General features: G+C 54.1%; 116 protein-coding genes and 1 tRNA gene. 73 read left to right on the top strand and 44 right to left on the bottom strand.

What is annotated here, in order from left to right; translation table 11 throughout:
• Nucleotides 1-133: 133 nt before the first annotated feature.
• Nucleotides 134-463, top strand: coding sequence for a hypothetical protein (locus BMX91_RS14380; protein ID WP_092055738.1), 330 nt, complete (start codon nucleotides 134-136; stop codon nucleotides 461-463).
• 60 nt (nucleotides 464-523) lie between these two features.
• Here BMX91_RS14380 and BMX91_RS14375 read toward each other — a convergent pair whose 3' ends face one another.
• The 3 genes from BMX91_RS14375 to BMX91_RS14365 all read right to left on the bottom strand — a co-directional run bounded on the left by BMX91_RS14375 (nucleotide 524) and on the right by BMX91_RS14365 (nucleotide 3,843).
• Entirely contained in the window at nucleotides 524-1,084 is a 561-nt protein-coding gene (locus tag BMX91_RS14375) for a hypothetical protein (RefSeq protein WP_092055735.1), read from the bottom strand.
• A 379-nt stretch (nucleotides 1,085-1,463) separates the two neighbouring features.
• Entirely contained in the window at nucleotides 1,464-2,342 is an 879-nt protein-coding gene (locus BMX91_RS14370; RefSeq protein WP_092055734.1) for a cation diffusion facilitator family transporter, read from the bottom strand.
• A gap of 154 nt (nucleotides 2,343-2,496) precedes the next feature.
• A complete protein-coding gene (locus tag BMX91_RS14365) occupies nucleotides 2,497-3,843 on the bottom strand; it encodes a hemolysin family protein (protein WP_177168415.1) in 1,347 nt (448 codons plus the stop codon).
• A gap of 199 nt (nucleotides 3,844-4,042) precedes the next feature.
• Here BMX91_RS14365 and BMX91_RS14360 point away from each other — a divergent pair, with 199 nt between their 5' ends.
• The 5 genes from BMX91_RS14360 to BMX91_RS14340 all read left to right on the top strand — a co-directional run bounded on the left by BMX91_RS14360 (nucleotide 4,043) and on the right by BMX91_RS14340 (nucleotide 12,082).
• On the top strand, nucleotides 4,043-5,236 hold the full coding sequence (locus BMX91_RS14360; protein WP_092055729.1) for a class I SAM-dependent rRNA methyltransferase: 1,194 nt from the start codon (nucleotides 4,043-4,045) through the stop codon (nucleotides 5,234-5,236).
• Between the two features lie 94 nt (nucleotides 5,237-5,330).
• Nucleotides 5,331-6,524, top strand: coding sequence for a chromate efflux transporter (chrA, locus tag BMX91_RS14355; RefSeq protein ID WP_092055725.1), 1,194 nt, complete (start codon nucleotides 5,331-5,333; stop codon nucleotides 6,522-6,524).
• 488 nt (nucleotides 6,525-7,012) lie between these two features.
• Complete coding sequence (locus BMX91_RS14350; RefSeq protein ID WP_092055721.1) at nucleotides 7,013-8,767, top strand: ABC transporter ATP-binding protein; 1,755 nt, start codon at nucleotides 7,013-7,015, stop codon at nucleotides 8,765-8,767.
• On the top strand, nucleotides 8,754-10,511 hold the full coding sequence (locus tag BMX91_RS14345) for an ABC transporter ATP-binding protein (RefSeq protein ID WP_092055719.1): 1,758 nt from the start codon (nucleotides 8,754-8,756) through the stop codon (nucleotides 10,509-10,511). Before BMX91_RS14350 ends, BMX91_RS14345 begins: the two co-directional genes overlap by 14 nt.
• Nucleotides 10,512-10,810: 299 nt before the next feature.
• On the top strand, nucleotides 10,811-12,082 hold the full coding sequence (locus BMX91_RS14340) for an MFS transporter (RefSeq protein ID WP_092055715.1): 1,272 nt from the start codon (nucleotides 10,811-10,813) through the stop codon (nucleotides 12,080-12,082).
• 697 nt (nucleotides 12,083-12,779) lie between these two features.
• Here BMX91_RS14340 and BMX91_RS14330 read toward each other — a convergent pair.
• The 3 genes from BMX91_RS14330 to BMX91_RS14325 all read right to left on the bottom strand — a co-directional run bounded on the left by BMX91_RS14330 (nucleotide 12,780) and on the right by BMX91_RS14325 (nucleotide 13,698).
• A complete protein-coding gene (locus tag BMX91_RS14330; RefSeq protein ID WP_092055710.1) occupies nucleotides 12,780-13,007 on the bottom strand; it encodes a hypothetical protein in 228 nt (75 codons plus the stop codon).
• Nucleotides 13,008-13,135: 128 nt separating this feature from the next.
• Nucleotides 13,136-13,285, bottom strand: coding sequence for a hypothetical protein (locus BMX91_RS15835; protein WP_177168414.1), 150 nt, complete (start codon nucleotides 13,283-13,285; stop codon nucleotides 13,136-13,138).
• Between the two features lie 209 nt (nucleotides 13,286-13,494).
• Nucleotides 13,495-13,698 (bottom strand): YheE family protein, encoded by a 204-nt coding sequence (locus tag BMX91_RS14325; protein WP_092055709.1) that lies wholly within the window; start codon nucleotides 13,696-13,698, stop codon nucleotides 13,495-13,497.
• A gap of 73 nt (nucleotides 13,699-13,771) precedes the next feature.
• Here BMX91_RS14325 and BMX91_RS14320 point away from each other — a divergent pair, with 73 nt between their 5' ends.
• The 4 genes from BMX91_RS14320 to BMX91_RS14305 all read left to right on the top strand — a co-directional run bounded on the left by BMX91_RS14320 (nucleotide 13,772) and on the right by BMX91_RS14305 (nucleotide 17,411).
• A complete protein-coding gene (locus BMX91_RS14320; RefSeq protein ID WP_092055751.1) occupies nucleotides 13,772-14,161 on the top strand; it encodes a ferritin-like domain-containing protein in 390 nt (129 codons plus the stop codon).
• Between the two features lie 76 nt (nucleotides 14,162-14,237).
• Nucleotides 14,238-15,380 (top strand): DUF445 domain-containing protein, encoded by a 1,143-nt coding sequence (locus BMX91_RS14315; protein WP_092055708.1) that lies wholly within the window; start codon nucleotides 14,238-14,240, stop codon nucleotides 15,378-15,380.
• 14 nt (nucleotides 15,381-15,394) lie between these two features.
• Nucleotides 15,395-15,742 (top strand): YlbF family regulator, encoded by a 348-nt coding sequence (locus BMX91_RS14310; protein ID WP_092055707.1) that lies wholly within the window; start codon nucleotides 15,395-15,397, stop codon nucleotides 15,740-15,742.
• A gap of 157 nt (nucleotides 15,743-15,899) precedes the next feature.
• Nucleotides 15,900-17,411 (top strand): coproporphyrinogen III oxidase, encoded by a 1,512-nt coding sequence (locus BMX91_RS14305; protein ID WP_092055704.1) that lies wholly within the window; start codon nucleotides 15,900-15,902, stop codon nucleotides 17,409-17,411.
• A 48-nt stretch (nucleotides 17,412-17,459) separates the two neighbouring features.
• Here BMX91_RS14305 and BMX91_RS14300 read toward each other — a convergent pair whose 3' ends face one another.
• A complete protein-coding gene (locus BMX91_RS14300) occupies nucleotides 17,460-17,870 on the bottom strand; it encodes a VOC family protein (RefSeq protein ID WP_177168413.1) in 411 nt (136 codons plus the stop codon).
• Nucleotides 17,871-18,063: 193 nt separating this feature from the next.
• Between BMX91_RS14300 and BMX91_RS14295 the strand changes: the two genes are divergently transcribed.
• A complete protein-coding gene (locus BMX91_RS14295) occupies nucleotides 18,064-18,846 on the top strand; it encodes an enoyl-CoA hydratase (protein ID WP_092055697.1) in 783 nt (260 codons plus the stop codon).
• Between the two features lie 49 nt (nucleotides 18,847-18,895).
• Here the strand turns inward: BMX91_RS14295 and BMX91_RS14290 are convergent, their stop codons facing one another.
• Complete coding sequence (locus BMX91_RS14290) at nucleotides 18,896-19,081, bottom strand: YhzD family protein (RefSeq protein WP_063183413.1); 186 nt, start codon at nucleotides 19,079-19,081, stop codon at nucleotides 18,896-18,898.
• Between the two features lie 142 nt (nucleotides 19,082-19,223).
• Here BMX91_RS14290 and BMX91_RS14285 point away from each other — a divergent pair, with 142 nt between their 5' ends.
• From BMX91_RS14285 to yhaM, 8 genes are all read left to right on the top strand, one after another.
• A complete protein-coding gene (locus BMX91_RS14285; RefSeq protein WP_092055693.1) occupies nucleotides 19,224-19,628 on the top strand; it encodes a DUF2178 domain-containing protein in 405 nt (134 codons plus the stop codon).
• Nucleotides 19,629-19,637: 9 nt separating this feature from the next.
• Nucleotides 19,638-19,835, top strand: coding sequence for a helix-turn-helix transcriptional regulator (locus BMX91_RS14280; protein ID WP_092055691.1), 198 nt, complete (start codon nucleotides 19,638-19,640; stop codon nucleotides 19,833-19,835).
• Between the two features lie 2 nt (nucleotides 19,836-19,837).
• A complete protein-coding gene (locus tag BMX91_RS14275) occupies nucleotides 19,838-20,149 on the top strand; it encodes a hypothetical protein (protein ID WP_092055688.1) in 312 nt (103 codons plus the stop codon).
• Between the two features lie 53 nt (nucleotides 20,150-20,202).
• Nucleotides 20,203-21,102 carry an ABC transporter ATP-binding protein gene (locus BMX91_RS14270; protein WP_092055686.1) on the top strand — a complete coding sequence of 300 codons (900 nt, stop codon included), beginning with the start codon at nucleotides 20,203-20,205 and terminating at the stop codon, nucleotides 21,100-21,102.
• A complete protein-coding gene (locus BMX91_RS14265) occupies nucleotides 21,095-22,354 on the top strand; it encodes an ABC transporter permease (RefSeq protein ID WP_092055684.1) in 1,260 nt (419 codons plus the stop codon). The genes BMX91_RS14270 and BMX91_RS14265 overlap by 8 nt, the downstream gene beginning before the upstream one ends.
• Nucleotides 22,355-22,586: 232 nt before the next feature.
• Nucleotides 22,587-23,807, top strand: a complete 1,221-nt coding sequence (locus BMX91_RS14260) for a metallophosphoesterase family protein (protein WP_092055682.1) — start codon at nucleotides 22,587-22,589, stop codon at nucleotides 23,805-23,807.
• Nucleotides 23,804-26,677 (top strand): ATP-binding protein, encoded by a 2,874-nt coding sequence (locus tag BMX91_RS14255; protein WP_092055678.1) that lies wholly within the window; start codon nucleotides 23,804-23,806, stop codon nucleotides 26,675-26,677. Before BMX91_RS14260 ends, BMX91_RS14255 begins: the two co-directional genes overlap by 4 nt.
• Complete coding sequence (gene yhaM / locus BMX91_RS14250) at nucleotides 26,674-27,612, top strand: 3'-5' exoribonuclease YhaM (protein WP_092055676.1); 939 nt, start codon at nucleotides 26,674-26,676, stop codon at nucleotides 27,610-27,612. Before BMX91_RS14255 ends, yhaM begins: the two co-directional genes overlap by 4 nt.
• Before the next feature lie 112 nt (nucleotides 27,613-27,724).
• Here yhaM and BMX91_RS14245 read toward each other — a convergent pair whose 3' ends face one another.
• From BMX91_RS14245 to BMX91_RS14230, 3 genes are all read right to left on the bottom strand, one after another.
• Nucleotides 27,725-28,315 carry a cupin domain-containing protein gene (locus BMX91_RS14245; protein ID WP_092055674.1) on the bottom strand — a complete coding sequence of 197 codons (591 nt, stop codon included), beginning with the start codon at nucleotides 28,313-28,315 and terminating at the stop codon, nucleotides 27,725-27,727.
• A 127-nt stretch (nucleotides 28,316-28,442) separates the two neighbouring features.
• Nucleotides 28,443-28,919 carry a GNAT family N-acetyltransferase gene (locus BMX91_RS14240; RefSeq protein ID WP_092055671.1) on the bottom strand — a complete coding sequence of 159 codons (477 nt, stop codon included), beginning with the start codon at nucleotides 28,917-28,919 and terminating at the stop codon, nucleotides 28,443-28,445.
• Between the two features lie 495 nt (nucleotides 28,920-29,414).
• The gene (locus BMX91_RS14230) at nucleotides 29,415-30,317 is read right to left on the bottom strand and encodes a peptidylprolyl isomerase (protein ID WP_092055665.1); all 903 of its coding nucleotides are present in this window, start codon (nucleotides 30,315-30,317) and stop codon (nucleotides 29,415-29,417) included.
• A gap of 137 nt (nucleotides 30,318-30,454) precedes the next feature.
• On the opposite strand from BMX91_RS14230, the gene BMX91_RS14225 reads away from it, so the two are divergent.
• Nucleotides 30,455-30,547: a YjcZ family sporulation protein gene (locus tag BMX91_RS14225; protein ID WP_008300760.1), complete on the top strand. Its 93-nt coding sequence runs from the start codon at nucleotides 30,455-30,457 to the stop codon at nucleotides 30,545-30,547.
• A gap of 200 nt (nucleotides 30,548-30,747) precedes the next feature.
• Here the strand turns inward: BMX91_RS14225 and BMX91_RS14220 are convergent, their stop codons facing one another.
• The 6 genes from BMX91_RS14220 to BMX91_RS14195 form a co-directional block, all read right to left on the bottom strand.
• Nucleotides 30,748-30,936: a hypothetical protein gene (locus tag BMX91_RS14220; RefSeq protein ID WP_092055663.1), complete on the bottom strand. Its 189-nt coding sequence runs from the start codon at nucleotides 30,934-30,936 to the stop codon at nucleotides 30,748-30,750.
• A gap of 65 nt (nucleotides 30,937-31,001) precedes the next feature.
• The gene (locus tag BMX91_RS14215) at nucleotides 31,002-31,544 is read right to left on the bottom strand and encodes a DUF3267 domain-containing protein (protein WP_092055660.1); all 543 of its coding nucleotides are present in this window, start codon (nucleotides 31,542-31,544) and stop codon (nucleotides 31,002-31,004) included.
• A 97-nt stretch (nucleotides 31,545-31,641) separates the two neighbouring features.
• The gene (locus tag BMX91_RS14210) at nucleotides 31,642-32,244 is read right to left on the bottom strand and encodes an HTH-type transcriptional regulator Hpr (protein ID WP_092055656.1); all 603 of its coding nucleotides are present in this window, start codon (nucleotides 32,242-32,244) and stop codon (nucleotides 31,642-31,644) included.
• A 304-nt stretch (nucleotides 32,245-32,548) separates the two neighbouring features.
• Entirely contained in the window at nucleotides 32,549-32,911 is a 363-nt protein-coding gene (locus BMX91_RS14205; RefSeq protein ID WP_092055654.1) for a YtxH domain-containing protein, read from the bottom strand.
• Between the two features lie 132 nt (nucleotides 32,912-33,043).
• A complete protein-coding gene (locus tag BMX91_RS14200) occupies nucleotides 33,044-33,568 on the bottom strand; it encodes a tryptophan transporter (RefSeq protein WP_092055651.1) in 525 nt (174 codons plus the stop codon).
• A 111-nt stretch (nucleotides 33,569-33,679) separates the two neighbouring features.
• On the bottom strand, nucleotides 33,680-34,108 hold the full coding sequence (locus BMX91_RS14195) for an HIT family protein (protein ID WP_092055648.1): 429 nt from the start codon (nucleotides 34,106-34,108) through the stop codon (nucleotides 33,680-33,682).
• Between the two features lie 123 nt (nucleotides 34,109-34,231).
• On the opposite strand from BMX91_RS14195, the gene BMX91_RS14190 reads away from it, so the two are divergent.
• Nucleotides 34,232-34,981 carry an ABC transporter ATP-binding protein gene (locus tag BMX91_RS14190; protein ID WP_092055647.1) on the top strand — a complete coding sequence of 250 codons (750 nt, stop codon included), beginning with the start codon at nucleotides 34,232-34,234 and terminating at the stop codon, nucleotides 34,979-34,981.
• A complete protein-coding gene (locus BMX91_RS14185; RefSeq protein WP_092055645.1) occupies nucleotides 34,965-36,164 on the top strand; it encodes an ABC transporter permease in 1,200 nt (399 codons plus the stop codon). The genes BMX91_RS14190 and BMX91_RS14185 overlap by 17 nt, the downstream gene beginning before the upstream one ends.
• A 165-nt stretch (nucleotides 36,165-36,329) precedes the next feature.
• On the opposite strand, the gene BMX91_RS14180 is transcribed toward BMX91_RS14185, so the two are convergent.
• Both BMX91_RS14180 and BMX91_RS14175 read right to left on the bottom strand, forming a co-directional pair.
• A complete protein-coding gene (locus BMX91_RS14180; RefSeq protein ID WP_092055642.1) occupies nucleotides 36,330-37,382 on the bottom strand; it encodes a C45 family autoproteolytic acyltransferase/hydolase in 1,053 nt (350 codons plus the stop codon).
• A 118-nt stretch (nucleotides 37,383-37,500) separates the two neighbouring features.
• Complete coding sequence (locus tag BMX91_RS14175) at nucleotides 37,501-38,694, bottom strand: M20 metallopeptidase family protein (RefSeq protein WP_092055640.1); 1,194 nt, start codon at nucleotides 38,692-38,694, stop codon at nucleotides 37,501-37,503.
• A 407-nt stretch (nucleotides 38,695-39,101) separates the two neighbouring features.
• On the opposite strand from BMX91_RS14175, the gene cspC reads away from it, so the two are divergent.
• Nucleotides 39,102-39,302, top strand: a complete 201-nt coding sequence (cspC, locus tag BMX91_RS14170; protein WP_092055638.1) for a cold shock protein CspC — start codon at nucleotides 39,102-39,104, stop codon at nucleotides 39,300-39,302.
• A 243-nt stretch (nucleotides 39,303-39,545) separates the two neighbouring features.
• On the opposite strand, the gene BMX91_RS14165 is transcribed toward cspC, so the two are convergent.
• Nucleotides 39,546-40,067: an antibiotic biosynthesis monooxygenase family protein gene (locus tag BMX91_RS14165; protein WP_092055636.1), complete on the bottom strand. Its 522-nt coding sequence runs from the start codon at nucleotides 40,065-40,067 to the stop codon at nucleotides 39,546-39,548.
• A gap of 212 nt (nucleotides 40,068-40,279) precedes the next feature.
• On the opposite strand from BMX91_RS14165, the gene hemE reads away from it, so the two are divergent.
• The 4 genes from hemE to BMX91_RS14145 all read left to right on the top strand — a co-directional run bounded on the left by hemE (nucleotide 40,280) and on the right by BMX91_RS14145 (nucleotide 43,436).
• Nucleotides 40,280-41,320: a uroporphyrinogen decarboxylase gene (gene hemE / locus BMX91_RS14160; protein WP_092055634.1), complete on the top strand. Its 1,041-nt coding sequence runs from the start codon at nucleotides 40,280-40,282 to the stop codon at nucleotides 41,318-41,320.
• 30 nt (nucleotides 41,321-41,350) lie between these two features.
• Complete coding sequence (hemH, locus tag BMX91_RS14155) at nucleotides 41,351-42,280, top strand: ferrochelatase (RefSeq protein WP_092055631.1); 930 nt, start codon at nucleotides 41,351-41,353, stop codon at nucleotides 42,278-42,280.
• A gap of 106 nt (nucleotides 42,281-42,386) precedes the next feature.
• A complete protein-coding gene (locus tag BMX91_RS14150) occupies nucleotides 42,387-42,872 on the top strand; it encodes a nucleoside deaminase (RefSeq protein ID WP_092055629.1) in 486 nt (161 codons plus the stop codon).
• A 291-nt stretch (nucleotides 42,873-43,163) separates the two neighbouring features.
• A complete protein-coding gene (locus BMX91_RS14145; RefSeq protein WP_092055627.1) occupies nucleotides 43,164-43,436 on the top strand; it encodes a hypothetical protein in 273 nt (90 codons plus the stop codon).
• A gap of 46 nt (nucleotides 43,437-43,482) precedes the next feature.
• Here BMX91_RS14145 and BMX91_RS14140 read toward each other — a convergent pair whose 3' ends face one another.
• Nucleotides 43,483-44,136 carry a LytR/AlgR family response regulator transcription factor gene (locus BMX91_RS14140; protein ID WP_177168412.1) on the bottom strand — a complete coding sequence of 218 codons (654 nt, stop codon included), beginning with the start codon at nucleotides 44,134-44,136 and terminating at the stop codon, nucleotides 43,483-43,485.
• A 188-nt stretch (nucleotides 44,137-44,324) separates the two neighbouring features.
• Here BMX91_RS14140 and aceA point away from each other — a divergent pair, with 188 nt between their 5' ends.
• The 4 genes from aceA to BMX91_RS14125 all read left to right on the top strand — a co-directional run bounded on the left by aceA (nucleotide 44,325) and on the right by BMX91_RS14125 (nucleotide 47,936).
• Entirely contained in the window at nucleotides 44,325-45,602 is a 1,278-nt protein-coding gene (gene aceA / locus BMX91_RS14135) for an isocitrate lyase (RefSeq protein ID WP_092055620.1), read from the top strand.
• Nucleotides 45,603-45,620: 18 nt separating this feature from the next.
• Nucleotides 45,621-47,231, top strand: a complete 1,611-nt coding sequence (gene aceB / locus BMX91_RS14130; protein WP_092055618.1) for a malate synthase A — start codon at nucleotides 45,621-45,623, stop codon at nucleotides 47,229-47,231.
• Between the two features lie 27 nt (nucleotides 47,232-47,258).
• Nucleotides 47,259-47,387 (top strand): hypothetical protein, encoded by a 129-nt coding sequence (locus tag BMX91_RS15860; protein WP_008300729.1) that lies wholly within the window; start codon nucleotides 47,259-47,261, stop codon nucleotides 47,385-47,387.
• Between the two features lie 117 nt (nucleotides 47,388-47,504).
• Nucleotides 47,505-47,936, top strand: coding sequence for a hypothetical protein (locus BMX91_RS14125; protein ID WP_092055616.1), 432 nt, complete (start codon nucleotides 47,505-47,507; stop codon nucleotides 47,934-47,936).
• A 62-nt stretch (nucleotides 47,937-47,998) separates the two neighbouring features.
• Here the strand turns inward: BMX91_RS14125 and BMX91_RS14120 are convergent, their stop codons facing one another.
• Together BMX91_RS14120 and yhfH are read right to left on the bottom strand one after the other, a co-directional pair.
• Nucleotides 47,999-48,388: an RDD family protein gene (locus BMX91_RS14120; RefSeq protein ID WP_092055613.1), complete on the bottom strand. Its 390-nt coding sequence runs from the start codon at nucleotides 48,386-48,388 to the stop codon at nucleotides 47,999-48,001.
• 288 nt (nucleotides 48,389-48,676) lie between these two features.
• A complete protein-coding gene (yhfH, locus tag BMX91_RS14115) occupies nucleotides 48,677-48,802 on the bottom strand; it encodes a protein YhfH (RefSeq protein WP_092055612.1) in 126 nt (41 codons plus the stop codon).
• Between the two features lie 212 nt (nucleotides 48,803-49,014).
• On the opposite strand from yhfH, the gene BMX91_RS14110 reads away from it, so the two are divergent.
• The 11 genes from BMX91_RS14110 to BMX91_RS14070 all read left to right on the top strand — a co-directional run bounded on the left by BMX91_RS14110 (nucleotide 49,015) and on the right by BMX91_RS14070 (nucleotide 60,179).
• Entirely contained in the window at nucleotides 49,015-50,007 is a 993-nt protein-coding gene (locus BMX91_RS14110) for a lipoate--protein ligase (RefSeq protein ID WP_092055609.1), read from the top strand.
• Between the two features lie 131 nt (nucleotides 50,008-50,138).
• On the top strand, nucleotides 50,139-50,843 hold the full coding sequence (locus BMX91_RS14105) for a response regulator transcription factor (protein WP_092055606.1): 705 nt from the start codon (nucleotides 50,139-50,141) through the stop codon (nucleotides 50,841-50,843).
• On the top strand, nucleotides 50,840-51,868 hold the full coding sequence (locus BMX91_RS14100) for a sensor histidine kinase (protein ID WP_092055604.1): 1,029 nt from the start codon (nucleotides 50,840-50,842) through the stop codon (nucleotides 51,866-51,868). Before BMX91_RS14105 ends, BMX91_RS14100 begins: the two co-directional genes overlap by 4 nt.
• Nucleotides 51,849-52,622, top strand: a complete 774-nt coding sequence (locus BMX91_RS14095; protein ID WP_092055601.1) for an ABC transporter ATP-binding protein — start codon at nucleotides 51,849-51,851, stop codon at nucleotides 52,620-52,622. Before BMX91_RS14100 ends, BMX91_RS14095 begins: the two co-directional genes overlap by 20 nt.
• On the top strand, nucleotides 52,594-54,516 hold the full coding sequence (locus BMX91_RS14090) for an FtsX-like permease family protein (RefSeq protein WP_092055599.1): 1,923 nt from the start codon (nucleotides 52,594-52,596) through the stop codon (nucleotides 54,514-54,516). Before BMX91_RS14095 ends, BMX91_RS14090 begins: the two co-directional genes overlap by 29 nt.
• A 162-nt stretch (nucleotides 54,517-54,678) precedes the next feature.
• Entirely contained in the window at nucleotides 54,679-56,238 is a 1,560-nt protein-coding gene (locus tag BMX91_RS14085) for a fatty acid--CoA ligase family protein (protein WP_092055597.1), read from the top strand.
• Between the two features lie 42 nt (nucleotides 56,239-56,280).
• Complete coding sequence (locus tag BMX91_RS15830; RefSeq protein ID WP_177168411.1) at nucleotides 56,281-56,433, top strand: hypothetical protein; 153 nt, start codon at nucleotides 56,281-56,283, stop codon at nucleotides 56,431-56,433.
• On the top strand, nucleotides 56,430-56,600 hold the full coding sequence (locus tag BMX91_RS15825; RefSeq protein ID WP_177168410.1) for a hypothetical protein: 171 nt from the start codon (nucleotides 56,430-56,432) through the stop codon (nucleotides 56,598-56,600). Before BMX91_RS15830 ends, BMX91_RS15825 begins: the two co-directional genes overlap by 4 nt.
• 174 nt (nucleotides 56,601-56,774) lie before the next feature.
• The gene (locus BMX91_RS14080) at nucleotides 56,775-58,751 is read left to right on the top strand and encodes a S9 family peptidase (protein ID WP_092055594.1); all 1,977 of its coding nucleotides are present in this window, start codon (nucleotides 56,775-56,777) and stop codon (nucleotides 58,749-58,751) included.
• A gap of 16 nt (nucleotides 58,752-58,767) precedes the next feature.
• Complete coding sequence (locus BMX91_RS14075) at nucleotides 58,768-59,316, top strand: GNAT family N-acetyltransferase (protein WP_092055593.1); 549 nt, start codon at nucleotides 58,768-58,770, stop codon at nucleotides 59,314-59,316.
• Between the two features lie 245 nt (nucleotides 59,317-59,561).
• Complete coding sequence (locus tag BMX91_RS14070; RefSeq protein WP_092055591.1) at nucleotides 59,562-60,179, top strand: LysE/ArgO family amino acid transporter; 618 nt, start codon at nucleotides 59,562-59,564, stop codon at nucleotides 60,177-60,179.
• A 475-nt stretch (nucleotides 60,180-60,654) separates the two neighbouring features.
• Here BMX91_RS14070 and BMX91_RS14060 read toward each other — a convergent pair whose 3' ends face one another.
• From BMX91_RS14060 to BMX91_RS14050, 3 genes are read right to left on the bottom strand one after another with little or no spacing between them, the layout of a single operon-like run.
• A complete protein-coding gene (locus tag BMX91_RS14060; RefSeq protein ID WP_092055587.1) occupies nucleotides 60,655-61,872 on the bottom strand; it encodes an ABC transporter permease in 1,218 nt (405 codons plus the stop codon).
• Nucleotides 61,869-62,549 carry an ABC transporter ATP-binding protein gene (locus BMX91_RS14055; protein WP_092055585.1) on the bottom strand — a complete coding sequence of 227 codons (681 nt, stop codon included), beginning with the start codon at nucleotides 62,547-62,549 and terminating at the stop codon, nucleotides 61,869-61,871. The genes BMX91_RS14060 and BMX91_RS14055 overlap by 4 nt, the downstream gene beginning before the upstream one ends.
• 1 nt (nucleotide 62,550) lies before the next feature.
• Nucleotides 62,551-63,867, bottom strand: a complete 1,317-nt coding sequence (locus BMX91_RS14050) for an efflux RND transporter periplasmic adaptor subunit (protein ID WP_143059394.1) — start codon at nucleotides 63,865-63,867, stop codon at nucleotides 62,551-62,553.
• A gap of 335 nt (nucleotides 63,868-64,202) precedes the next feature.
• Here BMX91_RS14050 and BMX91_RS14045 point away from each other — a divergent pair, with 335 nt between their 5' ends.
• From BMX91_RS14045 to BMX91_RS14025, 5 genes are all read left to right on the top strand, one after another.
• Nucleotides 64,203-64,805, top strand: a complete 603-nt coding sequence (locus BMX91_RS14045) for a trimeric intracellular cation channel family protein (protein ID WP_092055582.1) — start codon at nucleotides 64,203-64,205, stop codon at nucleotides 64,803-64,805.
• A 398-nt stretch (nucleotides 64,806-65,203) separates the two neighbouring features.
• Nucleotides 65,204-65,818 (top strand): protein kinase, encoded by a 615-nt coding sequence (locus tag BMX91_RS14040; protein ID WP_245744464.1) that lies wholly within the window; start codon nucleotides 65,204-65,206, stop codon nucleotides 65,816-65,818.
• Between the two features lie 18 nt (nucleotides 65,819-65,836).
• Nucleotides 65,837-66,622, top strand: a complete 786-nt coding sequence (locus BMX91_RS14035; protein ID WP_092055580.1) for a class I SAM-dependent methyltransferase — start codon at nucleotides 65,837-65,839, stop codon at nucleotides 66,620-66,622.
• A gap of 12 nt (nucleotides 66,623-66,634) precedes the next feature.
• Complete coding sequence (locus BMX91_RS14030; RefSeq protein WP_092055579.1) at nucleotides 66,635-66,820, top strand: hypothetical protein; 186 nt, start codon at nucleotides 66,635-66,637, stop codon at nucleotides 66,818-66,820.
• Between the two features lie 65 nt (nucleotides 66,821-66,885).
• Nucleotides 66,886-67,146 (top strand): iron-sulfur cluster assembly accessory protein, encoded by a 261-nt coding sequence (locus BMX91_RS14025; RefSeq protein WP_092055577.1) that lies wholly within the window; start codon nucleotides 66,886-66,888, stop codon nucleotides 67,144-67,146.
• A 54-nt stretch (nucleotides 67,147-67,200) separates the two neighbouring features.
• Here BMX91_RS14025 and BMX91_RS14020 read toward each other — a convergent pair whose 3' ends face one another.
• From BMX91_RS14020 to BMX91_RS15820, 5 genes are all read right to left on the bottom strand, one after another.
• A complete protein-coding gene (locus tag BMX91_RS14020) occupies nucleotides 67,201-67,965 on the bottom strand; it encodes an STAS domain-containing protein (RefSeq protein WP_092055574.1) in 765 nt (254 codons plus the stop codon).
• Nucleotides 67,919-68,596: a cobalamin B12-binding domain-containing protein gene (locus BMX91_RS14015; protein ID WP_092055572.1), complete on the bottom strand. Its 678-nt coding sequence runs from the start codon at nucleotides 68,594-68,596 to the stop codon at nucleotides 67,919-67,921. Before BMX91_RS14015 ends, BMX91_RS14020 begins: the two co-directional genes overlap by 47 nt.
• Nucleotides 68,583-68,957, bottom strand: coding sequence for a hypothetical protein (locus BMX91_RS14010; protein ID WP_092055570.1), 375 nt, complete (start codon nucleotides 68,955-68,957; stop codon nucleotides 68,583-68,585). Before BMX91_RS14010 ends, BMX91_RS14015 begins: the two co-directional genes overlap by 14 nt.
• Nucleotides 68,954-69,259, bottom strand: coding sequence for an antibiotic biosynthesis monooxygenase family protein (locus BMX91_RS14005; RefSeq protein WP_092055568.1), 306 nt, complete (start codon nucleotides 69,257-69,259; stop codon nucleotides 68,954-68,956). Before BMX91_RS14005 ends, BMX91_RS14010 begins: the two co-directional genes overlap by 4 nt.
• 133 nt (nucleotides 69,260-69,392) lie before the next feature.
• Nucleotides 69,393-69,563 (bottom strand): hypothetical protein, encoded by a 171-nt coding sequence (locus tag BMX91_RS15820; RefSeq protein WP_177168409.1) that lies wholly within the window; start codon nucleotides 69,561-69,563, stop codon nucleotides 69,393-69,395.
• Nucleotides 69,564-69,723: 160 nt separating this feature from the next.
• Here BMX91_RS15820 and BMX91_RS14000 point away from each other — a divergent pair, with 160 nt between their 5' ends.
• Both BMX91_RS14000 and BMX91_RS13995 read left to right on the top strand, forming a co-directional pair.
• The gene (locus BMX91_RS14000; RefSeq protein WP_092055566.1) at nucleotides 69,724-71,889 is read left to right on the top strand and encodes a copper-translocating P-type ATPase; all 2,166 of its coding nucleotides are present in this window, start codon (nucleotides 69,724-69,726) and stop codon (nucleotides 71,887-71,889) included.
• 125 nt (nucleotides 71,890-72,014) lie between these two features.
• The gene (locus tag BMX91_RS13995) at nucleotides 72,015-72,749 is read left to right on the top strand and encodes an urease accessory protein UreH domain-containing protein (RefSeq protein WP_092055563.1); all 735 of its coding nucleotides are present in this window, start codon (nucleotides 72,015-72,017) and stop codon (nucleotides 72,747-72,749) included.
• A 91-nt stretch (nucleotides 72,750-72,840) separates the two neighbouring features.
• Here BMX91_RS13995 and BMX91_RS13990 read toward each other — a convergent pair whose 3' ends face one another.
• A complete protein-coding gene (locus BMX91_RS13990) occupies nucleotides 72,841-73,461 on the bottom strand; it encodes a YdhK family protein (protein ID WP_407640884.1) in 621 nt (206 codons plus the stop codon).
• Nucleotides 73,462-73,628: 167 nt separating this feature from the next.
• On the opposite strand from BMX91_RS13990, the gene BMX91_RS13985 reads away from it, so the two are divergent.
• The 4 genes from BMX91_RS13985 to BMX91_RS13970 all read left to right on the top strand — a co-directional run bounded on the left by BMX91_RS13985 (nucleotide 73,629) and on the right by BMX91_RS13970 (nucleotide 78,361).
• Entirely contained in the window at nucleotides 73,629-75,038 is a 1,410-nt protein-coding gene (locus BMX91_RS13985) for a sensor histidine kinase (RefSeq protein ID WP_177168408.1), read from the top strand.
• Complete coding sequence (locus BMX91_RS13980; RefSeq protein WP_177168407.1) at nucleotides 75,013-75,693, top strand: response regulator transcription factor; 681 nt, start codon at nucleotides 75,013-75,015, stop codon at nucleotides 75,691-75,693. The genes BMX91_RS13985 and BMX91_RS13980 overlap by 26 nt, the downstream gene beginning before the upstream one ends.
• Before the next feature lie 186 nt (nucleotides 75,694-75,879).
• The gene (locus BMX91_RS13975) at nucleotides 75,880-76,266 is read left to right on the top strand and encodes an ArsR/SmtB family transcription factor (RefSeq protein WP_092055558.1); all 387 of its coding nucleotides are present in this window, start codon (nucleotides 75,880-75,882) and stop codon (nucleotides 76,264-76,266) included.
• Complete coding sequence (locus BMX91_RS13970) at nucleotides 76,256-78,361, top strand: heavy metal translocating P-type ATPase (RefSeq protein ID WP_092055556.1); 2,106 nt, start codon at nucleotides 76,256-76,258, stop codon at nucleotides 78,359-78,361. Before BMX91_RS13975 ends, BMX91_RS13970 begins: the two co-directional genes overlap by 11 nt.
• A 188-nt stretch (nucleotides 78,362-78,549) precedes the next feature.
• Here BMX91_RS13970 and BMX91_RS13965 read toward each other — a convergent pair whose 3' ends face one another.
• The 4 genes from BMX91_RS13965 to BMX91_RS13950 form a co-directional block, all read right to left on the bottom strand.
• Nucleotides 78,550-79,083, bottom strand: a complete 534-nt coding sequence (locus BMX91_RS13965) for a hypothetical protein (RefSeq protein ID WP_092055553.1) — start codon at nucleotides 79,081-79,083, stop codon at nucleotides 78,550-78,552.
• A gap of 100 nt (nucleotides 79,084-79,183) precedes the next feature.
• Nucleotides 79,184-79,777 (bottom strand): putative immunity protein, encoded by a 594-nt coding sequence (locus BMX91_RS13960; protein ID WP_218143883.1) that lies wholly within the window; start codon nucleotides 79,775-79,777, stop codon nucleotides 79,184-79,186.
• Nucleotides 79,778-79,819: 42 nt separating this feature from the next.
• Nucleotides 79,820-80,167 (bottom strand): DMT family transporter, encoded by a 348-nt coding sequence (locus BMX91_RS13955; RefSeq protein ID WP_092055551.1) that lies wholly within the window; start codon nucleotides 80,165-80,167, stop codon nucleotides 79,820-79,822.
• A complete protein-coding gene (locus tag BMX91_RS13950) occupies nucleotides 80,164-80,487 on the bottom strand; it encodes a DMT family transporter (protein ID WP_092055740.1) in 324 nt (107 codons plus the stop codon). The genes BMX91_RS13955 and BMX91_RS13950 overlap by 4 nt, the downstream gene beginning before the upstream one ends.
• A 272-nt stretch (nucleotides 80,488-80,759) precedes the next feature.
• Between BMX91_RS13950 and BMX91_RS13945 the strand changes: the two genes are divergently transcribed.
• On the top strand, nucleotides 80,760-80,948 hold the full coding sequence (locus tag BMX91_RS13945) for a hypothetical protein (protein ID WP_092055548.1): 189 nt from the start codon (nucleotides 80,760-80,762) through the stop codon (nucleotides 80,946-80,948).
• 118 nt (nucleotides 80,949-81,066) lie between these two features.
• Nucleotides 81,067-82,659 (top strand): long-chain-fatty-acid--CoA ligase, encoded by a 1,593-nt coding sequence (locus BMX91_RS13940; protein WP_092055546.1) that lies wholly within the window; start codon nucleotides 81,067-81,069, stop codon nucleotides 82,657-82,659.
• Nucleotides 82,660-82,719: 60 nt separating this feature from the next.
• On the opposite strand, the gene BMX91_RS13935 is transcribed toward BMX91_RS13940, so the two are convergent.
• On the bottom strand, nucleotides 82,720-83,262 hold the full coding sequence (locus BMX91_RS13935) for a DUF4256 domain-containing protein (protein WP_092055544.1): 543 nt from the start codon (nucleotides 83,260-83,262) through the stop codon (nucleotides 82,720-82,722).
• A gap of 384 nt (nucleotides 83,263-83,646) precedes the next feature.
• Entirely contained in the window at nucleotides 83,647-84,423 is a 777-nt protein-coding gene (locus BMX91_RS13930) for an enoyl-CoA hydratase-related protein (RefSeq protein ID WP_092055541.1), read from the bottom strand.
• A gap of 171 nt (nucleotides 84,424-84,594) precedes the next feature.
• Between BMX91_RS13930 and BMX91_RS13925 the strand changes: the two genes are divergently transcribed.
• Nucleotides 84,595-84,960, top strand: coding sequence for a hypothetical protein (locus BMX91_RS13925; protein WP_092055539.1), 366 nt, complete (start codon nucleotides 84,595-84,597; stop codon nucleotides 84,958-84,960).
• Here BMX91_RS13925 and BMX91_RS13920 read toward each other — a convergent pair.
• Complete coding sequence (locus BMX91_RS13920; RefSeq protein WP_245744467.1) at nucleotides 84,957-85,463, bottom strand: competence protein ComK; 507 nt, start codon at nucleotides 85,461-85,463, stop codon at nucleotides 84,957-84,959. The genes BMX91_RS13925 and BMX91_RS13920 overlap by 4 nt on opposite strands.
• 180 nt (nucleotides 85,464-85,643) lie before the next feature.
• Here BMX91_RS13920 and BMX91_RS13915 point away from each other — a divergent pair, with 180 nt between their 5' ends.
• The 4 genes from BMX91_RS13915 to BMX91_RS13900 all read left to right on the top strand — a co-directional run bounded on the left by BMX91_RS13915 (nucleotide 85,644) and on the right by BMX91_RS13900 (nucleotide 92,342).
• Nucleotides 85,644-85,889, top strand: a complete 246-nt coding sequence (locus tag BMX91_RS13915; RefSeq protein ID WP_092055533.1) for an IDEAL domain-containing protein — start codon at nucleotides 85,644-85,646, stop codon at nucleotides 85,887-85,889.
• Between the two features lie 271 nt (nucleotides 85,890-86,160).
• On the top strand, nucleotides 86,161-88,143 hold the full coding sequence (uvrB, locus tag BMX91_RS13910; RefSeq protein WP_092055530.1) for an excinuclease ABC subunit UvrB: 1,983 nt from the start codon (nucleotides 86,161-86,163) through the stop codon (nucleotides 88,141-88,143).
• Nucleotides 88,144-88,150: 7 nt separating this feature from the next.
• Nucleotides 88,151-91,021, top strand: coding sequence for an excinuclease ABC subunit UvrA (gene uvrA / locus BMX91_RS13905; protein ID WP_092055527.1), 2,871 nt, complete (start codon nucleotides 88,151-88,153; stop codon nucleotides 91,019-91,021).
• Between the two features lie 97 nt (nucleotides 91,022-91,118).
• Nucleotides 91,119-92,342, top strand: a complete 1,224-nt coding sequence (locus BMX91_RS13900) for a DUF4097 family beta strand repeat-containing protein (RefSeq protein WP_092055524.1) — start codon at nucleotides 91,119-91,121, stop codon at nucleotides 92,340-92,342.
• A gap of 186 nt (nucleotides 92,343-92,528) precedes the next feature.
• Here the strand turns inward: BMX91_RS13900 and BMX91_RS13895 are convergent, their stop codons facing one another.
• Entirely contained in the window at nucleotides 92,529-93,086 is a 558-nt protein-coding gene (locus tag BMX91_RS13895) for an N-acetylmuramoyl-L-alanine amidase family protein (protein WP_092055521.1), read from the bottom strand.
• A 149-nt stretch (nucleotides 93,087-93,235) separates the two neighbouring features.
• On the opposite strand from BMX91_RS13895, the gene hprK reads away from it, so the two are divergent.
• The 12 genes from hprK (at nucleotide 93,236) to BMX91_RS13835 (ending at nucleotide 103,899) form a co-directional block, all read left to right on the top strand.
• Entirely contained in the window at nucleotides 93,236-94,171 is a 936-nt protein-coding gene (hprK, locus tag BMX91_RS13890; RefSeq protein ID WP_092055519.1) for an HPr(Ser) kinase/phosphatase, read from the top strand.
• A 39-nt stretch (nucleotides 94,172-94,210) separates the two neighbouring features.
• Nucleotides 94,211-95,020, top strand: coding sequence for a prolipoprotein diacylglyceryl transferase (lgt, locus tag BMX91_RS13885; protein ID WP_092055516.1), 810 nt, complete (start codon nucleotides 94,211-94,213; stop codon nucleotides 95,018-95,020).
• 57 nt (nucleotides 95,021-95,077) lie between these two features.
• Complete coding sequence (locus BMX91_RS13880; RefSeq protein ID WP_092055514.1) at nucleotides 95,078-96,022, top strand: nucleoside recognition domain-containing protein; 945 nt, start codon at nucleotides 95,078-95,080, stop codon at nucleotides 96,020-96,022.
• The gene (gene ppaX / locus BMX91_RS13875) at nucleotides 96,012-96,671 is read left to right on the top strand and encodes a pyrophosphatase PpaX (RefSeq protein WP_092055511.1); all 660 of its coding nucleotides are present in this window, start codon (nucleotides 96,012-96,014) and stop codon (nucleotides 96,669-96,671) included. The genes BMX91_RS13880 and ppaX overlap by 11 nt, the downstream gene beginning before the upstream one ends.
• Nucleotides 96,668-97,195 carry an acyltransferase gene (locus BMX91_RS13870; protein WP_092055509.1) on the top strand — a complete coding sequence of 176 codons (528 nt, stop codon included), beginning with the start codon at nucleotides 96,668-96,670 and terminating at the stop codon, nucleotides 97,193-97,195. Before ppaX ends, BMX91_RS13870 begins: the two co-directional genes overlap by 4 nt.
• Before the next feature lie 267 nt (nucleotides 97,196-97,462).
• Entirely contained in the window at nucleotides 97,463-98,980 is a 1,518-nt protein-coding gene (locus tag BMX91_RS13865) for a tetratricopeptide repeat protein (protein WP_092055506.1), read from the top strand.
• Nucleotides 98,981-99,057: 77 nt separating this feature from the next.
• Nucleotides 99,058-100,008: a thioredoxin-disulfide reductase gene (trxB, locus tag BMX91_RS13860; RefSeq protein WP_092055505.1), complete on the top strand. Its 951-nt coding sequence runs from the start codon at nucleotides 99,058-99,060 to the stop codon at nucleotides 100,006-100,008.
• Between the two features lie 208 nt (nucleotides 100,009-100,216).
• Nucleotides 100,217-100,699: an NUDIX hydrolase gene (locus BMX91_RS13855; protein WP_092055502.1), complete on the top strand. Its 483-nt coding sequence runs from the start codon at nucleotides 100,217-100,219 to the stop codon at nucleotides 100,697-100,699.
• A complete protein-coding gene (gene rapZ / locus BMX91_RS13850) occupies nucleotides 100,699-101,589 on the top strand; it encodes an RNase adapter RapZ (RefSeq protein ID WP_407640883.1) in 891 nt (296 codons plus the stop codon). Before BMX91_RS13855 ends, rapZ begins: the two co-directional genes overlap by 1 nt.
• A 4-nt stretch (nucleotides 101,590-101,593) precedes the next feature.
• Entirely contained in the window at nucleotides 101,594-102,574 is a 981-nt protein-coding gene (locus BMX91_RS13845; protein WP_092055498.1) for a gluconeogenesis factor YvcK family protein, read from the top strand.
• Between the two features lie 34 nt (nucleotides 102,575-102,608).
• Entirely contained in the window at nucleotides 102,609-103,556 is a 948-nt protein-coding gene (gene whiA, locus BMX91_RS13840; RefSeq protein ID WP_092055497.1) for a DNA-binding protein WhiA, read from the top strand.
• A gap of 79 nt (nucleotides 103,557-103,635) precedes the next feature.
• Complete coding sequence (locus BMX91_RS13835; protein WP_092055494.1) at nucleotides 103,636-103,899, top strand: HPr family phosphocarrier protein; 264 nt, start codon at nucleotides 103,636-103,638, stop codon at nucleotides 103,897-103,899.
• A 65-nt stretch (nucleotides 103,900-103,964) separates the two neighbouring features.
• Here the strand turns inward: BMX91_RS13835 and clpP are convergent, their stop codons facing one another.
• Entirely contained in the window at nucleotides 103,965-104,597 is a 633-nt protein-coding gene (clpP, locus tag BMX91_RS13830) for an ATP-dependent Clp endopeptidase proteolytic subunit ClpP (RefSeq protein WP_281242844.1), read from the bottom strand.
• Between the two features lie 175 nt (nucleotides 104,598-104,772).
• Here clpP and BMX91_RS13825 point away from each other — a divergent pair.
• A tRNA-Arg gene (locus tag BMX91_RS13825) sits at nucleotides 104,773-104,844 on the top strand.
• Between the two features lie 83 nt (nucleotides 104,845-104,927).
• Here the strand turns inward: BMX91_RS13825 and BMX91_RS16065 are convergent.
• From BMX91_RS16065 to BMX91_RS13810, 3 genes are all read right to left on the bottom strand, one after another.
• A complete protein-coding gene (locus BMX91_RS16065; protein WP_407640885.1) occupies nucleotides 104,928-105,326 on the bottom strand; it encodes a tyrosine-type recombinase/integrase in 399 nt (132 codons plus the stop codon).
• A gap of 19 nt (nucleotides 105,327-105,345) precedes the next feature.
• Complete coding sequence (locus tag BMX91_RS15985) at nucleotides 105,346-106,107, bottom strand: tyrosine-type recombinase/integrase (RefSeq protein ID WP_092055488.1); 762 nt, start codon at nucleotides 106,105-106,107, stop codon at nucleotides 105,346-105,348.
• 187 nt (nucleotides 106,108-106,294) lie between these two features.
• Nucleotides 106,295-106,750: IS3 family transposase (locus BMX91_RS13810; RefSeq protein ID WP_143059393.1), on the bottom strand; the 456-nt coding region annotated here is incomplete at its 5' end.

Genomic DNA, 106,750 nt, shown 5'->3' with positions numbered 1-106,750 from the left:
CAGTTTGTACGTTGCTAAACGGGCGCTTGCGCTTTTGTGACTCGTTGCATTTCAAAAAATGGTTAACCTGTACTCAAGCGGGTAAGGATGTGTAGAGAAAGTAGACGCACAGTCAAAGAGGAGGAGTACATCTATGGCAACAAGCAAATGGTTAAAACTCGGAGCAGCGGCATTCCTGTCTGCCGGCATGCTCGCCGCATGTGGCGGAGACGGGGAAGATGATGATGTCAACGTGGATGTGGACGAGCAGGATCCAGTGGAAGAACAGGCACCTGCAGGTGATGGCGGAACAGATGGTGGTGAAGACACCGATGTGAATGTAGACACAGATTCTGAAACCGACACCGAAACGGAGACGGACACGGATTCAACCGATGGTGATACGAATGATGCCAATACGGATGACACATCAGATGATGAAGATATGCTGAATGAAACGGATGAGGAGAACGACAACTCCTGATCATTCGAAAAGGAAAAGCCCGGGGCTGGATTCCCGGGCTTTTCGGTGTTTCAGGGAACTTCAGCCCCCGTTTCGGATATGCTCACCGCCGCTTGCCGTGACAGCGCTGACTACCGGCTGATAGCGCTGCAGAATCATGCCCCGGTCGAAATGATAAGTCTCTCCATCTCTCATCTTAAATTCCAGGGATTCGACGTACAAAGTGCCGCCTTCCTTAGCCAGGTTCTCTGTAACACTCTCGAAATCCGACCACTCATAGGTTTCACTCGTCAGGGTGAACGGACCGTTGATGACAAAGTGTTCCGGCGTGTAATAATAGTAGTCTTTCACGGTAAGGAGGATGCCGGTCACTCCGACAGCCAGCAGCACAAGAGAGAATGTCCACTTTTTCTTTTGATTCTCCATGACTGCAAACAGGACGAAAACGGCAGCAAGCGCGAGAAATCCGATGCCACCCGTGATAAGCGACCAGCCGCTTGTGCCGATCAGTTCCGCTTCCCGTGTAATGAAGCCTGTCTTCAGCGGAAGCAGGATGGCGGCCGGACCCAGAAAGGCAAGGATGAATAGGATGATGGCGATGGTGAAAGAAATAACCCTGCGCTGATCTACTACATCATGCAAATTGAAAACCCCCCTTTTCTATCTATCTAAAATCATGTCAAATGCACATTCTGAGGTTTATCCGCTCTCCAGGGAAGGGATAACTCGGAATGTTTTCAACCTTAATACGACTATGCGACTGAAAAGTTTCAAATACCTTGCGGATGAGCCCCACCATAATTGGCAGATGGCGTGCATAGTATAGAAGACGAATAGGGGGCGATCGCCATGTCAAAAGGGAGTTACTGGCTGTACGGAGCCATGATACTGGCCGGTCTGGTAATAGGAACGATCGTGACGTATCTGATGTCGTCTTAAGGCGGGGTATTGGTTAATGGGAAATTACTTTATGGTCCTTTAATCGTTATTAGCGACAGCTAAAGCCATGAACCCTCGGGGCTCATGGCTTATTTGGAAATTCCGGCTCGATATGGACGAGTACGGTGGAGAGCGGCTTCACTTTCTGCATCCGCCGCTCGATCTGCTCGGTAATGCGGTGGCTTTCTATGACGTTCAGGGATGGATCGACAGTGACAGTCAGATCGATGAAAATCATATTTCCGTGCATCCTTCCCTTGAAGTCCTTGAGGCGGATAACCCCTGGAACAGATGCGGCCAGGTGGGCGAGCGCTTCTCCCTCTTCTTCGTCGAAGCCATCGGTGAGCGTGTAGACGGCTTCCTTAAAGATCGAAGCTGCGGCAAACAGAATGAGAAGGGCGATGATCAGGGCGGTGATCGTATCGATCACCGGGTATCCGAAGATGGCTCCGGCAATCCCGGCTGCGGCACCTAAACTCACGAGGGCATCGGCACGGTTGTCGAGTGCGGCAGCCCGGAGAGCGGAACTGCCGATTTTTTTGGACAGGCGGAGATTGTACCGGTAGACGGCATACATGATCAGGCCGCTTGCAAGGGCGATGAATCCTGTATATGGGGAAGGTGTCTGTGCACCTTCGCTGTAGATGGAGCCAATGGCATCCGTCAGCACCTGGATCCCGACGGCCGCCATAATGAATGAGGCGATCAGGGATGCAATCGTTTCAGCCCGGAGATGGCCGTACCGGTGGTTGTCGTCCGGCGGTTTCTGGGAGATCCGAAGGCCGATCAGAACAGCGACGGAGGCGATGACGTCTGTTGTATTATTGAGCGCATCCGCCTTTAGTGCCTCGGACGATCCGGCGACCCCTGCGATGAATTTGACTGTGCTCAGTATCAGGTAGGTTGTAATGCTGAGCCAGGCACCCCGTTCTCCCTGTTTGAGATTTGAATAAAGGTCCATGTTTCCACCTCCGGATTGTACAGTATACCCCAATTTCATGATGAATGTTTTCCCGTCGGAAACTTGGAACGGGCTGGCAGAATTCCTATGTCAGCATCAGCGGTTTTCCCGTCCGGAAAACAAAAAAACCGGAAGCAGGGGCTTCCGGTAAGGATCAGAAATCTGTTGCTGCGGCATCTTCAGCCGGCAAGGATTCTGATTCCTCTTCAATTTTCTGGACTTCGACGTACAGGATATGATGGCCTTCCATGTCCTTGACGAGGAATTCATATCCCTGTTCGATCATCTTCTCGCCTTTGACGATATCAAACCGTTTGGCCATGAACCAGCCGCCGATCGTATCGATATCCTCTTCGTCGATATGGATGCCGAGGATGTCGTTCACGTCCTCGATGAGCATTTTGGCGTCGAAGATATAATGACCTTCGCCAATTGCCTGAACATCAGGGACTTCATCGACGTCGAACTCATCCTGGATATCACCGACGATTTCTTCGAGAATATCCTCGATTGTGACGAGACCGCTCGTGCCGCCGTATTCATCCATGAGGACAGCCATATGGATCCGCTCTCGCTGGATTTTCAGAAGCAATTCGCTGATCGGGATTGATTCGATCACACGGATGATCGGCAGGAGAAAGTCGGTCACCGGACGATCGCCGGCTAATGGATCTTTAATATAAGCGGTCAGGAGATTCTTCATGTTGATCAGCCCGATGATGTGGTCCTTGTCACCGTCTGTCACCGGATAGCGTGTGTATTGCTCAACGCCCATGACGTCCAGGACTTCGCGTAGCGTCATATCCTGATCGACGGTCATCATCTCGGTGCGGGGTGCCATGATTTCACGGGCAATCCGGTCATCAAACTCGAAGATTTTGTTTACATACTTGTATTCGGACTGGTTGATTTCTCCGCTTTTCAGACTGTCTGAGAGAATCATCCGCAATTCTTCCTCGGAGTGCGCTTCCTCGGATTCCGACATCGGCTTGAATCCGAACAACCGGATCAGCCATTGTGCCGTGCCGTTCATCGTATGGATAAACGGATACATGAGCCGATAGAAAGCGATGAGGGGGCCGGAAAAGCTCAGGGTAATCGCTTCAGCCTTCTGGATGGCAATCGATTTCGGTGCAAGTTCCCCGACAACCACGTGCAGGAACGTCACAACCGAGAATGCGATAATAAACGAAAGCAGCGAGGAGATGTTCCCCTCGATGTTAAAGCGTTCGAAGAGGGGATGGAGCATACGCTCGACGGTCGGTTCCCCGAGCCAACCCAAACCGAGAGCAGTGATCGTAATTCCGAGCTGGCACGCGGAAAGGTATTCATCCAAGTTTGAGATGACTTTTTTTGCCCGGATGGCTTTCCTGTTTCCTTCGGCGATCAGCTGGTCGATACGGGTCGTCCTGACTTTCACAATTGCGAATTCACTCGCGACAAAAAACGCGGTGAAAGCGATTAAGGCAGCAAATGCTGCCAATCGTATGGCAATGTCCAAACAATTCCTTTGTCCATGACCCGAATGAGGGGGAGGACAAAGTGTACACCTCCTGTGAATGTAAAAAATAGTGAGTTACTTTCAATGATAAATCCGCATCAGCAAAAAGACAATAAAAATATCCTGCTAGCCGGTGGAAATTCGTCTATTTTGTGCAGGCGTGCGATAATGGGGAAAATCGAAATTTGGAGTTGGGAAAATGAAAACAACCAGTGTAAGGGTGAATGCAGAAGCAGCAGAAGCGATCCGGGCAGGCCAGCCTGTCATCCCGAAGGATTCCGTACGGGACATGTCAGTTTTCGGGGCAGAAGGAACATTATTGCGTCTGGAGGACCCGACTGGCCGGTATGTGGCCACCGGCTATCACGGACAGCAAAACAAAGGCGCGGGGTGGGTACTTTCACGAAATGAGCGGGAGACCATCGACAGGGAATTCTTTTCGCGCAAAATCCGTGAAGCTGCAGACCGCAGAAATCCCTTTTTCGAAAACCCGGATACGACGGCGTTCCGCGTGTTTAACGGGGAAGGGGACGGGATCGGCGGAATGACGATCGACCATTATGAAGGTCACTGGATGGTCAGCTGGTACAGCGAGGGTATTTATTCGATGCGGCAATTTGTCTACGAATCCTTGAAAGAGATGCCGGGAGTCCTCTCCGTCCATGAAAAAAAACGGTTCGATCTGAAAGGCCGTTATATGGAACAGGATGACTTTGTCTCGGGCAAGCAGCCGGAATTCCCACTGATCGTGAAGGAAAATGGCATGAACTTCGCCGTTGACCTGAATGACGGGGCGATGACCGGAATCTTCCTCGACCAGCGGGACGTCCGGAAGGCGATCCGCGACGAATATGCGGAGGGCAGGAGTGTACTTAATACGTTCTCCTATACGGGGGCATTTTCGGTGGCGGCAGCTCTCGGAGGTGCTTCCGGGACGGTCAGTGTCGACCTGGCAAAGCGGAGCCTGCCAAAGACGATCGAGCAGTTCGCCGTCAACGGCATCGACTATGAAGCGCAGGACATCGTTGTTATGGACGTGTTCGATTACTTCAGGTATGCCCGGCGCAAGGAGCTGGAGTTCGATCTGGTCGTCCTGGATCCGCCGAGCTTCGCGCGTTCCAAAAAGCGGACCTTCAGTGCCGCCAAGGACTATGCCAATCTGCTTGAAGATGTCTTGGCCATCACGGCAAAAGGCGGCATCGTAGTCGCTTCGACCAACCATGCCGGCTTCGGAATGAAGAAGTTCAGGACATTCATCGACAAGGCATTCCAGACGAGCGGCAGAAAGTACCGCATCCTGAAAGAGTACCGGTTGCCGGAAGATTTCCGCACTCCGCGGAATTCTCCTGAATCCGACTACTTGAAGGTGGCTGTCATCAAAGCGGACAGCTGAGCGAAAAAAGTTTGTTAAGTATTTGTAAAGAAGGTTCATTCGCCAAAAAGACTCCGTTAGGATAAGGTGGACATCTTTATTTGGAGGTTTTTTGATGGAAAAGAAGGAAAGAGGGCGGTATGGCGAAATCTTGTCGGCGTCGCTCAAGCTGGGGCTGACGTCGTTCGGAGGGCCTGCCGCCCATCTCGGATATTTCAGAGATGAATACGTTAAAAAACGCGGGTGGCTTGATGATAGGGCCTATGCGGATCTGGTTGCATTGTGCCAATTTCTTCCAGGGCCTGCAAGTTCCCAGGTTGGCATCGGGGTCGGGCTGATCCGTGGAGGCATCGGAGGAGCGATGCTGTCCTGGTTCGGATTCACGATGCCCTCTGTCATCATTCTCATGCTGTTTGCATATCTTGTTGCTGGTGACGTGCCGTTCGACACGGGCTGGATCCGCGGTCTTAAGATCGTAGCGGTCGCGATCATTCTCCATGCGCTGATCGGGATGGGCAAGAACCTGACTCCCGACGTCCCGAGACTTGCGCTTGCGGCGCTGGCTGCGGCCGGTGTCCTGCTCGTGCCGACCGCTTGGGGCCAGATCGGCATCATTGTCCTCGCCGGGCTTATCGGTTATATCCTATATCGGAACCGACAGGAAGGGAACGGCGGAGAGGATGCGGCCATTCCGATGCCGGTCGGGAAAAAGGCCGGTGCGGTGGCCTGGGGACTGTTCTTCGCACTGCTCGCACTTTTGCCTTTGCTCCGGCAGACCACAGACCATATCCTCGTGTCAATTACGGATATCTTCTACCGGGTCGGTTCGATTGTGTTCGGGGGCGGCCACGTCGTCCTGCCGATGCTGGAACGTGAAGTTGTGCCGCAAGGTTATATGGACGCAGAGACATTTATCGCGGGCTACGGTGCCGCACAGGCCGTGCCGGGTCCCCTCTTCACGCTGGCAGCCTACATAGGAATGATCATGGACAGTGTGCCTGGAGCGCTCGTCGCAGTTGTCGCGATGTTCCTGCCTTCGTTCCTCCTCGTAATCGGAACGCTGCCGTTCTGGTCGGTACTCCGCAAGAAAATCTGGCTGAGGGCGGCGCTTGTCGGCGTCAATGCCGCTGTTGTGGGGATTCTCGCGGCGGCTCTCATTAATCCGGTCATCCCGAGCTCGATCTTCTCGGTATGGGATATTGCTGTTGCAGCACTTTGTTTCTGGCTGCTTCAGTTCAAGAAAACCCCACCATGGGTTGTTGTGGCGGTGGCGGGCGTACTCGGTGCCCTGCTCCATGCGTTTCTCTGAGGCGGTATCCACAAATAATGATGCACATATAACTTCACCCATAATGGGGCAAGATTAATAAGTCAAGTGCAAATTGAGGAATTTCTCTGAAAACAGTTGACATGGACTCATCCGCAAGGGTAGTCTGTTAAGGTAAACAAACTAACGGAAAGGGAGGTATGGACGATGTACAACATGATCATTCAACTCGGACTCGACAACAGCTGCATATCGCCATGCCTGCCCGCACTGCGGCCGTAATTACACGGCACCAGTGTCTTTACAGGGGGTCCGGCATGCCTGCCAGACCCTTTTTTCATTGAGCGCGCCTCCATGATTTGGGGCGTGTTTTTTGTGCTTGCTTTGGTAGCACCGCGCTTTTGCGCGCTGTATACAAGACCAAAAACGGAGAGGAGAAATGGTGATGTGCATCACAAAAGAACGCAAAATTCTGGTCAAGGAATCTAAAGAAGGCGGGTAGTGCCCGCCGGGGAGAGAAGGGATAACCAATGTTCTCAGTCTTATTTAAATTAAACTGGTTCTTTAAGGAGAACTGGAAGCGGTACACGGTGGCGTTGATTTTGCTCACTTTCACCAATATCCTCGTCGTCGTTCCGCCATGGCTGATCGGCCGGGCGATCGACACGATGTACCGCGGAGACATGACGGAAGGGCTGCTCATGACCTTTGCGGGTCTGATGCTCCTCGTCATGGCCGTCAACTACGCCTCGAACTTTATCTGGCAATACCAGCTGTTCGGCGGGGCGAACGTGATCGAGCGGGTCCTCAGGAGCCGGCTGATGAAGCACTTCCTGAAGATGACACCGACATTCTACGAGAAGAACCGGACGGGTGATCTGATGGCCCGCTCGACAAATGACTTGCGCGCGATTTCGGAAACTGCCGGTTTCGGTATCATGACGCTGATCGACTCGACGCTTTACCTGGCAACGATTTTGCTGACGGCCGGTTTCCTCGTTTCGTGGAAGCTGACACTGGCCGCGATCTTGCCGCTGCCGATCCTGGCAATCATCATGCAGGTGCTCGGCAAGAAGATCCATGAGCGCTACGTTGTCGCACAGGACGCCTTCGGTGACCTGAACGATGATGTGCTCGAGGCGGTTGCCGGTGTCCGAGTGGTCCGCGCATACGTACAGGAGCGCGCAACCGAAGAAAAGTTCAGAAAGAAAACGGAAGAAGTGTACGAAAAGAACATGGCGGTCGAGCGGATTGATGCGCTGTTTGCGCCGACATCAAAGGTGCTTACAGCAGCCAGCTACGCAATCGGACTCGGCTATGGTGCCTTTCTCGTCTCAACAGGTGAGATGACGCTCGGCAACCTCGTCACGTTCAACGTCTATCTTGGGATGGCCGTCTGGCCGATGATCGCGATCGGCGAACTGATCAACGTCATGCAACGGGGGAATGCTTCCCTCGACCGGGTCCACGAAACGCTGTCCTACCTGGAAGACGTCCGGGATCCGGACCGGCCGAAATGGGCGGGACATCCGGATGACGTCACTTTCGATGATGTGACATTTCAATATCCGCAGTCCTCGTCAGTTAACCTTGACCGGGTAAAAGTGAGGCTTGAGCGGGGAGGGACCCTCGGCATCGTCGGGAAGACCGGCAGCGGGAAGACGACCTTTATTCGCCAGTTGCTGCGCGAGTATCCTGCCGGAGACGGGGAACTCAGTTTTTCCGGAGTTTCCGTCAGTGACCTCACCAAAGATGAAGTTCGGGACTGGATCGGCTATGTGCCACAGGACCATGTGCTGTTTTCACGCTCGATCCGCGACAACATCCTGTTCGGCAAACCGGACGCGACCGATGCGGAGATCGACGAAGCGATCCACCTGTCTCATTTCCGGAAGGACTTGGCGATGCTTCCACAGGGACTGGAAACACTCGTCGGTGAAAAGGGCGTTGCGCTCTCGGGCGGCCAGAAACAGCGGATCTCAATTGCCCGGGCACTGATCAAGGATCCGGATATCCTGATCCTCGATGACTCGCTGTCGGCAGTCGATGCCAAGACCGAGACGGCGATCATCGAAAACATCCGGCAGGGCAGAGAAGGCAAGACGACGATCATCACGACACACAGGCTGTCGGCAATTGAGCATGCTGACTGGATCATCGTCCTGGAAGACGGAAAAGTCACCGAGGAAGGGACACATGGATCCCTCCTGGAAACTGGCGGGTGGTACCGCGAACAATTCGACCGGCAGCAGATCGGGGAGGTGGATCATCATGAAAAAGGGTAAACGGCTGGTCCGTTATGCGACGGACCAAAAACGCTATGTTATTCCGGGTGTGATCTGCCTGGCACTCGCTGTTGCGGCCGATCTTGCCGGCCCGCTGATCGCCAAAAAGATCATCGATGATCATATCGCAGGCAATGAAGGAGGCGGGATGGAATACGCACCGATCCTGATGCTGCTTGCGATCTTCATGGGCCTTGCCGTGGTAACAGCGGTGTTCCGCTATTTGGAATACCTGCTCCTCCAGAAAGGGGCGAACCGCATCATCCAGAAGATGCGGAACGAAGTATACGGCAAAATCCAGACGCTACCGGTCCGCTACTTCGACAATCTGCCGGCGGGTAAAGTAGTCGCGCGAATCACGAACGATACGGAAGCGATCCGGGACATGTACGTCACGGTGCTTTCGCAGTTTGCGACAAGCGGCATGTATATGATCGGGATCTTCGCCGCGCTGCTGTATCTGGAGCCGGCGATGGGGGCGATTACGCTTCTGCTCATTCCGGTGCTTTATATCTGGATGATCTCCTACAGGAAGTACGCTTCCAAGTACAACCGGATCATCCGCGGGAAGGTCAGTGACCTTAACGCGATGATCAACGAGGCCATTCAGGGCATGACGATCATCCAGGCTTTCCGCAGGGAAAAGCAGATGGAACAGGAATTCGATGAGCTGAACGACGAGCACTTCAGGTACAACAACAAGCTGCTGTTTCTCGACTCGGCGACGTCGTTCAACCTGGTCGACGTGCTCCGGTCGATGACGTTCATCGCATTTATCCTGTACTTCGGCAATGTGGCGCTCTCCGCTCCGGCCGCAATCTCCGTCGGTGCGCTGTACGCATTCGTTGACTACATCACACGTCTCTTCAATCCGATTACGGGTATCGTCAATCAGTTCTCCCGCCTCGAGCACTCACTTGTCGCGGCGGAGCGGGTATTCGAATTGCTCGACCAGGAAGGGGAGGACGTGAGCGACGAGAAGATCGCGAGATACCGCGGAAACGTCCGGTTTGAGAATGTCTGGTTTGCCTACAAAGATGAGGAGTATGTCCTGAAAGGCATCGACTTTGAGGCAAAGCAAGGCGAAACGGTGGCGCTCGTCGGCCATACCGGTTCCGGCAAAAGTTCGATCATGAACCTGCTGTTCCGGTTCTATGACCCGACAAAGGGCAGGATTGTGATTGACGGAACCGACATCACAAAGCTGTCCCGTCAGACGGTGCGCGACCATATGGGAATCGTGCTGCAGGATCCGTACCTGTTTACCGGAACGATCGGGTCGAACATCAGCCTGGACGATCCGCGCATTACCCGCGAAGACGTGGAACGCGCCCTCGAGGCCGTCGGAGGGGACCGGGTATTAAAGACCCTTCCGGGCGGAATCGACGAGCCGGTCGTGGAAAAGGGCAGCACACTGTCTGCCGGCCAGCGCCAGCTGATCTCGTTTGCCCGGGCACTTGCCTTCGACCCGGCAATTTTGATTCTGGATGAAGCGACGTCGAATATCGACACGGAGACGGAAGAGATCATCCAGCATGCAATGGATGTCCTGAAAAAAGGACGGACGACATTCGTCATCGCCCACCGGCTGTCGACCATTAAGAATGCAGACCGCATCATCGTGCTGGACCGCGGCGAGATTGTGGAACTTGGCACTCATGACCAGCTGCTCGCCTACGAAGGCCAGTACGCGCAGATGTATAAGCTGCAGGCCGGTACACAGGCGGCGGGGAAGACTGGGTAACAGAAAGGCCTGTTTCACAGCCCGGAATTGATCAGTCTCGTCATTCAACCGCTTAATTTCGTCATTCGTCAGTTCAGTTTCGTCATTCACACCTTTAATCTCGTCATTCACAGCCGGCCGGTTGCGAATGACGAGATTTTTGCCTTAAATGACGAAATTGAATATGGCAGGAGTCCCTTTAGGAGGACGCTCTTTGGGGATGCCTTGTGCTTGAATCAGAATCATCCTTCTATTGCCTTTTCCTTTCTATTTTCGTATAATCCGAATGTCGAAATAAATAGAAAGTGAAGGGCCTGTCCATGATTAACTGGTTGAATGAATGGAAAAAGAAGGTCTCTGGATTCAGCCGAAACGTCCGGCTGTTTATATGCGCCAATATCCTCATCCAGATCGGGATGGGGGTATTTGCCGTTATGTACAATCTGTATATCAAAGCACTTGGCATGCCGGAAACTGTGAACGGCAGCATCATCTCGATGACCGCGCTCGCGACGGCGATCATCCTCATACCCGCCGGGCTGCTCAGTGACCGTTTCGGCAGGAAGTGGCTGCTGATCGGCGGTTCTGCACTGACGATGCTGTCGTTGTTCTACCGTTCCGTCGAGACATCGGAAAGCACACTCGTGGCGGCTGCCTTCGTGACCGGCCTGACCATGGCATTCGTCCAGGTGTCGGGCGTCCCGTTCCTTGCGGAAAACTCGACCGCTGCGGAGCGGGTCCACCTGTTCAGTCTTTATTTCTCGCTCGTTACCGTGGCCGGAGTGTTCGGAAGTCTCGGAGGCGGGGTGATCGCGGATGTATTGGAGAAATCGTTCGGCCTGTTTGAAGTGGAGGCGATACGCTGGTCGCTGCTGGCCGGCGCCGCAATCTTCGCAGCAGGCATCCTTCCTCTGTTTTTCCTGTCAGGGGGGAAGAAATACGATCAGCCGGTGACTGCCGACCGGATCCCGGAACCGCCGGTGCAAGGGGAGCCGGACGAGGCGGCCCTAAGCAGGAACGTCAAGCTCATTTTCCATCTCGGGCTTGCGAATCTGCTGATCGGTTTCGGATCGGGGCTTGTCATCCCGTACCTGAACCTGTACTTCGCGAACCGGTTCGATGCATCAAACGCCTATATCGGACTTATTCTGTCACTCGGATCCGCGATGACAGCGGTCGCGATGATGATCGGACCGGCGCTCGTCAAACGGGTCGGCAAGGTGAAGGCGCTCATCTTCTTCCAGCTCGCATCGATCCCGTTCCTGTTCCTGACGGCGTATACGATGTCACTCGGGCTGGCGTCGCTTGGTTTCCTCATGCGCCAGGCGCTTATGAACGCCGGCAACCCGATCCAGAGCGCCATCTCGATGGAAATCGTCCACGACAAATACAAGGGCCTCGCCAACTCCGTCAACCAGACCGTGTTCCAGATGGGCTGGGCGGCAATGGGCCCGGTATCTGCAGGACTGGTCGTCGCCTACGGATCCTACTGGGGATATGCATGGGCGTTTACGATCACAGGTGCGCTGTATATGATCTCATCCATCTACTATTACATGGTGTTCGGCAGGAGGAAACTGGCGGGGGAATAAGAGCTGTTCACACCTTACTATTTCCATGCATTTTTGATGACGGCAACGACCAACCAGATGGTTCCGAGAAAGAACAGGTACAATATGATCAATGGCGAGATGCTTATGAACATCTCTATTAAAATCCCCAGTTTGTGTAAGAGATAATTTTTCATAATTACATATATGCCATGTTTTGGAATTACATGCTATAGACTCCATAGGTTTAAATGGAAATGAAATAGCCCCGGCGGCAGCCGGGGCTATTCTCTGTCTGTTGTGGGGTTCGGTAAAGAAAACGACCGCTGGGATGACCTTTTTCGACGGGGTCAATATCGTATGGATTGGTTATCAGACAGTATCGATCACCGCCTATGCAGCCATTCAACCGTTCTTGACCGCCAATTTGTTCTATGTGGCCGGTTCATTGGTCTTGAGCGGCTCCTTGCTTTTTGAAATGAGAGATAAACAGATAAACAAACGAGCAACATTAATAAATATCACAACGATAATATCCGCTGTCATACTGAGCGGGAACATCCTGTATTGGGAATTTTATTTATGAATGAAAGCCTCCACATCCTTTGGTTGTGGAGGCTTTTGGCGTTTATTTTCTTTGGTTGATGCGGTTTTGCTCGGGCCTTGTCCTTCATCACTCCTGCTCGCGTCGCTGGTGTTCGGCTGGAGGAAGTTGGCGGGGGAATAACATCAGCACCGATTAGTGGCCGGTAAAGGTTTCAATTGCCATCATGATTAATTGTAGAGTCATAATGATCAAGACGGCCACACTCCCGATTCTGATTAATTTGATTTGGGCATCCGACAGCTCAGGAAGCTCCTTGTACTGCCATTTTTTCATAAAGAAATAGCTTTCTTCCGGCTCATAGAGGGACCATATACAAATACCGTAAACGGGGATTGCCAATATAGTCATAATAAATAACATCGGGTAGCCCCCTTTTTTAGATCTACTATGTATACGGTGTTAAGTACAGGGAGTTTCACTTAACAGAAAAATGGGTTGAAACGAATAGCCCCCACAGCCAGTTTATAGGCTGTGGAGGCTTTTGGTATTCATCGTTTCTGATTGTCGGCAGTATTGATCATGCGGTTTTGTTCATTCGGCTCGCGTGCCTTGTCCTTCATCGACTCCTGCTCGCGTTTTTGCTGTTCGTTCAGCCGGTCCTTCTCTTCAAAATTGTTCTGCGATTTGCTGTCTCCCATCGGGAATTCCTCCTTCCGGTAATACTCAAAGTATTCCCGGCAGAGCCCTGAATCAAACGGTCCTGTTGCCTGTCCGGTTTGTCCAAAAGGAGGGTGAACTGCAATTTGGCCGCCCGCATTGGAATATGGGAGCAGAATTTGCAATAAGGCGATGTGACTTGCAATAAGGAAGCCCGACTTGCAACATAGCGAATAACTTGAAATAAACTTTACTCGTAGACGTGGAACGTCATGAGTTCGTGGATCATTTTTTGGACTTGATCCTCGTCCGGCGGTGTTTCGCCTGACCAGACAATCGAACCGTCCTGGCGGTAGTCCCCGCTATAACGCTTGTTTTTATAATGGAAGGAAAACGTCCAGCCCGGGAGCTGGCCTCCTTCGAACATCGGCTTGTACGTGAAATGCTGCAGCATGTTCCTCATCCCTTTCATGATGGCCGCCCCAAACGCATACCTTGGTGGAAAGATGACGAAAGGATGCGACCGCGTGTTTACCGATCAGCTTCGCGAGGCGATCGAGGACGAGTACAAGGCGTACTACTTCTACAAGTCGATGGCTTCGCTCACGAATGACCGGTATTGGCTCGACTTCATCCAGCATGCGATGGACGACGAGAAGAGCCATTACGAAATGTTCCAACAGCTCTATTATATGCTGACGGGCGCCTACGTTCAAAGCCTCAGGAAGCCGGGACCGGTTGACAACCTGAAGGGGGCACTTAAACAGGCGATCCGGGACGAACTGGAGGCGACTGACAAGTATAAGGTCATGATGCTGGAATCCCCACTCCAGGAAGGGGTCAACCCGCTGTTCATCGCGATGCATGACGAAATGGAGCACGCCATCCGGTTCTCGATGATGTACAACGCCATCTGACCGGTGGCGTTCCTTTTTCTGTATAAGGCCCTGTCTGTTATAATGGGACGGACACCAACAGAAAAAGGTGAAGTGATTGAATGCATTTCTGACCATCGCGTTGATGGCTGTGATCGGCGCCATCATCGGGGGCATTACGAACCATCTGGCGATCAAGATGCTGTTCCGCCCCCACGAGGCCAAATATATCGGCAGTTGGCGAGTGCCGTTCACTCCCGGGCTCATTCCGAAACGCCGCGATGAGCTGGCCAGGCAGTTCGGACGAATTGTTGTGGATTATCTTCTGACACCGGATACGTTCCGAAATAAACTGTTTACACCGGCTGTCCGGGAAAAGGCGGAAGGCGTCATCAGCCGCCTGATCGGCAAGCATGTATTCGGCGGGGACAAGACATTATCAGACTGGCTGGACATGACGGGTATGCGGGACGCAGACGAGAAATTCGAGGCGGTCGCTCTCGGTCTCGTCGATGTTAAATTCGAGGAAGCCAAGGCGCGGCTCCTTACCGGCACGGTCGCAGAGCGGGTGCCGGCCCGCTGGATGGACGAAGCGGAAGAAAAGCTTCCGGAAATCCGCCGCTACATCCTGTCGCGCGCCATGGACTATGTGAACTCGGATGAAGGGCGTCAGACGATCCGGAAAATGCTGGATGACTTCCTGGAATCCCGGGGAACATTCGGCGGCATGCTCCAGTCGCTGTTCGGCAGCTCGGAAACACTCGTTGACAAGATCCAGAGGGAAGGCCTGAAGTTCCTTTCTGCATCAGGGACCGCGCGTCTTTTGGATGGACTGATCGAAGGCGAGTATGAGAAACTGAAAAACCGTCCGGTCGAGGAATTGATTGGCGGGTTTGACTGGGAAGGCCTGAAGGCATCGGTCCTCGGGTATGTCAGGAAAGAGCTGGCCGCCGGCGAACGTCTGGACCGTACCCTCAAAGACTACTGGCCGGAAGGTGAGGAATGGGTGGCGCGCAATGTAACGCCCGCCCTCACCGATTTTGCCTTCGCGCAGGCAGAGGCTAAAATGGAAGAGGCGCTTGGCCGCCTGAAGATCGACCAGATGGTCAAAGATCAGGTCGACACGTTCCCGGTTTCCAGGCTCGAAGATCTCGTATTGGGAATCTCCAAACGGGAATTCAAGATGATCACGGTCCTCGGTGCCGTTCTCGGCGGCATGATCGGGATTTTCCAGGGGATTCTGTCGTTGCTTATTAATTGATTGGAGTGGTGAACATGACAGTGAATATCTATGATGACATCAACCGGCTGGAAGCGACATTCCGCAAGACGGATGAATACGCGGCGCTTGTCGGAGCGATCGAGAACGTCAAGGCGGACGAAGAGGCACTGAACATCTTCCGGAACTTCCGCAAAATCCAGATGGACCTCCAGCAAAAGCAGATGGCCGGCGAAGAAATCGATGGTGACGTTCTTGAATATGCGCAGAAAACGGCGCAGCTTGCCCAGAACAACCCAAAGATTGCCGGGATGCTGCAGGCTGAAATGCAGCTGAGCCGCATTATCGAAGACGTGAACCGGATTCTCATGAAGCCGGTTCAGAACCTGTACGAAGAAATCTAAATCAAAACTATTGTCCGGAAGCGCATGTCGCTGTCCGGACTTTTTTTGTCTGGACGGAAAAACGGGTGCTGAGGGCTTATATTTCAAAGACGAGTGCCAAGAGGAATTCTGCTATAATGAACGGAGATTTTCATTCCATTGAAACAAGGTGAACTTTATGAAGCCGATTTATATAAAGCAATCATTTGAACAGGACTGGGTCCGCATGTTCCAGAACATCGCCAACCTGTTTTATGAAGAGACCGAGATGGTGAAGGAGGCTGCAGAAGACGGCGTCTCCATCTCGCTGGACTGGTCCGAAGAGGATGGCGTGGTCTCTGGTGCGGCCATCCTTCATGACGGAAAAGCGGAATTCACGGCAAATTATGCAGAAGCGGCAACGCACGGCGGCGATCCGAAAGCGGAAAAGCGCCAGCTGAAGCGTGTGCTTTCCCATGTCTTCCTTGATGTCCTCGAGCAGTCAACAGGGCTGATCCAGCCATGGGGCATCCTGACCGGCATGCGTCCGACAAAGCTGTACCATAAGATGCGCCGTGAGGGACTCACGCACGAGGAAATTGCAGATCGTCTGATCAGCGATTACCGCATCACACCGGAAAAGATCGAGCTCATGAAAGATATCGTCGCCCGCCAGCTGAAGATGATTCCGGACCTTGACCGGATCGGCGAGGAGGTCAGTGTCTATATCGGCATCCCGTTCTGTCCGACAAAGTGTGCATATTGCACCTTCCCGGCATACGCTCTGCCACGTCGGGGCACACGCGTCCAGTCATTCCTTGACGGGCTGCACGTGGAGATCGAAGAAATCGGAGCATGGCTGAAAGAGCGCGGCATCAAAGTGACGTCCGTCTACTTCGGGGGCGGCACACCTACGTCAATCGAGGCGCATGAGATGGACGCGCTTTACGAAACGCTTTACAAGTCCTTCCCGGACATCGAAAACGTCCGCGAGATCACAGTCGAGGCGGGCCGCCCCGACACGATCACACCCGCGAAGATCGATGTCCTGAAAAAATGGAACATCGACCGGATCAGTGTCAACCCTCAGTCGTATACCGACGAAACCCTGAAGGCGATCGGCCGCTTCCATACGGTGCAGGAGACGATCGACAAATTCCATCTGTCCCGAGACATGGGTATGAACAACATCAACATGGACCTGATCATCGGCCTGCCGAACGAAGGAACGGAAGAGTTTGCGCACTCGCTCGCCGAGACGGAAAAACTCCAGCCGGAATCGCTCACCGTTCATACGCTGTCGTTCAAGCGGGCGTCCGAGATGACTCGTAACCGCTCCAAGTACACAGTGGCGGACCGCGACACCGTCGTTGACATGATGCATATGGCGCAAAACTGGACCGCGCGGAACGGTTATGTCCCATACTATCTGTACCGCCAGAAAAACATTCTCGGCAACCTCGAGAACGTCGGCTACTCCAAGCCGGGCGAGGAAAGCATCTACAACATCGTGATCATGGAGGAAGTTCAGACGATCATCGGGCTCGGCTGCGGCGCATCGAGCAAGTTCGTCCATCCCGAAACTGGCCGCATCACCCAGTTCCACAATCCGAAAGACCCATCAGCGTACATTCTGAGCTATTCAGAGTCCATCGACAAGAAGCTCGAGATGCTCGATGAGCTCTTTGGTGAAGCGGTATCTGCAAAGTAATTGAGCAATGAAAAGCGACCAAACCATTTTTGGGTTTGGTCGCTTTCCTCATTTATTCGGATTTTCCCCCAGATGGTCCGGATGGAACGGCGAGTCCGGATTTTCTTCCACTACGCTGAATGTGTTGCCGTCCAGGTCGAAGAAGTCAAAGTACTTCATGCCGTTTTCCTCTTTGATCGGCGTGGTCACGACTGCGCGCGTGCTAAGCTTCAGGTGCAGTGCGCGGGCATCCGGCACAAGCAGATTGAAAAACACATGCCGCTCTTTTTCATCCAATAAGAATTCCGTGCCCTGATGGGTTTTCGTGCGCACGAGCGCCAGCTGAGCGGAGCCGTCCGGCAATGCGTAGCCGATGCCGCCTTCCCATTCGCCGATCCGCTGGAGTCCGAGATGGGATTCATACCATTCGGCGGAGTGGTTCAAGTCCGATACCGGGACAAAGATGCTTCCGATTTTCATTGTGAGTTCCTCCCTGAGACATTCCTTCCCCTTCATTATAGCGAATACGGGGGTTCGGTTGGTGTAGCGTATCCCATTCGGTGCATTTAGCAGTTTCTTATAAATTCTGACTAAAATAAAGGGATACGCGAGAACGGCACAGAAAGCCTATAGTGGTGAACGCTTACATATCATTTAGGAAGAGGTGTCGTTTTTGGCTTACGAAACAATCCGTCTTGAACGGGAAGGGAAGTTGGCACGAGTCGTACTGAACCGTCCCGATGCGATGAATGCAATGAACAGCATAATGATGAAGGAACTCGCCGATGCCTTTGAAGAACTCAAAGAAGATCGCTCCGTCCAGGTAGTCATCCTGAAAGGGGAAGGTCGCGCGTTTTCCGCCGGAGGCGACATCAAACAGATGATCGACCCGGAAAACCCGATGGACCTGAGTGTTGTCATGAAAGACGTTACCCGTCTGGCGATCGCACTTTACACGCTGCCCCAGATCACGATCGCTTCTGTGCACGGTGCCGCAGCGGGCCTCGGATTCAGCATGGTCCTTGCGTGCGATGTGATCATTGCAGAACAGTCATCGAAGCTCGCGATGAACTTTATCGGCATCGGCCTCGTGCCGGATGGCGGCGGCCACTTCTTCCTGAAGGAGCGCATCGGCGTTCCGAAAGCGAAGCAGATGATCTGGGCGGGCGATGTCATGAAGGCCGAGCAGGCTGCCGGCTGGGGACTGATCGACGAAGTCGCCCAGGACGGCACTGCGCATAAGGAATCCGAAGGGATGGCGCAGAAGCTGCTGTCCACACCGATCAGTGCAATGATCGCCTCAAAGGGCATACTGCACACCTCCCGTCTGGAAGAGCTCCGGAGCGTTCTTGAACTCGAAGCGGATGCCCAGCAGGCCATGAAGCAAACGGCCGACCATAAAGAAGGCATTAAGGCATTTGTTGAAAAGCGCAAGCCGGCATTTACAGGACAATAAAAAGAACCCGCGACATCCGCCAAATCGGATGCTGCGGGTTTTTTCAATGTCATGAATGGAACAGCAGCAGTTTGCCTTCCGGAGAGGCGAGGCGGTGAGTCTGTTCGGACAATTCCTTTTCTTCGAGGAGAGCGCGCCCCTTTTCCTTCGCCGCGTCGTCATGCTCCGCCTGGAAAGACTCCTCCGTGATCAGTTCCCCGTCCTGCTTGTATGCCGTCAGTTTGTACGTTCTCATTTCAGCATCCCCCTTTCACTTCTACTCCCATTATAAAAGATATTCTAAAAAAATGAAGAATTATTGTAAAGGTTACTTGACGCTGCAGATAAGGTAAAGTAAGCTTTACGTAAAGTTTTCATTACGTAAAGGGGGCTTTACTTTGACCGTGCAACGTTTTGCTGCTTTGAGGACACCGGGAAAAGGCGTATTCAAAGGGCTTGCGATTTATCAGACCGCTGTTGCCGGGGTGTTCGTTCTCTCATCGGTTCTGTCGGGAAAGTTTCCGGTCGGGCACGAACTGCTGCTGGCATCCACGGCGATCATGCTGTGGTGCCTGTCCGCATTGCATCCGCATTTTGCCGCGGATGATGAACGATGGAGAAGGATCCGTGAACGAGGGATGTTCTTCAACTACTTTATCCTGCTGGTGTTCCTCGCGGTTCTCCTGATTGTTTTCGCCCTGACACCGCTGGAAATGAGCGGTTACCAGACCGTGTCCGTCATCGCCTCGTTTCTCATCTCATCGGTGTTTATCACATTTGTCGTCTTGTCCAGAAGGATGTAGGAGGAAGCCATGAAAAACTATATCAGGGACAATCGGTCCGAGCGCGGGATGACGCAGGATGACCTGGCCGAAGCGCTCGGTGTTTCCAGACAGACGATCATCTCCCTGGAAAAGGGTCGGTACAATCCGTCGCTGGAACTGGCATTCAAGTTGGCGGCCGTATTCGGTTGCCGCATCGAGGAATTATTTGATCCGGAGGAGGAATGAGCATGCACGAAGGATTTGAACTCGGTTCGTTTCTGGCGGGCCTGCCGCTCGGTCTCGCCGTCGCGGCGATCGTTCTGTTCTTTAGCTGGAGAAAAGGGAAGAAGGAGCGGCGTTACGACGAAAGGTTTTATGCCATCCACAACTGGGCCCGGTCGTTTTCCTGGGTGGTGACGACCATCGTGATCCTCGTTGCCTGGGCAGTCGTGATGATCATCGAACCGGTCGGGACCGCCTTCTTCGCCCTGATGACAGTCTATATGCTGCACATGATTTCATATATTATCGGCGCGGCCATTGCAACAAAAAGATATTAAGATGAAACCTGCATCCTGAATGAACCGTAAAAGGAAATGAAAGGGGAGAGAATATGGCGCTCGAATTAAACCAAGTAACGAAGAAGTTCGGGGAGTTTACGGCGGTCGACAATCTGTCACTCGCCATCGGGGAGGGGACGATGTACGGCTTTCTCGGGGCGAACGGAGCGGGAAAGACGACGACTTTCCGGATGATCCTTGGACTCCTCAACGCAACGGAAGGACGCATCACCTGGAAGGGCCAGCCGATTGACTATGGCACGAGCCACACAATCGGTTACTTGCCGGAAGAACGCGGCCTGTATCCGAAGATGAAGGTAGAAGATCAGCTTGTCTTCCTCGGCGAGCTCCGCGGCATGAAGCGGAATGATGCAAAAGCAGCGATCCGGAAATGGCTGGACCGCTTTGAAGTTCCCCAGAATCTGAACAAGAAAGTTGAAGAGCTCTCCAAAGGGAACCAGCAGAAAATCCAGGTGATTGCGGCATTGATGCACAATCCTGAGCTGGTCATCCTTGATGAACCGTTTTCCGGCCTCGACCCGGTCAATGTGGAGATGCTGAAAAGTGCGGTAAAAGAAGTCCGCGATCAGGGCGCGACAATCGTATTCTCCAGTCACCGGATGGACCATGTCGAGGAACTGTGCGAACAGCTGAGCATCGTCCACAAAGGGCAACAGATCGTCGAAGGATCCCTCCGCGATGTCAAGCGGTCGTTTGGCAGGCAGAATGTCCGAATCCGCTCCGACTATGATCTCACAGGGCTGCAGTCCGTATCAGGCGTGCGTAACGCCTCCTACGCACTTGATGGGGCAGTATTCCAGGTGACGGATGACGAAACGGCGCACGCGTTGCTGCAGGAAGCGCTGAACGCCGGCCCGGTCCGCCACTTCAGCATCGAGGAGCCATCTTTGCAGGATATCTTCATCGCGAAAGTGGGGAATGAGCATGCGTGATTTCTGGATCATCTTCAAACAGGCCTTCTTGAGCAAGGCTAAATCGAAAGCCTTCCTTATCACGACAGCAGTAGTTGTCGCAGGTATCTTCCTCCTGGCCAACATCACGACGATTATTGAGGCGTTCGACGACGGTAAAGAGGAAAGCACGGCAATCCCGGTTGTGGCGGACAACGAAGCCCTTGTGGACCGGCTTGGCCAGCAGCGTACGGCGATGGGCGAAGACTCTGAATTAGAGGTGACGGGTGATTCGCGCGATGTCCTTGAAGATCAGCTGAAGGAAGGCGAGATCGAGTCGTTCCTGATCCTTAGGGCACCGGGCGGCGATTCGATCGAGGCGGAATATGTCTCGGAAAGCTCGGAAATGTTCGGCTTCCCGATGATGCTTCAGGAAGCCTTGCAGTCGATGCAGACCGAGATGCGGGCAGCCGAGATGGAACTTGCACCGGAACAGGCGGGCGCGCTGTTCGAGCCGGTCGGCTTTGAACAGACGACGGTTTCTTCTTCCGGCAAGACGGAGGAGGAGATGAACCAGGCGCGAATGCTCGTCTATGTGCTCATGTTCCTCATCTACTTTGCGGTCATCATGTACTCCAACATGATTGCGACGGAAGTGGCGACAGAGAAGTCTTCTAGGGTCATGGAGATCCTGATCTCCAGCGTCTCGCCGGTGAAGCATATGTTTGCGAAAGTGTTCGGCATCGGAACACTCGGTCTTGTACAGATGCTGCTCTTCGGCCTTGCAGGTTACCTCGCGATGAAGTCGTCTTCTTCTGTATCCGAGATGTCTGAAGAAGTCTTCTCGTCGCTGGGCCTTGGGAACATCCCGGCCAGTACGATTGTCTATGCGATTGTGTTCTTCGTCCTCGGTTATTTCCTCTACGCGGTGCTTGCAGCGCTCCTGGGATCGCTTGTCAGCCGGACAGAAGACGTCGCTTCACTCATCACCCCGCTGACGATGATCATCGTTGTAGGGTTCATTATCGCGGCGATGGGGCTCTCGACGCCTGATGCTGCATTCGTGACGTATGCCTCCTATGTGCCGTTCTTTGCACCGCTTGTCATGTTCCTCCGTGTCGGGCTGCTCGACCTCCCTTGGTGGGAGCCGGCGCTTGCCATCGGGCTCATGTTGCTGACGATTGCGGTGCTCGGCTGGTTCGGTGCGCGCGTCTACAAAGGCGGCGTCCTCATGTACGGGCCATCCCGCTCGCTGAAAGACCTGAAAAAGGCAATTCAGCTCGGAAAGGAATAAAAGATTTTTGCCTCTGCTCAAGCGGGGGTTTTTATTTTTGGGATGAGCCGTGGCGGCTTACCGGCGAGCGCACATAGAACTTGGGTAAGCGCACATAGAACCGTAAAAAGCGCACATAGGCCCCCATGTCCGCTCAATTTTCCCTTCCTCTTGTAATCGCTATATCTCATTTCCAAGCTCTCATCTGATATGATAGAATAAGAACAAACATTCGCTTTAAGGAGGTGTCCAGATGACAATCCGATTTATCCATGCGGCTGACCTGCATCTGGGAAGCCCATTCAAAGGGTTTGCCGGGCTGCCGGGCAAGATGGCGCAAACAGTCCGTGAAAGCACATTTACTGCGTTCCGAAATCTGATCGGCCATGCATCGGAAACGCGGCCGGACTTTTTGCTGATCGCAGGAGACATTTACGACGGCGAGGACCGCAGCCTCCGTGCCCAGGAACAGTTCCGGATGGGGATGGAGACACTCCGCGAAGAGGGGATTCCGGTCTTTGTAAGCCACGGGAACCATGACCATCTGTCGGGTTCATGGGTCCGCTTTTCCCTGCCGGACAATGTCCGTGTATTTGGCCCGCAAGTTGAGACGGCGGAACTGAATGTGCGCGGAACGACGGTAAAGATTCACGGCTTCAGCTACCCCGAGCGCCACGTGACCGAACCGGTCATCGGGCACTATCCGCAGTCGGAAAGCGATGCCGTCGAAATCGGGATGCTTCACGGGAGCATCCGGGGTAATGAAGCGCATGACGTGTATGCGCCCTTTACGAAGGACGAGCTTCTCGGCAAGGGCTATGACTACTGGGCACTTGGACATATCCATAAGCGTCAGGTGCTTCACGCACAGCCTCCGATCGTCTATCCCGGCAGCCTGCAGGGTCTACACCGGAAGGAAAGCGGCATTAAGGGGTTTTATGAAGTGGAGATCGGGCAAGGAACATCTTCACTTGAGTTCATTCCTGCAGGCGCTCTCGTCTTCGGTACGGCAGAGATAAACTGCGCCGGCATCCGCCATGCGGATCAGTGGCTGGAGCGGTGTATGCATCAGATCCGGGCATTCAGGGAAGCGGACGGTCCAGGGCTGCTTGATCTCCGTCTTACCGGTATCGATGAAGGAGCGGAAGCGATGTTCAGTGATGCTCCGGAATCCGAATGGCTGGAATTCATCCGGGAATGCGTCATGCGCGACTGTCCGGATATCGGTGTGCACCGGATGACGTGGGAACGGGATACTGCTTTGGCAGTGCCGGGCGGGCTGTTCCGCGATGTCCTGGAAGAGCTCGGAAGCTGGGATGCAGACAACTGGAAAGACTGCCTGGCCGACCTATATGGCCATCGCCAGGCGTATCGGTTCACCGGCCGGCTGGGCGAAGAGGAAATTAGGGAAATTGCTGAAGAAGCGGAACGCCTGATTACCGACGGGCTGATGAAAGGGGGACGGGCTGAATGATGTCCATCACAAAGCTCGTCATCTACGGATTCGGCAAGCATGAAAATGTGACGATTGATCTTAAAGGCGGCATCAATGTGCTGTACGGGCCCAATGAAGCCGGGAAGACGACGATCCGCCAGTTTATTCTGCACACGCTGTTCGGGTTCCCGCAGCGCGGGAGCTCTCTTCTCCGCTATGAGCCAAAAGCAGGCGGCGCGTACGGCGGACAAGTTCATGTGGCGGACAGTGAGTTCGGTTCCTGTGTGATTGAACGCATCGCCGGCCGATCTGCCGGTAAAGTGACCGTCCGCTATCCGGACGGCAGCAGGGAAGAAGGAGAGGAGGCGCTCACGCGGCTGCTCCGTGGATATGACAGGCAGTCATTTGAGTCCATTTTTTCGTTCTCACTCCTGCAGCTCCAGGAAATCGGCAAGATGAACGAGGAGGAACTGGGCCAGGCGCTGATTGCTTCAGGAACGACGGGTGCGGAGGACCTTGCCGGGTTCAGGGCGAGGCTGGACAAGGAGATGGACGGGCTGTTCAAAAAATCCGGCCGCGTCCCAGAGATGAACGTCCTGCTGAATGAACTCAGGCAAACCGAAGCCGAGATCGGGGAATATCGGAAAAAATCGGATGCCTACGCCCCGATGAAAAAGCGTGCGGCCGAAATCGACGTTCTCCTGAAGAAGGCGGAGGAAGAGGAAGCCGCACTCAGCAGCGATCAGGAACAGCTGGCCGTCCTCAGGCAGGCTGCACCGCTTGAGGTCGAGCGGCTCCAGTCTCAAGAGGAACTGCGGGCAATCGGTGACGCGCCGTTTCCGGCAGACGGCATCCGCAGGTATGAAGCACTGAAAGACCGGAAAATCGCCACCGATGCGGCGATCAGCAATCTGCAGGAACGCATCGCGGCTATCAGGAGAGAACTTCCTGAAGAGCCGGACACGGAGCGGCTTTCACGCATCCGCTCAATCCTTGCAGAAGAAGCCGTGTGGCATGATTCGCGGTCCATGGAGTCAAATGCCGAACAGTCACTGCGGGAACTTGCCGGAATAAAGGACCGGCTGCTTGCGCGTCTCGGTCTGGATGACGAAGAAACAGCGGTCCGGGCAGATGCTTCAATCCGGAAAGAAGAAGAACTTCACACTCTGTCAGAAGCGTATGACCGGGCATTGCGCAACCTCGAGCGGCAGGATGAGCGGATTGCAGAAAAGGCCAGCGAGGCTAGTCAGGTTGCCGATGAGCGTACCGCGCTTGAGGCATCCGGGCCTGATGACTCAGAAATTGAGTGGGCATCCAAATGGCCTTCGCTCAGAAAGCGCCTTGCGGCTGCGGAAGCCAAACAAAGCGCGGAGAGCAGCAATAACCGGCAGCCGATCCTGATTCTCGCGGGTCTTGCCGCATTAATCATCGCCATGGCCATCTATTCGGAGAATCTGCTGCTTGCTGCGGCAGGAGTGGCGGCTGGCGCGGCTGCCGCATTCCTGCTCTTAAAGCAGGGAGGCGCTGACACGCTGACGGAAGATGAACGGCAGCTTCTCAGCCGTTACGGCGGAAGGGAAGAGGAACTGGACCGCAGGGCCGAGCGGGTCGGCAGGCACTTCACTGAATTGGACCGGCTGATCGAGGCGGATGAACGTCTTCGTGGCATGATGACGGAACTTCGCATTTCAAGAAAAACCGCCGCCGAGAATCTCGATGATGCAGAAAAACGTCTCGGCACCTTCCTTGAAGCATACGGCATCAAGGGAAAATTGCCGGCAGCGATCGTACCGGAACTTTTCCGTCTGGTCAGGGAACTGCAGGAGACGGTTCGCCGTATCCGTTCGGAGCAGGAAAAGAGGGATGGGGCCAGCCTGACGGCGGGTTCTATCAGAAGTCGCGCGCATGAGGTGATCGGGCATCCCGTTGCGGATCCGCTGTTGTTCTCTTCGCTCAAAGAATCGGAAAGGGACCTATTGCAGACCGCCGAAAAACGGAATCGGCTTCTTGCCGAGGAAGAAAAGCTGAAAGAGGAACGGGCGGAAGCGGAGAGCCTGACAGCGGCTTTCGGTGAGGAAATCGGTTCACTGTTTGCTGCGGCTGCGGCAACAGGGGAACCAGATTTCTATGAAGCCGCCCAGCGCTCTGCCAGAAAAACAGTCCTTCAGGAAGCACTCGGCCGAATAGAAGGACAGCTGAGACAGATCGGGGTTTCCCCTTCAGCGGATATTCCACCTATTGAGGCGCTCGTCAGGCGGATGGATGTGAATCGGGACGCCCTGCAGGCTATTGCGGAGGAGCGGAGCGGCCTGATCAAAGAACAGGCCGAATTGGAGGCACGCATGGGTCATCTTGTGGCAGATTCCGCATATGATGCCCTGTTACAGGAATTCGAGCAGAAAAAAGCGGCATTCCGTGAGCTTGCGGTGGCATGGGCAGCACGCAAAGCCGCCGTTTCGGCGATTGACGGAGCCACGGGAAGGCTTAAGGAACAGAAGTTGCCGGATGTCATCACCCGGGCCTCCGAATGGTTCGGGGAGCTTACAGGCGGTGCATACGCGGCGCTTGTGCTGTCAGAAGACGGCCAGGTCGGGTCGGAAGCAGCGAATGGCATGCGTTTCGGACTTCATGAACTGAGCCAGGCGACGAAGGAGCAGGCGTATATTTCCATGAGGCTGTCACTGGCGGCTTCTCTTCTGGAATCTGCCCCGTTCCCGATTATCATGGACGACCCGTTCGTCCACTTCGACCAGGCACGGCTCGGCAATATGATAAACTTACTGGAAGAATTAAAGATTAATCACCAGTTCCTGTATTTCACCTGCCACCGGGAGATGGCCGGTGCCTTTAAAGAGGCTGCCGTCATTGAGGTGGCGGGAACCGGGAGCGAAAGGGGAGTGCTGAGATGAATGGAATCGGAACTTACAAAACCGGTGAGCGGGTCGACCTCTTCCTGCTCGTCAAGCAGGCCACCAAAGGCATAACGACAACAGGGAGCCCGTTCATGACATTGATCCTTCAGGACAAGACGGGGGATATCGAAGCGAAGCTTTGGGATGCGAAAGAGGAACATGAGCGGATGTTCCAGCCGGCTTCGATCGTCCGGGTCGGCGGTGATGTACATGAGTACCGCGGCAGAAACCAGCTTCGGATCAAAAGCATCCGGCCGGCAAAGCCTGATGAGCCGGTCCAGATTTCGGATCTCGTGCCGAGCGCCGAGAAATCCAAAGAGGAGCTTTACGATGAACTGTCTCCGTATATCTTTGAGATCACGAATCCGAACATCCAGCGAATCACGAGGTTTTTGCTGAAGCAGCACCGGGAGGCATTCCTCGTCTATCCGGCGGCGACCAAGAACCACCACGACTATGTGTCCGGCCTGCTCGACCATGTCGTTTCCATGTTGCGCCTCGGCAAGGCCATTGCCGAGCTGTATCCTACCCTCAACAAGGACCTGCTGTATGCCGGGATCATCCTCCACGATGTCGGCAAGGTAGTGGAACTGTCGGGCCCTGTCGGAACCGTCTATACACCGGCGGGCAACCTCCTTGGCCATATCACGATCATGGTGAACGAAATCGCCATGGCAGCAAAAGAACTCGAAATCGAGGGCGAAGAAGTGGTCCTTCTCCAGCATATGGTGCTGAGCCATCACGGCAAGGAAGAATGGGGCAGCCCGAAACGCCCGATGCTGAAAGAGGCGGAGATCCTTCATTATATCGACAACATCGATGCGAAGATGAACATGCTCAACCGGGCAATGTCGAAGGCGGAGCCGGGGGAATTCACCGAAAGGCTTTTCCCGCTTGATAACCGCCAGTTCTACAAGCCTACGTTTGAGTAAGATTAAAAGAGCCTGACTCTCATGAGTCAGGCTCTTTTAGGTGATTTCTGCAAGTGATTGCTTAATGTCTTCATGGAGTGAATGCCCAATTGAGGCATGTCGTCATCTTTGTTCAGGCTCCTTCCCCAGTCTGTTCCCTTTCTTCTGCAGCCATTGCATCTGCTTTCGTGGGATGGACCGTATTAAATGGATGGTGGGGCGGAGCGTAAATGGAATACAGTTTTAGCGGTATGCTGCCGGTATTGGTCACATTATGCCATGTGCCGGCAGGAACCATGATTGCAGAATCATCATGGACATTTCTTACAAAGTCCAACCGGTCTTTGTTCTTGCCCATCCGGACCACGCCCTGGCCCTGTTCGATCCGCAAAAACTGATCGTCTGTAGGGTGGACTTCCAGACCGATATCTTCCCCGGGATTCAGCGACATTAAGGTAACCTGTAAATGGGGTCCGGTCCAGAGAGTCGTCCGGTAATTCTGATTAACTTTAGATGCCTGGTTAATATTGATGACGAATGGATCAGGCCCAAAATCTCTGAGGTTTCCGGGAAGATTGGCCTGAGTTACCGGATTGGAAGCGGGGGGATAGGAATAAACTGTCCCGGCAGGATAAGCCCAATAGGACGGCGTCCCGGCGTAGCCGTATGGCAGGTTCCCGTAGTAAAGAGGGTACTGATAATATCCGTACTGCTGGTTGTACACATTTTTCAATCCTTTCAAATAGGCTTGGGTATCATCATATGCCCATGGATTGGAAATGTGCTCTGCTCCCTGGAGCACTCTAAACCAAAAAAGCCCCGGACACATGGTCCGGGACGGTGGTATTTCATCAGAGAGGTCGCATCATCCGAATGCTGCTGAGCGTATGCCCGCCGAATTCTTCTTCGAATTCATCGGCAATGCTGAAGCCATGCCTTTCGTAGAAACGCCTTCCTTTTTCGTTATCGCGTTCAACTGTCAGGTACAGACGTTCCGCATCCTTCAGCTCTGCGATTCCACTTTCCAGCAGACTTGTACCAAGTCCCCGGCCCTGGTGGGAGGGGAGGAGATAGATGGCCGACAATTCGCCATCATCAGACTCCGGATGACGATACAGATTTACGAATCCGGCAATTCCGTCTCCGTCTTCGGCTACCAGCAAGACCGATTGCTCCATCCGCCGTTTCAGGGATGCAGGGCTGTATGCGGCCGCCAGGAACCGGTCCCTGACTTCCCGCGGGATGATTCCTTCATAAGTGTCGTGCCAGCTTTCAGCGGCAACTTGCTGCACGGCCCGGATATCCCGCTCTTCCATTTTGCGGATCATGGCTGTCCCTCCCCGGATAAGTATTGTGTGCATGAACAAATCATAGCAGTTAAAAACTGGACTGAATACAGGTGCTTATCCTTAATTACCAATTCCCAAAATTTGAAAGCCGATTTATGATTCGGTGTTTTTCTTGTTGATATAAGATGCGCAAAACAGAGCCAGGCCAAGGGAGACGAACGACAAAGACAGAAGTTGGTCTCCAAAGATAAAAGACCCATCGAATCTGGAAATAAACATGATCAGTCCAATGATGAGAGAAACGATTCCCAATCCGGCATTCACTTTTCCAGAAAGCGGAGTGCCCATACTATCCTCTCCCTTCATTCTGTTATACGGCCCGGTTGCCGATAGGTTTCACTTCAGGCGGCCTTGCGCGATTCGTCACTTTCATCGATTGAATTCTTCACATTTAAAGCACGATGTGTCACTTTCAAGTTCAAAATCGCCGAATACAAAAAAACGGCATCCAAATCGGATGCCGTTTCAACATGATTATTTCTCTTCTTCAGACTCCGCAGCCGAACCTTTGAACTGGTCAAGCGCATTTTTCAGGTCTTCATCCTTGATATCGATGTCTGCATCTTCGAGCATCTTGGACAGCTTGTCCATCAGCGCGTTAGGATCAGCTTTCTTCTGGAGAAGCTCGTCCTTGATCTCCGCCCGGCGCTCGTCGGTGATGTCTTCTTTCTTCTCGGCGCCTTCCGCTTCGCGGGTTTCGGTCACCTGGATGATGTGGTAGCCAAAGTCAGTCTGAACAGGATCGCTGATCTGGTTCACTTCGAGGCTATACGCCGCGTCTGTGAAGTCGGCGACCATCTTATCCGGACCGAACCAGCCCAGATCACCGCCGGATTCTTGTGCAGCCGGCTCAGTGGAGTATTCTTTCGCTAGCTCTGCAAAGTCTCCGCCCTCGTCGAGCTTCGTCTTCACTTCGTTCGCCGTTTCTTCGTCATCGACGAGGATGTGGCGGGCGTTCAGCTCGGTGCCCATACGATCGATGTACTGATCGACTTCTTCGTCGGTCACTTCAACACCTTCAGTCAGGGCCTTTTCCTGCAGGAGGTTGAGCTTGATCATGTCTTTGTAGCTTTCTTCCGTATACCCTTGCTGGGCGAGGAAGGAGTCAAAGCCGTCTCCGGCCTGTTCTTTCATGTCGTTATATTGCTTGTCGACTTCTTTCTGGTCGACGTCATATTTATCGTCGAGTACTTTTTCGATGACCATCAGCTGGAGCGCCTGCTCGCCGACTGTCGTCTTCATCTCTTCATATAGGTCCTGCTGTGTGATGTCGCCCACTTTGGATGACACGATTACGTCTTCTCCTGCATTGTTGCTGCAGGCGGAGAGGGCAAGCACCGATGCGGCGACAGTTGCCGCGATTACAGATTTCTTCATTCTAAACTCCCCTTCTGGTTGTGTAAACAAAAGTAAATATATCATAAAAACGATTCCGCATCAAAAAGGTTCCCGGCAAATGCCCACAGACCCCTTCCTCCCGCGCATACGATACGGGAGAGAAGGGAGGTGATCACATGAGCGGAGGTTTCAACTACGGCGGCGGCTTCGCCTTGATCGTCGTCCTTTTCATCCTGCTGATCATCGTCGGGGCAGCGTACGTCTACTGATGAATGAAGGCGGGCAGGCATGATCCCCCTTCAGCCGTCCCGCCTGTAATGACAGCAGAGAAGGGAAAGGGCCGGTATGGCCGGCGGATCGTCCGGTAAACTAATGGATAAAGCCGGCGCGAAATACTGTCCTACCGTCAGAACAAAAACGTCCATCCCCCGGAAACGGGCGGATGGACGTTTATTTTATATGTGGTCAATCAGGAGATCGCAGTCATGATCTCGACAAAGAAAGAGACGATTAAAATGGTGATGAGGATGTTGACGGTCCGGTAAATTTTCGGCTGCTTTTCCTCGGGGATTTCCCTGGCTTCGCAGAGGGTATAGGTCATCTTGTTGATCTGGAACAGGTAGAAGATCGAGAACAGTACCGTGACAAGGATGATCATTCCATTTCCCCCTTTCTACACACTATTGACTTAGCATACCAGAAAAACGCCTAACAGAAAACCGCTCAATCTGGCAGCGGAACCAGAATTTCGTAGCCATGGTCAGTCTCCTCGATATAGGAGGCCTTTGGTGACCGGGAGAGGTTCTTCACATAAACAAAGTCGATCAGGCAGATGCCGCTGTGAAAAGCGAGCAGTGCGGTAAAGTAATGAGAAAATGCCGGAAGCATGATTCCTCCCGCGATGAACAGCGGATTGAGGACGAAAAAAGGTGCAATCAGTGAGAGTGCAAACCGTTTTTTCGGAATCGGCTCGCAGATGCGGAGCAGGAAGAGCGGAAACAACGCCCAATCCCGGTTGACGACAAGCGTAATCCGGTTGCGGTATTTCCACAGCAACGCAAAGTGGATCGCTTTGTGGAGCGGATAGATCAGGACCACCGTGGCAATGAACAGGGCGAAATACGCATCGGACTGCCCGGTTTCCTTCGTCAGCTCAAAACTGATATATGAAATAATGAAAACGCCAATCATCAAGATGGAAGAAAGCAGAAACAGGCGGCTGAGGCCATAGTGCTTCTTTACATTGATGGTCTTCCAGCACCGCATCAGATGCATCTCCTTTAATGGATTCCCAAAATGGATGATACATACCCTACTGCGATTTGCGATAAAAATCAACCGTTTTAAACGAAAAAATCCGAGTTTAGGATACTTCGCTTTTTTCTTTTATGGACAGGTTTTCCGATTCGTCGGTATAGTCGCTTTGGTTGTCCTGCTCATTTTCTCCGTAAAGCTGCTCCATGTTCTTGAAGCCCTGTTCAAAAATATCCATGAAGTCGTTGCCGTAGATGTTGCGGATTACAGCCATGAGCTCTATGTATTCAGGGAACCGGCCGTAAAGCTGACGTACCGGAAGCGAGCCTTCCAAAACAGAGTGCTCGGTGTCAAAATAATGGTTGTTGATCTCAAGCAGGAGCGAGTGGCCCTGCTCGGTCACTTCAACATATGTACTGCGCTTGTCATCTTCGCGCTTGGAAAAAGACAGATAACCGCGTTCCTCCAATTTTTTGGAGAAGTTGAATGCCGTTGAAACATGCATGACACCGAACTTTGCCACTTCGGAAATCGTAGCGCCTTTCAGGTGTGCCGCGATCCAGAGAATATGATGCTCGTTGATATTGAGGCCGAATGGCTTGATCCATTGCTGCCAGTCTTTCTCAACGGCTTTCCAGAGCGCCTTTGAAAGCTGAGCCATCCGCTGGCTGTAAAGCATCGCTTCGGGCATGGTGTAGGATTGTTCAGCCAAGTCTTCACCTTCTTTCTCAATGTTCGGATAGTTTATGAATAGTATATCAATAAAATAGATGAGAATGAAGGCTTTTTGTTACAAACGTAACATTTCACGGGCAGTCCAAGAAATAACGGGCATCTTCCGCAGCACATTATACTATTCCCGGTAAAGAAAACAGCAAAAAAAGACTCCGGCCGAATTACGGCATACGGAGTCCTGTCTCCCAAGCTGGAAGGCCGGGGAAATGGCGATTTACAGTCGGCAGCCCAATCAGTCCGGATGCCGACTGTGTACTCCGGGAAAGGTTTCCCGATGGTCCTCATTTTTTGATTGAGCTGACCGCCTGTTCCAGTTCCGCGATGGAAGTCTGGATTTGCTGGACGCGCTTTTGGATACGGTCCCGGTTCAATTCGGTATCCCGGTTCCAGATGTCGACGGAAGTCTTCAGCTCATCCGCTACTTCCGGGAAGCGGGTCTTTGCTTCGTTGACCAGATGCTTGACCGAGGCCTTCAGGTCGTTCGTCTTCAACTTTACGTCCTCGATCTTCGGCTTCATGTTATCGGACGAGCTCTTGACCGAATAACGGAGCTCCTTGCCGGATTGCGGGGCGCTCAGCAGGACAGCTGCCGCGCTTCCTGCGGCACCGACGACGAGTCCGAGGAAAAATGATGATGCTTTCATGAGGGCACTCTCCCTTCTCTCTATAGTTCAATATTCCTTTCCGCTCCTTTATTAAAACATGCGGAGAGAGGGGGAGACAACAGACGAACACCCCGGCCATGTTCGTGGCCAGGGTGTTTGTCGGTGTTCCGATCAGAGGGACGGCGCCGGCGCATAGTTCGAGCGCTGCGCGAGCCTGAGAACGATCGGATAGATGATAAAGAAAGCGATGGCATTCATGGCGATTGCCGGCACGACGACTGTAAGGAACAGTGCCATGAACGGGAATTCTCCGCCGAGCACGAAAATCGCGACGGACAGGAAAATCGAACCCGACAGCACGGTTCCAAGCGCGGCCAGTACGGTTGCCACGGCAAGCTTATCGGCGAGCTTTCCAAGAAGGAGCAGTACGCCGAAAAAGACGATTCCCGTCACGGTCTTGTCGATGACGTTCGGGATGAATCCACCCGGGAACGTCGTGAACAGGCCGGACAGGATGCCGGTGGATACCGACATGACGAGTACGCTCCTGATGTCGCGGAACAGCAGGATGCCGATGAACATCATCGTCAGCATGAAGTCAGGCTTCATGCCCCCGTTGATCCCAGGAATCACCAGGTACAGCGCCGTGCCAATACCGATCAGTAAAGCCATCAGAACCAGATTTTTCGTTTTCATTGCTCATCTCTCCTCAGCTAAGCTAAATTTTGCTACCCCCGGCGTGCCCTCATGGCCGACGGCGGGTTGCGTAGTCCGATTGTACCGTTTTTGGATGAAACTTTCAATCCATCAGTTTTCGATCTGTGCGCCGACTGCAGCTGCGATTTCCTGCAGCTTTTCTTTCGGGAACTCGTCTTCTTTCGTTTCCCAATGCAGTCCGAAGCCGTCCGTCTGGCGGTCGTAGCGCGGGATGAAATGGAGGTGGAAATGGTAGACGCTCTGGCTGGCAGCCGCTCCGGTGTTGTTCAGGAGGTTCATGCCTGCCGGTTCAAACTCCGCTTTCAGGGCGCGTGCGATTTTCGGGGCGGCGGAGAAAAGCTGTGCCGCTTCGTCTTCGCTGAACTCATAGATGTTTTCGCGGTGCACTTTCGGGATCAGCAGGACATGGCCTTTTGTCGTCGGCATGATGTCCATGAAAGCGAGGACATGCTCGTCCTCATAAACTTTGGCAGCGGGGATTTCCCCTTCCACCATCTTGCAGAAAATGCATTCGGTCATCGGTCAACATCTCCTTTTCATATCCTGACAACAGGATATCATATATTCAGAAAATAGAGGACATGGATTCAAGGCAGAACCAGTCCGGATTTGCTAAAATGGAGGCATGAATGGGGTGGAATCATGAACGTATTGGAAGTGGAAAAGATCACCGGCGGATATACGCGCAAGCCGGTGCTTCACGATCTGTCATTTGAAGTCGGCCCCGGCGAATTGGTCGGGCTGATCGGGCTGAACGGTGCCGGGAAAAGTACGACGATCAAGCACATCATCGGGCTCATGGAGCCGTCGGAAGGGGAGATCCGCATTGGCGGAACGGCTTTCCGCGATGATCCCGAGAAATACAGGAGCTCGTTTTCCTATATTCCCGAGACGCCGGTCCTCTATGATGAGCTGACGCTGCGCGAGCATCTGGAGCTGACGGCGATGGCCTACGGCATTCCGAAAGATGTATTCGAGGCAAGGTCTGCGGCGCTTCTGCGGGAGTTCCGGATGGAAAAGCGGCTGCGCTGGTTCCCGTCGCATTTCTCCAAGGGGATGCGGCAGAAGGTGATGATCATGTGCGCGTTCCTCGTGAACCCGTCGCTCTACATCATCGATGAGCCGTTTGTCGGGCTCGATCCGCTCGGCATCCGTTCATTGCTTGAGCAGATGAGCGAGAAAAAGGCGGACGGGGCATCCGTCCTCATGTCGACGCATATCCTCGCGACCGCCGAGAAGTACTGCGACCGGATCCTCCTTCTGCACGACGGCCGGCTGCGCGCGGCGGGCACGATGGACGAGCTCCGCGAACAGTTTGGCATGCCTGGCGCGACGCTCGACGATCTGTATATCGAAATGGCAGGGGAGCCGGACGATGGGCAGCCTGCGTGACGTGTGGCGCAGCCGCTTCACCCACTACACGGAGGAGCTGCAGCGCTACACAAAATTCATCTTTACCGGGCACCTTGCCATCGTCCTCGTCTTTCTGCTCGGAGCGGGGGGCTATGCGTACAGCGGATGGCTCAAGACGGTGCCGGCCGATTTCCCGGCCGCTCCGCTGGCAGGCATCCTCCTTGCCGCAATTCTCGCCTATGCGCCGCCTGCCACTCTGCTGAAAGAGGCGGATGCCGTCTTTTTCCTGCCGATGGAGGAAAAGCTCGGCGGCTACATGCAGAGCGCGCTTAAGTGGACATCCGTCTCGGGGATTTTGCTGCCGGTGGTGGCCTTTGTCGTCTCGATTCCTCTTCTGAACGCGGTGTATGGCCTCAAGGGAATCGGACTGCTCGCGCTCGTGCTCGGCATTGTGGCGCTCCATGTCTGGAATGTGCGTACCGAGTTCGCCCACCGCTGGGCGGAGCAGGGTGAAGGGGCGTGGGGCGACCGTGCCATCCGGTTTATCCTCACGGCGATCCCGCTCGTTGCCGCCATGTACGGCAAATGGTGGCTCGGCGCGGCGCTCATGATCCCGATCGTGGTGTACGGGCTGCTAAAGCAGCGGACAAGCGAAGGCAAACCGTTCCCATTCCTTCACTTTATTGAGCTGGAGCGCGGCCGCATGGGCCGGTTCTACCGCTTCGCCAATCAGTTCACGGACGTTCCGCATTTGCGCGGAGCGGTCCACCGGCGGGCGTGGCTCGACTGGGTGTACGGAAAGGCATCATTCGAATCAAAATACTCGCCGCGTTACCTGGCGATGCGGACATTTATCCGGTCGGACGATCTGTTCCTGCTGTGGGTCAGGCTGACGGCGATCTCGATGATTGGCGCGCTCTTCATTCCGATGCCGGCGGTCGCTGCCGTCTTCAGCGGTGCTCTCGCCTTCGCGACAGCCTATCAGCTGCGGGACGCACTTGCCAGCCAGCATGAGTTCCGGATGGACCGGCTTTATCCGGTGACGGATACGGTACGAGATTCCGCAGTGCGCCGTACGGTCCGCGGTGCGCAGGCAGTCCAGGCTGTGCTCGTTCTCATTGCGGCATGGTTCCAGTACGGGATGGGGGCAGGGATGCTCCTGCTCGCGGTTGCGGTGCTGGTGATCTCAGAAGTTACGCTCCGGTTATCGGGGAAGAAATAAATCAGAAAAACTGGCTTCGCAGTGTGCGAAGCCAGTTTTTTGTAGATATGTCCGGATCATCAACGTCTCAGTGAAGTTAATCAACGTTTCACCAGAGATCGTCAACGTCTCAATGAAGTTAATCAACGTTTCACTAAAGATCATCAACGTTTTGCAAGAGCCCGCTCAGTTCCGAAGCTTATCCATGTTCGCAAATCCGATGTCCGTGTCGACGTGTCCAGTGATCGTCGACTGTTCCAGGTCTTCACCCCGGAGCCATCGGCCGAAGTCGAACTCAATCGGCTCGGTGTCGCCGCCGAGAGCGAACCAGGCGGTGAGTTTCTCCGGGAAGTAGGCGGAAGTGTGAATCGTACCGGCCCAGCTTTTGTAATTGTCGGCGAAAACGCCTTTGTCGGTGTCGTTCAGGAGGCGCCACGCCTGCTGGGCGTCAGACAGGGCTTCAGGCCGCCCTTTCATGGCGTCCATCCGTTCGATGGAGTCTTTCAGATAGCGGCGGTTTTCCTCGGTCTGCTGCTCAAAGTGGTTCGTGCAATATGGGGATTCACGCACGATGACGCCGCGCGGTCCCGCCTCGACAAGGGCAGTGTTGCCGGTTTTGTCCAATAAGTTGTAGCTGAACGAGCCGCGGTGGGGGAGGTCCTTCAGAAATCGGACGGCCTCCTCCACATCACCGCATGTTTCCAGGATGAGCCGGCCGACCATCCAGCAGACGAATCCGTCACCCGGCCGCTTCCGGTTCGTGAAGTTGTACCCCATTGCCAGGCCTTGTTCGTTCAGGCCGTCCATCCGTCCGCTGATCCGCTGGGCTGGGCCGATGATGGCGTAGCCCCCGTCGTCGGGCTGGAAAACGGTATAAAGCCCTTCATAGGTGTTCGGATGGAAATCATAATTCCGCACGATGAAGTCGCGGCCTGTCAGGACCGAGCAGCCTGCACGGACGGGTTCCGTGCGGTATCCGCCGAAATCCCGGAGAATTTCCTCCATAGGCAGGCCGAGCGCGTCCCGCATGCCGTTCAGCTCATCCCAAAGCTGCGGGGCGAACTGGCTGAAGACGGCTTCCGCTTCCTGGACATCGATGCAAAAACGCGGCTTCATCGTGCGCCACTTGGTCCTGCGGTTATGAAGCGTCAGGGAATCGCGCAACCGCTCGCCCTGAAGAAATCCGAAGTCATAGTGCGAGCCCCGGAACTGGACCACGTCGGTGTAGATTTCTCTCATTGGATTCATCCTTTACAACAGTTATCTTTCTACATCTTGGAACAGCGCCGGACGACGGTCAAGAAATGCCCCATATAAAAACCCGGATCCCTTGAATGGGATCCGGGACTGACAAGTCTTATTCGCCCTGGTAGCCGGTTGCGGCGGCACCGAGGATTTTAGCTGCCTGCAGCATCGCGCGCTCGTCAAAGTCGAAGCGCGGGTGGTGGTGCGGATACGGCTCTTCCGGAGCGGCGCCGGTGAAGAAGAACGTGCCCGGTACGTTCTCGAGGTAGTAGGCGAAGTCTTCGCCGCCCATCTGAGGCGCGCCCTCGACAGCCTCTACACCTTCAAGCCCTTCGATCGTCTTCACGAGGAAGTCCGTCTCAGCGGCATGGTTGACGACTGCCGGATAACCGCGGTAATACTTGCAGTCGATCTGGCTGTCAGTCGAGATCGCGGTCCCTTCGACAACACGGGTGATTTCAGTCTCCATCAGGTCACGGATTTCCGGCTGGAACGTCCGGACTGTGCCTTTGAGTTCAGCAGAGTCGGCGATGACGTTGAACGCGTTCTCGGCTACGAACGAACCGACGGAAAGCACGGCCGATTCGATCGGGTCGACACGGCGGGAAACGAGCTGCTGAAGGTTCTGCACCAGCTGTGAGCCAATGACAACGGCATCCTTTGTCTGGTGCGGGTTCGCGCCGTGTCCGCCGCGGCCCTGGACCTTGATCTCGAACCGGTCGGCTGCCGCCATGATCGGGCCTGTGCGGTATTCCACTGTACCGTAAGGTGTCTGGGACCAGAGGTGGGTACCAAAGATGGCATCGACACCGTCAAGGCAGCCGTCTCCGATCATCGAAATGGCTCCGCCCGGGGCGAATTCCTCGGCGTGCTGGTGGATCATGACGTATTCACCGGACAGCTCATCGCGAAGCTCATGCAACGCTTTGGCAAGTGTAAGGAGTGTCGCTGTATGGCCATCATGTCCGCACGCGTGCATGACGCCGTCAACCGTAGACTTGTACTCGACTTCTTTCTGGTCCTGGATCGGCAGGGCATCGAAGTCGGCGCGGAGTGCGACCGTCTTGCCCGGCTTGGCTCCCTTGATGCGCGCGACGACACCGTTGCCGCCGACGTTCGCACGGAACTCGACACCGAGTTCTGTATAGAAATCCTGGATATATTGTGCGGTCTTGTATTCTTTGAACGAAAGCTCCGGATGCCGATGAAGATAGCGGCGGATCTGGATCATGTCTTCGTTGGATGCTTCGAGCTTAGAAAAGAGACGCCCTTGAAGGCTCTCTTGGTTCACTGTCTGTTCAGTCATTGAAATATCCCTCCGGAAAGCGAAATAATTTGAATGTTATTTATTATAGACCTGTTCCAGGAGAAGGGCAATACATCCAAGGAGGATATCTTGAAGGTGAAGTCTGATGAATTGCAATAAAAAAGGTGCCGCAGCAACGTTCACAGGGCCGAAAAAGAATGAGGGTTGCTCTCTTTCCTTGTCTATTTATTAAATGTGCAGATGCTATTTTAGACTTTAGACTTTGCATCTTAATTAGAGAAGTCATAATGCATATAATTTGTAATTTTTTCCGTTCCCTGATATGATAAAAGAGAATTATTTTTGTTCGGTGTAAAGGATAGCATGAATATCAACTTTTCATCTTGATCATACTTTGGGCAACAATAGTAATACAATGTGCGGTAACGCACTAGGAGGCAACAAAAATGGAACAAGGTACAGTTAAATGGTTTAACGCAGAAAAAGGTTTTGGCTTTATCGAACGTGAAGGTGGAGACGACGTATTCGTACACTTCTCCGCAATCCAGAGTGACGGCTTCAAATCTTTGGACGAAGGTCAACAAGTGACGTTTGACGTTGAGCAAGGTGCTCGTGGAGCTCAAGCAGCTAACGTTCAAAAAGCTTAATCTTAAATCGTTCATAAAAACAGGCCCTGTATACAGGGCCTGTTTTTATGTTCTCTGTATAAAACTCATAAAAACCCTGCGACGGATTTTCAGGGGCACAACAAAAGGCCGCCTTTAAGGGGGCCTTTTGTTGAAGGTTAGAGGCGTTTAACTACACATAACCTTCAGTCCTATCGACAATGCCCACACCGGTGTTTGGCTGAGCACCAATGTACTTCCATTCCCGATGCAGATGCCGCCGAATCAGAGCTTCTCGTCTTCCGGCTTTTCAGTTTCATATTCTGTGATGTAGGAGGCCGCGCTGAAAATGTTCTGCACCTTCTCAGCAGGTGGCGTCTGTTCTTTGCGTTCATGCGCGCCCTTGAATGCCTGTGAGCCTTTCCACAGTTCATAGTGGTCCTTTGACTCCCAGGCGGTTACGACACGGTATGTATCGTCCTTGACCGGACGGAGCAGCCGGAAAGTGAGGAAGCCCGGCTGGCCGTCAACCATGTTCGCGCGGTTCTGGAAGCGGTGTTCGAAGATCGGCCGTCCCTCGTCGGTGACCGGGATGTTGTTCACGATGTAATAGCCGTGTTTGGCGAGTGGTCCGCTTGCGCCGATCACTTCATAGCGCTTTGGCGTCTGGAAGACGGTCTTGCCCTCTGTTTCGTGCAGAAGAAGTGAGTTCCCCGCACCATGCAGGAGAACCATGTTTTCGCCGCTATGTTTTTCCTTGATTTTTTCCATGAATTCCGGCGTGCCGGATGTGGTGTATAAGTTCATTTGACATTCCTCCCGTATCTGCCTGTTCTAGCCTTAATTTTCCCATAGCCGGGCCCGTTAAAACAAGTGTGACCAATCCTTGACAGGATGTATGTCCGAACGGTGTCGGGAAAGGTTAAATTCTATGACATTTCACTGCCTAATCTATACAATAAATGATGGACAGCCTATAGTTAGAACGGAATGATTACGGAGAAAGTAGGAATCATGACATGACCAAGTTTAACGACACACTGCTTCGCGCAGCCCGCGGGGAAAAAACGGAACATACGCCAGTCTGGTTTATGCGCCAGGCGGGACGTTCCCAGCCGGAGTACCGGAAGCTAAAGGAGAAGTATTCGCTGGAGGAAATCACCCACCAGCCGGAGCTCTGCGCCTATGTGACAAAGCTCCCGGTCGACCAGTATAACGTTGATGGGGCGATCCTTTACAAAGACATCGTCACACCGCTTGCGGGGATTGGCGTGGATGTGAAGATCAAGTCCGGCATCGGCCCGGTCATTTCCAACCCGATCCGCTCCCGCGCGGACATCGACCGCCTCGGCGAGTTCAATGCCGAAGAACAGGTGCCGTACGTGCTTGAGACCATTAAAATTCTCACACAGGAACAGCTCGATGTGCCCCTGATCGGCTTCGCGGGTGCACCGTTCACACTCGCCAGCTATATGATCGAAGGCGGACCTTCACGGAGCTACAACCTGACAAAATCGTTCATGGTGTCGGAGCCGGAAGCCTGGCAGGCACTCATGGACAAACTCGCGGACATGGACATCGCTTATCTGAAGGCGCAGATCGCCGCAGGTGCGAAAATCGTCCAGGTGTTCGATTCCTGGGTCGGCGCACTGAGCGTGGCTGACTACCGCCGGTTCATCAAGCCAACGATGACACGAATCGTCTCCGAAGTGAAAAAGACCGGTGTTCCGGTGATCACATTCGGCGTCGGTGCCAGCCACCTGGCCAATGAATGGAACGATCTGCCGGTGGATGTTGTCGGCCTCGACTGGCGCCTCCCGATCAAAGAAGCAGGGGAGCGCGGCATCCAAAAGCCGGTCATGGGCAACCTGGACCCGACACTCCTGATTGCGGACTGGGACGTCATCGAAGAACGGGCGAAGGAAATCGTCGAACAGGGCGTCGAACACGGCGCGCATATCTTCAATCTCGGACACGGCGTCTTCCCGGACGTGCAGCCGGCGACATTGAAGAAGCTGACAGAGTTCGTCCACACGTACTCTGCACAACTGCGGAAATAACCCAAACTCCTTAATCGGAAGGTGAAACGAATGGCAAAAAAGACGATGGGCCTTCTCGTCATGGCCTACGGAACCCCTTATAAAGAAGAAGATATCGAACCGTACTACACGCATATCCGCCACGGCCGCCCGCCTGCGCCGGAACAGCTGCAGGACCTGAAGGACCGCTACGAGGCGATCGGCGGAATCTCCCCGCTCGCCAAGACGACCGACGAACAGGCGGAAGCGCTCGGCAAGCGGCTCAACGAAGTGCAGGACGACATCGAGTTCAAAGTGTATGTCGGCCTGAAGCATATTCACCCGTTCATCGAGGATACGGTGGAGAAGATGCATGAAGACGGCATCACCGAGGCGGTCACAATCGTTCTTGCACCTCACTACTCGACGTTCTCCGTCGAGTCGTACACCAAGCGGGCGAAAGAAAAAGCTGCCGAACTTGGCGATATGAAGATCCATTCCGTCAAGGACTTCTACCGCCAGCCGAAGTTCATCCAGTACTGGGAAGAGAAGATCCGCGAAGCGTACGGTTCGATGACTGATGAAGAGCGCGAAAACGCGTGCCTTGTCGTCTCCGCACACTCTCTTCCTGAGAAGATCAAGGAGCACGGCGACCCGTATCCGGATCAGCTGGACGAAACGGCAAAGCTTGTCGCTGAAGCGGCTGACGTGAAAACGTACGCGGTCGGCTGGCAGTCCGAGGGCAACACGCCTGACCCTTGGCTCGGCCCGGACGTCCAGGACCTGACACGCGACCTTCATAAGGAACACGGCTACAAGGCATTCGTCTACACGCCGCTCGGATTCGTTGCGGAGCACCTTGAAGTGCTTTATGACAACGACTACGAGTGCAAAGTCGTCTGCGATGAAGTCGGCGCTTCCTACTACCGTCCGGAAATGCCGAAAACACACCCGCTGTTTGTTGATGCAATGGCGGATGCGGTGATGGATGTACTAAAATAAGAAATGAACGGATCGGGAACGGCTTTATGCCGTTCCCGATTTTTCGTTGGTCCCAAAACACTTTCTCTATTAAGATGGTCATGATAATAGATAGGAGGAGACTACGATGATTACTGAGGTGGATCTGAAACATTTGCGGCGCTGTGTGGAACTGGCGGAAATAGCGCTGGAAAAAGGGGACGAGCCATTCGGTTCTCTCCTTGTCTCGGCTGACGGGGAAGTGCTTGCCGAAGACCATAACCACGTGGCAGGGGGCGACCATACCCGGCACCCGGAATTCGCGCTGGCGCGCTGGGCGGCGCAAAACCTGACTCCTGAAGAAAGGGGAGGTGCGACCGTCTATACATCCGGTGAACACTGCCCGATGTGCGCCGCGGCACATGGCTGGGTAGGACTTGGCCGGATCGTCTATGCCTCTTCCTCGCAGCAGCTGTCAGAATGGCTCGGTGAATTGGGCGTCGCCCCTTCGCGTGTCCGGAACCTTTCCATACAGGAAGTGATCCGTGATGCCGAGGTGGACGGGCCGGTTCCGGAACTGGCGGAACAGGTTCGGGACTTCCATCGTAAGCTTCACAGTAAGGCTGGCAGGTGAAAAGGGGGCTTTTTGGCGATTAGGATGTTTTTAATTCAGGGTCGGCGGTTTCGTCATTCACGGTCGCAGTCTCGTCATTCAGGGCCTCAGTCTCGTCATTCGTGGCCTCAATTTCGTCATTCGCCCGGCCGGACTTATCGAATGACGAGATTAATGGGATGAATGACGAAATCAGACGGTCGAATGACGAAACCTAACCGATGAATGCGGGAACCGGCGGTATAATCCATTGCGGAGACTGGATGAACCCGCCTGTAGCAAGATATAACCCACCCATAAGGAGGCTGGTGGATGGAGCAGATGATGGGATTGCTGTTGGGTACCCTACAGCTATTTTTTCCGTTGATCGTCATGTCGGCTATCACATTTGTCTTGGGACTGATCTTGCGCTCCTGGTTATGGATGCTGGCTAGTGCGGTCCTGATTTATCCCGATGCCTGGTATCTCGGGGCGACTCCGGCCTTTCCGTGGGCGATCTATCTCCCGCTCATTCAGGTTTTCACGGCAATATGGATATACCTCTCAAATAAACGCAACATACGGTCTGCCCAGAAAACTAAATAACATGATGAACGCCGTTCCGTCTGCCACGGAACGGCATTTTTTTAATTCAGAATCCGAGAACTTTCCTGAGCGTGGGGGCGTGGGTCTGGCTGACGGGGATTTCCGATCCGTCCGATGTCGTGATGAGGAGTCCTGAGGTGAAGTCGTCTTTGCGGATGCGGCTGATGAAGTCCGTGTTGATGAGATAGGAGCGGTGCACCCGGAGGAAGGAGCCTGGCAGTTCCGCCTCCAATTGCTTCAGAGTACGGGCGGAGGCGAATTCTTCCCCGTCAGCGTAGAACCAGGTTTTCTTGTCGGCGCTTTCGATGTGAGTGATGCGGCTGACGGAGACCGGGACCCAGTCTTCGTCAGTTCGTCCGGTAAGGTATCGGATTGGTTCCGTTTTCTCTGTTTTCAATTCTTCGGGCAGGAGGACGATTACGGCACCCGGCAACGAATCAATTTCCACCGGATACCCGATTCCATAATAGGAAGAGTCCTGTTCAGGGAAGGACAGCCGCTCCTCGGCTCGCCGTCCCGTCTCCAACACCCGATGGGCGATGTCCCCCGGGATGACGGGATGGCCGGGGACAAGCGGAATGTCCAGGCCCCTCTCGTCCAGATGAATGTAATGCCCGTCTGCCGCCACGGCAAATGCCGCTTTTTCCGGAATCCATTCACAAGCAAACTGCGCCAACTGTTCTAACACACCGTTCTTCATCTGATCTCCTCCATTCATCGGCGAACCGCCCATGTTCATCAAAGAATTTCCCTCTTTAGTCAGAAAACCCAGACAAGAAAGATAGTTCTGTTATATAGTAAGTTACAACAAAGAACGCTGTTATGAAACAGTCTGAAAGAACTATTTTATAACAGCGTTAAAAAAACCCTCTGAAAGGTGTGTTTCGGATGACGACAAAACAGGCGGAAATCGAACAGATTGAAATGGGATGGCAGGATGAGCGGTGGAATGGAATCACACGGCCTTACACGGCGGAAGATGTGTACCGCCTCCGCGGCTCCGTCCAGATTGAACATACGCTCGCGAAGCGCGGAGCGGCACGGCTCTGGAAGTCCCTCCAGGAGGAACCGTTCATCAATGCGCTGGGCGCCCTCACCGGAAACCAGGCGATGCAACAGGTCAAGGCAGGGCTGCAGGCCATCTACCTGAGCGGCTGGCAGGTCGCGGCGGATGCCAACATCTCCGGTCATATGTACCCGGACCAGAGCCTCTACCCGGCCAACAGCGTGCCGCATGTCGTCAAGCGCATCAACCAGGCGCTCCAGCGGGCCGACCAGATTGACCGCGCGGAAGGCCGCGAAGGATTCGACTGGTTCGCACCGATCGTCGCGGATGCGGAAGCCGGATTCGGCGGACCGCTGAACGTCTTTGAACTGATGAAGGGCATGATCGAATCGGGCGCTGCAGGCGTCCACTTCGAAGACCAACTCGCATCCGAGAAAAAATGCGGCCACCTCGGCGGAAAGGTTCTCCTCCCGACGCAGAACGCGGTCAAAAACCTGATTTCCGCCCGTCTGGCGGCAGACGTCATGGGCGTCCCGACGATCATCATTGCCCGCACCGATGCGGATGCGGCGGACCTGATCACAAGTGACATCGACCCGGCGGACCACGAGTTCATCACCGGAGAGCGCACGCCGGAAGGCTTCTACCGCACACGCGCCGGCATCGACCAGGCGATCGCACGCGGTCTTGCCTACGCGCCGTATGCCGACCTGATCTGGTGCGAGACATCCAAACCGTCGCTTGAAGAAGCGAAACAGTTCGCCGATGCGATCCACGAGAATTTCCCGGGCAAGATGCTTGCATACAACTGCTCGCCTTCATTCAACTGGGAAGCGAACCTCGACAAGGAAACGATCGCCGAGTACCAGCGCGAAATCGCGAAGATGGGCTATAAGTTCCAGTTCGTCACGCTCGCCGGCTTCCACTCGCTGAACCACAGCATGTTCGAACTGGCAAATGCATACAAGGATGAGGGCATGGCAGCCTACTCCCGCCTCCAGCAGGCCGAGTTCGCCAGCGAGGAAAAAGGCTACACGGCGACACGCCACCAGCGCGAAGTCGGCACCGGCTACTTCGACGAAGTCTCGCAGGTCATCTCCGGCGGCCAGTCGTCCACAACCGCGATGGCCGGATCGACGGAAACTGCGCAGTTCGCATAAGGAAAGGAGCGGGTGCACATGACGACGAACGAAACGGCAAGGGAGCGGCAAGTCAATGTGACGGGCGGCCGGACGCCGTCCTCGGACGTGATCCTGACCGAAGACGCACTCCGATTCATCGGCGAGCTGCATGAGCGGTTCAACAATCGGCGGCTGGAGCTGCTGGAAAAGCGGATGGAGCGGCAGGCGAGGTTCGATGCGGGGGAGCAGCCGGACTTTCTTCCGGAGACGGAACAGATCAGGGAGGGCGATTGGGAAGTCGCCCCGATCCCTGACGACCTGAAGGACCGCCGGGTGGAAATCACCGGTCCGGTCGACAGGAAAATGGTCATCAACGCGCTGAATTCGGGCGCGAAAACCTTCATGGCATGCTTTGAGGACGCGACCTCCCCGACATGGGAAAACATGATCGAGGGCCAGAAGAATATGCATGATGCCGTGCGTCGGACGATTTCCTACACCCGTCCGTCCGACGGCAAGGAATATCGATTGAACGAGGAGACTGCGGTCCTGATCGTCCGGCCCCGCGGGTGGCATCTGGAAGAGCGCCATGTGACGGTCGGCGGGGAGCCGGTGTCCGGCAGTTTGTTCGACTTCGGGCTGTTCTTCTACCACAACGCGAAAGAACAGATTGCGTGCGGGACGGGGCCGTATTTCTACCTGCCGAAGGTGGAAAGCCATCTGGAGGCACGCCTCTGGAATGACGTCTTCACCTATGCGCAGGAGCGGCTCGGCATCCCGCACGGCACGATCCGGGCGACGGTCCTGATCGAAACGATCCTCGCCGCGTTCGAGATGGATGAGATCCTCTACGAACTGCGCGACCACGCGGCAGGACTGAATTGCGGACGCTGGGACTACATCTTCAGCTTCCTGAAGCGGTTCCGGAACCAGGACGATGTGCTGCTTCCGGACCGGGGGCAGGTAACGATGACCGCGCCGTTCATGAGGGCCTACACCCAACTTTGCATCAAGACATGTCACCGGCGTGGCGCAATGGCTATCGGCGGCATGGCGGCCCAGATTCCGGTCAAGGGAGACGAAGAAGCCAATGCTGATGCGTTCCGAAAAGTTGCCGAAGACAAGCGGCGCGAGGCGACCGACGGCCATGATGGCACGTGGGTCGCGCATCCCGGACTGGTTCCGGTCGCGATGAAGGAATTCGATGCCGTCATCGGCGACGGGCAAAACCAGGTGGAACGGAAACGGGAAGACGTCCAGGTGACCGGCCAGGATCTTCTGAAGGTGCCGGACGGGACCATCACGGAAGGCGGCATCCGGACGAACATCAACGTCGGCATCCGCTACATTGCAGCCTGGCTGTGCGGCAGCGGAGCGGTCCCGATCAATAATCTGATGGAAGACGCCGCGACGGCGGAAATCTCCCGATCGCAGATCTGGCAGTGGATCCGCCACCCGGAAGCCCGCCTGGATGACGGCAGGGAAATCACGGAAAGCCTGTTCCGGCAGCTGCTACAGGAGGAACTGTGGAAAATCCGGAAATCGGAAGGCTCGGAGCGGTTTACAGAAGGCCGTTTCCAGGAAGCCGCAGACCTGTTCAAGGAACTCACGGAAAACGATGACTTTGAAGAATTCCTGACCGTGCCGGGCTACGGCCGGCTGGCATAACCCCAAACCCATAAGGAGGAGATCTGAATGATGAAAAACCAGCAGAAGATCGAAAAGTCCCGGAAGATCTGTGTCGAGTGCGGTTGTGAAATCGTTGAGAAAGTCGAGTCCCTCCATCATGAATGCGAACGCTGCGTCGGGAAATCAGAGCAGTAAGGGTAATAAAGGGGGAGCCGTCATCTTGGATGACGGCTCCTTTTGGTTCCAACGTAAAGGAAATCCTGCATATGACCAGAATGATTGATTATATGCTTGAGTGAAGGAGGCAATATGATGGAGGTTCTGCAGGCCTGGCAGCCCGTCACTTACTTGAAAGGAAGAAGTCTTGCGGACTTGGGTTTTTTTGAAGTACTCGCCCATTTTGATTACCTGAAACTTTCGGTCAGTGATTTGGCAGAGACAAAAGTCGATGTCATTTACGATCAGTTTGTTTCACCAGTCGAGTATTACGTTTGGTCTTATCGGTTCTCAACCGAATACGGCCGGTTTGATCTGCTCAGCAAGGAAGAAGACTTGTCCACCGTGAAAGATGAAAACTCGCTGTATTTCTATAAAGTCCTGAACTCGGAATACTTAAAATGGTTCGATCACAATCCGCTCATTAACAGAAAGACGCACCCGAAACTGGAACATCATCTGTACATGAACGGTGATCAGGTCTTTGAGGTCTTGTCTGAATACGAACCGAGATTCATCAGAATGTAACAACCTCAAGTGGAACTGCCCATGATCAGTCATGGGGCGTCCGCTTGAGGTTGTTTTTATGTTTATTGTTCCTTCACAACCGTTCCAGAAATCCGGTCGTGAGGGAGGAGCGCTCCGTCCTGCGCCTCGAAGGCTTCACGGTCTTTTATGTAGTCGAATGTGCTGATGGTGTCCCGGTAGGCCATGCGCTTCACAATCTGGCCGGGTGTCGGTTCGGTGCCGTCCGTGTTTTCAATGGCCAGTCCCATCGTTTTGTAGCCGATCGTCCGTCCGCTGTTGCGCAACTGTGCATATTCCAGCGCCCACATGACAGCAGTAGGGGTGACGAGTGCGTGAAAGGCCTCGCTTTTGATTTTCTTCCTTAGGACATATTCGACACCTGCAGTTGCGGCGGTTGATACGGCCAAGTCAATCAGGTAGGCCTTGAATCGTTTCTTGGTGATTGGTTTCACAGTACTTCCTCCAATTCGGGTCTTGTATGTATGGAATACGGAATAACAGATTGATTGGTTTCACTTAGTAAAACGTGATACAGGGAAAAGGTGAAATCTATCAATCCGTTCTATCGGAGAATTTTACTGTTTCGTCTCCAATTATCCTCTTTCATCGGAATTTAGCGGGACAGGCTGTACTGATACAAAAGAATTCTATCTGTACTATAAAAGCGCTTACATATCTGTTTTGAAACAGAAAAAACGCCCCGGACAGATAATCCGGGGCGCCGTTAAGGTCGGCATTTGTTATTCGCAGTTGCACTTGTCGCACTTATTGCTGTAGCACTCATGTTGTTCCTCGATTTGTTCACCACAGTCAGTACACATTTTCGGAGGCAGGTTCTTGAAGAATTCAACGACACTTTCCATCATTCCGCATTCTCCTCTCGAAGAAGTTTTATTAGTCAACTTCTGTTGTTGTACACAGTGTATTATAACAGAGCAGAGGGTGTCAATGGTTTTCACCTAATTTTACAAATATTTTTTCAGATTGGTTCCGGTCCCTTTCGGACAGCCTAATAGCGGGAGCGTTTCGGGGGTGTGTGATAAACTGGACAAAGGAAAATGACAGGAGGTCCACAAGCATGAAATTCATCGACAACAAGGGCAACCACGACCCGTACATCAACCTCGCGATCGAGGAATATATCCTGAACACGTTTGATACGGACAAGGATTCTTATCTGCTGTTCTACATTAACGGCCCGTCCATTATCGTCGGCCGCAACCAGAACACCATCGAAGAGATCGACGCGGGCTACGTGGACAAAAATGGCATCAAGGTTGTTCGCCGGCTGTCCGGCGGCGGAGCGGTATACCACGATCTTGGCAACCTGAACTACAGCTTCATCACGAAGGATGACGGAGAGAGCTTCCGTAATTTCAAGAAATTCACGCAGCCGGTCGTAGATGCGCTCAACAGCCTCGGCGTTAAAGCCGAGTTGCAGGGACGCAACGACCTTCTCGTCGAAGGGCGCAAGATTTCCGGCAATGCCCAGTTTTCCACACAGGGCCGGATGTACAGCCACGGCACGCTTATGTTCGATACGGACATCGGCGAAGTCGTGAACGCGCTCAAAGTGAAAAAGGACAAGATCGAATCGAAGGGCATCAAGTCCATTCGCTCGCGTGTCGCGAACATCTCCGAGTTCCTCGAGGAGCCGATGAATATCGAAGAGTTCCGCCAGTATATCCTCGAGCAGATCTTTGGCGGCAAGGACAAAATCGAGTACGTTGAGCTCACGGAAGACGATTGGGAAAACATCAGGAAGCTGTCCGAGAAGCGCTACGGTAACTGGGACTGGAACTACGGCAAGTCACCGAAGTTCAACATGTCTCACTCAAAACGCTTCCCGGTCGGCGGCATCGATGTAAAACTCGATGTAAACAAAGGCAAAATCGAAGACGCGGCTATCTTCGGCGACTTCTTCGGGGTCGGCGAAGTGGCCGAGATCGAAGATGCACTGAAAGGCGCGCCATACAGCACCGAAGGCATCGAGCAGGCGATCGAGGGCATCAACATCGAAAAGCTGCTTGGCGGCATCACGAAAGAAGATTTCATCGATCTGATCTACTGATCAGACGCAGCCTATACAAAGGGGACCCGACAGACGCCGGGTCCCTTTTCTGCTATCATAAAAGCAGAGAAAATCACGGATTCCGGCCGTATTTACCCGACGGAACCGAAATTGGAAAAGAGGGAAAGACCGTGGAACAACATCGGATCCTCATCATCGAAGACGACCGGAAGATCGCCTCGCTGCTTGCCGAGACGCTCCGGAAATACCATTACAATGTGCGGGCGGCAGATGACTTCGACCGGATTTTGGAGGCGGAGTCCGAGTTCTCCCCGCACCTCATCCTGCTTGATATCAACCTGCCGTCTTATGACGGCTATTACTGGTGCCGCCAGCTGCGCCAGCGGACGACCGTGCCGATTTTGTTTATCTCGGCACGTTCCGGCGAGATGGATCAGGTGTTTGCGCTGGAAAACGGCGGGGATGACTTTATTACGAAACCGTTCAACTACGAGATTGTCCTGGCGAAGATCAGAAGCCATCTGCGTCGGTCATTTGGAGAATACGCGCCGAAAATGGAAGAGCGGACAATCCGTCTCGGCCGTCTGGAGCTGTATCCGGAGCGGATGGAACTGCATGCGCACGGAGAGGAGATCCCGCTCCAGAAAAAAGAGTGCGTCATCCTGGAATTGCTCCTATCCGAGTCGCCGAAGGTCGTGTCACGAGAACGGTTCCTCGAGGAGCTGTGGGATGACCAGGCATTCGTCGATGAAAACACACTAAACGTCAATATGACCCGTGTTCGCAAAAAGCTTGCCGACTACGGCATCCAATCTCAAATTGAAACAGTACGCGGCGCGGGCTACCGGTTTATCGCCGCGCCGGAGGAAGCATGAAGGCGGTCCGCCTGTTTATCCGGGAGCACGCGGCCTACCTCGTGTTCCATGTGCTGCTGACGGTATTCATCCTGTCGCTGTACTGGCTGGACGGCTTCCGGAATGTGGACACTGCCGTGTATTCGGTCGTGATGGTCCTCATCCTGACCACGCTTTTCCTGGCGGTACGCTTTATCGGCCGCAGGGGGTACTACAACCGGATCCTGAGGCACCCGGCCAAGATGGAGGACCTCCTCATGCGGACCTCGAAATCCCCGGAAACTACCGAAGCCGAGCGTTTCGGCCATGAAGTGTACGGCATCTACCAGAAGGAAGTGCAGGCGCTGCGTTCGGAAAATGAGCGCCATGAGACGTTCATGAACCAGTGGGTGCACCAGATGAAGACGCCGCTGTCGGTCATCTCGCTGTTGCTGCAGGAAGAGGAAGTGGACCGCGAAGCGATCGGGGAAGAGGCTGACAGGATCCGGCGCGGCCTCGAGACCGTCCTGTTGAATGCAAGGCTTGGCACTTTCGAGCGGGACATGCAGATTGCCCGTGCGGATCTTGCATCCCTGGTCCGTGAAGTGATTTCCGAACACAAAAAGCTGTTCATCACCAACCGGGTCTACCCGGCTTCTTCGATTGAAGAGGGCCTCACCGTCACGACCGATCCGAAGTGGATGAAGACGATCATCGCCCAGTTCATCACGAATGCCGTGAAATACACGCGAGGTGAAGGCAAGCACGTCTACTTCAGCGCGGACCGGACAGAAGACGGCATCCGGCTGACCGTCCGGGACGAGGGGATCGGCATCCCGGCATCTGATATGAAACGTGTCACCCATGCGTTCTTCACAGGGGAAAATGGCCGGCTAACCGGTGAGTCCACCGGAATGGGGCTCTTTATCGCGAAGGAAGTGTGCGACCAGCTCGGCCACGGCCTGGAGATCGAGTCGGAGCCAGGGGAGGGTACGGCAGTGTCCGTCCTCTTCCGGGAGAAGAAGGAAGAAGGAAAGGAAGAGTCACATGCCGATCGTCAGCATTGAAGACGTCATCAAAATCTATGAGGGGAAAGTGACCCACCGGGCGCTTGACCGCCTCAGCTTTGACGTGGAGGAAGGGGAGTTTCTTGCCGTCATGGGCCCTTCCGGAAGCGGCAAGACGACGCTTCTGAACCTGATTTCCGGCATCGATATGCCGACATCGGGAAAAGTGCTCATCAAAGGGACCGATCCGTCGGCGCTCCGGCCGGATGACCTGGCCCGTTTCCGCCGCCGCGAGCTCGGTTTCGTCTTTCAGGACTTCAACCTGCTCAGGATGCTGACGGTCGAGGAAAACATTGTGCTTCCGCTGACACTTGACCGGTTGCCCGTCTCGGAGATGGACGCTCGGGTCAAGGCGATCACGGCACGGCTCGGACTGGAAGGCATCCTGCACAAACGTCCGGATGAAATTTCGGGCGGGCAGGAACAGCGTGTCGCGATCGCGCGCGCCCTCGTCCACCGGCCGTCGATCGTGCTGGCCGACGAACCGACGGGGAATCTTGACTCGAACGCAGCGCGCGAAGTGCTGGACCTGCTCGGGACGATCAACCGGGAAAACAGGACGACGTTCATCATGGTGACCCATGACCCGATCGCCGCCAGCTACTGCGACCGTGTCCTCTTTATCAAGGACGGCGCCTACTACAATGAAATCCACAAGGACGACCGCCGCAGGACGTTCTTCCAGCGCATCCTGAACATGCTGTCGCTTCTGGGAGGCAACGTCGATGACCTTTCGTCAGTTCGCCTACCGTAACGTCATCCGGAACCGCCGCGTCTATGCGGCGTTTTTCCTGGCCAGTGTGTTTTCGGTCATGGTGTTTTTCCTTTACTCGATGCTGATGTTCCACCCGGGCATCGGGGAGCGGTTCATCACCGGCATCACGCTGATTGGGATGACGACGGCGGACATCATCCTTTATGTATTCATGCTGTTTTTCCTGTTTTATTCGATGCGGGCGTTTATGCAGGCGCGCTCGGGTGAATTCGCCCTGCTCCTCCAGATCGGCATGGAGCGGCGCCAGCTCGGAAAGCTGCTGCTTCTGGAAATGCTGCTGCTCGGTGCCGCGTCGACCGCGAGCGGCATCGTGCTCGGCTTCGCGTTCTCGAAGTACTTTTTCATGATCGTCCGGGAACTGCTCCAGCTGCCGACCCTGCCGCTTTATGTATCATGGGAGCCGTTCCTCATGACTGCGGGTGCATTCTTCAGCCTGTTCCTTATGATCGGATTGCTGTCCGCCTATATCGTCGCCAACCGGGACATTTCGGAATTCAGGAAAGGGATCGGCGGGGAAGCGGATCCGTTCGGCTACTCACCGGGGAGAGCCGCTGCCGGCATTCTCCTGTTGCTGTCGTCCTACGGAGCGGCGCTTCTGGCTGGACGGGTAAATGTCCTGTACCTATCGGTGCTGCTGCCGCCCGCGGCTACTCTCGGGACGTATTATTTCTTCTCGCACTCGATCCTGTACCTGCTCGACCTGTTCAGGGACCAGAAAAGCCTGTACTGGAAACGGACACGTCTCGTGTCGCTCGCTGAGACCGCGGCCAAACTCCGCGACAACGCAAACATGTTCTTTATCGTCGCAATCGTCTCAACCGTCGCTTTCCTTTCTGTCGGGACGCTTGCGAGCCTTGCCACGTACACCGCCCAGTATCGTGCGCTGAACCCGCTTGGCCTTGTTTATGAGAGCTATCCGGGCAACCCGCATGAGTATGAACATGTGACGGGGCTAATGGAGGAACTGGAAAACGCGGGCCTTAAGTACACCCACGTGCCGCTTACTGTCGCCAGGGAGGAATCTTCTTTCTCCGGGCAACCCATCAATATTCTTCGCGAGGGTGAAGTAAACCGGCTCGCGGAAGCACTTGGCGCAGGGCCGGTTAGCCTGAGGCCGGGCGAAGCCGTTTTCCTGCCGTATTCTACGGAAGCCGCCCCGAGACTACAGGATGCGGATATCCGGACAGAGCTCGAGGAAAGCGGTGTCGAGGTCCATGTAAGCGGCGTAGTCGGTGGCCTCCTGCTGCCGGCCTACAGCCTCGGGACAAATTCGGTGGTTGTCAGCGAGACCGACTTTGTGAAAGTCGCCTCCGCACAGCCCGATCAGCTTCTCCGGTTCCACGCTTTCGACATCCCCGACTGGGAGGAGACTGTCGGGATCGGGCTGTCGATCGAGCAGGAGATGATCCTGTCCGAAATTGAAGAAGAAGAGGCGCTTCCGTATTACTTCAAGAATCCAGGCCTCGACTATTCGATTATCCGCTCGACGTTCCACCTTTTGCTTTTGACCGGCCTGATGGTGGCCATGGTCTTCATGCTGGCCGCGGGCAGCTTCATCTACTTTAAGCTCTACACGATGCTCGACCGCGACCGGCGCCAGGCGGCCGTCCTGAAGCGGCTCGGCATGACAGAGCGCGAGTTCATCAAAATCGTCAACCGCCAGCTGGTCCCGCAATTCTTCCTGCCGTGGGGCATTGCGATGCTGCACAGTACTTTCGCCTTTATTTCCCTGCAGGCGATCTGGAAGGAATTCGCCGATATCTCGATCCTGAATGAGATGGCCCTTGTTCTCGTCGGCTTCACGGTGATCCAGCTGCTGTATTTCTTTCTGATCCGCTGGCGCTATCTGGCGCATGTGAAAGGACCGACTTGAGCGGTCCTTTTTTCATGGAAGAGAGCGGATCATTGACTGCCGGGAAAAGGAGTGCCATGTTAAATTTCCTATTTGGCTGTTGTCCGCTTTATATTATTCCTCTATAATGGTAATCGGGGATAGTGAATGACTATTCATTCAATTCGAACAAGGGGGATGGCTATGAATCTTGTGAAGCGCGTACATCATACGGCGCTCGAGGAACCACAGAAGATTGCCTATCATTTCATGGGGAAAGACACAACTTACGCAGAGTTCGATCAGACCGTCGGGCTTCTGGCGGCCGGTCTGCAGAAAAGCGGCATCGGCAAGGGGGATCATGTCGTCTTCCTGCTTGGAAACACGCCGCACTTCCTGGTTTCGCTGTATGCCACCATGCGCATCGGCGCAACGGCGGTACCGGTGAATCCGATCTACTCACCGGAGGAAATCGCGTTCATCGTCCGCAACAGTGACGCCAAGGCGGTCATTGCACTGGACAAGCTGCTGCCGCTGATCCAGCAGGCATCGGCAGCGTTCCCGGCGGTGGAAAGTTATGTGATCTGTGAAACAGAACCGGGATTAGAGGAGAAGATCGCTTCTCTGCCGGAAGACGTCCGCGGTAAAGTGAAACCGTTTACACACGTGGTCGCTTCGGGCGGTGCTCCTGCGGAAGCAGTTGAAGTGGATGACGATGATACAGCGGTCATCTTGTACACTTCGGGCACGACAGGGAATCCCAAGGGTGCGATGCTCACGCACAAGAACCTGTATTCCAATGCGCGTGACGTTGCCGATTATCTCCAGTTCAGCCCGGATGACCGCGTCGTTGCGACACTGCCGGTGTTCCATGTGTTCGCTCTGACAGTCGTGGTAAACGCGCCACTCCTGCGGGGTGCGCAGATCCTGCTGGTGCCGAAGTTTAGCCCGGCAGACGTGTTCCGTGTCATCCGTGAAAAGGAAGCTACGATATTCGCCGGCGTGCCGACGATGTACAACTTCCTTTATCAGTATCCGGAGGGCAACCCGGAAGACTTCAAGTCGGTCAAGCGCGCCATCTCAGGCGGCTCGTCCCTTCCTGTCGCGCTGCTTCACAACTTCGAGGACAAGTTCAATGTCCGCATCTCGGAAGGATATGGCCTAAGCGAAGCGGCCCCGGTCACTTGCTTCAACCCGCTTGACCGCGAGCGCGTGCCTGGCTCGATCGGCACGAACATCATCAACGTCGAGAACAAGGTAGTTAATGAGTTTGGTGAGGAAGTGCCAGACGGAGAAGTGGGCGAACTTATCGTCCGCGGTCCGAACGTCATGAAAGGCTATTATAAGATGCCGGAAGAGACCGCAGTCGCGCTCCGTAACGGCTGGCTCTACACGGGCGACCTCGCCCGCCGCGACGAAAATGGCTATTTCTACATTGTCGACCGCAAAAAGGACCTCGTTATCGTCGGCGGCTATAACGTCTATCCGCGTGAAGTGGAAGAAGTGCTCTACGCGCATCCGGACGTGGTCGAAGCCGCGGTTGTCGGCGTTCCGGACTCCAATTATGGCGAGGCCATCCAAGCCTATGTGGTGAAGAAGGACGGATCCGCCCTGACGGAAGCAGACCTGAAAGCCTTCAGCGCAGAAAAACTTGCGAAATACAAAATCCCGGCATCCATCGAATTCCTCGATGACCTGCCGAAAAACACGACCGGCAAAATCCTCCGGCGCTCGCTGAAGGACATGGCGGTCAATAGTAAGTGATTTGTAGCCCGCGCTTGTCGCGGGCATTTTGTTTGTGCGGGGATGAATCAGGTCGCGAAAGTGACGCAAGTGACCGTGAAAGTGACGATTCATGGCGCGAAAGTGACGATTCAAGCTCCGAAAGTGACGAAAGCGGTGCTGAAAGTGACGAATGATTCCTGGGTTTGCATATCTGATAATGAGGTGCTGTCTTGAAGTATCTTGAAGAAACGATCTTGATCGTGTCCGCTGCATGGATGCTGATCTATTTCTTTTACCCAACAGATTCTCAGCTGTTGCAGCTGGCATTCTGGGCCATCCCGTTTGCCTTGATCTACACGGCGATCCTCATGATCGTCGTAAAGCGGAAACGCGGAACGTGAACGTTTAACTGCAGTATGTTAACGTTTCTCGCTGGTATGTTAACGTCTCACGCCAGTATGTTAACGTCTCAATGAACTATATCAACGTTTCACCCGCAATTATAGAAGAATATTGTTCCGCAAGTCGAAATAGTTTAGACTTATCAGTAGGTTTTGTTAAAGGGGGAGTTACTGATGAGCAAGAAGAACATTACGGCTGAATCGCTGTTTGACCTTTATTCCGTAGCGAATCCAAATCTGGCGCCAACTGGCGACAGAGCGGTGTTCGTTCGGACGCATATGGACAAGGAAGAAAACAAGTATATTTCGAATCTGTTCCATGTGAATCTGGCATCCGGAGACGTGACGCAGTGGACATACGGCAAGAACCGGGTGAGCAGTCCGGAGTGGTCCGCTGACGGCAGCAAGATCGCCTTCCTGTCCGACCGTGACGGCAAGAATCAGCTTTACGTGCTGAGCGCAGCAGGCGGAGAAGCGGAGCGGGTGACCGACTTTGCGAACGGGGTATCGGCATTTGCCTGGTCGCCGTGCGGCAAGAAATTGTGGGTGAACGGAGCGGTCAAGAAAGACAAGTCGTTCATGGACAAGGAAGAGGAGAAAAAGGACAAGAAGCCGGAGCCGGTCGTCATCGAGAAGATGAAGTACAAGGCGGACGGGCTCGGTCTCCTTCCTCAAGATATGTTCCGCCAGATCGGTGTCGTGGACCTTGAATCGGGAGACGTGACAGCGTTCACGGAAGGCGACCATCAATACGGCCTGAACACGGTGTCCCCTGACGGCAAGAAGGTCGTCTTCAGCGTCAACCGTGCGGAAAACCAGGACTTCGAATTCCGCGGCGCGCTTTATCTCGCAGATGCAGAAACGAGGGAAGAGACGACAATCATCGACCAGGACGGCTACTATGGCGGTGCGACGTTCTCGCCGGACGGCAAGAAAATCGCCTTTATCGGTGCAGATCGCAGGCTGGAAAACGCGACGCATACAGATATGTATGTCTATGATGTGGCGTCCGGTTCACTTACTGTCCTGACAGAATCGCTTGACGCGCCGGTCGGCGACCTTGTCGCGGCCGACTTCCAGCAGGGCACCGAAAAGCCTGCGGCAGTCTGGACGGGGAACGAGGCGCTTTACTTCCAGGTGTCCGTGATGGGCGATGTCCGCCTGTATTACGCGACACTTGAAGGGGAGCTTTATCCGGCAACTCCTGAAAATGAGCATGTCTACGGCTATGACGTCACAAAAGACGGCAAAACGGCACTCCTTACGGCAAGTAACCCTGTTCACCCAGGCGAGCTATACGTGCAGGAAATCACAACCGGAGAACGCAAGGCGCTCACCGCATTCAATGAAAAGTTCATCGAAGAACACGAGATTGCCAAGCCGGAACCGATCGTCTTCAAAGGTCCTAAAGATTGGGACGTCCACGGCTGGATCATGAAGCCGGCCGGGTTCGAGGAAGGGAAGAAGTACCCGCTAATCACGGAGATCCACGGCGGGCCGCATACCATGTATGCCAACACGTTCTTCCACGAATTCCAGGTGCTCGCGTCAAAAGGATATGGCGTACTGTTCGTCAACCCGCGCGGCAGCCATGGCTACAGCCAGGAATTCGTAGACGCGGTACGCCGCGACTACGGAAACGGCGACTATCTGGACATCATGGCTGGTGTCGATTACGCCATCGAAAACAACGGTTGGATCGATACCGAGCGTCTTGGCATCACGGGCGGCAGCTACGGCGGATTCATGACAAACTGGATTGTCGGCCACACCGACCGGTTCAAGGCGGCTGTCACCCAGCGCTCGATCTCGAACTGGATCAGTTTCTTCGGTGTCTCCGACATCGGTTACTACTTCAGCGAATGGCAGCACGGCGCGGTCATGGATGATGTCGAAGGACTCTGGGACATCTCGCCGCTCAAGTACGCGGCCAACGTCAATACGCCGCTCCTCATTCTCCACAGCGAAAAGGACTTCCGTTGCCCGATTGAGCAGGCGGAGCAGCTGTTCATCACGCTGAAGCATATGGGCAAGGAGACGGTCTTCGTCCGCTTCCCGGAAGCCGACCATAACCTGTCGCGCACCGGCAAGCCAAACCTGCGCATCGAGCGCCTGGATCAGATCACCGGATGGTTCGAGAAGTACCTGTAAGAAAGGGAAGAATCAATTGACCTACACCGAAAACGGCACGACGATCCGCCCGGTCAAAGAAACGGATCTCCGCCGCATGTGGGAACTCAGCTTCCGGGACGAAAATCCGGAATGGAAAAAGTGGGACGCGCCTTATTATCCCCACGAGACGATGGAGTGGGAAGCGTTCTATGAGAAGAAAGACAAGCTCGTCGACCAGGACGATTACTGGCTGATCGAGCACGAAAGCACAATTGTCGGCATGGTCGGCTACTACTGGGAACATAAGCCATCACTCTGGCTTGAGATGGGCATCGCCATCTACGACCCGGCATACTGGAACGGGGGGATCGGCACGACCGCCTTCAAGCTGTGGCGGGACCACCTGTTCAACACGATGCCGCTCGTCCGGACGGGGTACACCACCTGGTCCGGCAACGAGCGCATGATCCGGGCCGGCGAGAAGCTTGGCTTCAAGATGGAAGCCCGCATCCGCAAAGTCCGCTACTGGAACGGGACGTACTACGACTCCATCCGGATGGGGATGCTGCGGGAAGAGTGGGAAGAATTAAAAGAGAATCAGTAATAAACGAAGCCGGCGGACCCATCTGGGATCAGCCGGCTTCGTTCTGTTTTTGGACCAGGCTACCAGGCAAGCGCACATAGAAACCTCAGAAGCGCGCATAGAACTCGGCCAAGCGCGCATAGGAATCTATGCGCGCTTCATTTGGCAAGTATCCCAATCACTCTCTAATATAGTTTCACCAATCAGCGGAAGACCCCAATTGGAATTTTGCTATGATAGAAAGAAAAGAATTTGGGGGACGCAAGATGGCGACCGCGTTAGTTCATGGAATTGTTCTTGCCTTAGGGCTGATCCTTCCGCTCGGCGTACAAAATGTTTTTATATTTAATCAGGGAGCGACCCACCGCAGGTTTTCGCGTGCTTTGCCTGCCGTAGTGACCGCCGGCATCTGTGACATGCTGCTCATCCTGCTGGCAGTCATGGGTGTTTCCCTGATCGTCTTCAGCTTTGCCTGGCTTAAGAACCTGATTTTCCTCGTCGGCTTCTTTTTCATGGTGTATATGGGCTGGTCGATTTTCAAAAGTGCTCCCGGAAACGGAGAGGGCAAGCGGGAGGCGCTTTCGGCCAAGCAGCAGGTCCTTTTTGCCGCTTCGGTCTCCCTGCTGAATCCCCACGCCATCCTCGACCTGATCGGTGTCATCGGGCCGAGCTCTCTGGCCTACGAAGGGGACAGGCTTGTCGTGTTCACGGCAGCATGCATCAGCGTATCGTTTCTCTGGTTCTTCGGCCTGGCTCTGACCGGCCGGATGATTGGAAGACTGGACACCGGCGGGCAGATTCTCAGACGGTTCAACCAGATTTCCGGTCTGATCATCTGGGGAATTGCCGTCTATTTGGGGCTTCAGCTTGTTGAAGGTCTATAAATACAGTTCTATCCTTAAGGCCCAGGAGTCCTGCAGTTGAATGTTTCAATCAAAAAAGAAACCTCATAATAATGGGTTCCCTTAACCTTCATAACGAATAAAATTGGAGATTTTGAACCAGTGAGATTGTAACGATTACTGTAGATAACGAACCGGCAGACATTAGAGTAATCATTTTTTGTTTGTTTCTCTCTTTCGAAGATTTACCGAGTTCTTGGGATAAAGCAACCCACAATACAATAGAAACGATGGAAATCAAACTTATAAACATACTCGGTACCTCCTGAAATTTGTTTTTTCTAAGTCGTGTCATGGATGATTCTTACAACTGTTCTATACGAATTAGAGATATTAAAGTTTCAACTAATCAGTATTCTTGGGTTGTCAGGAATAAGAAAACTGCAGACAAAGGAGTCATTCACTCGTTTTGTCTGCAGTCTGAGGCAGCGCATCACATGCGCTGCCTCTTTCCTCGTCATTCATACCTCAACGCATCAATCGGGCTCAGTTTCGAAGCTTTGTTGGCCGGCAGGATGCCGAACACAATCCCGATCATTGAAGAGAAGAGGATTCCAACAATGACGACGACGGGATTGATGATCGGGGTGAACGGCAGGAACACTGCGGCTACCGCGGTTACGAGTGCCGCAAAACCGATCCCGATCAATCCTCCGAGTGAAGTCAGCGTTACCGATTCGATCAGAAACTGCCGGAGGATCTGGCCTCGCGTTGCGCCGAGTGCCTTTCGCAGGCCGATTTCCCTTGTACGCTCTGTGACGGAGACGAGCATGATGTTCATGACCCCGATGCCGCCGACGAGAAGGGAGATGCCGGCGATGCTGCTGATGAACAGGGTGATGGTCATGTAAAAACTATCGAATTCCTCGACGTAGGCACTCATGTCCTCGGCGACATACATACCTTCTTCGCTGCCGGTGAGTTCAGTCAGCTTCTCGGCAGCAGCAAAGCCTGTTTCCGTCAGATTGTCGGGCTGGTCTGCAATCACGTTGATCGTATCGATCTCCGGACTCCCGAACATCATGGAAATGAGCGTGCGGGGCATCAGCATCTGGCCGTTCGAGAATTCATCCATGTGCCTGAATTCAGGGGGCAGTGTGGACTCGTACACCCCGACCACTTTATACGGATTGTCGTTGATGTCGATGATCGCACCGACCGCTTCTTCGTCAGCTGCGAACATGTTCTCCCTTGTAAGGGAATCAATCATCGCAACGCGTGAGTAGCTGTCATTGTCTCGGGTATTCAGGCGGCGCCCTTCAAGCAGTGTAAGATCTTTGGCGATAAAGTACTGGTTGTCGACACCGATGATTTCCATGTCGGCAGTGTGTTCGTTATGGTTCATCGTTCCCCAGCCGCTGTTTGTGCCGAGAACGTATTTCACGCCGGCTACTTCTTTCACCGCATCGAGCTGTTCGCCGGTCACTGCCGGGGGCTCGACCCACATCATTTCCCCGTTTTCCTCGTACGTGGTCTGTTCAAAGTAGAGGGGGATGGCATTTTCGTCCGTGCTGAACAGGTCATCCGCCATCTGCTGGCGGGCGCCGTCGCCGATCGCAACGACGATGATGACGGCGCTGACACCAATGATAATGCCGAGCATCGTCAGGATGGAACGGATTTTATGGTTCCAGATGGAGGACAGGGCGAGTGCAAAACTTTCCCGAACGTTCATGAGGTCACCTTCCTGTCATCCACGATCAATCCGTCACGCAAGACGATGATGCGGTCCGTGCAGGCCGCGATTTCTTCCTCATGGGTGACGATGATGACCGTCTTGCCTTCGCGGTTCAGTTCGGTGAGCAGTTCCATGATTTGCGCGCCGGTCTTTGAATCAAGCGCGCCTGTCGGCTCATCCGCCAAAATGACGGTGGGCTGATTGACCAGGGCGCGGGCGATGGCGACACGCTGTTTCTGGCCGCCGGACAGTTCGCTCGGGAGATGTCCCGTCCTTTCTTTCAGGCCGACTTTCTCCAACAGTCCCAGGGCGCGTTCGGAGCGCTCTTTTTTCGAAACGCCTGCGTAGAGCAGGGGCGTTTCTACATTCTTTTGGGCGTTTAGGCGGGGAAGCAGGAAAAACTGTTGGAACACAAAGCCGATATGCCGGTTGCGCAGGCCAGCCAACTGTTTTTCATTGGCCTGTTTCACGTCTTCGCCGTTGAGGGAGTACGTGCCGCCGGTCTGCTTGTCGAGGAAGCCGATGATGTTCATCAGCGTTGATTTTCCGGAACCGGACGGCCCCATGATGGCCACAAATTCGCCGTCCCCGATTTCCAGGTCTATGCCGCGGAGAACCGGAACTGCAAGACTGCCGCTCCCGTACGTTTTTGTAATCTGAGAAAGCCTAATCATGTTAGGCCTCCTCCGAAACGTCTGCTTCCGGCTCCGTTTCTTCAGGGGCGTCCCCGCCATCTGCCGGCTCTGCTTCCGTTTCGGTTTCATCCATCATTTCCGGCTCTTCCATGCCTTCATCCATATTCACGAAATCCGGAACTTCCTGGCCAGGTTCGAGATTTTTCATCATGATGACGTAAGGGTTGGTGACGACCAGGTCACCGGGTTCCAGGCCTTCCGCCACGCCGGCAAACTCATCATTCATCTCCCCGAGCACCACGGGGCGCTTTTCAAGAAGATTATCGGCATTGATCACATAAACAAATTCATTGCCTTCCTCGTCCATATCCAGCGCCATATGAGGGATGGCCAATTGTTCGCTCTGTTCAAGGTCGGAGACATTGATCTCCAGTGATACATGGAAACCTTGTCGCAGATCCTTCGTATCACCGGCAATGGCAACCGTAAACGGGTACATCGTCACATTGCCGCCTCCTCCGTATTCATCCATTCCGCCCTGGTCACCTTCGGGGAACTGGGAAACGGATTCGATGGTGCCATCCCATGTCTGGTCTTTAAACACTTTTGGCCGGATGACGACAGCTTGTCCTGACTTGACTTTTACCGTGTCAAACTCGCTCATTGTTCCGATTACTTTGAACGGACCACTCGAAATGATGTGGACGGCCGGCTCTGTGGATCCGTTTTCGGACGGTTCCACATTTTTATTGACCTTCACAACGGTGCCGGCGATCTTACTTTTGACGGTCAGTTTTTCTTTCTGTATGGCGAGCTCATCAATCGTCTGCTGAGCAGAGCTGACTTCATCTTTAATGCCTTCGATATCCAATTCAAGCTGGACGATTTCCTTGGATGCGGCATTCAGTTCTTCTTTCGTGACATCCGGATTTTTCTTCATATCCGTCCGGAGTTTGCGCGCTGCCGTCAATTCGTCATTCGCGATGGCGAGGCGCTTTTTCGTCAGGTCGCGCGAACGGACGGCTTTGTTGTATTCACTGTTTACAACAGAGTCGTCATATGAAAACAGCGGGGTGTCCGCTTCGACAGCCTGGTTTTCCTCAACGAAAAACTCTTTCACTTCACCGTTTTCGGCTTCATGGAACACTTTTTGCTCGTCGCTCGGGATGATCTGCCCCGTGACGAGAATGCTCTCACCCAGCTCCTGCATGGCGGCAGGCTGTACCATGACCGGTTCGTCAAGCTCTTCAGATGCACCGGCAAGGAACAGACGGTCCTTGAAGACAAATGCCGCTGTCCCCAGCAACAAGACAGCGAGAACAACAATGCCTGTCCAAATCATTACCTTCTTCTTCATGTTTCCCCCTCCATAAATGCTCAGGCACATTGTTTTTTTGTGCGCCTTTTATTTTCGCCGTCATCCACTTAGGAAGCTGGATTTTCGGCATGAAAAAAGCGCTCCGTCCGTCATTGGTTGAACAGTCAATACAATCTCGAAAAACGGAATGAGCACATTTACTGATGATTATACAATATTTTCCGGAAAACAAACCATATAAATCGACTCAAATTGATAAGAATTTGATATAATCGATAGTTTTATTGATTTGACTCGTTCCGAATGGTCCTTCCTCCATCTATAATGGAGGTTCATTCAGGATGTTTTGTTCAAAGGAAGGAAGGGTTCCTAAAATGACTTGGGACGTACTGAACATCATCGGCACCCTCGCCTTTGCCGTCAGTGGAGCCATCGTCGCGATGGAAGAGGACTTTGATATCTTCGGTGTCATGATTCTGGGTTTCACGACGGCATTCGGGGGCGGGACAATCCGCAACCTTCTCATCGGAATTCCGGTGGAGGACATTTGGGCACAGGGCAATCTGTTCATCCTGGCTTTCACCGCCATCCTTATCGTGTTTCTTTTTCCAACCCACTGGTGGATCCGCTATTGGAACCGTTGGGGCATCTTTTTCGATGCGATCGGCCTTGCCGCTTTTGCGATCCAGGGTGCCCTGATGGCCGTCTATTCAGGCGCAACGCTCATTGGGGCCATTGTGGCCGCGACTCTTACGGGAGCGGGCGGAGGAATGATCCGGGACGTGTTCGCGGGAAGAAAGCCGATGATATTCCGGGATGAAATCTATGCACTCTGGGCGGCACTCGGCGGCCTTGCTATTGGCGTCGGCCTGATTGAGGGCGCCTGGATGACCGGGGCCCTGCTCGTGTCGATCGTGCTGCTCCGGATGTTGTCCGTGCAATACAGATGGCAGCTGCCGAAAAGCTCTCTGACATAAAAGTCGGGAACGGCGGATGGGAAAGCCCACCCGCCGGCTGAGTATGTGGAAATCGATGAATACCTGGCTAGTATCAAGTTGTATGAAGACATCGCGAGAAGATTCTTGGCTAACTGACCAAAGCCCCTTTCTGCAATGGCGGGAAGGGTTATTTTTTTAGGAAGGTCTTTTTGTTCATCCATTTAAGCGGCCTTCGGTGTGTTTAAGCAAAGAATGACATTAGAATCATGAAGCAGTACCAGAAGTCATCCTTCTATAGGGAACCTTAATCCCTTTCTCCCATTAATAACTCATGTTGAAGGATTTTCCTTTTTAACTTTAGAATAGGATATAGCAAAGAGTTCGGAGATTTCTCCAAAAGTTTATCATCTTTTTGTGTTATAGGATGGGATGAATTGATGAATGAAAAGGCAGAACCGCTAGAGAACCTGATCAGGAATTGGCGTACATACTGCACAGAAGAAAACTTTATCGGCATTGGCTCGTCCAGAAAGGTATACAAAGTTGGAGAAAGGGTCATCAAGGTTCATCTGCACCCGATCGGCAAACTACAATCCCAAAATGAAATGGCCATCTATAACGAGATAGAAGCTAAAGGGCTCGCTCCGCTTTTTGCGGCCGTTCATTTTGTTGACGAGCGGATATCGATCCAATCCTATTACCGACCTATCTTGCGCAGAGACAACCAGTCATTTGAGATTGATGGGGATAAAGATGCGATCTGGATTCCGGATCGATATGAGGATGCTTTACTTGAGTTGGATCGGGAGTTCGATTGCTTCGACTTAAAAGACAGTGACAACTATGGACTCAACGATCAAGGCAAGCTGGTTTTTATTGATTACGGGATGAGTAAATCACTCTACGAAAATATGTGGGTTCCGCTAGCGGAAGCAGGTGTTCTCCCACAGATCGAGTTTGATATTTGCAACGGCTGCGGTGAGAAAAAGGAGCTTCGGATGTACGGAGAAGAGGATCAGGATAAACGATGTTATTCATGCGGGAAGGAATAGGATGAAGGAGGCCATTCAATGAAAGCAGACTTCGGAAAAGTGGCAAAGGGCTATGCGCTCTACCGGAATGACCTGAAGGTTGATTTGTTTGAAACTCTGAAGGTGAGGGGCATAACTTTCCAGGGACGGTCGGTTGCAGACCTCGGGTCAGGCACCGGTGTTCTCACACGGATGCTTGTGGAGCAGGGGGCAGAGGTGACGGGCATCGATCCCTCAGCCGAACTGATCCGTGAAGCCCAACTCATCGACTCGGAACTTGGGGAGACCATCCGCTATGTGAACCGGTACGCGGAAGATACCGACCTGCCCGGACAATCTTTTGATGCCGTCACCGCTCTGCGCGCGTGGCACTGGTTTGACGGGGAGACCGTACTGAAAGAGGTGAAGAGAATCCTCAAGCCGGGCGGGGATCTTCTCATCATGGACTCCGGATTTGTCACTGCCGACCCGATCGTGCAAGAAACGATGGGCCTCCTGAAAAAAGCGATACCCGGCCGGATCAAACCCGCCGGAAGAAAGGCTGGCTCCGGACAATCCATCAACAGCTTCCCGGTGGAGTGGTTTGCCGAATGGCAGGCGCACGGATTTGAGCTTAAAGAATTGTACAACGAGGACTACGCGGTGGATTTCACCTTGGATACGTGGTGCGAGCGAATCAAGACACTCTCGTGGATGCTGCATCTGGAAGAGTCTGAACGGGACGGGATCATGGACAGCCTGAAGCCTCAACTGATCCGGCTGTTCGGGGACCGGACCTATGAAATTGGGCATAAGCTCCATGTGGTTTTGCTGAAGAATGTCTGAGGAGGAGCCTAAATGATTAAAAATAGCTTGGGCTACGGGCTTTTCCTCTTCGCAAGTCTGACACTATGCCAGTTTATTTTTAATCGGGAAGTTGAATGGGGCATGGTGGTCGCCATAAGTATCCTGGCCGGCCTATTCAATCTCTTGTGGGATTGGTCCAAGGTGCCTTACGACTGGAAAAAGCGGAGTGGAGATTGAGCGTCATCCGCACAGGCGATGGTATACTTGTGTTGACAACTGTTTGACCGGAGGAGCGGAAGCACGTGTTCATTACTGATGGAGCCAAAAAACTTTTGGATGAATATCTGGCGGCGCACGGCTTGGGTGGATTGCGGCTGACAGTGGAAACGGGCGAGTTCGGCCCCCAGTTCGCCATCACCTTCGACGAGCCGCAGGAGTTCGATGTCGTGCAGGAAATCAAAGGGATCCGCGTGGCGATCGATGCGCAACTGAGCGATACGGACCTTCTGACGCTGGATGTCGAGGGGACTCCGGAAGGCCGGGGCCTGGTGCTGCGGAGCTGACGGCAAAAAAGCAGGAGCAACCCAATCGGGGGCTCCTGCTTTATTTATGAGATTTCACTGATCCAAATAAGTCAATTCCTCTTTTAATGAATGGTTGAACTGAACCCATTGGTCAAGGTCATGCCGGTTCAGCTCTTTTGCAAGATTTGGCTTGATGCCGATCAGCTTGATGACATTGCCGGTCATGAATTTTAGGGTTTTTACCAGCTGGATGAATGTTCCGATGCCATCTGCATGGACCTCTCCGACGGCTGTGAGATCAAAGAGGACCATTTCATAGCTCCCGCTGAAGACGGATTGCAGGCAGCTTTCGGAAATGGTGTTGATCTTATCCGCTGTGATGTCGCCGAACAGGGGAATCAGGCACAGCGTGTCGGACAGCGGGATGAACGGGCCGGACAGGCGGTCCATCCGCTTCAGTACATTTTCCAGTTCTTCTTTCTTCTCCAGCAACTCGAAATCGCTAGAAGAGAGACGGTTCTGGATGTCGGCAAGCTTTTGGATCAGCTCTTCATTGGAGCTGTCTTTCGGCAGGAAAATCATACCGGCCTGATTTTCCGAATCCCACTGAAGGTGGACATCGAACAGGCCCAGGGGGTTTTCGTTTGTCTTCATATTCAGTTCCATCTTGACCGGGGACAGTCCGGCCTCCGAACTTATCCGGTCCAGTTTGTTGATTGATTCTTCATCGACCAGGGTTCTGATGTGTCCGCTGCTCAGGTCAAAATGATCTTCGGCGAGAGCAGAATAGGCGACAATTCTTCCGTCCCTGTTAACTTTCAAATACGGGAGGGGAAGGGGTAGAGTTAGTTGTTCCACTTTGCTGTCCTCCCGTCAAATCGTTTTGAATCCATCTTTCTGTTTCCGGCAAGCTCCGGAGGATGACTGTATCTTCCTTGCAGTGCGGGCGGAGGTTATATAGGTCCGTCAGGCGGCCGCCGACAAGGACAGCCGGATTTTCCGGAAGTCTGCTGAAAGCATCTACGTACTGTTGGAGCTTTGGCAGATGGTACACGATGCTGACCGACAGCCCGATCACGTCCGGCTTCCAGTTTTCCGCAGTGTGAAGGGCATATTCCAGGGGCAGGCTCGGCCCGAAATATCGGGTTTCCCAGCCATGCTCCTTAAATAGGCTGTCGACCATCTTCAGGCCGAGATAGTGCTGTTCGCCGTCGAGACAAAGAAACATCGCCTTGCCGGCAGACGTTTCTTTCCCGATTCCATAACTCAGTCGGGAAAGGATAAAATCGCATGTCGCGGTTGCCAGGTGCTCGTCGGCAACCGTGATCTTATTGGTTTCCCATAAATGCCCGATATGTCGCATGGCCGGTGTCATGAGATTGTGATAAACATCCGGCCTGGCGGACTCGGGATAATTCTCGATACACGCCCATGCCTTGTCCGGATCACCTTCAAGCAGACAGGAAGCGAGCGCTTCAATGTGTGTCATGTTCCACCTCTTCAGTACCAGCGACTTGCTCCAGAGTTGTGATGGCTTCTGACAGATATCTGTAATAGCTTTCGGCCTGTTCACTCTTGTCTTCCGCGAGCAGGGACCGGATGATCTGATAGTTATCGATGAGGTGCTTGGTCTTCATGCCGTGCCTGGTCAATATTCCGTTGAGCCAGACCGCATAATCGGTGAAAACTTTCGCTTCGTTCAAGGCATAGGCGGTCTGGAGATGTTTCATATGATGATGGTTATCTTCCCGGCACTTTGCTTTTCCCTGTTCGCCGAATCGTTCCAGGAGGGCCGGCTCGAGTTCATAGATCTTTTCGGTTACCTGATTGACGATTTCATCAGTGTTCACTTGGCCACCACCTTGAACTTGGACACCTTCGGAATGATGGAGGCAAGCTCCTGGTCCGGATACTTTTTCTCCAGCTCATGGATTCTGCGGAAGTCCTCGCTCCGTGCCCAGTTTAAATAATTCTCTTTTGTATCGAATATCAGCTGCACGGTCAGTTCGCCGGGACGGCGGTCGTTCTGCAACAGCAGGAAATCGACAAATCCTTCTGCCCGGTCGACCAGACGGGAGCGGTTTTGATAGATCCGGATGACTTCCTCCGATTTTTCCGGGGGAACATCAAAGGTTGAAAAGACGGTATACATCAGCTTTCCCCCTTTTCTAGCAAATCGTGTCTTGCAAGCTTAACATACTATTGTGCTGTTCCGAAGTCCGAAACATTGAATTGGACATGAAAAAGGGCAGGGGCACCCACACGGATGCGCCTGCCCTTTTTATTCAGACCCAGTCAAACAGCCGGCCTAACGAACGGCCGATCCACGTCAGCATTCCCCACAGGAGCCTGAACGGCCAGACAAGCAGTTCAGGGAACCACAGAAAGAATTCCGCAATGGTGCTTCTGTCCTTTTTCCTCTTCTGTCCTTTCCCATCTGGTCCCTGTCCGTTCATCTGATCTCCTCCTGTTTGGTTTCTTCCCTCTCTGCTCCATACGGTTTATCCGACAAAAAGGTTTCAAATACGTTCGCTAAGATGAAAAGTTCCGAACATTCCGATTGGTTTTTATACCGGTAGGGAGTATGATGGAATTGACTAGAATAGGAGGGAGACCATGTCAGGATCACACAATGACCATGACCGGAATCATTCCAGCCATACGACCCCAGATGCGGGGCACGATGGACACCACCACGAGCACCATTCTTCTCCGGATCAGCCTGTGAACCCGGAACAGAATGAACATTCACATTCACATCATGACGATGACTATAGCCGGCACGGACACTCAGATCATGCTACTGCCCAGGGACACGGCGGCCATCATGATCATCATTCTCATATGATCGAGGATTTCAAAAAACGGTTTTACATTTCTTTGATCGTGACCATTCCGATTATGATCCTCTCCCCCATGATCCAGTCATTCCTTGGCGTGGACTGGCGGTTTGGAGGGGACATGTACATCTTGTTCGCCCTGTCGACCTTCGTCTTCTTCTATGGCGGCTGGCCGTTCCTGCAAGGGGCGAAAGAGGAACTGAGCGAGCGCTCGCCGGGGATGATGACATTGATCGCCCTTGCCATCATCGTCGCTTATGTCTACAGCACTGCTGCCGTTTTTGGGCTGGCCGAGCATGAGTTCTTCTGGGAACTCGCGACCTTGGTCGATATCATGCTGCTGGGGCATTGGATCGAGATGCGATCTGTCATGGGGGCATCCAAGGCTCTGGAGGCGCTGGCTAAGCTGATGCCATCTGAAGCACACCTGATTGACGAGAACGGGAAAACGAAAGACGTACAAGTGGGACAACTGAAAGCCGGCGACCGTTTGCTGGTGAAGCCGGGAGAGAAGGTCCCTGTCGATGGAGAAATCCTGGAAGGGAAATCATCTGTTGATGAATCCATGCTCACCGGAGAATCCGTCCCGGTTGAAAAGTCGTCGGGTATGGAAGCGATCGGCGGTTCCATCAACGGTGAAGGTTCGCTGATCCTGTCGGTGAAGAAAACCGGGGAGGAAACCTATCTTTCTCAGGTCATCTCCCTCGTGAGGGAAGCGCAGGAGTCCAAATCAAGGGCTCAGGACCTTGCGAACCGGGCAGCCAAATGGCTGTTTTACGGCGCGCTTGCGGCAGGTTTAATCACGTTCGCGGTTTGGCTGCTGCTGGGCTATCCGGTGTCCTTTGCCATTGAGCGAATGGTGACCGTGCTCATCATCGCCTGCCCGCACGCACTTGGGCTGGCCGTTCCGTTGGTGATTGCTGTCTCCACTTCCATCGCTGCAAGGAAAGGACTGCTGGTCCGAAACCGGACGGCATTTGAGGGGGCACGGAATATCGAGGCGGTCGTATTCGACAAAACCGGAACCCTGACGAAAGGGGAATTCGGGGTAACGGATATCGCAACCGTAGACGGCATCAGTCCTGAAGATCTCCTTTCCTATGCAGCTGCTGTCGAAACCCAGTCCCAACACCCGCTGGCCAGGGGGATCATCAAGAAAGCAGATGAACTTAACTTAACCCGCAGAAAAGTGAGTGACTTCCAATCGCTTACCGGGAAAGGACTTCAAGGGATGGTCGATGGCAAGGAAGTCATGGTCGTCAGTCCGGGACAGGTGAGGGAACTGGATCTGTCGTTTGACCAGGAACGGTTCAATCAATGGTCGTCCGAAGGGAAGACGGTCGTATTCACCGTCATCGATGGTCGGCTGGGCGGTATGATTGCGCTCGCCGATATCGTACGTGAATCTGCAATTGAAGCGGTCCGGACACTGAAAGAGATGGGCGTCAAATCGATCATGCTGACGGGGGACAATGCCAAGGTTGCCAATTATGTCGGCCGTCAGATTGGAATGAAGGAAATCATTGCGGAGGTGCTTCCGCACGAGAAGGCGGACAAAATTGAAGCGCTGCAGAAGGAAGAGCACTTAAAGACGGCGATGACTGGGGACGGTGTCAATGATGCGCCCGCTCTTGCCAAAGCCGATCTCGGCATTGCAGTCGGTGCCGGAACAGATGTGGCCATCGAAACAGCGGACGTGGTCCTGGTAAAAAGTGACCCGCTGGACGTTGTGAATATCTTCAAACTGTCGCGGGCCACCTACCGGAAGATGAAGCAGAATCTGTGGTGGGCCGCGGGGTACAATATCCTTGCCGTCCCGCTGGCTGCAGGAGTTCTGTATAAATTCGGCATCCTGATGAGCCCGGCGGTCGGAGCTGTATTGATGTCCCTGAGTACGGTCATTGTAGCCATCAACGCAAGGCTGCTGACCATTGACGAATAAAAGATGGGGAAGCCATGGGGCTTCTCTTTTTTTTGATTCATGTATTTGTAAAGAACCCTGCACCATTTCTTCATGCGCATCCGTTAACATAGTTACAGGAAGAAACGAAAGGCAGGAAGAAGAGAATGTACGGGCTGTTTTCCGAGATCAGCGCAGTTATTGGAGGGCCATTTAACACGCTCTCTTACATATACGCCGATAATCCGTTCTTGTTTGCATTATTTTTAGGCCTGATTGGTGCCGTTGCTCCGTGTCAGCTGACGGGGAATATCAGCGCCCTGACCTTTTACGGCAGCCGGACACTCCAGAGCCGGACAGACTGGCTGGATGTCGGCTCGTTCATCGCCGGGAAAGTGGTTGCTTTTACAGGCCTCGGCCTGTTTGCATGGTTATTCGGCCAGACGTTCCAGGACCAAATCATCGACTATTTTCCGGCAATACGCAAGGCGGTCGGCCCGCTCATCGTTCTGGGCGGCTTGGTCATGCTTGGAATTTTCAAGCTCAGATGGGTGAACCGGCTGTCGGCTAGAATCCCGCAGCCGCTGAGAGAAGGGCGGATCGGATCATTTTTGATGGGCGTCACGTTTTCGATTGCATTCTGCCCAACGATGTTTGTTCTGTTCTTCCTGTCCCTCATCCCGACGGTCCTGGACACTTCTTACGGCCTCGTTTTGCCGGCGGTGTTCGGGGTGGCCACGTCCTTGCCGCTCCTGATCGTATTGGGCGTCATGGAGTATCTCCATCTGGACCGGCGTTCTTTCAAGACTGGCAGAAAGGTCGGCGCCATCATCCAGAAATCGGCCGGTGTTTTCCTGGTGGTCATCGGACTGCTGGATACGGTGACGTACTGGACGTATTGAAGGAATGATAAAAGACTGCAGGCAAGACGGGTTTCCGTCGCCTGCAGTCTTTTTCATTTTTTCGATATGATTGCACTGATTAGGTTGTCTATTACTCCTCGGACAGCTCGTCTTCCGTCACCCACTTATGGTTCTTGACCTCTTCGTCGCTATCACTTGGAACAAAGTCGACCATATAGACCGTCGTCTGTTCTGCGGAATCAATCGTGGCCGTTGCTCCGTTCATCCCCGGCATATGGTCTGCGGCAAGCGTCACTTCAGTCCCGGGCTCAAGCGGTGCTTCTCCGGGATTCTCAAGCTCTTCATGAATCACCCATTTATGGTCTTTGACAGGCTCGCCTCCGTCAGTCGGGGTATAGGTGACCGAATAGGCCGTCGTCTCGAACGCTCCGCTGATGGTTGCTTCGACTCCATTCATGCCCGGCATATGATCGGCATGCATCATCGCTGTGCTGTCAACCGGGAATTTAGGGTTTTCGGCTTCCTTCAGGCCTTCCGGCACTTCGCCGGAACTGCTGTGCATGGAGTGCGGGTCCTGGCTGGCATCATTTTCGCTGCTTTCTTCCTGAGCAGGCTGTCCCGTGTTTTCATCGGCTTGCTCAGTCTGCGGGGCGGCATCTTCTTGGGGTTCTGTGTCGTCAGACTGGCAGCCTGCAAGCAGGAGGGCAAGGGTCACTGCTGCTGCGGATGTTTTCCATTTCATTAGGTTCATGTATTTAACCTCCTTGGATGAAAATCGTTCCAGCCTTAAGATACCCACTTAGCATGCAGGTTCTGTGCAGATATTATGAACAATTGAATAAGTTGATGGGTTTCTGCGCCGAAACCTTTCCTTCCTCAGATAGAATGAAAGAAGAAATCTGCCAAGGGGAGAGGTGCATGATGTTTAGTAAGCTTTCCATCCGATTGGGGCTGCTCTTGTTCAGCATTCTACTTTTGATTGAACTTCTGCTGTATGCAGGGCTGTATGTCTCCCTGGCCGATGAGCGGGCCGATGAAGTGATTGGACAGCTGTTGGCTCGGGGGAATACTCACCGGGATGTGCTTGAAGATCATTTTGATGAAGTGACACTTAACCATGTAATTATGATGGAATCCGCATCTGACTTTACGGTCGTCGTTACAGATGGGAGAGGTGGGATCCTTGGTCGCTCGGCAGACGTAGAACCGGTTTTACTGGAGGAAGTCCTCCATTCTGATAATGAAACGGTTCCCAATGCCGGAAGAGTACTAGAATCGGGATGGCGAGAGCGCGAATTCATCGTTACCGACAGTCCCCTTACCGTTGAAGGCCGGCACAGGGGACATGTGTATATGTTGGCACCGTCCGCGATGATCCGGGAGACTGTCGGGGAGCTGGGTCGCCGATTCCTGATGGTCGGTGCCTTTTCAGTGCTCCTGACGATTCTGGTCATTCCTTTCCTGACGCGCTTTATCACCAGGCCGCTGCTCCGTATGAAGCGGGTGACAGAGCAGCTGGCATCGGGAGGCCGTCCTTCCGGTCTCGATACAGCAAGATCAGACGAATTGGGCGATCTTGCCCGCTCGATCGGCCAACTGTCAAACGACCTGGAGCGGATGAGAAATGAGCGGAACGAGTTTCTCGCCAGTGTTGCCCATGAGCTCAGGACGCCGATCACTTATATCAAGGGCTATGCGGATCTTGCATCAAAGACAGGAACCGATGAACAGTCACGAAAAAAATATAACGAGATCATTCAGGACGAGGCCGGACGTCTTAACCGGCTGGTCGGCCAGTTACTGGACCTGGCCCGCTCGGAAAGGCAGGGGTTTGCAGTCAGCTTGTCTTCTGTCAGTCTGTCTTCCCTTGCCGAATCGGTTTTTTCCCTTGTCGGTCCGGCGTTTCAGGAAAAAGAGGTCCAACTGTCATGCAGGATTCCGGATGACCTGACTGCGGAGTTGGATGCCGGCCGCTTCCAACAGGTGCTTCTGAACCTTTTGGATAATGCGCTGAAACATACGCCTTCGGGGAAAGAGGTGACCCTGGAAGCGGTCCGGACGAAAAAAGGTGTCCGGATCACAGTCACGGACGAAGGGGAGGGAATTCCGGTAGGTGAGCAGTCGGCTGTGTTCGAGCGGTTCTACCGGGTGGACAAGTCGAGGTCCAGAAAAAGCGGAGGAACCGGCCTTGGGCTTGCTATTGTCAGAGACATTGTCGAGGCGCACGGCGGCACGGTTTCGGCGGAAACCAGGCCCGGCGGGGGAACCGTCATGACGATCACATTGGAAAGGGGAAATGGAGATGGCGCAAATCCTGCTCGTGGATGACGAACCGATGATGCTGGACCTGCTCAAGCTATATTTGGAACCGCATGGATTCCGCTGCCTGAAGGCAGCATCGGGAGAAGAGGCGCTGAATTTGCTGGATCTGCAAAGACCGGATCTGGTCTTGCTGGATATTATGATGCCAGGCATGGACGGATGGACGGTCTGCCGGGAAATCCGGCATCGGTCTGCAGTTCCCATTCTGATGCTGACGGCCCGAGGTGAGACGGAGGATGTGGTGAAAGGGCTGGGCGCAGGTGCCGATGACTATCTGATAAAACCCTTTGAAGAAGAGGAACTGGTAGCCCGGCTTCATGCATTGCTCAGGCGGTCGGGCATGACCGGAGTACTTGAAACCGGCGGCCTTATCTATGATCGGGACTCTTTCACGCTTACATATGGGGGAAAACCAATCCGCCTGACACCGAAGGAGTTTGCATTACTGGGAAAGTTGATGAGTGAAACGGATAGGGTATTCAGCCGGGACAACCTGCTGGGGCATGTGTGGGGATGGGATTCGGAGACGGAAGGGAGAACAGTCGACTCGCATGTGCGGAACCTCCGAGAGAAGATCCGGAATTCTGGTTTTCCGATTGACCATCACCTGCTTACTGTCAGGGGGATTGGATACAAGTGGAGTGATAAGGGACTTTACTAAAGGAAACGGGCAAGAGAGCGCATTTTCTCTTGCCCGTTTTAATGTCCATGAATCCGGATGTGAGATTTAAGAAGAAGGTGGGCAAACATAGTCAAATGCTTGTTTGATTATTGGATTGACATTCGGGGGAGGGTTTGAATACAATAAAAACAAACATTCAAACGAATATCATAATGAGGTGAAGCCATGACATCCGAGAAGGTCAGCAACCTGTCCAAAGATACATGTGATACTTTTTGCTACGACGAAGAGAAAGTCACCCGCATCCAGGCGAAAATCGATCAGGTCAGCGGTGTCGAGATGATTTTCAAGGCATTGTCTGATGCTACCCGGCTAAAGATCGCCTATGCGCTTACATTGGAAAAAGAGCTGTGCGTCTGTGACGTGGCCAATATCATTGGGGCCACGACAGCGACTGCTTCGCATCACTTGAGGCTGCTCCGCAACATGGGGCTCGCCAGATACCGCAAAGAAGGCAAACTGGTGTTTTATTCGCTGGAGGATGATCATGTACGTCAGCTTGTGTCCATTGCAATGATTCACGAAAAAGAAGGGATCCGTCATGGAAGATAAACAGAACGTCTACCGGCTGCAGGGACTGTCCTGCACGAACTGTGCAGCCAAGTTTGAGAAAAACATCCGTTCCATCGAAACGGTGGAGGACGTTCAGCTAAACTTCGGTGCGATGAAAATCACGGTCAAAGGCGACGCCTCCATAGCGCAGCTGGAGAAGGCGGGCGCGTTCGACGGCATCAAAGTGTATCCGGAGCGGGAGCGGCTGGAGAAGCCGGAGCCGTTCTGGAAAAAGCGTGAAAACATCGCGGCGATGATCTCTCTCGTGTTCATCATCGCGGGGTATGTCTCCTACTTCCAAGTGGGAGAAACGAGTCCGGTGACCATCGGGCTGTTCGCTTTGGCGATCTTGATCGGCGGGTTTGACCTGTTCAAGGTGGGGCTGCAGAACCTGACGAAGCTCGAGTTCGACATGAAGACGCTCATGACGGTCGCAGTCATCGGGGCGGCCCTCATCGGCGAATGGGCTGAGGGAGCCGTCGTCGTGTTCCTCTTTGCTGTCAGTGAAGCGCTTGAGGCGTACTCCATCGACAAAGCACGCCAATCCATCAAGGCGCTGATGGAGATTGCGCCGAACCGGGCTACGGTCAGACGCGGAACAGAAGTCATGGAAATCGACGTGGAAGATGTCCGGATCGGCGATGTCATGCTCATCAAGCCCGGCCAGAAGCTCGCGATGGATGGCGAAGTCATCAAAGGGCAGTCGTCCATCAACCAGGCCGCCATCACCGGCGAATCGATTCCGGTCCATAAAACGGCCGGAGACGAAGTGTTCGCAGGCACGCTGAACGAAGAAGGTGCTCTGGAAGTCCGGGTCACCAAGCGGGCGGAAGACACAACGATCGCCAAAATCATCCACCTGGTGGAAGAAGCACAGGCGGAGCGCGCCCCTTCCCAGCAGTTTGTCGACAAGTTTGCGAAATACTACACGCCCGCCATCATGGTGATCGCCTTGCTGGTGGCCGTCATTCCGCCGCTGCTATTCGGCGCTTCATGGGCCGAATGGGTGTACAGCGGACTTGCGGTCCTCGTCGTGGGCTGCCCTTGTGCACTGGTCATTTCTACACCTGTAGCCATCGTGACCGCGATCGGGAACGCAGCCAGAAAAGGCGTCCTTATCAAAGGCGGCATCCATTTGGAAGAGACCGGGAAGCTGAAAGTGGTCGCCTTCGACAAGACCGGCACGCTCACTGAGGGCAAACCGGTCGTCACGGATATCCACAGTTTGTCGGACATGGACACCGATGAGATTCTGGCCGTTTCAATGGCGATTGAATCCTATTCGCAGCACCCGCTCGCTTCCGCGATTGTCCGCAAAGCGGAAGAGGCAGGCGTGGAAACCGTTCCGGCATCTGATTTTCATTCCATCACAGGCAAAGGGGCAAAAGCTTCGGTTGGCAGCGAAATCTACTACATCGGAAGCCCGAAATTGTTTGAGGAACTTCTCTCAATAGCGGATTCTGTGTCTGGTCAGGTCAAGAATCTTCAGAAGCAGGGCAAAACAGTTATGCTGCTCGGGACCGACCGGGAAATCAAAGGTCTCGTCGCGGTTGCCGACCAGGTCAGGAAAAGCAGTGCGTCGATCATCAAAAAGCTTCATCAGATCGGAATCGAGAAGACCGTCATGCTGACTGGTGACAACGAGGCCACCGGCCAGGCGATCGGCCGTCAGCTTGGACTAAGTGAGACCAAGGCAGAATTGTTGCCCGAAGATAAGCTGAATTACATCAGAACCCTGCGCGGGCAAAACGGCAATGTCGCCATGGTCGGCGACGGTGTCAATGATGCACCGGCACTGGCCGCAGCCACGGTCGGTATCGCTATGGGCGGGGCAGGGACGGACGCCGCGCTGGAAACGGCCGATGTCGCCCTGATGGCCGATGATCTTGAAAAATTGCCGTACACGATTGCTTTGAGCAGGAAAACGCTGGCGATCATCAAGCAGAACATCACGTTTGCACTGCTGGTCAAACTGGTCGCCTTGCTTCTCGTGGTGCCGGGCTGGCTCACGCTCTGGCTCGCAATCTTCGCGGACATGGGCGCAACGCTGATAGTCGTTGCCAACTCACTGCGGCTATTAAGAACGAAAGAATAAAAAGAGCAGGTCGTGAAAACAACGGGTTCGGAGTACAAAACATAAAAAACTGTTAAGACCCTTAATAGATTTATCTTTGCAATTGTAATTGGTCCGGTGATTAACAAGTAAAACAACACAAAAAAGGAGCTTGGATAACGATAACCAAGCTCCTTTTTTCCTTTTCTTCAACTAAAGCACACATTAGCTTAATGAGCTTCTCTCCACCCGATTTTCTGAATAATAATAGCTGCTACTTGATTCTCGTGAAACCCAAACTCAATGTTTATCATATTATCCTTATCAAAATATCCAACCGTTTCTAAGCCGCCTTCAACTCTTTCATAATAATTTTGACCATATCTTTTAATTACTATTTCTTTTGTATTCCCAATTTTAATTTCTTTTGCAGTTTTATATTTCTTTGAGTTTTCGCTTTCTCTTTTAATGAATATTTGCATAACCTTGTCATCTATAAGGTCAAATTCCACTCCATCGTAACTTAAATATTTCGACTTGGGATTTTCTATTTCTTCGACATTATTTGGTTCTCCAAAAGCAGTTATTACATCGTTCTCATTTGAATTTATTGATATAGAATTTATTTTTTCTCCAGAGAGGTCAATACTATTTGTACTTTTATAGAAGTCCATAGTTTCCTTTGCAAATGCGTCACACCCTGTTAAAAATATGAACATAATTATAGTCGAAATTAATGCGGTAACTTTCAAATGACTTTTCAAAACAATCCCCCCATTTTTACTGCAACGATAAAAGACCAAATAACTTACCGTCTCCGCGAGCAGTTGTTAAAGATAATCCGCAGCCGCGGAACCTTAAAATTCAGGTTCCAGGGCTGTATATGTTGGCTTTCTTTTTTTCGCCTACCAATTTTTCCTTGTTCGGCTTCGAATCATCCAATAAAAACTGAGCCCAATCGAGTTCAAGGGTATCGGTCGTTTCTTGCCAATAGTGCAGCCGCTGTTCATAGAAACGAATCTTTTCTTTTACCGGTTCTGCAAAGTGGTCAGGGCCATGCTTCCTGACAATGGCCGTCAGCTCATAGATGGGCAATCCCATTGCATGGGATTCCACATGTACAGTCGCTCCGGCGTGGCCAATTGCACGGCATAAAGCGCTGTACACTTGGTCATCGATTTCTTTTGCAGCGGCATGAGCACCTAAAATCGCCTGTCTGGCTTCAGGCATTTTGATTTTGCCTCTTGCCCACTCCTCGCAGCGGACCAGGCATATTCCGGGTCTTGTCTCATCGGGATACTTTTCTTCGAATCGGGACAATGTCACTTCTGCACAATCCAAAGCCCACATCACGAGCGTCCGGAGATGCTGAATTTGAATCAGTCCGATCAAATCCTGCAGGCAAAGGCTGTCACGGGAAAACAACAGCTGATTCTTTTTCTTGATCTTGAGTTCCACATCGGAAAACATAATGTCCCCACCTTTCTCGCCCATGACAGGTTACTGGCCTTCAGGTTCCCCGGCTATTTTAGAACTGCTGGAATTAAGCATGATGACCCCGCCAATAATCAGAAGCACCCCGGCGATTTTCAGGGGACCGAATAGCTCGCCCCAGACCAGCGCCCCGAGGAGTGCAGTGAGTGCGGTCCCGATGCCCGACCAGATGGCGTAGGCCAGACTGAGCGGAACGGTCTTCAGACATAGTGATAGGCAGTAGAACGACAGTCCGTAGGCCGCTGCGACACCCAGGGTAGGGAGGAGGATCGTGAAACCTTCCGACAGCTTCAGCATTGCGGTGCCGAACACTTCGGTGAGGATGGAAATGGTGAGATAGAGATATCCTCTCATTCTGCACCTCCAACGTTCAGAAGGATGACGCCCGCGATGATCATGGCGAGCCCGGCAAGCTTCCGGCCGTCAAATCCTTCTTTATAGACGATGACGCCGACCATCGCGGTAAGTGCGGTACCGAGCCCCGACCAGACGGCGTAGGTCAGGCCGAGCGGCAATGTCAGTAAGGTCAGCGACAGGGCATAGAAGGCGAGTCCGTATCCGGCGACGACGCCGAGCGTCGGCAGTGGCTTCCTGAACCCGTCGGTCGCCTTCAGGAGGGAACTGCCGATCACCTCGCTGATGATGGCGGCGAACAGCAGTGCGTAAGCATTCATGAAAATCCCTCGCTTGATGTTGATGGATGTCAATCTAGCTTCTCCTATTTGAAGAGCAGTTGGCAATCAAAATACATCCGGAGTGTGGCCCATCCGCGGAACCTGCGCGAGTGTCACGGAACTGCCCGCGAGTGTTACGGATCCAGCCCTGAGTGTTACAGAACTGCCCGCGAGTGTTACGCAACCCGCCATGAGTGTTACGTAACCGTCCCATCTTTATTACTGCGAACGGTTTGCTATAATGGAAGATAAAGGGTTAGGGGGGTGGCCGCATGTATATAAAATCACGAATCAAACAACTTTTGCCCGTAGTACTTGCCATGGCCGCAACGTTCATGGCGATTGGCTTGCTTATGGAGGACCCGGACTATACCACAGCCATTCTCGCAATTGCAATTGGCCTGGTGATCGGGGAGATCATTCATTATCTCGGTGCGAAAAAAGAACGGCCGGAACCATGATGGAGCGTCCTGCGGGGCGCTCTATTTCGTTGGGGCACCCAACCTTCTATTGTAAACGTTTTCTATTTATATTAAAATAATTCTGATTAGATAAACGTTTCTGAAGGGAGAGGGTTCCATGTTTGCTGCGCTGACGCCGCTGGACTGGAAGCGGAGGGCATTTAAGTATTACCCGGACAAGATTGCGGTGATTGATGAAGATAAGGAGTTTACGTATAGAGAGTTCCTGGAGCGGGCGGACAAACTGTCCGTGGCACTGCACGATGCCGGCATCCGTGAGGGGGACCACGTTGCGGTCATGCTGCCGAACACCCACTATATGCTCGAAGCCTTCTACGGCATCTGCCAGATCGGAGCGGTCATGGTTCCGCTCAACTACCGGATCTCACCGGCGGATATGGAATATATCCTGAACCACAGCGATTCCAAGATGCTCATCGTCGACGAGGAGTTCACGGCACCGATCGCAGAAATCCAGGGTAAGCTGAGCTTCGACAAGTTTGTCGTCGTGAAAGTGGACGGAGCTGAGCATAACCTGCCTGCCAAGGATTATGAGACATTCATCGGGGACGTACCGGAAGACGCGAAGGTGCCCGAGGTGGAAATCGACGAGAACCAGCTGCTCACGCTGAACTATACGAGCGGCACGACGTCCCGTCCGAAGGGCGTCATGCTGACGCACCGGGGCAACTATTTGAACGCGGCGAACTTCATGTACCACCTGAGCGTGAAGCATGACGATGTCTACCTCCATACGCTCCCGATGTTCCATGCGAACGGCTGGGGCGGGGTTTGGGCGATCACCGCGGCAGGCGCGACGCATGTGTGCCTGCGGAAGGTCGTGCCGTCTACTATTCTCGACTTGTTCGAAGACAAGAAGATCAGCTTGCTGTGCGGCGCACCGACAGTCGTCAATATGCTCGTCAATGAACCGAAGGCCCAGGAAGTGAAGATTTCGACAAAGCCGCGCATGGCGACGGCAGGCTCCCCGCCGGCGGCAGCGCTGATCCAGCGCGCACAGGATTTGCTCGGCCTGAACATGATGCATGTCTACGGCCTCACCGAGACATCGCCGTTTATCCTGTACAACGAGTGGAAAGCGGAGTTCGACGGCAAGTCCGCAGATGAGCAGGCGGCGATCAAGGCGCGCCAGGGCATCGAGCTGGCCTTTAACGGCGAAACGAAAGTGGTCCGCGAAGACGGCACCGAAGTCGACTGGGACGGCATGGAACTCGGCGAGATCGTCACACGGGGCAACGTCGTCATGGACGGCTACTACAAGGATCCCGAAAAGACCGCCGAAGCGATCAAGGACGGCTGGTTCCACACCGGTGACCTTGCCGTCACATTCCCAGACGGCTACATTGAGATCCGCGACCGCGCCAAGGACATGATCATCTCGGGCGGTGAGAACATCTCCTCGACCGAGATCGAAGGCGTCCTCTACAAGCATGCCTCCGTCCTGGAAGCGGCCGTCATCGCCGTGCCGGACGAGAAGTGGGGCGAAGTGCCGAAGGCGATTGTCGTCCTGCATGAGGACCGCGCTGCGACCGAACAGGAGATCATCCAGTTCTGCCGCGACAATATGGCCCACTTCAAGGCACCGAAGTCGGTCGAAATCGTCGACGCCCTCCCGAAAACCGCAACAGGAAAGCTCCAGAAGTTCAAGCTGCGGGAAATGTTCTGGGAAGGCGCGACGAAAGTGAACTGAATAAATGAAAGGAAGCCCCGGACGGGTGTCCGGGGCTTTACATTTTGGTGCATTTGGCTGTCAGACCCTGAGGGATCCGCGGAACCCTCTGGCTGCGTAGTACGAATCAGCACCGTTGTGATAGAGGAAGACGGTGTCATACCGGCGGTCGCAGAAAAGGGCGCCGCCCAGTTTGCGGATGCGTTCCGGAGTCTGGATCCAGCTCGATGTCTTCTTGTCGACCTGCTCCAGCTCCTGCAGATGCCGGTACTCATCCTCCGTCAGCATCTCGATGCCCATCTCGGCGGCCAGATCCATCGCGGAATTCTCCGGCTTGTTCTTTTTCCTCTTCTCGAGCGCTTCCCGGTCATAGCAGATGCTCCGGCGGCCTTTCGGGCTTTCCGGCGAGCAGTCATAAAACAGGTATTCACCGGTTTCCGTGTCTTTCCCGACGACATCCGGCTCGCCTTCGGTATCTTCCATCGCCTGGAGGGAGCGGAGCTTGTCCGGAGCGGCTTTCAGCCGGGATTGGACGTCTGCCCAATCGATGCCTTCGTGGCGGTGCATGTTTTCTTCGAAGCGGGTTTTCAGTACGTTGAGCAGTTCTTCCTGGTTTTGTGTCATGGAGACGCCTCCTTGATCAAGGGATAGATTCAGTATACCGAATTTTCAACGGGCGGTCCGGGGAGAATCAGTGGCCGACTTGAAATAAGAAGGGCGGAGTTGCAATAAGGGTGCTGTAGTTGAAATATGGAGACCGAGGTTGCAATAAGGAAGCCCGGTTTGAAATAAGGAGGCTGAAGTTGAAATAAGGAATGCGGAATTGAAATAAGAAAGGTCAAGTTGCAATAGGGCCTCCCAAATTGCAACTTGGGGACCAGAATTGCCACATGGCATCCAGAGTTGCCACATGGCACCCGGAATTGCCACATGGCACCCGGAATTGCCACATACGCGTTGCCTCAAACAAAGCCGGAAAGTCCCGTAACGGACTTTCCGGCTTCCACATTATCTCCCTTTAAACTCAGGCTTCCGCTTTTCCGCAAATGCGTTCAGTGCCTCGATCCGGTCTTCCGTCGGGATCGTCACTTCATACGCCTTGCGTTCGATGGCGAGCCCGGTCTGGATGTCGGCGTTCATGCCGTGCTTGATGGCGAATTTCGCCTGCTGGAGGCCGATCGGGCCGTTGGCGAGCATCTGGTCGGCGAGTTCTCCGGCTGCGTCCAGGAGCTGCTCCGGCGGCACGACTTTTGTGACGACGCCGTACCGGTAGGCTTCTTCAGCCTTCATGCGCTTGGCGGTGAGGATCAGTTCGAGCGCTTTCGCTTCGCCGATCAGGCGGGGCAGGCGCTGTGTGCCGCCGGCGCCCGGGATGATGGCGAGGCTCGTCTCGGTCAGGCCCATGACGGCCGTTTCCGAGGCAATGCGGAAGTCGCAGGCGAGCGCCAGTTCCATTCCGCCGCCGAATGCGTAGCCGCCGATGACGGCGATCGTCGGCTGAGGCAGGTTTTCGATGGCGGTGAACACTTCGCCGATTTTATAAAGATTCCGTTTTACATGCTGTTCCGGCAAAGTTTTGCGTTCCTTCAGGTCGGCGCCGACGCTGAATGCACGGTCGCCGGCGGCCGTGAACAGCACGACACGGATGTCTGGGTTGATGCGAATCGATTCGACGATCTGCCCCAGATCAGAAATGAGTTCATAGTTAAATGCGTTCATCGCGGCCGGCCGGTCAAGCGTTACGATGCCGATATGGCCTTTTTGTTCATAGCGGACGGTTTCCATATTCAATCCCCCTCATTGTGTGAAAAATCCCCCGTTTACAAAAACATTACCATGAGGCGCCACGTTCCGCCACTGCATGACAGAAAAAGGTCATTGCATAAACATGAAGCAATGGGGTAAGATAAAAATACGAACAAACGTTCTTTTCTTCAGAAGGAGGGGAGGGACAGTATGCCATTGATCCCGCCGGAGGCACTGCCTCACTTTGAAAACCAGATTTACCTGCCGATGCTCCTCATCATCTTGGAGCGCGACCGGCTCGCATTCGAAAAAGGCCCGTTCAAACTCAAGCGCCCGTACCTCGCGATGATCGCGGAGGCAGAAAAGCTTGTGCAGAAGGACCTGAAGGAATCCCGTCTTTACATGCGCCGCCACTCGATGAAGGTGATCAAGGGGAACCATGACGACATGTTCACGGAGTATGTATTCATCCATGGCGGCTACGAGGACCACCGGCGCTACCTGAATGTCCGGCTGCGCAACCGGTCGGAGGAATTGCTTGGTGTTTACCTGGCGATGGGTGACCGCGCCGTCTAGATGAATTCCCGGTCGAGCCCGGGATGACGCAGATAGTACTGCATCCGGGAAAACTTTTTGTCCAGCCGGCATGCTAGGGCATACTGCCGGTTCATCGTCTGAATCGAGACATTGACCCGGATAGTATCGCCGTTTTCCAGCAGCACCTCGCAGGAATTTGAGTTTCCCCAGTAATCTTCGATGCCGTGCAGCCCGATCCAGACATTGCTATCGGATTGCGGCGATAGCGTCGGAAGAAAGATGCACGGCATCCCCATGTCCTGGACGATCAGCACAGGAACTTTATGATGATTTCCGATTAGCTTGCTGGAAATCTGAATGGCCTGCCGAAGCGTGGTTCCATACATCTCACAGGCCCGCTTGAGGTTATTGAGCGGCCTGCTGTCGAGCAGGAGCTTGTCTTTCTTCTCCGTAACGACCGTGCAGACCTTGCCATCAATCACTTTAGGCTCAAGAGCCAGTGTGTCGAACGAAATATAATAAGGAGATGCCAGCCGTTTCATGTCCAAAATAGATGACCCCCTGACTATGTATACATCTAATTATAGAAATGGTTGGAAATAAAGCAAGACTTATTTCTCATTATTGTCAATTAACTGTGAATATCGAAAATTTAAAAATAACCGTTGCATCCGCCACCCGTTTGCATATATAATAGGAAAAAGCGCCAGGTGGTGAATGGAATGGAACATTACTATTCGTATGCGGAATTCCTGAAGGCGGTCGGCAAGGGTCAGGCGAGTCCGTCTGAGCAGCTGCTGAACGACATCTACATGGACCTGTTCCTGAAGCATGTGCACCGTGAACAGACGAGGGAACGCCTGCTCAATCTGATCGACGAGGCACTGGACAAGAAAGACGTGGAAGCCTTCAATCTGCACACCGAACAGCTGAATCAGCTGGAAGACGACGAAACCGTGAAACCGTAACGCTGGAGGATTGCTGACATCATGCCGAAATCATATTGTTGAACCGTCCGTACTGAAGGGGATTTGAGCCCTGTGTGCGGGCGGTTTTGTGTGTCCGGACGCGTTCAGACATGCCGTCCGGGAGAGGGGAAGGCCGCTCCGTTTTCTCAAAAAACCGGCATCAGATTGATTGAAAACACCTGTTCGCTTTTTGCTCGAGAAGAATAGGGGAATATGATACGATAGTGACATTATCGAGAGTTCCACGAACGCAATCGGAAGGGGACGGGACATGGTCCAGAAATTTGAACTGCAGGCACCGTATGAGCCCTTGGGCGATCAGCCGAGGGCAATCGACCGGCTGATCGCCGGTGTAAATGAAGGCAAGCGGCATCAGACGCTCCTCGGGGCGACGGGAACAGGGAAAACGTTCACCGTCTCGAACGTACTGACGGAAATCAACAAGCCGACGCTCGTCATCGCACACAATAAGACGCTCGCCGGCCAGCTGTACAGCGAGTTCAAGGAGTTCTTCCCGAACAACGCCGTCGAATACTTTGTCAGTTACTACGACTACTATCAGCCCGAGGCCTATGTGCCGTCGACGGATACGTATATCGAAAAAGACGCGAGCATCAATGATGAGATCGACAAGCTGCGCCACTCGGCGACGTCTTCGCTGTTTGAGCGGAACGACGTCCTGATCGTGGCGTCCGTGTCGTGCATCTACGGTCTCGGTAACCCGGACGAATACCGCGAGATGCTCGTGTCGCTCCGGGTGGGTATGGAAATCAGCCGCAACGAGCTGCTGCGCCGGTTCGTCGATATCCAGTACAACCGAAATGACATGAACTTCATCCGCGGGACGTTCCGCGTGCGCGGCGACGTCGTGGAGATCTTCCCGGCATCGCGCGATGAGCGGTGCATCCGGATCGAGTTTTTTGGAGATGAGATCGACCGGCTCCGCGAGGTCGATGCGCTCACCGGGGAGATCCTCGGCGACCGCGACCACGTCGCGATCTTCCCGGCATCCCACTTCGTCACGAGAGAAGAAAAGATGAAAAAGGCGATCGCGAATATCGAGGCCGAGCTGGAAGAGCAGCTGAAGGCACTGCGCTCGGAGGACAAGCTGCTGGAGGCCCAGCGGCTCGAGCAGCGCACGCGCTATGACCTGGAAATGATGAAGGAGATGGGATTCTGCTCGGGGATCGAAAACTATTCCCGTCACCTGACCCTGAAACCGGCAGGGGCTACACCGTACACGCTGCTCGACTACTTCCCGGACGACTTCCTTATGGTCATCGACGAAAGCCACGTGACACTTCCGCAGATCCGCGGGATGTACAACGGGGACCAGGCGCGCAAGCAGGTGCTTGTGGACCACGGGTTCCGCCTGCCGTCGGCGCTTGACAACCGTCCGCTTAAGTTTGAGGAGTTCGAGGCACGGCTCCGCCAGGCGATCTATGTATCGGCGACGCCGGGCCCGTACGAGCTCGAGCACACCCCTGAGATGGTCGAACAGATTATCCGGCCGACGGGGTTGCTTGACCCGGTCATCGAAGTCCGCCCGATCGAAGGGCAGATTGATGACCTGATCGACGAGATCCAGGAGCGCGTACGGAAAAACGAGCGCGTCCTCATTACAACGCTGACAAAGAAAATGTCCGAAGACCTCACCGACTATCTGAAGGAAGTCGGCATCAAGGTCAACTACCTCCACTCCGAGATCAAAACGCTCGAACGGATCGAAATCATCCGGGAGCTGCGGCTCGGAACCTATGACGTGCTCGTTGGGATCAACCTCCTGCGGGAAGGGCTCGACATCCCGGAAGTGTCGCTTGTCGCGATTCTCGACGCCGACAAGGAAGGGTTCCTTCGCTCCTCGCGTTCGCTGATCCAGACGATCGGACGCGCTGCGCGTAACTCTAACGGGCATGTCATCATGTATGCCGACAATATGACCGACTCGATGCGAATCGCAATCGATGAAACGGCGCGCAGACGCGAGAAGCAGATCGCCTATAACGAAAAGCACGGCATCACACCGACGACGATCAATAAGCAGATCCGCGAATCGATCCGTGCGACGCACGAAGCCGATGAGACGGCAACGTACGCGGAAAAGGCGACACAAGGGAAGAAGCTGACAAAGGACGAGAAAGCAACGCTCCTCGCTTCCCTGGAAAAGGAAATGAAAGAAGCGGCAAAGGCGCTCGACTTCGAACGGGCTGCCACGCTCCGCGATACGATACTCGAACTGAAAGCAGAGGGGTGAGATCCGCATGAAAAACAAGGAAATCGTCATCCAGGGCGCGCGTGCGCATAACCTGAAAGACATTAATGTCACCATCCCGAGGGACCAATTGGTCGTCGTGACCGGCCTGTCCGGCTCGGGCAAATCCTCGCTTGCCTTCGACACGATCTATGCAGAGGGGCAGCGGCGCTATGTGGAGTCACTGTCCGCCTATGCCCGGATGTTCCTCGGACAGATGGACAAGCCGGATGTGGACGCGATCGAAGGGCTGTCGCCGGCGATCGCGATCGACCAGAAGACGACGAGCCGGAACCCGAGATCGACCGTCGGGACGGTCACGGAAATCTCCGATTATCTCCGGCTTCTGTATGCGAGGATCGGCAAGCCGATCTGCCCGAACCACGGCATCGAGATTTCCTCCCAGACCGTCGAGCAGATGGTCGACCGGGTGATGGAACTGCCGGAGCGGACACGCCTGCAGATTCTGGCGCCCATCGTTTCGGGACGCAAGGGAACGCATAAAAAGCTTCTGGAAGACATTAAAAAGCAGGGCTATGTCCGAGTGCGGGTCAACGGGGAGCTGTATGACCTGGATGATGACATCGACCTGAATAAAAACAAAAAGCACGACATCGAAGTCGTCATCGACCGGATTGTCGTAAAAGATGATGTGGAAGGGCGCCTTTCGGATTCCCTGGAAACGGCGTCGTCGCTTGCCGGAGGACGCGCGATCATCGATGTAATCGGCGGGGAAGAGCTGATCTACAACGAACACCATGCCTGCCCGGTGTGCGGATTCTCGATCGGCGAGCTGGAACCGCGGCTGTTCTCGTTCAACAGCCCGTTCGGCGCCTGCCCGGAATGTGACGGCCTCGGCTCCAAGCTTGAAGTCGACCCGGACCTTGTCATTCCGGACAAGAGCCTATCACTCCAGGAAGGCGCGATCGCCCCGTGGGAGCCGACAAGCTCCCAGTATTACCCGGAACTTCTGAAGGCGGTCTGCAAGCATTACGGAATTTCCATGGACGTGCCTGTCAGCGAGCTTCCGGACAGCCAACTGGACAAGGTCCTTTATGGCTCCTCCAGCGACCGCATCCACTTCCGCTATACGAACGAGTTCGGAAAAACACGCGACAACCATATCTACTTTGAAGGAGTGCTCAAGAACGTCGAGCGCCGGTACCGCGAAACAAGTTCCGACTGGATCAGGGAGCAGATGGAGAAGTATATGGCGGAGCGCCCTTGTCCGGTCTGCCGAGGCGACCGGCTCAAGGAAGAAGCGCTTGCGGTAAAAGTCGCCGGCCTGAACATCTCCCAGGTGACCCGCTTCCCGATCACCGAAGCCGTGGACTTTTTCCAGGGCCTCAACCTTTCGGAAAATGACCGGGCGATCGCGAATCTGATCCTGAGAGAGATTAATTCACGGCTCGGTTTCCTCGTGAATGTCGGGCTGGATTACCTGTCGATGTCCCGTGCGGCGGGTACGCTGTCCGGAGGCGAGGCGCAGCGGATCCGGCTGGCCACCCAGATCGGCTCGAAGCTTTCGGGTGTCCTGTACATCCTTGATGAGCCTTCGATCGGGCTTCATCAGCGTGACAACGACAAGCTGATCGGCACGCTCAAGGAAATGCGCGACCTCGGCAATACGCTCATCGTCGTCGAACATGATGAGGATACGATGATGGCTGCCGACCACCTGATCGACATCGGGCCGGGTGCCGGCCTGCATGGCGGGGAGATTATCGCGCAGGGTACGCCGCAGGAAGTGGCGGATGATCCGGATTCCATCACGGGGGCTTACCTGAGCGGCCGGAAGTTCATCCCGGTCCCTGCGGAGCGCCGCAAGCCGGACGGCCGCACTGTCCGCATCGAGGGTGCAACGGAAAATAACCTGAAGACCATCGACGCCGAATTCCCGCTTGGCCAGTTTATTGCTGTCACAGGCGTTTCAGGTTCCGGAAAATCGACGCTCGTCAATGAAATCCTCTATAAGACATTGGCCCAGAAACTGAACCGCGCCAAGGCAAAGCCGGGCGCTTATGCAGCCATTTCGGGCCTTGAAGAACTCGAGAAGGTCATCGACATCGACCAGTCGCCGATCGGGCGCACCCCGCGATCGAACCCGGCGACCTACACCGGCGTGTTCGACAACATCCGCGACCTGTTCGCCTCGACCAACGATGCGAAGGTCCGCGGCTTCCAGAAAGGGCGCTTCAGCTTTAACGTAAAGGGCGGGCGGTGTGAGGCTTGCCGCGGGGACGGCATCATCAAGATCGAGATGCACTTCCTGCCGGATGTCTACGTCCCGTGCGAAGTGTGCCACGGACGCCGTTACAACCGGGAGACACTCGAAGTCCGTTACAAAGGCAAGAACATTTCAGACGTCCTCGATATGACCGTATCCGACGCAGCAGTGTTTTTCGAGAACATCCAGAAGATCCACCGAAAACTCCAGACGCTTGTCGATGTCGGTCTCGGCTATGTAAAGCTTGGCCAGCCGGCGACGACACTCTCGGGCGGGGAGGCCCAGCGGGTCAAGCTGGCATCCGAACTGCACCGCCGGTCCAACGGCAAGTCGTTCTATATCCTGGACGAGCCGACGACCGGGCTTCATGCGCATGACATCTCGCGCCTGCTCGAAGTGCTCCACAGGCTCGTCGACAACGGCAACACCGTCCTTGTCATCGAGCATAACCTGGACGTCATCAAGACAGTCGACCATATTATCGACCTCGGGCCGGAAGGCGGCGACCGCGGAGGCCAGATCATCGCGACAGGGACACCGGAAGAAGTGGCGGAGGTGCGCGAATCTTACACCGGCCACTATCTGAAGCCGATTCTCGAGCGCGACCGGAAACGGACCGATCAGCTTTTGGCGGAAGCGGAAAAACAGGCCTGACGGATTTTTCGGACATCGCAGTGAAACTTTTCACGTTCCCGGCACGTAACATAACTATCAACGGAAGCGCCTTGCCGCTTTCGAAGGAGGAACGCATATGAAAGACGAGAAAAGCCGTATTCTGGACATGCTGGAACAAGGGACAATCAGCGCAGACGAAGCATTGCGTCTTTTGGAGAAGTTCGAAAGCAACCGCGAAGCCGTGAAGGAAAGCCATCCGGAGATCAATGACGGGCAGGCGGACAAGCCGGCGGCAGACCCGCAGCAGGCAGTCGGCGGCGGTGAGGAAGCGGACAACTGGCAGGGAGATTTCAGCCAGGACGCGCAGCCGGAAGGGGAAGATCACCGCTCCGGAAAACAGGCATCGATGGATGACTTCCTGGAAGACGTCCGCCGTGACTTCACGACATTCGGCAACCGGTTCATGCAGTTCATGCAGACGGCGGTCGACCGCGTAAAGACATTCGACATCGACAAGCCGTTCGGTGACCCGGTCGTTTTCCACGAAACGTTCACGAAAAGCGCGGAAGGCATTGAAGAGATCAATGTCGACCTGTCGATGGGCAGCTTTGACATCCGTCTTGGCGAAGGTGAAGAATTCCGCGCTGAGTGCGAAGTAAAGGTGCACCGTGCCGAAGACGAAGCTGAAGCGAAACGGGAATTCGAAGAACGTTTCCTCTTCATCACGGACGGCAACCGTCTCCGCATCACGAACGACCAGAAAATGACCCAGGTGAACGTCGTTCTCCATGTGCCGGAAAAACAGTATAAAAAGCTGGCTGTGCGCATGTTCAACGGCACCTTTTCATCCGGTACCGGCCTGACCGCGGCACAGGTGCGCGTACGCACGGCCAACGGCAAGATCGAGGCGGACAATCTTCATTTTGATGAGGCTGAGTTCGAGACCGCGAACGGCGCAATCCGTCTCAAGGACATCCACGGCGAGCAGGTCGAAGCGGAAACGCTCAACGGCCGGATCGACATCGACGGCATGCTGAAGGATATCGAGGCCCAGTCGGTGAACGGGCACGTCATCGTCACGACACGGGACGCCGAGTCCCGCAAGGTGGAAGCGACCGCCATGTCCGGAAGCGTCGAAGTGTATGTGCCGCAGGAAGCCGGCATTGAAGGCGAAGTTTCCTCAAACTTCGGGCGCATGGACATCCGCATGCAGGATGTCACCCGAACGAAAGAGCAGGAGCAGCTGCTCCAGAAATCCATCCGGTTCCGCAAAGAAGGCGGCAATCCGGACCTTCCTCCGCTCCGCATCAAGGGCGAGGCCAAGACCGGCACCGTCATCGTCGGCTATATCGGAAACTAAAGAACAGCAAAAGGACGGAAGGCCCAAGTGGCCTTCCGTCCTTTTGTCGTTGAGGTGCCGGTTTTCGCGAAAGTGACGAATGAGTCCCCGAAAGTGACGAAACGCACTCCGAAAGTGAAGAATCAGCCCGGGAAAGTGACGAATCGCCTCCTGAACGTGACGAACCGGCACAACTCCCCAACCGCTTTACTGTCCCTTGCCGTAGTACCAATTCACCACGGCGAATGCGATGGCGCGTGCGCATTGCCTTCTGTACCTGTCGTTTTTCAAAAGGGCCGCCTCCTGACGATTCGTCATGAATCCGCACTCGAGCAGGACTGCGGGCATGCGGGTGTTGCGCACGACGGCAAAGTCTGCGCGCTTCACCCCTCGGTTTCTGCGGCCGGTGGCGGAGACAAGCGCCGCCAGTATATGCCCGGCGAGCAGCTCCGACTGGCGCTGTGCGCGGGGATAGATAAACGTCTCGATGCCATTCGCCTCATTCCAGCCCGTGCCGAACGCATTGGCATGGATCGAGACATAGGCATCCGCTCCCCAGGCGTTTGCCTTGCGGACGCGTTCCGCAAGCGGAACATCCCGGCCTGCTTCGTGAGCCGTCATCACCGTGATCCCTTCCGCCCTGAGAAGCTTTTCGGCATAAGCGGAAACCGAAGCATTGAATGCAAACTCCAGCATTGATCCGTCGGGCGTCCGCTTTCCCGGTGTCGCCGGTCCATGGCCGGCATCCAGCATGATTTTCTTCAATTCACTCCACCTCCGACTGTTACATAGAGACAACGTGCCCGATGTATACGCTTGCACGGAGCATTCCAGATAAAAGCGATGTTCATTAACCGAATCTTTGTTAGAATATAGGGCATGGCCGACATTCGGCAGCGAAGGGGGCAATGCCGATGGATCACGTGACGGTAAAAGACGTGATGGAACGTTTCGGACTTGAACTGTCAGCGGGTGCGGAAGGGATCGGGCGGCATATCGCCAGCAGCGACATCTCCCGCCCGGGACTTGAAGTGGCCGGTTTCTTTGAATATTATCCGGCAAACCGTATTCAGCTTCTTGGGAAAAGTGAAATTTCATTTTTCTCGATGCTGCCTCGCCTTGATAAGATGGAGCGCGCCCGGAAGCTCTGCTCTCCGGACACGCCGATGCTCGTCGTCTGCCACAGCATGCGGATTCCGCCCGAGCTCGTGGCGGCGGCGGAAGAAGAGCAGGTGCCGCTCCTTTCTTCTCCGATGACGACGACCAAGCTGTCCAATAAGCTGAGCGATTTCCTCGAGAACCGGCTCGCACCGATGACGGCGGTACACGGCGTCCTGCTTGATATTTATGGGCTCGGCGTCCTGATCACCGGCAAGAGCGGCATCGGCAAAAGCGAAGTGGCACTCGACCTCGTCAAGCGCGGGCATCGGCTTGTAGCAGACGACATGGTGGAGATCCGACAGGTGGCGGAAGATACGCTGGTCGGCAATCCGCCGGAGCTGCTCCGCCACCTGCTGGAGATCCGCGGGCTCGGCATCATCGATGTGCAGATGCTTTTCGGGGCGAGCGCCATCCGCGACTTCAAGCGGATTACACTGATCATCGACCTGGAGCTCTGGGATCCGGAGCGCTCGTATGACCGTCTTGGCCTCGAGGAAGAGAAACTGAAAATCCTTGATACCGAGCTGACAAGACTTACCGTGCCGGTGCGCCCGGGAAGGAACATGTCATCGATTGTTGAAGTCGCGGCGATGAACCACCGCATGAAGCAAATGGGCATGAATGCCGCTGAACAGTTTTCGGAGCGGCTGAACGATATGATCGGGCGGGAACAGGACCCGTCTTACTAAGCCGGCATTTCCGGTGAGCACGGAAGAAGGGATTAATGAATGCAATTTTCTCTCGCGGCGATCGATCCGATCGCCTTTTCTCTCGGGCCGATTGACGTCCGGTGGTACGGAATCCTCATAGCGACGGGGATTGTGCTGGGGTTCCTCGTCGTCCAGCGGGAAGCGGTGAAGCGGGGGCTGCACCCTGACTTCATGACTGATTTTCTCATCTGGGCGGTACCGATCTCGATCATCGGTGCAAGGCTCTATTATGTCATCTTCCAGTGGGAGTACTACCGTGATGACCCGGGGAGGATTTTCCGTATCTGGGAAGGCGGACTCGCCATACATGGGGCGCTGATCGCGGCAGTGATCACAGCAATCATCTACACGAGAAAGCGGGGCGTGTCGTTCTGGAAAGTCGCGGACGTCACGGCACCGGGGCTTCTCATCGGCCAGATTCTCGGCCGGTGGGGCAACTTTGTGAACCAGGAAGCGCACGGCGGACCGGTCGCCGATGACTGGTGGGGCTATTCTGCGCTGCCGGACTGGATCTTGAACCAGATGACGATCGACGGTGTGACCTACCATCCGACATTCCTCTACGAGTCGGCATGGAATCTTGTCGGACTGCTGCTCATCTTGTTTGTGCTCCGGCGGATCAATCCGCTGAGCGGCGTCATTTTCCTGTTTTACGTCGCCTGGTATTCATTCGGGCGGTTCTTCATCGAGGGCATGAGGACGGACAGCCTGATGGCTTCCGGCCTGAAAGCGGCGCAGGTCGTCTCGATGATCGGGTTCTTCGGGGCGATCCTGATTTTCCTCATCCGCCGGTTCGCGATGAACATCCGCACACGCTATAAAGAATAAGTCAGCACGGCCCGGCCAGCGGGCCTTAACGATTAGCAAAGGAAGTCGAACCAAAACATGTCTACTCTACGCAAAGGACTCCAGGCGGGGCTGAAGACCACGTGGACGCTCGGAAAAATCATCTTCCCGATCACGCTGCTCGTCGTCATCCTGCAGCACACTCCTGTTCTCCCGTGGATCATCGATCTTGTTGCGCCGCTGATGGGCCTGTTCGGACTGAGCGGCGAGGCGGCAATCCCGCTTGTGCTCGGCAACGCGCTGAATCTGTACGCCGGCATCGCCGGCATCCTGTCACTTGAACTGACGGTCAAGGAAGTATTTATCCTTGCTGTCATGCTGTCGTTTTCACACAATCTGTTTATCGAATCCGGCGTCGCGATGCGGGTCGGGGTCAAACTGTGGATCATCCTTGTCGTCCGCTTGGGACTGGCATCGATTTCTGCCATCCTAATCAACCTGTTCTGGAAGGGCGGATCGGAAATCGCGCAGTATGGTATGGCGTCTGCACCCGAAGCGGCGCCGGAAACCTGGGGAGGCATTGTCCTGCTCGGTTTTGAAAAGGCCGGATTCGGCGTCCTGCAGCTCGCGGTGATCGTCATTCCGCTCATGGTCGCCATCCAGTTCCTGAAGGACGGCGGCTGGATGCACAAGCTGTCCTCCAAGTTGGAGCCTCTCACAAAGCTGATCGGCGTCCAGCCAAATGCGGGCATGACGCTGGCCACAGGGCTGGTCGCAGGACTGGCAATGGGGGCAGGCGTCATGATCCAGGCGGTGGAGGAAGACGGCGTCAGCAAAAAGGATGCGACTCTCGTACTCATATTCCTCGTCAGCTGTCACGCGGTCATCGAAGATACACTGATTTTCGTGCCGCTCGGCATCCCGATCTGGCCGCTTCTGCTGATTCGTGTCGTCACGGCGTTCGTGCTGACCATGGCGGTGGCGTGGTTCTGGAAGAGGGCCGAACAAACCAAAGAGAAGGGTGTCGTGTTGCATGGCCAATAAAATCGAAACGATTCTGTTCGACTTTGACGGAACATTGTTTGATACGAATGACCTGATTATCGAAACATTCATGGCGGTTCTCGGCAAGCATTTTCCCGGGCGGTATACCCGTGAGGACTGCCTTCCTTTCATGGGCCCCCCGCTGCGCGAGACATTCGAGGCGCTGGCACCTGAAAATGTCGAGCAGCTGATGGAGGAATACGTAAGCTGGAACCTGGAAAACCACGATAAGCTCACGGCAGAGTTCCCGGGTGTCTCTGAGGTGCTCAAGAAGCTGAAGGACCGCGGCCTAAAGATGGCGATCGTGTCTACCAAGCGCAACAAAACGATCCATAGAGGCCTCGGCCTCATGGATGCGGACGGCATCTTTGATGTCGTGATCGGATTGGATGATGTCACTCATGCCAAGCCGCATCCGGAGCCGCTCCAAAAAGCCATGGATGCACTGGGTGCCGATCCGTCAACGACTCTCATGGTCGGCGATAATTCGCATGACATCGACGGCGGCCGAAATGCGGGCACGCTCACGGCGGGCGTCGCATGGAGTGCAAAGGGCAGGGCCTTCATGGAGTCGCTTAAGCCCGATTATATGTTGGACGCCATCGAGGACCTGCTGGAAATAACGGACGGGACGGTTGGTGCCGGATGAGACGGACCGACCGCCACCCGGCACCGGTTAATGGAACGAATCCGCTCTGGCATATGTACCGCACTGTTTCTTTCTTCAAGGTCGCCAAGAATTTCACTGTTATCCAGATCGGGCGGTACACGCCGTCACTGTCTGTGAAACGGTGGCTTTACAGGACGTTCCTCGGCATGGAGATCGGTGAAAAGACGGCGCTTGCGCTGATGGTCGTCCCGGACACGATGTTTCCGGAACGAATCCGTATCGGCCGGAATTCGATCATCGGGTTCAACACGACGATCCTTGCGCACGAATACCTGACCGATGAATACCGGCTCGGCGACGTCGTCATCGGCGACAATGTGATGGTCGGCGCGAATACGACGATCCTCCCGGGTGTGGAGATCGGAGACGGGGCCACTGTCTCCGCCGCATCGCTTGTCAACCGTGATATCCCGCCCGGCAGCCTCGCCGGGGGAAACCCGGTCCGCATCATCTACACTGCGGAACAACTGAAAGAACGGCAGAGAACCCCCCGTCAGAGCTGATGGGGGGTTCTCCATTTCACGGGGAAGAGTCAACGTTGCGCGCAGGTATGTTAACGTTTCACGCCGGTATAGCAACGTCTCACGTCAGTATGTTAGCGTTTCACCCTTTAATCCCGACACAGCGGCGGTATGAGCCACCGCCAGTATATGCCCATCCATTACCGGCGACCGGCGAGCCGACTGTGTGTTATAATAGGTAGCTGATAACCTTTGAACATTTTGTGACATTATGCGGTGATGCCGCTTCTATATCCGGAGGAATTATTTTTGAACAATCACTCTCAACAGGGAAACCATAAAAAAGTCATCAACTTCATTCCGAACGGCGAATTCTATTACAAGAAGGCGCTCGGGGCGCTGAAGCGCGACGAGGTGGAGAAGGCCCACAAGTTTCTCAGCAGGGCGGCGGACCTGAGTCCGGAGGATGCCGACATCCTTCTGCAGTACGCCATCCTGGAGATTGACATGGGCCGTTTTGAGCATGCCCGCGATTTGCTGATGGCTGCCCATGACTCCGGCCCCGAGGATCCGGATACGCTGTTTTATCTGTCCGAGGTGCACGTCAACCTCGGCTATCTGCGGGATTCGATCCGTTACGCCCAGCGTTACCTCAAGCTTGCCCCTGAAGGGCTTTATCGCGATGAGGCGATGGATATCATCGAGTTTTCCGAGCACGAACTTTATGGACTTCCAGATGATGCCGAAGGAGATGGCCGGCTCGACTACATCCTCGACCGCGGCCGCCGGCTGATGGAATCCGGGGAATTCCGGGAAGCCGTCAGCCTGCTGGAATCGGCGATCGAGGAACACCCGGAATTCTGGGCAGCCTACAACAACCTGGCGCTCGCCTACTTCTATATCGGCGATACGGAGCAGGCGGAAGCGCTCCTCAATCAGGTGCTCAAGGGAGACAATGGAAATCTCCATGCACTCTGTAATTTCGCAGTGTTTCATTTTTACAAGCAGGACGCGCAAGCGCTTGAACGGGTAGTCTCCATCCTGCTTAAAATCCGGCCGATGCTCGTCGACCACCGTTACAAACTCGGCGCTACGCTCGCACTGGTCGGCCGCCACGCGGAAGCATTCAACTGGCTCCGCGGCCTTCAGCGGATCGGCTTCGAGGGCGATCCCGGGTTTTATTTCTGGCTGGCGCATGCCGCCGCCATGATCGGCGAGGAGAAAGTCTCCCGCGATGCGTGGGCTGTGCTTGTGTCCATGGATCCTTCCAAGGAAGGGAAAGAACCGTGGTTGCGGGCACGGATTCCCGATACGCCGGAAAACGACCCGAAGTTCGTCATCGGTAAACTGAACAGCGGTGAAGAAGGACTCCGGCTGCTCGGCCTGTTCCTGACGGGCAAGTCGATGTGCCGGGAAGACATCCTCACCCATCCGGAATGGCCGGACGTAGAAAAGATGTCAACGACGGAAAAGCTGTTCCTTGCGAACGGTCTTGGTCACCGGCTCCCGGGAAGGGACCGAGGAGAGCTTCTCTATAACCGTGTATTCGAGGCAACCGATCTGCTGTACAGCAGGTACGAGCCGCTTGGCGAGGAGGATATGCCCATCCTCGAGATGTGGTTCCTCATGTGCAGCCGGGCCATTGAGGAAAGCTACGCCTTCCGAAATCCGCCGGCAATTGCCGCATCAGCTGAATACATGTACCGATCTTCGCTGCAGTCAGGCACGACCAAAAAGGAGATCGCCGAGTCATACGGCATCTCTGTGAAGACATTGACAAAGTATGTCAACGAACTGTTCCGCTTCCTGCCGTTCCCGCGCAGTTAGGCAGAAATGTTGAGCCTGCGCCGCAAATCGAATAGCATGAAGGCAGACAGGTGTTCACATTTAAGGAGGAACTTTTCATGGCTGAAGATAAAATTTATGATGTCATCATCATCGGAGCCGGTCCTGCCGGCATGACGGCGGCGGTCTATACAAGCCGTGCCAACATGTCCACGCTCATGCTCGAGCGAGGCATCCCTGGCGGCCAGATGGCCAACACGGAAGACATCGAAAACTATCCGGGATTCGACAGCATCCTCGGTCCGGACCTCTCCAATAAAATGTTCGAACATGCGAAGAAGTTCGGCGCCGAATATGCATACGGGGATGTGTCCGAAGTCCGTGACGGTGAAGAATACAAGACAATCGTCGCGGGCGGCAAGGAATATAAAGCCCGGTCGATCATCATCGGCACAGGAGCGGAATACAAGAAGATGGGCATTCCGGGAGAATCCGAGCTCGGCGGCCGCGGTGTAAGTTACTGCGCGGTCTGCGACGGTGCGTTCTTTAAACAGAAGAACCTCGTCGTGGTCGGCGGCGGAGACTCGGCGGTTGAAGAGGGTGCTTATCTGACCCGCTTCGCGGACAAGGTGACTATTGTCCACCGCCGCGATGAGCTCCGTGCGCAGAAAATCCTTCAGGACCGTGCATTCGCGAATCCGAAGATCGACTTTATCTGGAGCCACACCGTCAAGTCGATCAACGACCGTGACGGTAAGGTCGGAAGTGTCACGCTCGTCTCGACAAAAGACGGCAGCGAACGTGAATTCGAGGCGGATGGCGTGTTCATCTACATCGGCATGGTGCCTCTCACCGCACCGTTCAAATCGCTCGGTATCACCGACGAAAACGGTTATATCCCGACCGACGAGCATATGAAGACTTCCGTACCTGGCATTTTTGCGGCAGGAGACGTCCGTGAAAAAATGCTTCGCCAGGTCGTCACGGCGACAGGCGACGGCAGTATTGCAGCGGAAGCTGCCCAGAAGTATGTTGAGGAATTAAAGGAAAAAATCGGTTCAAAAGCCTGATTTAACACGTTCTTAACCGCGCTGTAACAGCGCTGCAATAAAAAGGGTGTATAGTTTGAATTGTAAATTGACCCCCCTTTATGATAGCAATACATTTTGACGGCACCGGCACGCCCGGATGCCGTCCTTTTTTGCATTCCTTTTGTATCGCCTTTCATAAGCATAGTATAATAAAGGGTAGAATGTTTTCCGGAAGGTGGGGAGAACGATGCAGCGGATTGCCAATCTGTTGGTCATCCAGGACGAAAAGGTCCTGTTATTAAAGAAACCGCGCCGCGGCTGGTATGTCGCGCCGGGTGGGAAGATGGAGCCGGGAGAATCCGTCTATACGGCCGCTATCCGGGAATTTACGGAAGAGACCGGGGCGATTCCGGTCGAACCGCATTTGAAAGGAATTTATACGATGGTCATCCGGGATGAGGAAAATACCCGGACCCTTGATGAGTGGGTGCTATATACATTTGCTGCGCGCGGCCTTGAAGGAGTGCCTTTTGAGGAGAACCGGGAAGGGAAGCTTGACTGGCATGGTGTCGGCGAACTGGACGTCCTGCCGATGGCCGAAGGCGACCGGATGAATCTGAAATTTGCAGTCGGAAGCCCCGGCACCCAGTACGGCACGTTCACCTATACGGAAGAGTTCAGACTGCTCGGTGCGGAACTGCAGCAGTCGGCAGAAAGGACGGATCCATGATGGAGAAAACCCAAGAGAAAACCGACAGCATGGAGCTTGTCGTCATCACCGGAATGTCCGGTGCCGGCAAGACGGTCGCCGTACAGAGTTTTGAGGACCTGGGCTACTACTGCATCGACAATCTGCCGCCGGAGCTGCTTCTCACATTCCTGAAGCTTCTGGCGGATTCCGACAGGAAGCAGAGGCGTGTGGCTGCCGTCATGGATATGAGGGGCAGGGAGTATTTCGATTCCCTAACCGGTACGCTCGATCAGATTGAGGCTGCTGAAGGCTTTGACCTGCAGGTGCTCTTCCTCGATGCCGATGACAGTACGCTCGTCAAGCGCTATAAGGAAACGCGCCGCAAGCATCCTCTGTCCCACGGCGGGCTCGTGAGTGACGGGATACGAAAAGAGCGGGAAATGCTTTCCGAACTAAAAGGAAGAGCACGCTACCTGTTCAACACGTCCTATCTGCGGCCGCGCGAGCTCAGGGAAAAGATTGTCGAAAGCTTCTCGGAGACGGAAAAGGGCACGTTCACGGTCAATGTCATGTCGTTCGGCTACAAGCACGGTATCCCGATTGATGCGGATATCGCGCTTGATGTGAGGTTCCTGCCGAACCCGTATTACATTGAGGAGCTGAAGCCGCTTACCGGCCTCCAGCGGGAAGTCTATGAATATGTCATGAAACAGAACGATACAAAAGAATTGATCCTGAAGCTGGAAGATCTCTTCCGCTTCCTCATCCCGAGATACAAGGAAGAGGGCAAGGCGCAGCTTGTCATCGCGTTCGGCTGCACGGGCGGCCAGCACCGCTCCGTGTCACTTGCGGAGTACTTCGCGGAGAAGCTGAGCGGGGAGTACAAGACGTCGGTGACCCATCGGGATATCAAACATAGAAAGGGCTGATCCCATGCCCGCTAAAAAGGGGAAGAAGCGCATTGTGGCAATCGGCGGGGGAACCGGCCTGTCCACGATTCTGCGAGGCCTGAAACAGTATGATGTCGATCTGACTGCCATTGTGACCGTCGCGGATGACGGAGGCAGCTCGGGAAAGATCCGCAAAGATTATATGATCCCTCCGCCGGGTGACGTCCGTAACGTCATGGCAGCACTTTCCGACGTTGAGCCGCTTGTACTGGAAATGTTCCAGTACCGCTTTTCCTCTTCAGAGGGGCTCGGGGGCCATTCACTCGGAAATCTCATGCTTGCCGCCATGACGAACATTACGGGGGATTTCTCCAATGCAGTGGCTGAAATGAGCCGATTCCTGAACATCAAGGGACGTGTACTGCCGGCCGCGAACCAGATCATTACGCTCGGAGCGGAACTCGAGGACGGCTCGATCATCAACGGTGAGTCCAAGATTCCAGTCTATGGCCACCGGATCCGGCGGGTCTTTTTGATGCCGGACGAGGTCGAGCCGCTTGATGACACAGTCCGCGCAATACGCAAGGCCGATATGATCGTCATCGGGCCGGGCAGTCTGTATACGAGCATTTTGCCGAATCTGCTCGTTCCCGGAATCGGGGACGCCGTACTTAAATCGAAAGCACGCAGGCTCTACATATGCAACATCATGACCCAGCCGGGCGAGACATCGTCGTTCAGCGCGTCGGACCATGTCCGCGTGATGTACGACCATCTCGGCGGCAGGTTCCTCGACGGCGTCGTCGTCAATGACGGCACGGGACTGGAGGCCGTGGTGGAGGATTACCGCCAGCGGCAGTCCGTCCCGGTGCCGGGTGATGTGGAGAGCCTCGAGGAACTGGCGGATGATGTCATTCTGGCAGATATTGCGACCATCGTGGGCGGACATGTCCGCCATGACGCGGGCAAGGTGGCAGAGCTGATCTGCAGCTACCTGGACAGCCCGGACGGCGCAGCTGTCTGATCAGGACGGCAATCCGTGAAAGGAGAGGAAGCCGGTGTCATTCGCATCGGAAACGAAAAAAGAACTGACGCAGGTGGAAATGGACGAGTGCTGCACCCGAGCGGAGTTGTCGGCCTTCATCAAGATGAACGGGGTCCTGTCGTTTTCAAACCGGCAGATGAGCCTGGACGTCCAGACGGAGAACGCCGCGATTGCCCGCAGGATGTATACGAATATGCGGCGGCTCTACCCGTACAAAGTGGAGCTGCTCGTCCGTAAGAAAATGCGGCTGAAAAAGAACAATGTCTATATATGCAGGATCCGGGAGGGCGCAAAGACCATGCTCGAGGATCTGAAGATCACCGGTGAGGGAATCAGTTTTGCAGAGGGCGTTTCAGCAGAGATCATCAAGGATGACTGCTGCAGAAGGTCGTACCTGCGCGGAGCGTTCCTGGCAGGCGGATCGGTCAATAATCCGGAGACTTCATCTTATCATCTGGAGATCTTCTCGCTTTATCAGGAGCATAGCGAGGCGCTGGTGGAGCTGATGAACGCATATAATCTGAACGCGAAGTCGATCGAGCGCAAAAAAGGGTTTATCGCCTATCTTAAAGAAGCAGAGAAAATTTCCGACTTTCTCAGCCTGGCGGGCGCGCACTCGGCGCTCCTCAAGTTCGAGGATGTCCGGATCGTGCGGGACATGCGGAACAGCGTCAATCGCCTCGTCAACTGCGAGACGGCCAACCTGAACAAAACCATCGGTGCTGCGATGCGCCAAGTGGAGAATATCCAGTTTATCGATAAGATGATCGGAATCGAAGGCTTGCCGGAGCGGCTGCAGGAAATTGCGCGTCTCCGTGTCGAGTATCAGGACGTCACGCTGAAAGAGCTCGGCGAGATGGTTTCGGGCACGGCGATCAGCAAGTCGGGTGTCAACCACCGCCTGCGCAAAATTGATGAGATCGCGGAAAAACTCCGCAAAGGCGGCGTATCATTGAAGTGAGTTTGTTCTTGTCCTTTTCGGTCTTCTCCGATACGATAAAGGAATAAACAAGCAACCGGTTACAAAGGAGGAAGTGGCCATGACCGAACGGACATTAGAGGTGAAACTGAAATCCGGCCTGCAGGCCAGGCAGGCGGCGCTTTTCGTCCAGGAAGCGAACCGTTTCTCCTCGGACATCTACCTCGAGAAGGGGACGCGCAAGGTGAACGCAAAAAGCATCATGGGCATCATGAGCCTTGCAATCGCCAGAGGGGTGGAAGTGACGCTGAGTGCGGATGGACATGATGAGGAAGACGCGGTCACTGCGCTTTCTGCAATCATTGAAGATGAAGCGGCCGGCTGACAAGCAGCCGTTACAAATGAAGACAACAAGAAAAGACCCGGCAGGCTGCCGGGTCTTTTGACTTCTTACTTTTCTTCTTTTTTGTTGGGAAGCTCGTTCCGTTCGATGATATGGTCGATGAGTCCGTATTCCTTCGCGCGCTCAGCAGTCATGAAGTTGTCACGCTCTGTATCGCGCTCAAGCACTTCAAGTGGCTGGCCTGTACGTTCTGCAAGGATTGTATTAAGCTTTTCGCGGAGGAAGAGGATGCGTTTTGCCGCAATCTCGATTTCTGTCGCCTGGCCCTGTGCGCCGCCGAGCGGCTGGTGGATCATGACTTCCGCGTTAGGAAGCGCATAACGCTTGCCCTTTGTTCCTGCCGCGAGGAGGAATGCGCCCATTGATGCCGCCATGCCGATGCAGATTGTCTGCACGTCAGGCTTGATGAACTGCATCGTATCGAAAATCGCCATGCCGGCTGTGATGCTGCCTCCCGGGCTGTTGATGTAGATCGAGATGTCCTTGTCCGGATCTTCAGCCTCGAGGAAGAGGAGCTGCGCGACAATGGAATTTGATACGTTATCGTCAATGCCCGAACCGAGCATGATGATGCGGTCTTTCAGAAGCCGCGAGTAAATGTCGTACGCCCGCTCACCGCGGTTCGTCTGTTCGATTACTGTAGGGATGAGATTCATCTGTTCGTCCTCCTTTGAGTGGATGAGTAAATACCTGCACTGGAACACTATACCCTCCAGTCCTTGAAAATATCATAAGCTATTTGGTCAATGAAGGTCAAATGAGACGCTCCGTCAAAAAAGAAAAAGGGGCTTGCATCCCGGACATCATACTTGTATAATGAAAACTGTCGTCCGGTAAGGAGACTATGAATGTTCTGCCCTCGTGGTGCAACGGATAGCACGTAAGATTCCGGTTCTTAAGATGTGGGTTCGATTCCTGCCGAGGGCGTCACTTTCCTTATAGCATCAGCGTTTGAGCAAGCATTGTGTGGGTAGGTGCCCACATTCTGCCCACATTGCTCCTCGCTGATGCTATTTTATTTGTCTGAGCTCGCTGGTCCAGTGGGACATGAAATCATTTATTTTTTCGGTGTTCAGCTGCTCGGATCGGGCGGACCGGTGCCCGTACGTTTCGAGGAGGATACTCTTGTCTTTGTCTCCAAGGCGCGCGGAGATGAAGTTAATATCCGAAATCCCTGCTTCCCACATAATTGTTTCGTGCGTGTGCCGGAACATGTGGGGGTTAGTATGCTTCAGCTTATTGGTCCGACATAGATACCTCAAAGCATCTGCATAACTGGCCATCTTCACGAACTGCCCGATTTCATCGATGAAAAGCTCCTTTGGCCGCTTCTTGACCCTGATGATTCTATTCTTCCTCAGATCATGCCATTCCTTCATTTTCTCCAGGGTAAAGGCATCCAGCGCGATCAGGCGCTCACCAGTATCCTCATTCTTGGTTTGTTTCCTTCACATGATACTTAAGCGTCTCCTTGGAATAAATCATTGTCTTGTCGATGTTGACTTGTCCACTCTCCAGATCAATGTCATCCAATGTTAGGGCGCAGCATTCACCAATCCTCATCCCGGTGCCGATAAGCAGGTAGGTCATGTAGAGGTACTGGGCATACTCAGGCTTCTCGACACGCCATTTCCTTTCCGCAGCCATAAGAAGGGCTTTCACTTCCTCTAGCTCTAAAAACTTGTCCTTGCTCGTTTTAGAGCGTTTGGCGGTCTTTGGATACTTGACTCTCTCCACCGGGTTAAAGTACAGCAGACCGAGTTCTATGGCGTCCCTGAATGCCTCGCTCGCAGTCGTATTCATTCTCTGGAGGGTCGACTTTGCATATTTGCTTCCCATCCGGTTCATCATTTGCTGGTACATTGGGCGATTGAGGTCCTTCATGCGGACGTTCCCGATATCCTCTGTGATCCGGCCAAGATGATTCGTGATGTTGACTTCCGTGTTCCCGGAAACAGATCCTTTCTTGTAATGCACAAACCACCAGTCAAAATACTCTCTGAGGGTCTGATCGCCCGTTCCGGGGTCATACCCCCTTTTGAGGGATTGCTCCGCCTCTGCGGCAGCGTGACGCGCCTCAGCCTTTGTTGAAAAGCCACCCTTCGAGGTCTCTCTGCTTTTCCCGGTCTTTCTGTCGGTGTATCGAATCCGATACTCCCATGTGTTTCCCCTTTTTCGGAACGATGCCATTCCGAATACCTCCTTTCTATACTTCAGTAAGAGTTTAGCAACCACCCCCTTTGAAGATGATTACGGATGTACTGATGCAGACGCCGTTGTGCAAATCCCTGTTCAACGCAGAACGATTTGCAAATCATGTCCACTGCAGCCCCTGAACCGAACCCTTTAAAGCGGACAGTTTAATAAAAGACCCTTCTTATGCGGCGATGAGATGACTCCGGTATTGTGCCGGAGTCATCTTTTTTAGATTCCATTGATATCGGTGGTTGTTGTACTCGTAAATATATTCATCGACCAGTAGTTTGAGCTCATCGAAGGTTTGGCATTGCCTGTAGTCAATTTCATCTTTCATATGACCGAAGAAGGATTCCATCGGCGCATTGTCCCAACAATTTCCCTTTCGGGACATTGATTGTTTGATGTTCAGGTCCTTGAGGCGTTTCTGATACTCAGGATGGGTGTAGTGGAATCCTTGGTCTGAATGAAGGATGATTTCCGGATGAAGATTCTCTCCAAGAGCTTCTTCAAGCTTGTCCAGCGTCCGGTAGACAATTGGCATGGAAAGGCTGGTTGTCAGTTCATGGACGAGGATTTCATTGGTCGCCACATCCTTTATCGTGGACAGGTAGGCTGGCTGGCCCTTGCCGTGATA

Origin of the sequence: Bhargavaea ginsengi (assembly GCF_900109165.1) — a bacterium.
GTDB classification, from domain to species: domain Bacteria; phylum Bacillota; class Bacilli; order Bacillales_A; family Planococcaceae; genus Bhargavaea; species Bhargavaea ginsengi.
The sequence above is the reverse complement of the archived record's forward strand: the minus strand, read 5'-3'. Positions and strand labels throughout refer to the sequence as shown.

Coding starts and splice junctions, on each gene's coding strand:
- BMX91_RS14030 (WP_092055579.1), top strand. CDS start 66,635: ATGATTAAAAATAGCTTGGGCTACGGGCTTTTCCTCTTCGCAAGTCTG.
- BMX91_RS13935 (WP_092055544.1), bottom strand. CDS start 83,262: ATGACACAAAACCAGGAAGAACTGCTCAACGTACTGAAAACCCGCTTC.
- BMX91_RS13940 (WP_092055546.1), top strand. CDS start 81,067: ATGTTTGCTGCGCTGACGCCGCTGGACTGGAAGCGGAGGGCATTTAAG.
- BMX91_RS14300 (WP_177168413.1), bottom strand. CDS start 17,870: ATGAAAATCGGAAGCATCTTTGTCCCGGTATCGGACTTGAACCACTCC.
- BMX91_RS14055 (WP_092055585.1), bottom strand. CDS start 62,549: ATGATTAGGCTTTCTCAGATTACAAAAACGTACGGGAGCGGCAGTCTT.
- trxB (WP_092055505.1), top strand. CDS start 99,058: ATGGCTGAAGATAAAATTTATGATGTCATCATCATCGGAGCCGGTCCT.
- BMX91_RS14070 (WP_092055591.1), top strand. CDS start 59,562: ATGGCGACCGCGTTAGTTCATGGAATTGTTCTTGCCTTAGGGCTGATC.
- BMX91_RS14330 (WP_092055710.1), bottom strand. CDS start 13,007: ATGTTATTTATTATGACTATATTGGCAATCCCCGTTTACGGTATTTGT.
- BMX91_RS13835 (WP_092055494.1), top strand. CDS start 103,636: ATGACCGAACGGACATTAGAGGTGAAACTGAAATCCGGCCTGCAGGCC.
- BMX91_RS14370 (WP_092055734.1), bottom strand. CDS start 2,342: ATGGACCTTTATTCAAATCTCAAACAGGGAGAACGGGGTGCCTGGCTC.
- BMX91_RS14205 (WP_092055654.1), bottom strand. CDS start 32,911: ATGAAAGCATCATCATTTTTCCTCGGACTCGTCGTCGGTGCCGCAGGA.
- BMX91_RS15830 (WP_177168411.1), top strand. CDS start 56,281: ATGAATCAGGTCGCGAAAGTGACGCAAGTGACCGTGAAAGTGACGATT.
- BMX91_RS15860 (WP_008300729.1), top strand. CDS start 47,259: ATGATGAAAAACCAGCAGAAGATCGAAAAGTCCCGGAAGATCTGTGTC.
- BMX91_RS14305 (WP_092055704.1), top strand. CDS start 15,900: ATGAAGCCGATTTATATAAAGCAATCATTTGAACAGGACTGGGTCCGC.
- BMX91_RS14150 (WP_092055629.1), top strand. CDS start 42,387: ATGATTACTGAGGTGGATCTGAAACATTTGCGGCGCTGTGTGGAACTG.
- BMX91_RS13920 (WP_245744467.1), bottom strand. CDS start 85,463: ATGAAACGGCTGGCATCTCCTTATTATATTTCGTTCGACACACTGGCT.
- BMX91_RS14310 (WP_092055707.1), top strand. CDS start 15,395: ATGACAGTGAATATCTATGATGACATCAACCGGCTGGAAGCGACATTC.
- BMX91_RS13945 (WP_092055548.1), top strand. CDS start 80,760: ATGTATATAAAATCACGAATCAAACAACTTTTGCCCGTAGTACTTGCC.
- BMX91_RS14350 (WP_092055721.1), top strand. CDS start 7,013: ATGTTCTCAGTCTTATTTAAATTAAACTGGTTCTTTAAGGAGAACTGG.
- BMX91_RS14340 (WP_092055715.1), top strand. CDS start 10,811: ATGATTAACTGGTTGAATGAATGGAAAAAGAAGGTCTCTGGATTCAGC.
- BMX91_RS13955 (WP_092055551.1), bottom strand. CDS start 80,167: ATGAGAGGATATCTCTATCTCACCATTTCCATCCTCACCGAAGTGTTC.
- cspC (WP_092055638.1), top strand. CDS start 39,102: ATGGAACAAGGTACAGTTAAATGGTTTAACGCAGAAAAAGGTTTTGGC.
- BMX91_RS14290 (WP_063183413.1), bottom strand. CDS start 19,081: ATGAGAACGTACAAACTGACGGCATACAAGCAGGACGGGGAACTGATC.
- BMX91_RS14240 (WP_092055671.1), bottom strand. CDS start 28,919: ATGATCCGCAAAATGGAAGAGCGGGATATCCGGGCCGTGCAGCAAGTT.
- BMX91_RS14040 (WP_245744464.1), top strand. CDS start 65,204: ATGAATGAAAAGGCAGAACCGCTAGAGAACCTGATCAGGAATTGGCGT.
- BMX91_RS13900 (WP_092055524.1), top strand. CDS start 91,119: ATGAAAGACGAGAAAAGCCGTATTCTGGACATGCTGGAACAAGGGACA.
- BMX91_RS14060 (WP_092055587.1), bottom strand. CDS start 61,872: ATGAACGTTCGGGAAAGTTTTGCACTCGCCCTGTCCTCCATCTGGAAC.
- BMX91_RS14270 (WP_092055686.1), top strand. CDS start 20,203: ATGGCGCTCGAATTAAACCAAGTAACGAAGAAGTTCGGGGAGTTTACG.
- BMX91_RS14180 (WP_092055642.1), bottom strand. CDS start 37,382: ATGAGAGAAATCTACACCGACGTGGTCCAGTTCCGGGGCTCGCACTAT.
- BMX91_RS13975 (WP_092055558.1), top strand. CDS start 75,880: ATGACATCCGAGAAGGTCAGCAACCTGTCCAAAGATACATGTGATACT.
- BMX91_RS14100 (WP_092055604.1), top strand. CDS start 50,840: ATGAAGGCGGTCCGCCTGTTTATCCGGGAGCACGCGGCCTACCTCGTG.
- BMX91_RS13995 (WP_092055563.1), top strand. CDS start 72,015: ATGTACGGGCTGTTTTCCGAGATCAGCGCAGTTATTGGAGGGCCATTT.
- BMX91_RS13950 (WP_092055740.1), bottom strand. CDS start 80,487: ATGAATGCTTACGCACTGCTGTTCGCCGCCATCATCAGCGAGGTGATC.
- BMX91_RS14175 (WP_092055640.1), bottom strand. CDS start 38,694: ATGACTGAACAGACAGTGAACCAAGAGAGCCTTCAAGGGCGTCTCTTT.
- BMX91_RS14095 (WP_092055601.1), top strand. CDS start 51,849: ATGCCGATCGTCAGCATTGAAGACGTCATCAAAATCTATGAGGGGAAA.
- aceA (WP_092055620.1), top strand. CDS start 44,325: ATGACGACAAAACAGGCGGAAATCGAACAGATTGAAATGGGATGGCAG.
- BMX91_RS13845 (WP_092055498.1), top strand. CDS start 101,594: ATGCCCGCTAAAAAGGGGAAGAAGCGCATTGTGGCAATCGGCGGGGGA.
- BMX91_RS14045 (WP_092055582.1), top strand. CDS start 64,203: ATGACTTGGGACGTACTGAACATCATCGGCACCCTCGCCTTTGCCGTC.
- ppaX (WP_092055511.1), top strand. CDS start 96,012: ATGGCCAATAAAATCGAAACGATTCTGTTCGACTTTGACGGAACATTG.
- hprK (WP_092055519.1), top strand. CDS start 93,236: ATGGATCACGTGACGGTAAAAGACGTGATGGAACGTTTCGGACTTGAA.
- BMX91_RS14215 (WP_092055660.1), bottom strand. CDS start 31,544: ATGCGGTGCTGGAAGACCATCAATGTAAAGAAGCACTATGGCCTCAGC.
- BMX91_RS14345 (WP_092055719.1), top strand. CDS start 8,754: ATGAAAAAGGGTAAACGGCTGGTCCGTTATGCGACGGACCAAAAACGC.
- BMX91_RS13930 (WP_092055541.1), bottom strand. CDS start 84,423: ATGGAAACCGTCCGCTATGAACAAAAAGGCCATATCGGCATCGTAACG.
- BMX91_RS14265 (WP_092055684.1), top strand. CDS start 21,095: ATGCGTGATTTCTGGATCATCTTCAAACAGGCCTTCTTGAGCAAGGCT.
- BMX91_RS14190 (WP_092055647.1), top strand. CDS start 34,232: ATGAACGTATTGGAAGTGGAAAAGATCACCGGCGGATATACGCGCAAG.
- BMX91_RS14200 (WP_092055651.1), bottom strand. CDS start 33,568: ATGAAAACGAAAAATCTGGTTCTGATGGCTTTACTGATCGGTATTGGC.
- BMX91_RS14230 (WP_092055665.1), bottom strand. CDS start 30,317: ATGAAGAAATCTGTAATCGCGGCAACTGTCGCCGCATCGGTGCTTGCC.
- BMX91_RS14275 (WP_092055688.1), top strand. CDS start 19,838: ATGCACGAAGGATTTGAACTCGGTTCGTTTCTGGCGGGCCTGCCGCTC.
- BMX91_RS14005 (WP_092055568.1), bottom strand. CDS start 69,259: ATGTATACCGTCTTTTCAACCTTTGATGTTCCCCCGGAAAAATCGGAG.
- yhaM (WP_092055676.1), top strand. CDS start 26,674: ATGAATGGAATCGGAACTTACAAAACCGGTGAGCGGGTCGACCTCTTC.
- BMX91_RS14185 (WP_092055645.1), top strand. CDS start 34,965: ATGGGCAGCCTGCGTGACGTGTGGCGCAGCCGCTTCACCCACTACACG.
- BMX91_RS14000 (WP_092055566.1), top strand. CDS start 69,724: ATGTCAGGATCACACAATGACCATGACCGGAATCATTCCAGCCATACG.
- BMX91_RS14085 (WP_092055597.1), top strand. CDS start 54,679: ATGAATCTTGTGAAGCGCGTACATCATACGGCGCTCGAGGAACCACAG.
- BMX91_RS13880 (WP_092055514.1), top strand. CDS start 95,078: ATGTCTACTCTACGCAAAGGACTCCAGGCGGGGCTGAAGACCACGTGG.
- BMX91_RS14165 (WP_092055636.1), bottom strand. CDS start 40,067: ATGAACTTATACACCACATCCGGCACGCCGGAATTCATGGAAAAAATC.
- BMX91_RS14090 (WP_092055599.1), top strand. CDS start 52,594: ATGACCTTTCGTCAGTTCGCCTACCGTAACGTCATCCGGAACCGCCGC.
- BMX91_RS14145 (WP_092055627.1), top strand. CDS start 43,164: ATGGAGCAGATGATGGGATTGCTGTTGGGTACCCTACAGCTATTTTTT.
- BMX91_RS13870 (WP_092055509.1), top strand. CDS start 96,668: ATGAGACGGACCGACCGCCACCCGGCACCGGTTAATGGAACGAATCCG.
- uvrB (WP_092055530.1), top strand. CDS start 86,161: ATGGTCCAGAAATTTGAACTGCAGGCACCGTATGAGCCCTTGGGCGAT.
- BMX91_RS15835 (WP_177168414.1), bottom strand. CDS start 13,285: ATGGGAGACAGCAAATCGCAGAACAATTTTGAAGAGAAGGACCGGCTG.
- BMX91_RS14260 (WP_092055682.1), top strand. CDS start 22,587: ATGACAATCCGATTTATCCATGCGGCTGACCTGCATCTGGGAAGCCCA.
- BMX91_RS14360 (WP_092055729.1), top strand. CDS start 4,043: ATGAAAACAACCAGTGTAAGGGTGAATGCAGAAGCAGCAGAAGCGATC.
- BMX91_RS14280 (WP_092055691.1), top strand. CDS start 19,638: ATGAAAAACTATATCAGGGACAATCGGTCCGAGCGCGGGATGACGCAG.
- BMX91_RS15820 (WP_177168409.1), bottom strand. CDS start 69,563: ATGAACGGACAGGGACCAGATGGGAAAGGACAGAAGAGGAAAAAGGAC.
- BMX91_RS14220 (WP_092055663.1), bottom strand. CDS start 30,936: ATGATCATCCTTGTCACGGTACTGTTCTCGATCTTCTACCTGTTCCAG.
- BMX91_RS14015 (WP_092055572.1), bottom strand. CDS start 68,596: ATGACACACATTGAAGCGCTCGCTTCCTGTCTGCTTGAAGGTGATCCG.
- BMX91_RS14035 (WP_092055580.1), top strand. CDS start 65,837: ATGAAAGCAGACTTCGGAAAAGTGGCAAAGGGCTATGCGCTCTACCGG.
- BMX91_RS14140 (WP_177168412.1), bottom strand. CDS start 44,136: ATGAAGAACGGTGTGTTAGAACAGTTGGCGCAGTTTGCTTGTGAATGG.
- hemH (WP_092055631.1), top strand. CDS start 41,351: ATGGCAAAAAAGACGATGGGCCTTCTCGTCATGGCCTACGGAACCCCT.
- BMX91_RS14225 (WP_008300760.1), top strand. CDS start 30,455: ATGAGCGGAGGTTTCAACTACGGCGGCGGCTTCGCCTTGATCGTCGTC.
- BMX91_RS14195 (WP_092055648.1), bottom strand. CDS start 34,108: ATGACCGAATGCATTTTCTGCAAGATGGTGGAAGGGGAAATCCCCGCT.
- BMX91_RS14325 (WP_092055709.1), bottom strand. CDS start 13,698: ATGCTGCAGCATTTCACGTACAAGCCGATGTTCGAAGGAGGCCAGCTC.
- BMX91_RS14380 (WP_092055738.1), top strand. CDS start 134: ATGGCAACAAGCAAATGGTTAAAACTCGGAGCAGCGGCATTCCTGTCT.
- hemE (WP_092055634.1), top strand. CDS start 40,280: ATGACCAAGTTTAACGACACACTGCTTCGCGCAGCCCGCGGGGAAAAA.
- BMX91_RS13855 (WP_092055502.1), top strand. CDS start 100,217: ATGCAGCGGATTGCCAATCTGTTGGTCATCCAGGACGAAAAGGTCCTG.
- lgt (WP_092055516.1), top strand. CDS start 94,211: ATGCAATTTTCTCTCGCGGCGATCGATCCGATCGCCTTTTCTCTCGGG.
- BMX91_RS13925 (WP_092055539.1), top strand. CDS start 84,595: ATGCCATTGATCCCGCCGGAGGCACTGCCTCACTTTGAAAACCAGATT.
- BMX91_RS14125 (WP_092055616.1), top strand. CDS start 47,505: ATGGAGGTTCTGCAGGCCTGGCAGCCCGTCACTTACTTGAAAGGAAGA.
- uvrA (WP_092055527.1), top strand. CDS start 88,151: ATGAAAAACAAGGAAATCGTCATCCAGGGCGCGCGTGCGCATAACCTG.
- BMX91_RS13970 (WP_092055556.1), top strand. CDS start 76,256: ATGGAAGATAAACAGAACGTCTACCGGCTGCAGGGACTGTCCTGCACG.
- yhfH (WP_092055612.1), bottom strand. CDS start 48,802: ATGATGGAAAGTGTCGTTGAATTCTTCAAGAACCTGCCTCCGAAAATG.
- BMX91_RS13990 (WP_407640884.1), bottom strand. CDS start 73,461: ATGAACCTAATGAAATGGAAAACATCCGCAGCAGCAGTGACCCTTGCC.
- chrA (WP_092055725.1), top strand. CDS start 5,331: ATGGAAAAGAAGGAAAGAGGGCGGTATGGCGAAATCTTGTCGGCGTCG.
- aceB (WP_092055618.1), top strand. CDS start 45,621: ATGACGACGAACGAAACGGCAAGGGAGCGGCAAGTCAATGTGACGGGC.
- BMX91_RS13985 (WP_177168408.1), top strand. CDS start 73,629: ATGATGTTTAGTAAGCTTTCCATCCGATTGGGGCTGCTCTTGTTCAGC.
- BMX91_RS14080 (WP_092055594.1), top strand. CDS start 56,775: ATGAGCAAGAAGAACATTACGGCTGAATCGCTGTTTGACCTTTATTCC.
- BMX91_RS13915 (WP_092055533.1), top strand. CDS start 85,644: ATGGAACATTACTATTCGTATGCGGAATTCCTGAAGGCGGTCGGCAAG.
- BMX91_RS15985 (WP_092055488.1), bottom strand. CDS start 106,107: ATGGCATCGTTCCGAAAAAGGGGAAACACATGGGAGTATCGGATTCGA.
- BMX91_RS13980 (WP_177168407.1), top strand. CDS start 75,013: ATGGCGCAAATCCTGCTCGTGGATGACGAACCGATGATGCTGGACCTG.
- BMX91_RS14255 (WP_092055678.1), top strand. CDS start 23,804: ATGATGTCCATCACAAAGCTCGTCATCTACGGATTCGGCAAGCATGAA.
- rapZ (WP_407640883.1), top strand. CDS start 100,699: ATGGAGAAAACCCAAGAGAAAACCGACAGCATGGAGCTTGTCGTCATC.
- BMX91_RS14110 (WP_092055609.1), top strand. CDS start 49,015: ATGAAATTCATCGACAACAAGGGCAACCACGACCCGTACATCAACCTC.
- BMX91_RS14050 (WP_143059394.1), bottom strand. CDS start 63,867: ATGAAGAAGAAGGTAATGATTTGGACAGGCATTGTTGTTCTCGCTGTC.